104 protein-coding genes (2 of these 104 cut by a window edge) are annotated in these 114,008 nt (G+C 71.7%); 66 read left to right on the forward strand and 38 right to left on the reverse strand.

The window, feature by feature from the left end:
- Together VA596_RS34900 and VA596_RS34905 are read left to right on the forward strand one after the other, a co-directional pair.
- A protein-coding gene (locus VA596_RS34900) for a DUF885 domain-containing protein (protein ID WP_323332781.1) crosses the window boundary here: on the forward strand, positions 1–1,345 show its 3' portion. 341 nt of this gene lie to the left of the window's left edge; the window shows 1,345 of its 1,686 coding nt (coding positions 342–1,686); the start codon falls outside the window, past its left edge; it ends in the stop codon at positions 1,343–1,345.
- Positions 1,346–1,871: 526 nt separating this feature from the next.
- Positions 1,872–2,732 carry a DMT family transporter gene (locus tag VA596_RS34905; protein WP_323332782.1) on the forward strand — a complete coding sequence of 287 codons (861 nt, stop codon included), beginning with the start codon at positions 1,872–1,874 and terminating at the stop codon, positions 2,730–2,732.
- Between the two features lie 16 nt (positions 2,733–2,748).
- Here the strand turns inward: VA596_RS34905 and VA596_RS34910 are convergent, their stop codons facing one another.
- Together VA596_RS34910 and VA596_RS34915 are read right to left on the reverse strand one after the other, a co-directional pair.
- On the reverse strand, positions 2,749–3,312 hold the full coding sequence (locus VA596_RS34910) for a GNAT family N-acetyltransferase (protein WP_323333083.1): 564 nt from the start codon (positions 3,310–3,312) through the stop codon (positions 2,749–2,751).
- Between the two features lie 5 nt (positions 3,313–3,317).
- Entirely contained in the window at positions 3,318–3,839 is a 522-nt protein-coding gene (locus tag VA596_RS34915; RefSeq protein ID WP_323332783.1) for a YbaK/EbsC family protein, read from the reverse strand.
- A gap of 221 nt (positions 3,840–4,060) precedes the next feature.
- Between VA596_RS34915 and VA596_RS34920 the strand changes: the two genes are divergently transcribed.
- From VA596_RS34920 to VA596_RS34935, 4 genes are all read left to right on the forward strand, one after another.
- Positions 4,061–4,525, forward strand: a complete 465-nt coding sequence (locus tag VA596_RS34920; protein WP_323332785.1) for an SAV_6107 family HEPN domain-containing protein — start codon at positions 4,061–4,063, stop codon at positions 4,523–4,525.
- A complete protein-coding gene (locus VA596_RS34925; RefSeq protein WP_323332787.1) occupies positions 4,515–5,282 on the forward strand; it encodes a maleylpyruvate isomerase family mycothiol-dependent enzyme in 768 nt (255 codons plus the stop codon). The genes VA596_RS34920 and VA596_RS34925 overlap by 11 nt, the downstream gene beginning before the upstream one ends.
- A gap of 57 nt (positions 5,283–5,339) precedes the next feature.
- Positions 5,340–6,071: a VOC family protein gene (locus VA596_RS34930; protein ID WP_323332789.1), complete on the forward strand. Its 732-nt coding sequence runs from the start codon at positions 5,340–5,342 to the stop codon at positions 6,069–6,071.
- Between the two features lie 719 nt (positions 6,072–6,790).
- A complete protein-coding gene (locus tag VA596_RS34935; protein ID WP_323333085.1) occupies positions 6,791–7,852 on the forward strand; it encodes a GNAT family N-acetyltransferase in 1,062 nt (353 codons plus the stop codon).
- A gap of 6 nt (positions 7,853–7,858) precedes the next feature.
- Here VA596_RS34935 and def read toward each other — a convergent pair whose 3' ends face one another.
- From def to pdxA, 4 genes are all read right to left on the reverse strand, one after another.
- A complete protein-coding gene (gene def, locus VA596_RS34940; RefSeq protein WP_323332791.1) occupies positions 7,859–8,359 on the reverse strand; it encodes a peptide deformylase in 501 nt (166 codons plus the stop codon).
- A 730-nt stretch (positions 8,360–9,089) separates the two neighbouring features.
- A complete protein-coding gene (locus VA596_RS34945; RefSeq protein ID WP_323332793.1) occupies positions 9,090–13,748 on the reverse strand; it encodes a DEAD/DEAH box helicase in 4,659 nt (1,552 codons plus the stop codon).
- Positions 13,741–14,538 (reverse strand): DeoR/GlpR family DNA-binding transcription regulator, encoded by a 798-nt coding sequence (locus VA596_RS34950; protein ID WP_323332796.1) that lies wholly within the window; start codon positions 14,536–14,538, stop codon positions 13,741–13,743. Before VA596_RS34950 ends, VA596_RS34945 begins: the two co-directional genes overlap by 8 nt.
- Positions 14,535–15,560 (reverse strand): 4-hydroxythreonine-4-phosphate dehydrogenase PdxA, encoded by a 1,026-nt coding sequence (gene pdxA, locus VA596_RS34955; protein ID WP_323332798.1) that lies wholly within the window; start codon positions 15,558–15,560, stop codon positions 14,535–14,537. Before pdxA ends, VA596_RS34950 begins: the two co-directional genes overlap by 4 nt.
- Before the next feature lie 239 nt (positions 15,561–15,799).
- Here pdxA and VA596_RS34960 point away from each other — a divergent pair, with 239 nt between their 5' ends.
- From VA596_RS34960 to VA596_RS34975, 4 genes are all read left to right on the forward strand, one after another.
- The gene (locus VA596_RS34960) at positions 15,800–17,650 is read left to right on the forward strand and encodes an Hsp70 family protein (RefSeq protein ID WP_323332799.1); all 1,851 of its coding nucleotides are present in this window, start codon (positions 15,800–15,802) and stop codon (positions 17,648–17,650) included.
- 63 nt (positions 17,651–17,713) lie between these two features.
- Complete coding sequence (locus VA596_RS34965; protein ID WP_323332801.1) at positions 17,714–17,908, forward strand: DUF3046 domain-containing protein; 195 nt, start codon at positions 17,714–17,716, stop codon at positions 17,906–17,908.
- A 231-nt stretch (positions 17,909–18,139) separates the two neighbouring features.
- Positions 18,140–19,186, forward strand: coding sequence for a recombinase RecA (gene recA, locus VA596_RS34970; RefSeq protein ID WP_323332803.1), 1,047 nt, complete (start codon positions 18,140–18,142; stop codon positions 19,184–19,186).
- Positions 19,187–19,221: 35 nt separating this feature from the next.
- On the forward strand, positions 19,222–19,749 hold the full coding sequence (locus tag VA596_RS34975; protein ID WP_323333087.1) for a regulatory protein RecX: 528 nt from the start codon (positions 19,222–19,224) through the stop codon (positions 19,747–19,749).
- 23 nt (positions 19,750–19,772) lie between these two features.
- Here VA596_RS34975 and VA596_RS34980 read toward each other — a convergent pair whose 3' ends face one another.
- The 4 genes from VA596_RS34980 to edd all read right to left on the reverse strand — a co-directional run bounded on the left by VA596_RS34980 (position 19,773) and on the right by edd (position 25,896).
- Complete coding sequence (locus VA596_RS34980; protein WP_323332805.1) at positions 19,773–21,095, reverse strand: MFS transporter; 1,323 nt, start codon at positions 21,093–21,095, stop codon at positions 19,773–19,775.
- A 22-nt stretch (positions 21,096–21,117) separates the two neighbouring features.
- Positions 21,118–23,190 carry a PEP/pyruvate-binding domain-containing protein gene (locus tag VA596_RS34985; protein WP_323332807.1) on the reverse strand — a complete coding sequence of 691 codons (2,073 nt, stop codon included), beginning with the start codon at positions 23,188–23,190 and terminating at the stop codon, positions 21,118–21,120.
- Between the two features lie 214 nt (positions 23,191–23,404).
- Positions 23,405–24,010, reverse strand: a complete 606-nt coding sequence (gene eda, locus VA596_RS34990; protein WP_323332809.1) for a bifunctional 4-hydroxy-2-oxoglutarate aldolase/2-dehydro-3-deoxy-phosphogluconate aldolase — start codon at positions 24,008–24,010, stop codon at positions 23,405–23,407.
- A complete protein-coding gene (edd, locus tag VA596_RS34995) occupies positions 24,007–25,896 on the reverse strand; it encodes a phosphogluconate dehydratase (RefSeq protein ID WP_323332811.1) in 1,890 nt (629 codons plus the stop codon). The genes eda and edd overlap by 4 nt, the downstream gene beginning before the upstream one ends.
- A gap of 249 nt (positions 25,897–26,145) precedes the next feature.
- On the opposite strand from edd, the gene VA596_RS35000 reads away from it, so the two are divergent.
- The 6 genes from VA596_RS35000 (at position 26,146) to VA596_RS35025 (ending at position 31,717) form a co-directional block, all read left to right on the forward strand.
- A complete protein-coding gene (locus tag VA596_RS35000; protein ID WP_247063001.1) occupies positions 26,146–26,433 on the forward strand; it encodes a hypothetical protein in 288 nt (95 codons plus the stop codon).
- Entirely contained in the window at positions 26,430–27,254 is an 825-nt protein-coding gene (locus VA596_RS35005) for a hypothetical protein (protein ID WP_323332813.1), read from the forward strand. Before VA596_RS35000 ends, VA596_RS35005 begins: the two co-directional genes overlap by 4 nt.
- Before the next feature lie 55 nt (positions 27,255–27,309).
- Complete coding sequence (locus tag VA596_RS35010) at positions 27,310–29,229, forward strand: fumarate reductase/succinate dehydrogenase flavoprotein subunit (RefSeq protein ID WP_323332814.1); 1,920 nt, start codon at positions 27,310–27,312, stop codon at positions 29,227–29,229.
- The gene (locus VA596_RS35015; protein WP_323332816.1) at positions 29,226–29,978 is read left to right on the forward strand and encodes a succinate dehydrogenase/fumarate reductase iron-sulfur subunit; all 753 of its coding nucleotides are present in this window, start codon (positions 29,226–29,228) and stop codon (positions 29,976–29,978) included. The genes VA596_RS35010 and VA596_RS35015 overlap by 4 nt, the downstream gene beginning before the upstream one ends.
- 93 nt (positions 29,979–30,071) lie before the next feature.
- The gene (locus VA596_RS35020; RefSeq protein WP_323332818.1) at positions 30,072–30,602 is read left to right on the forward strand and encodes a GNAT family N-acetyltransferase; all 531 of its coding nucleotides are present in this window, start codon (positions 30,072–30,074) and stop codon (positions 30,600–30,602) included.
- Positions 30,599–31,717, forward strand: a complete 1,119-nt coding sequence (locus VA596_RS35025) for an amidohydrolase family protein (protein WP_323332820.1) — start codon at positions 30,599–30,601, stop codon at positions 31,715–31,717. The genes VA596_RS35020 and VA596_RS35025 overlap by 4 nt, the downstream gene beginning before the upstream one ends.
- A 28-nt stretch (positions 31,718–31,745) precedes the next feature.
- Here VA596_RS35025 and VA596_RS35030 read toward each other — a convergent pair whose 3' ends face one another.
- On the reverse strand, positions 31,746–32,597 hold the full coding sequence (locus VA596_RS35030) for a helix-turn-helix domain-containing protein (protein WP_323332822.1): 852 nt from the start codon (positions 32,595–32,597) through the stop codon (positions 31,746–31,748).
- A 172-nt stretch (positions 32,598–32,769) separates the two neighbouring features.
- Between VA596_RS35030 and VA596_RS35035 the strand changes: the two genes are divergently transcribed.
- Positions 32,770–33,711, forward strand: a complete 942-nt coding sequence (locus VA596_RS35035) for a DUF4037 domain-containing protein (RefSeq protein ID WP_323332823.1) — start codon at positions 32,770–32,772, stop codon at positions 33,709–33,711.
- Positions 33,704–34,393 carry a YoaK family protein gene (locus VA596_RS35040; RefSeq protein WP_323332824.1) on the forward strand — a complete coding sequence of 230 codons (690 nt, stop codon included), beginning with the start codon at positions 33,704–33,706 and terminating at the stop codon, positions 34,391–34,393. The genes VA596_RS35035 and VA596_RS35040 overlap by 8 nt, the downstream gene beginning before the upstream one ends.
- A gap of 387 nt (positions 34,394–34,780) precedes the next feature.
- Here the strand turns inward: VA596_RS35040 and VA596_RS35045 are convergent, their stop codons facing one another.
- The 5 genes from VA596_RS35045 to VA596_RS35065 form a co-directional block, all read right to left on the reverse strand.
- Positions 34,781–35,518, reverse strand: coding sequence for an SDR family NAD(P)-dependent oxidoreductase (locus VA596_RS35045; RefSeq protein ID WP_323332826.1), 738 nt, complete (start codon positions 35,516–35,518; stop codon positions 34,781–34,783).
- A 108-nt stretch (positions 35,519–35,626) separates the two neighbouring features.
- Positions 35,627–36,535 (reverse strand): amino acid ABC transporter permease, encoded by a 909-nt coding sequence (locus tag VA596_RS35050; protein WP_323332827.1) that lies wholly within the window; start codon positions 36,533–36,535, stop codon positions 35,627–35,629.
- Positions 36,532–37,218 (reverse strand): amino acid ABC transporter permease, encoded by a 687-nt coding sequence (locus VA596_RS35055; protein WP_323332828.1) that lies wholly within the window; start codon positions 37,216–37,218, stop codon positions 36,532–36,534. The genes VA596_RS35050 and VA596_RS35055 overlap by 4 nt, the downstream gene beginning before the upstream one ends.
- A 74-nt stretch (positions 37,219–37,292) precedes the next feature.
- Entirely contained in the window at positions 37,293–38,147 is an 855-nt protein-coding gene (locus VA596_RS35060; protein ID WP_323332830.1) for a glutamate ABC transporter substrate-binding protein, read from the reverse strand.
- A gap of 79 nt (positions 38,148–38,226) precedes the next feature.
- Complete coding sequence (locus VA596_RS35065) at positions 38,227–38,955, reverse strand: amino acid ABC transporter ATP-binding protein (protein WP_323333088.1); 729 nt, start codon at positions 38,953–38,955, stop codon at positions 38,227–38,229.
- Positions 38,956–39,259: 304 nt separating this feature from the next.
- Here VA596_RS35065 and VA596_RS35070 point away from each other — a divergent pair, with 304 nt between their 5' ends.
- Both VA596_RS35070 and VA596_RS35075 read left to right on the forward strand, forming a co-directional pair.
- Positions 39,260–39,937: a response regulator transcription factor gene (locus tag VA596_RS35070; protein ID WP_323332832.1), complete on the forward strand. Its 678-nt coding sequence runs from the start codon at positions 39,260–39,262 to the stop codon at positions 39,935–39,937.
- Position 39,938: 1 nt separating this feature from the next.
- Complete coding sequence (locus VA596_RS35075; protein ID WP_323332833.1) at positions 39,939–41,336, forward strand: sensor histidine kinase; 1,398 nt, start codon at positions 39,939–39,941, stop codon at positions 41,334–41,336.
- A 6-nt stretch (positions 41,337–41,342) separates the two neighbouring features.
- Here the strand turns inward: VA596_RS35075 and VA596_RS35080 are convergent, their stop codons facing one another.
- Positions 41,343–42,278, reverse strand: a complete 936-nt coding sequence (locus tag VA596_RS35080; RefSeq protein ID WP_323332835.1) for a TAXI family TRAP transporter solute-binding subunit — start codon at positions 42,276–42,278, stop codon at positions 41,343–41,345.
- Between the two features lie 106 nt (positions 42,279–42,384).
- Between VA596_RS35080 and VA596_RS35085 the strand changes: the two genes are divergently transcribed.
- Positions 42,385–43,092 (forward strand): SDR family NAD(P)-dependent oxidoreductase, encoded by a 708-nt coding sequence (locus VA596_RS35085; protein ID WP_323332837.1) that lies wholly within the window; start codon positions 42,385–42,387, stop codon positions 43,090–43,092.
- Positions 43,089–43,664 carry a TetR family transcriptional regulator gene (locus VA596_RS35090; RefSeq protein ID WP_323332839.1) on the forward strand — a complete coding sequence of 192 codons (576 nt, stop codon included), beginning with the start codon at positions 43,089–43,091 and terminating at the stop codon, positions 43,662–43,664. The genes VA596_RS35085 and VA596_RS35090 overlap by 4 nt, the downstream gene beginning before the upstream one ends.
- 46 nt (positions 43,665–43,710) lie before the next feature.
- Here VA596_RS35090 and VA596_RS35095 read toward each other — a convergent pair whose 3' ends face one another.
- A complete protein-coding gene (locus VA596_RS35095) occupies positions 43,711–45,198 on the reverse strand; it encodes a phosphodiester glycosidase family protein (protein WP_323332841.1) in 1,488 nt (495 codons plus the stop codon).
- Positions 45,199–45,268: 70 nt separating this feature from the next.
- Here VA596_RS35095 and VA596_RS35100 point away from each other — a divergent pair, with 70 nt between their 5' ends.
- From VA596_RS35100 to VA596_RS35115, 4 genes are read left to right on the forward strand one after another with little or no spacing between them, the layout of a single operon-like run.
- Positions 45,269–45,589 carry a hypothetical protein gene (locus tag VA596_RS35100; protein ID WP_323332843.1) on the forward strand — a complete coding sequence of 107 codons (321 nt, stop codon included), beginning with the start codon at positions 45,269–45,271 and terminating at the stop codon, positions 45,587–45,589.
- Between the two features lie 2 nt (positions 45,590–45,591).
- Entirely contained in the window at positions 45,592–46,104 is a 513-nt protein-coding gene (locus tag VA596_RS35105) for a hypothetical protein (RefSeq protein WP_323332845.1), read from the forward strand.
- A 60-nt stretch (positions 46,105–46,164) separates the two neighbouring features.
- Entirely contained in the window at positions 46,165–47,658 is a 1,494-nt protein-coding gene (gene miaB / locus VA596_RS35110; protein WP_323332847.1) for a tRNA (N6-isopentenyl adenosine(37)-C2)-methylthiotransferase MiaB, read from the forward strand.
- Complete coding sequence (locus VA596_RS35115; protein ID WP_323332850.1) at positions 47,655–48,128, forward strand: Rv2732c family membrane protein; 474 nt, start codon at positions 47,655–47,657, stop codon at positions 48,126–48,128. The genes miaB and VA596_RS35115 overlap by 4 nt, the downstream gene beginning before the upstream one ends.
- Before the next feature lie 97 nt (positions 48,129–48,225).
- Here the strand turns inward: VA596_RS35115 and VA596_RS35120 are convergent, their stop codons facing one another.
- Together VA596_RS35120 and VA596_RS35125 are read right to left on the reverse strand one after the other, a co-directional pair.
- A complete protein-coding gene (locus tag VA596_RS35120; protein WP_323332852.1) occupies positions 48,226–48,417 on the reverse strand; it encodes a hypothetical protein in 192 nt (63 codons plus the stop codon).
- Positions 48,418–48,574: 157 nt separating this feature from the next.
- The gene (locus VA596_RS35125; RefSeq protein WP_323332854.1) at positions 48,575–49,888 is read right to left on the reverse strand and encodes a DUF349 domain-containing protein; all 1,314 of its coding nucleotides are present in this window, start codon (positions 49,886–49,888) and stop codon (positions 48,575–48,577) included.
- A 246-nt stretch (positions 49,889–50,134) separates the two neighbouring features.
- On the opposite strand from VA596_RS35125, the gene miaA reads away from it, so the two are divergent.
- Complete coding sequence (gene miaA, locus VA596_RS35130) at positions 50,135–51,034, forward strand: tRNA (adenosine(37)-N6)-dimethylallyltransferase MiaA (protein ID WP_458364027.1); 900 nt, start codon at positions 50,135–50,137, stop codon at positions 51,032–51,034.
- A gap of 10 nt (positions 51,035–51,044) precedes the next feature.
- Entirely contained in the window at positions 51,045–51,875 is an 831-nt protein-coding gene (gene dapF / locus VA596_RS35135) for a diaminopimelate epimerase (protein WP_323332856.1), read from the forward strand.
- 21 nt (positions 51,876–51,896) lie between these two features.
- On the opposite strand, the gene valS is transcribed toward dapF, so the two are convergent.
- Together valS and VA596_RS35145 are read right to left on the reverse strand one after the other, a co-directional pair.
- A complete protein-coding gene (gene valS / locus VA596_RS35140) occupies positions 51,897–54,416 on the reverse strand; it encodes a valine--tRNA ligase (RefSeq protein ID WP_323332857.1) in 2,520 nt (839 codons plus the stop codon).
- Between the two features lie 9 nt (positions 54,417–54,425).
- Positions 54,426–55,679, reverse strand: a complete 1,254-nt coding sequence (locus VA596_RS35145; protein ID WP_323332859.1) for an MFS transporter — start codon at positions 55,677–55,679, stop codon at positions 54,426–54,428.
- A 61-nt stretch (positions 55,680–55,740) separates the two neighbouring features.
- On the opposite strand from VA596_RS35145, the gene VA596_RS35150 reads away from it, so the two are divergent.
- Genes VA596_RS35150 through VA596_RS35160 form a run of 3 tightly spaced genes read left to right on the forward strand, consistent with a single transcriptional unit; the run spans position 55,741 to position 58,808 of the window.
- Positions 55,741–56,244, forward strand: coding sequence for an ArsR/SmtB family transcription factor (locus VA596_RS35150; protein ID WP_323332860.1), 504 nt, complete (start codon positions 55,741–55,743; stop codon positions 56,242–56,244).
- 43 nt (positions 56,245–56,287) lie between these two features.
- Positions 56,288–57,736: a GTPase HflX gene (gene hflX, locus VA596_RS35155; protein ID WP_323332861.1), complete on the forward strand. Its 1,449-nt coding sequence runs from the start codon at positions 56,288–56,290 to the stop codon at positions 57,734–57,736.
- 52 nt (positions 57,737–57,788) lie between these two features.
- Positions 57,789–58,808 carry an SdiA-regulated/phytase-like domain-containing protein gene (locus VA596_RS35160; protein WP_410171951.1) on the forward strand — a complete coding sequence of 340 codons (1,020 nt, stop codon included), beginning with the start codon at positions 57,789–57,791 and terminating at the stop codon, positions 58,806–58,808.
- Positions 58,809–58,892: 84 nt separating this feature from the next.
- On the opposite strand, the gene lexA is transcribed toward VA596_RS35160, so the two are convergent.
- Complete coding sequence (gene lexA / locus VA596_RS35165) at positions 58,893–59,552, reverse strand: transcriptional repressor LexA (protein ID WP_323332864.1); 660 nt, start codon at positions 59,550–59,552, stop codon at positions 58,893–58,895.
- A 359-nt stretch (positions 59,553–59,911) separates the two neighbouring features.
- Between lexA and VA596_RS35170 the strand changes: the two genes are divergently transcribed.
- The 3 genes from VA596_RS35170 to VA596_RS35180 all read left to right on the forward strand — a co-directional run bounded on the left by VA596_RS35170 (position 59,912) and on the right by VA596_RS35180 (position 64,016).
- Positions 59,912–60,385, forward strand: a complete 474-nt coding sequence (locus tag VA596_RS35170) for a LysM peptidoglycan-binding domain-containing protein (RefSeq protein WP_323332866.1) — start codon at positions 59,912–59,914, stop codon at positions 60,383–60,385.
- 298 nt (positions 60,386–60,683) lie between these two features.
- Positions 60,684–61,178: a transcriptional regulator NrdR gene (gene nrdR / locus VA596_RS35175; protein WP_323332868.1), complete on the forward strand. Its 495-nt coding sequence runs from the start codon at positions 60,684–60,686 to the stop codon at positions 61,176–61,178.
- Between the two features lie 30 nt (positions 61,179–61,208).
- Positions 61,209–64,016: a vitamin B12-dependent ribonucleotide reductase gene (locus tag VA596_RS35180; protein ID WP_323332870.1), complete on the forward strand. Its 2,808-nt coding sequence runs from the start codon at positions 61,209–61,211 to the stop codon at positions 64,014–64,016.
- Positions 64,017–64,566: 550 nt separating this feature from the next.
- Here the strand turns inward: VA596_RS35180 and VA596_RS35185 are convergent.
- A complete protein-coding gene (locus VA596_RS35185) occupies positions 64,567–64,956 on the reverse strand; it encodes a VOC family protein (RefSeq protein WP_323332872.1) in 390 nt (129 codons plus the stop codon).
- An 89-nt stretch (positions 64,957–65,045) separates the two neighbouring features.
- On the opposite strand from VA596_RS35185, the gene VA596_RS35190 reads away from it, so the two are divergent.
- Positions 65,046–65,747, forward strand: coding sequence for a ferritin-like domain-containing protein (locus VA596_RS35190; protein ID WP_323332875.1), 702 nt, complete (start codon positions 65,046–65,048; stop codon positions 65,745–65,747).
- Here VA596_RS35190 and VA596_RS35195 read toward each other — a convergent pair.
- On the reverse strand, positions 65,744–66,292 hold the full coding sequence (locus VA596_RS35195; protein WP_323332877.1) for a TetR/AcrR family transcriptional regulator: 549 nt from the start codon (positions 66,290–66,292) through the stop codon (positions 65,744–65,746). The two genes, VA596_RS35190 and VA596_RS35195, sit on opposite strands and share 4 nt — an antisense overlap.
- 77 nt (positions 66,293–66,369) lie before the next feature.
- On the opposite strand from VA596_RS35195, the gene VA596_RS35200 reads away from it, so the two are divergent.
- Together VA596_RS35200 and VA596_RS35205 are read left to right on the forward strand one after the other, a co-directional pair.
- Entirely contained in the window at positions 66,370–66,981 is a 612-nt protein-coding gene (locus VA596_RS35200; RefSeq protein WP_323332879.1) for an FMN-dependent NADH-azoreductase, read from the forward strand.
- A complete protein-coding gene (locus tag VA596_RS35205) occupies positions 66,981–67,295 on the forward strand; it encodes a DMT family transporter (protein ID WP_323332881.1) in 315 nt (104 codons plus the stop codon). The genes VA596_RS35200 and VA596_RS35205 overlap by 1 nt, the downstream gene beginning before the upstream one ends.
- On the opposite strand, the gene VA596_RS35210 is transcribed toward VA596_RS35205, so the two are convergent.
- A complete protein-coding gene (locus VA596_RS35210; protein ID WP_323332883.1) occupies positions 67,285–69,297 on the reverse strand; it encodes a prolyl oligopeptidase family serine peptidase in 2,013 nt (670 codons plus the stop codon). The two genes, VA596_RS35205 and VA596_RS35210, sit on opposite strands and share 11 nt — an antisense overlap.
- A 112-nt stretch (positions 69,298–69,409) precedes the next feature.
- Here VA596_RS35210 and VA596_RS35215 point away from each other — a divergent pair, with 112 nt between their 5' ends.
- Entirely contained in the window at positions 69,410–70,420 is a 1,011-nt protein-coding gene (locus VA596_RS35215; RefSeq protein ID WP_323332884.1) for a neutral zinc metallopeptidase, read from the forward strand.
- Here VA596_RS35215 and VA596_RS35220 read toward each other — a convergent pair.
- Entirely contained in the window at positions 70,413–70,973 is a 561-nt protein-coding gene (locus VA596_RS35220) for a TIGR03086 family metal-binding protein (RefSeq protein ID WP_323332886.1), read from the reverse strand. The two genes, VA596_RS35215 and VA596_RS35220, sit on opposite strands and share 8 nt — an antisense overlap.
- A gap of 83 nt (positions 70,974–71,056) precedes the next feature.
- On the opposite strand from VA596_RS35220, the gene pdxR reads away from it, so the two are divergent.
- The 3 genes from pdxR to VA596_RS35235 all read left to right on the forward strand — a co-directional run bounded on the left by pdxR (position 71,057) and on the right by VA596_RS35235 (position 73,446).
- On the forward strand, positions 71,057–72,469 hold the full coding sequence (pdxR, locus tag VA596_RS35225; RefSeq protein WP_323332887.1) for a MocR-like pyridoxine biosynthesis transcription factor PdxR: 1,413 nt from the start codon (positions 71,057–71,059) through the stop codon (positions 72,467–72,469).
- Positions 72,466–72,912, forward strand: a complete 447-nt coding sequence (locus VA596_RS35230) for a hypothetical protein (protein ID WP_323332888.1) — start codon at positions 72,466–72,468, stop codon at positions 72,910–72,912. Before pdxR ends, VA596_RS35230 begins: the two co-directional genes overlap by 4 nt.
- 102 nt (positions 72,913–73,014) lie before the next feature.
- Positions 73,015–73,446 (forward strand): CBS domain-containing protein, encoded by a 432-nt coding sequence (locus tag VA596_RS35235; protein ID WP_323332890.1) that lies wholly within the window; start codon positions 73,015–73,017, stop codon positions 73,444–73,446.
- Between the two features lie 81 nt (positions 73,447–73,527).
- Here VA596_RS35235 and VA596_RS35240 read toward each other — a convergent pair whose 3' ends face one another.
- Complete coding sequence (locus VA596_RS35240) at positions 73,528–75,096, reverse strand: DUF4139 domain-containing protein (protein ID WP_323332892.1); 1,569 nt, start codon at positions 75,094–75,096, stop codon at positions 73,528–73,530.
- A gap of 84 nt (positions 75,097–75,180) precedes the next feature.
- On the opposite strand from VA596_RS35240, the gene VA596_RS35245 reads away from it, so the two are divergent.
- On the forward strand, positions 75,181–76,980 hold the full coding sequence (locus VA596_RS35245; RefSeq protein WP_323332894.1) for a Xaa-Pro dipeptidyl-peptidase: 1,800 nt from the start codon (positions 75,181–75,183) through the stop codon (positions 76,978–76,980).
- Positions 76,980–77,627: a YdcF family protein gene (locus VA596_RS35250; RefSeq protein ID WP_323332896.1), complete on the forward strand. Its 648-nt coding sequence runs from the start codon at positions 76,980–76,982 to the stop codon at positions 77,625–77,627. Before VA596_RS35245 ends, VA596_RS35250 begins: the two co-directional genes overlap by 1 nt.
- Position 77,628: 1 nt before the next feature.
- Here VA596_RS35250 and VA596_RS35255 read toward each other — a convergent pair whose 3' ends face one another.
- Both VA596_RS35255 and VA596_RS35260 read right to left on the reverse strand, forming a co-directional pair.
- Entirely contained in the window at positions 77,629–79,920 is a 2,292-nt protein-coding gene (locus tag VA596_RS35255) for an ABC transporter permease (protein ID WP_323332898.1), read from the reverse strand.
- A complete protein-coding gene (locus tag VA596_RS35260; RefSeq protein ID WP_323332900.1) occupies positions 79,917–80,597 on the reverse strand; it encodes an ABC transporter ATP-binding protein in 681 nt (226 codons plus the stop codon). The genes VA596_RS35255 and VA596_RS35260 overlap by 4 nt, the downstream gene beginning before the upstream one ends.
- Before the next feature lie 154 nt (positions 80,598–80,751).
- Here VA596_RS35260 and VA596_RS35265 point away from each other — a divergent pair, with 154 nt between their 5' ends.
- Complete coding sequence (locus VA596_RS35265) at positions 80,752–81,960, forward strand: sensor histidine kinase (protein ID WP_323332902.1); 1,209 nt, start codon at positions 80,752–80,754, stop codon at positions 81,958–81,960.
- Positions 81,957–82,610 (forward strand): response regulator transcription factor, encoded by a 654-nt coding sequence (locus tag VA596_RS35270; protein WP_323332903.1) that lies wholly within the window; start codon positions 81,957–81,959, stop codon positions 82,608–82,610. Before VA596_RS35265 ends, VA596_RS35270 begins: the two co-directional genes overlap by 4 nt.
- Position 82,611: 1 nt before the next feature.
- Here VA596_RS35270 and VA596_RS35275 read toward each other — a convergent pair whose 3' ends face one another.
- Both VA596_RS35275 and VA596_RS35280 read right to left on the reverse strand, forming a co-directional pair.
- The gene (locus VA596_RS35275) at positions 82,612–83,253 is read right to left on the reverse strand and encodes a response regulator transcription factor (RefSeq protein ID WP_323332905.1); all 642 of its coding nucleotides are present in this window, start codon (positions 83,251–83,253) and stop codon (positions 82,612–82,614) included.
- Positions 83,250–84,371, reverse strand: coding sequence for a sensor histidine kinase (locus tag VA596_RS35280; RefSeq protein WP_323332906.1), 1,122 nt, complete (start codon positions 84,369–84,371; stop codon positions 83,250–83,252). Before VA596_RS35280 ends, VA596_RS35275 begins: the two co-directional genes overlap by 4 nt.
- A 95-nt stretch (positions 84,372–84,466) precedes the next feature.
- Between VA596_RS35280 and VA596_RS35285 the strand changes: the two genes are divergently transcribed.
- Both VA596_RS35285 and VA596_RS35290 read left to right on the forward strand, forming a co-directional pair.
- Positions 84,467–85,321 (forward strand): M23 family metallopeptidase, encoded by an 855-nt coding sequence (locus tag VA596_RS35285; RefSeq protein ID WP_323332907.1) that lies wholly within the window; start codon positions 84,467–84,469, stop codon positions 85,319–85,321.
- A gap of 158 nt (positions 85,322–85,479) precedes the next feature.
- A complete protein-coding gene (locus VA596_RS35290; protein ID WP_323332908.1) occupies positions 85,480–86,544 on the forward strand; it encodes a DUF4192 domain-containing protein in 1,065 nt (354 codons plus the stop codon).
- A 716-nt stretch (positions 86,545–87,260) separates the two neighbouring features.
- Here the strand turns inward: VA596_RS35290 and galE are convergent.
- The 3 genes from galE to VA596_RS35305 form a co-directional block, all read right to left on the reverse strand.
- The gene (galE, locus tag VA596_RS35295; protein ID WP_323332909.1) at positions 87,261–88,250 is read right to left on the reverse strand and encodes a UDP-glucose 4-epimerase GalE; all 990 of its coding nucleotides are present in this window, start codon (positions 88,248–88,250) and stop codon (positions 87,261–87,263) included.
- A gap of 90 nt (positions 88,251–88,340) precedes the next feature.
- A complete protein-coding gene (gene galK / locus VA596_RS35300) occupies positions 88,341–89,525 on the reverse strand; it encodes a galactokinase (protein WP_323332911.1) in 1,185 nt (394 codons plus the stop codon).
- Positions 89,522–90,238, reverse strand: coding sequence for a metal-dependent transcriptional regulator (locus tag VA596_RS35305; protein ID WP_323332912.1), 717 nt, complete (start codon positions 90,236–90,238; stop codon positions 89,522–89,524). The genes galK and VA596_RS35305 overlap by 4 nt, the downstream gene beginning before the upstream one ends.
- A 111-nt stretch (positions 90,239–90,349) precedes the next feature.
- Here VA596_RS35305 and VA596_RS35310 point away from each other — a divergent pair, with 111 nt between their 5' ends.
- The 4 genes from VA596_RS35310 (at position 90,350) to VA596_RS35325 (ending at position 96,426) form a co-directional block, all read left to right on the forward strand.
- Positions 90,350–91,192: a sulfurtransferase gene (locus tag VA596_RS35310; protein WP_323332914.1), complete on the forward strand. Its 843-nt coding sequence runs from the start codon at positions 90,350–90,352 to the stop codon at positions 91,190–91,192.
- Positions 91,193–91,441: 249 nt separating this feature from the next.
- Positions 91,442–92,611, forward strand: a complete 1,170-nt coding sequence (locus tag VA596_RS35315; protein ID WP_323332916.1) for an acetoin utilization protein AcuC — start codon at positions 91,442–91,444, stop codon at positions 92,609–92,611.
- Positions 92,612–92,617: 6 nt separating this feature from the next.
- Positions 92,618–95,299, forward strand: a complete 2,682-nt coding sequence (locus tag VA596_RS35320; RefSeq protein WP_323332917.1) for a bifunctional acetate--CoA ligase family protein/GNAT family N-acetyltransferase — start codon at positions 92,618–92,620, stop codon at positions 95,297–95,299.
- Positions 95,296–96,426 carry a serine hydrolase domain-containing protein gene (locus VA596_RS35325; RefSeq protein ID WP_323333090.1) on the forward strand — a complete coding sequence of 377 codons (1,131 nt, stop codon included), beginning with the start codon at positions 95,296–95,298 and terminating at the stop codon, positions 96,424–96,426. Before VA596_RS35320 ends, VA596_RS35325 begins: the two co-directional genes overlap by 4 nt.
- Here the strand turns inward: VA596_RS35325 and VA596_RS35330 are convergent.
- Entirely contained in the window at positions 96,423–97,442 is a 1,020-nt protein-coding gene (locus VA596_RS35330) for an acyl-CoA dehydrogenase family protein (RefSeq protein ID WP_323332919.1), read from the reverse strand. The genes VA596_RS35325 and VA596_RS35330 overlap by 4 nt on opposite strands.
- A gap of 9 nt (positions 97,443–97,451) precedes the next feature.
- The gene (locus VA596_RS35335; protein ID WP_323332921.1) at positions 97,452–98,615 is read right to left on the reverse strand and encodes an acyl-CoA dehydrogenase family protein; all 1,164 of its coding nucleotides are present in this window, start codon (positions 98,613–98,615) and stop codon (positions 97,452–97,454) included.
- Positions 98,616–98,685: 70 nt separating this feature from the next.
- Here VA596_RS35335 and VA596_RS35340 point away from each other — a divergent pair, with 70 nt between their 5' ends.
- From VA596_RS35340 to VA596_RS35405, 14 genes are all read left to right on the forward strand, one after another.
- Positions 98,686–98,877: a ferredoxin gene (locus tag VA596_RS35340; RefSeq protein WP_323332923.1), complete on the forward strand. Its 192-nt coding sequence runs from the start codon at positions 98,686–98,688 to the stop codon at positions 98,875–98,877.
- 81 nt (positions 98,878–98,958) lie between these two features.
- Complete coding sequence (locus VA596_RS35345; RefSeq protein WP_323332926.1) at positions 98,959–99,816, forward strand: 3-oxoacyl-ACP reductase; 858 nt, start codon at positions 98,959–98,961, stop codon at positions 99,814–99,816.
- Entirely contained in the window at positions 99,813–100,571 is a 759-nt protein-coding gene (locus tag VA596_RS35350) for a glucose 1-dehydrogenase (protein WP_323332927.1), read from the forward strand. Before VA596_RS35345 ends, VA596_RS35350 begins: the two co-directional genes overlap by 4 nt.
- A 94-nt stretch (positions 100,572–100,665) precedes the next feature.
- Positions 100,666–101,454 (forward strand): MlaE family ABC transporter permease, encoded by a 789-nt coding sequence (locus VA596_RS35355; RefSeq protein ID WP_323332928.1) that lies wholly within the window; start codon positions 100,666–100,668, stop codon positions 101,452–101,454.
- The gene (locus tag VA596_RS35360; RefSeq protein ID WP_323332930.1) at positions 101,454–102,302 is read left to right on the forward strand and encodes an ABC transporter permease; all 849 of its coding nucleotides are present in this window, start codon (positions 101,454–101,456) and stop codon (positions 102,300–102,302) included. Before VA596_RS35355 ends, VA596_RS35360 begins: the two co-directional genes overlap by 1 nt.
- Positions 102,299–103,633, forward strand: coding sequence for an MCE family protein (locus VA596_RS35365; RefSeq protein WP_323332931.1), 1,335 nt, complete (start codon positions 102,299–102,301; stop codon positions 103,631–103,633). Before VA596_RS35360 ends, VA596_RS35365 begins: the two co-directional genes overlap by 4 nt.
- Positions 103,630–104,667: an MlaD family protein gene (locus tag VA596_RS35370; protein ID WP_323332933.1), complete on the forward strand. Its 1,038-nt coding sequence runs from the start codon at positions 103,630–103,632 to the stop codon at positions 104,665–104,667. Before VA596_RS35365 ends, VA596_RS35370 begins: the two co-directional genes overlap by 4 nt.
- Positions 104,668–104,774: 107 nt before the next feature.
- Positions 104,775–105,764: an MCE family protein gene (locus tag VA596_RS35375; protein WP_323332934.1), complete on the forward strand. Its 990-nt coding sequence runs from the start codon at positions 104,775–104,777 to the stop codon at positions 105,762–105,764.
- Entirely contained in the window at positions 105,761–106,954 is a 1,194-nt protein-coding gene (locus VA596_RS35380; RefSeq protein ID WP_323332935.1) for an MCE family protein, read from the forward strand. Before VA596_RS35375 ends, VA596_RS35380 begins: the two co-directional genes overlap by 4 nt.
- Positions 106,951–108,111 carry an MCE family protein gene (locus tag VA596_RS35385; RefSeq protein ID WP_323332936.1) on the forward strand — a complete coding sequence of 387 codons (1,161 nt, stop codon included), beginning with the start codon at positions 106,951–106,953 and terminating at the stop codon, positions 108,109–108,111. Before VA596_RS35380 ends, VA596_RS35385 begins: the two co-directional genes overlap by 4 nt.
- A complete protein-coding gene (locus VA596_RS35390; RefSeq protein ID WP_323332938.1) occupies positions 108,108–109,343 on the forward strand; it encodes an MCE family protein in 1,236 nt (411 codons plus the stop codon). Before VA596_RS35385 ends, VA596_RS35390 begins: the two co-directional genes overlap by 4 nt.
- A complete protein-coding gene (locus VA596_RS35395; protein ID WP_323332939.1) occupies positions 109,340–109,813 on the forward strand; it encodes a hypothetical protein in 474 nt (157 codons plus the stop codon). The genes VA596_RS35390 and VA596_RS35395 overlap by 4 nt, the downstream gene beginning before the upstream one ends.
- Positions 109,810–110,292, forward strand: coding sequence for a hypothetical protein (locus tag VA596_RS35400; protein WP_323332940.1), 483 nt, complete (start codon positions 109,810–109,812; stop codon positions 110,290–110,292). Before VA596_RS35395 ends, VA596_RS35400 begins: the two co-directional genes overlap by 4 nt.
- A 166-nt stretch (positions 110,293–110,458) precedes the next feature.
- Positions 110,459–111,688, forward strand: coding sequence for an HNH endonuclease signature motif containing protein (locus tag VA596_RS35405; protein ID WP_323332942.1), 1,230 nt, complete (start codon positions 110,459–110,461; stop codon positions 111,686–111,688).
- Positions 111,689–112,679: 991 nt separating this feature from the next.
- On the opposite strand, the gene VA596_RS35410 is transcribed toward VA596_RS35405, so the two are convergent.
- On the reverse strand, positions 112,680–113,156 hold the full coding sequence (locus tag VA596_RS35410) for a hypothetical protein (protein WP_323332944.1): 477 nt from the start codon (positions 113,154–113,156) through the stop codon (positions 112,680–112,682).
- A 63-nt stretch (positions 113,157–113,219) separates the two neighbouring features.
- On the opposite strand from VA596_RS35410, the gene VA596_RS35415 reads away from it, so the two are divergent.
- Positions 113,220–114,008, forward strand: the 5' portion of a protein-coding gene (locus VA596_RS35415; protein ID WP_323332945.1) for an aminotransferase class I/II-fold pyridoxal phosphate-dependent enzyme. It continues 456 nt past the right edge of the window; the window shows 789 of its 1,245 coding nt (coding positions 1–789); its start codon is at positions 113,220–113,222; its stop codon lies beyond the right edge, outside the window.

The following is a 114,008-nucleotide window of genomic DNA, read 5'->3' on the forward strand; positions in this document are numbered from 1 at the left end:
GATGCCGGTCGCCACCGAAGCCGACTGGTCGGCCATCGCGACGCGGATCGGCGAGGTGCCGAAGGCGCTGGCCGGGATCCGCACCGGCCTGCTGGCCGGGTCCGACGCGGGCCACGTCGCGGCGCTGCGTCAGGTCGCGAAGGTCGCGACGCAGTGCGAGACGTGGGCCGGGCTCAAGGAGGAGAAGGGCTTCTTCAGCGAGCTCGCCGGCGGCGCGGAGAAGCAGGGCGACGCGCTCAAGGCCGACCTCGCGCGCGGCGCGCGGGCCGCCGAAGAGGCGTTCGCGGAGTTCGCCGGGTTCCTCCGGGCCGAGCTGGCGCCGAAGGCCCCGGTCAAGGACGCCGTCGGCGAGGACGTCTACCGCCTGTGGTCGCGGTACTTCGTCGGCGCGGCGCTCGACCTGCGTGAGGCCTACGAGTGGGGCTGGGCGGAGTTCGCCCGCATTGAGGCCGAGATGCGTGCGGTCGCGAACCGCGTCAAGGCCGGAGCGACCCCCGCGGAAGCCGCGGCGCAGCTCGACGCCGACCCGCGCTACCGCGTCCAGGGCCGCGCGGAGTTCGAGGCGTGGATGCAGAAGCTGTCCGACGACGCGCTGAAGTCGTTGCGCGGCAAGCACTTCGACATCTCGGACCGGGTGATGGGCCTGGAGTGCCTGATCGCCCCGCCGGGCGGAGGCGTCGGCGCGTACTACACCGGGCCGAGCGAGGACTTCGCCCGGCCGGGCCGCATGTGGTGGTCCCTGCCGCCGGGCCGCGACGAGTTCATCACCTGGCGTGAGACGAGCACCGTCTACCACGAGGGCGCGCCGGGCCACCACCTCCAGATCGCGACGGCGGTCGACCAGTCGGAGGCGCTGAACAAGTACCAGCGGCTGATGGCGTTCACGTCGGGCCACGCGGAGGGCTGGGCCCTGTACTCCGAGCGCCTGATGCAGGACCTGGGCTACCTGTCCGACGACGGCGACCTGCTGGGCATGCTGTCCGAGCAGCTCTTCCGCGCCGCGCGGGTGATCATCGACCTGGGCATGCACCTGGAGCTGCAGATTCCGGCGGGCACGGGCTTCCACGAGGGCGCCACGTGGACGCCGGACCTGGGCCTGGAGTTCATGCTGACCCGCACGATCACCGACCCGGCCCACCTGCGCGACGAGATTGACCGCTACCTGGGCTGGCCGGGCCAGGCCCCGGCATACAAGATCGGCGAGCGCCTCTGGCTGGCCGCCCGCGACGACGCCCGCTCGCGCGCCGGAGCGTCGTTCGACATCAAGCGCTTCCACACCCAGGCCCTCAACATGGGCGGCATGGGCCTGGACACGCTCCGGGACCAGCTGGCCCAGCTGGACTGACGGCCGCCCGTCCTCGGGAACCGTGCCCCCACCCGTCCCAGGGGGGCGTCCCACGTCCAGTTTACCGGGCCAGGCCGACGATCCCGCCCGAAACGCCGTTCCCGGGCCCGCTTGTCCACAACAGGACTCCCCTGTGGACAAGCGGGCTGCCGGCGAGAAGTCCTGACCGGAGTCCCCAACGCCCGGGTGAAGTCGGCAGCCGACGAAGTCAGGCCCCCACCTGCCCGATAGTCCGTGAAGGCCACATTGAGGGACTCAGAGTCCCTCAATGTGGCCTTCACGGAGTTGGCGCCGAAACCCGTCGCGCCCCCAGCTCGAGCGGGCCGAAAACCGCTCGCGCCCACCAGGCAGCCGCCACTAGCTTCGAGCCGTGCATCGGATCCTGTTCGTCACCCCGCCGCCCCGCGTCTGAGCGGGGTGGTCTTCGCCGCGTGACCCGCGGCTTCTTCGTCATGCTCTGAAGCAGCCTGAAGCAGATCGCCCCGCGTCGTCGATTCCGATTCCTTCGACGCAGGAGCGTTTTCCGATGTCCCTCGCCCTACCCGTGCGCGCCCGTTCGTCGGCCGCGCTCGTCCTCGCCGGTGTCCTGTGGGGCACCGGCGGCCTCGCCGGTTCGCTGCTCGGCGAACTCGCCGGCCTCCACCCGCTCGCCGTCGCCGCCTGGCGGCTGCTCGTCGGCGGCGCGGTCGCGTGCCCGTTCGTCAAAGCCCGGCCACGAGGCCGCGCCGCGGCGATGCGCCTGCTCGCGGTCGGCGGCCTGTTCGCGCTGTTCCAGGCGAGCTACTTCGCCGCCGTCGCGCTCAGCTCGGTGAGCGTCGCGACCATGACCACGATCGGCGCGGCACCCGTCGTGGTCACCCTGGCCAAGCGGCGACGCCCCGGCGGCTGGACGCTGGTCTCCCTGGCCGGCACCTTCGCCGGCCTGGTGCTGCTCCGCTGGTCGCCGGACACCACGGCGTCCCTCGGCGGGCTCGCGTTCGCGCTGCTTGCGGCGGCCGGCTTCGCGACGCTCACCCTCGTCACCGCCAAGCCGGTCGAGGGCCTCGACCCGCTGTCGACAACGGCGTTCGGCTGCCTGCTCGGCGGCCTGCTGCTGACGCCGCTCGCGAGCTGGTCCGGCATGGCGCTGCCGCTGCACCTCGACGTGCTCGCGGTCGCGCTGTACCTCGGCGTGGTGCCGACCGCGCTCGCGTACGCCGCGTACCTGCGCGGTCTCACCGGCGCGCACCCGGTGCTCGGCGCGCTGTCGGCGGTGCTCGAGCCGCTGACGGCGGCGGTGCTGTCGGCGGTGCTGCTCGGCGAACGGCTCGCCGTCACGGCGTGGTGCGGCGCGGCCGTGCTGGTCGCGGCGCTGGCCGTCGGCTACTGGCGGCCCGAACCGAGGTGAGCCCCGGCGCTGCCCCTCAGCGAGGCTCGAGGGGCTCGAGGGGCAGCGCCCGCCCCAGGATCGCGAACGGCCGCGGGTCGCCGGCGAAATGGTAGTCGCGCAGGACGTCGACGAACCCGGTGCGGCGGTAGAGCTTCCACGCCCGGCTCGTGCCCTCCGGCGTCGACAGCAGGACGTGCGCGCTCGGCACGCCGTCGAGCAGGCCGCGCAGCAGGTCCTCGCCGATCTGGTGGCCCTGGTTCTCCGGCCGGACGTGGATCTCGGTCAGCTCGAAGTAGTCCAGCAGCCAGCGGTCGGCCTCGGCGGCCCCGGCCCGGCGGCTCAGGCCGTGGCGCACCTGCTCGTGCCACCACTGCCCCGGCCGGCCGCGGTAGCCGTAGGCCAAGCCGAGCAGGACGTCGTCGGCGTCGAACGCGGCCATGCAGCGCCAGCCCTCACGCAGGGCGTGGGTGAGCCACATCGGTGCCCGCTGCTCGGCGGTGCCGGCCGGGTACCGCATCGCGCGGACGTAGATGTCCAGTGCCTCGGGCAGGCGAGCGCGGAACTCGTCCGCGGAGAGCTGGACGTAACGGGAGCGCATCGCGGTCACGGCTGGCCATTCTCCTCCGGGCCGGCGAGCGCGCCCGGAGTACCCCCGGTCAACGCCACCAGCCCGGCGAAGGTCGTCGGGAAGACGGTCTTCGGGTGCCCGGCCGCAGCCCAGACGACGTCGTGGGCGGCCAGCGCGGTGTCGACGAGCGTGGTCAGCGGCGCGGGGTGCCCGACCGGGGCGACGCCGCCGATCGGCTGCCCGGTGTGGGCCCGCACGAAATCGGCGTCGGCCTTGCCCACGGCCTCGACGCCGCCCAGGTCGGCAAGCGTTTCCGGGTCCGCGCGGTGGGCGCCGGAGGTCAGCGCGAGCAGCGCGTGCGCGTTTTTGTCGTACCCCACGCGGAAGATGAGGCTGTTGGCGATGGCCCCCACCGGCACGCCGAGTGCCTCGGCCGCCTGGGCGGCGGTCCGGACCTCGGCGGGCAGGACGCGGATGCCCTCGGCGGCGGCGTGCTGCCCGGCTTCGGACAGCGCGGCCGCCACCTTGGCGACGGCGGGGTGGTCCAGCGAACTCATGAACCTATGAGATCACGCCGGCGACGGGGTGTCCCGCACCACGTCCGGGGATTCCACCCTCGGGGTTGAGCGGACGCCACGTCCGGGGTTACTCTGGAAATTGTTCGAACAGACGTTCGACATCTGGTGAGCGCGCACCGGTCAGGTGACCGGCGCGGGGCGGGGGAAGCGCCCGGCGCCGGTCACCGACCGGGCTCACGAAGCGCAGGAGGAGGGTCGTCATGTCCGTCTCGGTCGTGTCCCCCGCGGATCCCGGGCAGCCCCAGCTGCCCCTGTCGCTGCGCCCGCCCGCCTCGCCGGCGGCGGCCGGCCTGCTCGCCCAGGCGCGGCGCGGGCTCGCCGAAGCCGAGCGGGAAACCGATCCCGCGGAGCGGTTCATCGGCGCCTACCTCGCCGCGCTGCGCGGCGCCGCCGCGGTGCTCGCCGCCCACGGCCGCCCGCACCGGGGCCGGTCGCGCCCGGCCAGCACGTGGGTCCTGCTCGACGCCGACGCCCCCGAGCTGCGAGAGTGGTCCGCCTTCTTCGCGAGCAACTCGGCCATGCGCGCCGACGCGCAGGCCGGCATCACCGGCAAGGTCACCGCGGAGTCGGCCGCGGAGCTGGTGCGCGCCGCCCAGCCGTTCCTGGAACTGGTCCGCCGCCTGGTGCACGGCCTGCCGATCGCCGAGGACGCCCATGTCGCCTGAGCACGCCCTGGTCGACCAAGGGCGGCTGCTCACGGCGTTGGAGAGCGAAGGCGAGGTGCTGGTCGAGGCGGTGCGCGCGGCGCCGCTCGAGGCGCCGGTGCCCGCCTGCCCGGGCTGGTCGCTCGGTGAGGTGGCCCGCCACGTCGGCAGCCGCTACCGGATGGTCCGGCGGCGGCTGGTGGAAGGCCGCAGCCCGGACGAGTGGCAGCGGGACCCCGAACCCGGCCAGAGCCTGGCGCGATACCTGGAGACCGGGCTGGCCGAGCTGCTCGGCGAGCTGGCGGCGCACGACCCGGCCGAGCCCGCCGACACGTGGTGGCCCGCCGACCCGACGTACGGCTTCTGGCGGCGGCGGATGGTGCACGAGACGGTGGTGCACCGCGTCGACGTCGAGCAGGCGGCGGGTGTGGAGGAGCGCGAGGTGTCCGAGGATCTCGCGCTCGACGGCGTCGACGAAGCGCTGATCCTCTGGTTCGGGCAGAAGCTGCCGCTGCTCGGGCTGACCGGCACGAAGGCGGGCTCGGTCGGCGTGAAGGCCGGCGGGCACAGCTGGATCGCGCGGGCGGGCCCGGAGACGACCGAGGCCTGGCGCTGCTCGGCGGCGGAGGCCGAGGAGGCGGACGACGTCGTCACGGCCGAGCCCTGGCGGATCTACCTGTGGCTCTGGGGCCGGGCGTCCCTGACCTCGGTGACCGTGCGGGGCGTGCACGACCAGGCGGCCCAGCTGTGGGCGCTGCTGCGGCTCGCGACCCGATGACCGGCCGGTGGGGAAGCCGAACCGGAACTGTCGGTGGTGAGGGCTAGCGTGCGGCGCATGAACACTCACCTGGTCAACCTGGTGATCGACGCGGCGCGGCCGAGGGTCCTGGCGGACTTCTGGGCCGCGCTGCTCGGCTGGCGCGTCGCGGTCGAGGAGCCGGACGAGGTCGACGTGCGGGCCCCGGAGGCCGACGGCTGGGACCTGGACCTGGTGTTCGTCCCCGTCCCGGAGGCGAAGGTGGTCAAGAACCGCGTCCACCTGGACCTGGCGAGCAAGACACCCGAGCACCAGGAGGAACTGGTCGCCCGCGCGCTGGACCTGGGCGGCCGGCGCGTCGACGTCGGCCAGGGCGCCGTGCCGTGGGTGGTGCTGGCGGACCCGGAGGGCAACGAGTTCTGCGTCCTGGAGCCGCGCGAGCAGTACATGGACACGGGCGCGGTGGCCTCGATCCTGGTGGATTCACGCTCCCCGGCGCGGCTCGCGGAGTTCTGGGCCGGGATCACGGGCTGGCCGGTCCGGTCCCAGGAGGGCGAGGTCATCGTTGGCCTGCGCACACCGTCGGGCCGCGGCCCGTGGCTGGAGTTCCTCCGCAACGAGGACGTGAAGCAGGTGAAGAACCGCGTCCACCTGGACGTGGCACCCCCGGCGGGCGCCGACCACGCGGCCGCGGTATCGGAGGTCCTGGCGGCTGGCGCGCTAGCTGCCGACGTCGGCGCACCGACCCTGCCGTGGCGCGTGCTGACCGACCCGGAGGGCAACGAGTTCTGCGTCCTGACCCCGCGCTGACCCGGCTTGGGGCGGCGAAGCCGCTGGTTACCGGTCCCATGGTGATGTGCTGCCACGGCACGCCGTGGTCGCCGTGGCTGTGGCGCCCCTTCACCGTGTACCTATGGGACATGCCGGACTACGGCCGGCCGTCAAAGGACCCCGCGCACGCCGTCGACTTCGGTGTCCAGGCCCTGCCCGCGCACGGGGCCTCGACCGCTCGCACGTCGTCGCCCACGACCACGGCGCCATCCCGAGCGACGCTCGGCCGACTTGCGTGGTCGGCCAGCGGACATCCCGACCTGCGGTCTGGCCTTCTTGCGTGGTGGGTTGGCGCATCCGAGCGGCGCTTTGGCTGACGTGTGTGGTCGTTTAGCGGCATCTTGCCCTGCGGTCCGGCTGTCTTGCGTGGTGGGTTGGCGCATCCGAGCGGCGCTTTGGCCGACGTGTGTGGTCGGTTAGCGGGGATCCCGAGTCGCGCTTCGGCTGATCCGAGTGGTGGCGGCGGGCATCTCGAGCGGGCTTCGGCCGACCTGAGCGGGGCAGCTGGCGGGCATCCCGAGCCGTGGTCGGGCCGAGCCGCCGCCCGGTCGAGCTGCGGGCCGGGCGATCCGCGTCGCCGGGTGAGTGTTTCGCCCGAGTTGCCGGGTCGCGTCGAACGCTGACCTGCGCGAAACACTCGCGTCCCGGTGAGGCAACAACCGCGGAGGACCGTGGTGGCCATGGAGACCTCTCGAGCGTTGCCCCAGCACGGTCAGCCGGCCGCCGTCGAGGAGCCGGCCACGCCGTCCGCGTGGCGGGTGCGGGTCCGGATGCACGACCACCCGGGCACCCTGGCCCGCATCGCCATCCGGCTCGCCGACCTCGAGTGCAACATCCTCGGCTTGACCGTGCTGCCGGTCCCGGGCGGCGTGCTCGACGAGATCGTCCTGCGCCCCGCGACCGGCCTGCCCCGGCGGCTCCTGGTCGACGCCATCCGCGAGGAGGGCTGCGAATGCACCGCGATCATCGACGCCGACGTCCACGAGCTGGTCGACTCGGCGTCCTCGACGCTCGCCGCGGCCCGTCGCGCGGTCGACGACCCCGCTCGCCTCGCCGAGGTGCTGAAGGAGGTCCTGGCGGCCGACGTGGTCACCCTCGTCCCCGTCACGGAAGCCAACCCGGCCCGCACCGAGAGCGGGCACCGCGCGGTGTTCGAGCTGGGCGCCGACACCGCGCTGGTGGCGCGCCGCCAGTGGGCGCCGTTCGTGCAGCTGGAGCTGACCCGTGCCGAGTCGCTGGTCATGCTGCTCACCGCGGCGGCCCGGAACGTCGCGGGCCCGGTGGTCCTCGACCGCCCGGACGGCGCGGCGATCGTCCTGCGCAAGGGCGTCCCCGGCGACGCCGACGCGGTGTCCGAACTGCACCGCCGCTGCTCGATGGCGACGCTGTTCCGGCGCTACCACACGGGGGTGCGGACGGTGCCGCGCCGCTGGCTGCACCGCCTGCTGATGCCGCCGCGCGGCACGAGCGTGCTGGCCGTCTTCGGCCGGGAGGTGATCGGCCTGGCCCAGCTCATCCCGACCGCGGCGGGCGGCGCCGAGATCTCCCTGCTGGTCGAGGACGACTGGCAGCGCCAGGGCATCGGCACGGCCCTGCTGGCCCGGCTCGCGGTCCTCGCCGAAGCCCAGGGCATCACGGAGCTGACCGCGGACTGCCTCGCGGGCGACGACGTCATGCCCCGCACCGCCGCCCGTGCGGGCCTGCGCACCGAGCGCGGCTCGGAGGACGGGGCCAAGCTCAGGCTGTTCCTGCCCGCGTGAGCGTGCTCAGCGCTTCCAGAACCAGTCCTTGTCCCGCGCTTCACGCAGAGCGGTCTTCTTGCGCTCGGGAGTGAGCCGGTCGAGGTAGAGAACGCCGTCGAGGTGGTCGGTTTCGTGCTGCAGGCACTGCGCCAGCACGTCCTCGCCTTCGACCTCGATCGGTTCGTTGTGCACGTCGACGCCGCGAACCTTGGCGTGCATCGCCCGCTTGGTGGGGAACCACAGTTCCGGCACGGACAGGCAGCCCTCGTCGATGTCGTGTGTCTCTTCGGACAGCTCGACGATCTCCGGGTTGACGACGTACCCGGTGAGCCCGGCGACGTCATAGCTGAAGATCCGCAACCCGACGCCGATCTGCGGCGCGGCCAGCCCGGCCCGCCCGGCCGGTTTCACGGAGTCGACCAGGTCCCGCACGAGCGCCTCGAGCTTCGCGTCGAAAACCGTGACCGGATCGCAGACGGTCTTGAGGATCGGGTCCCCGAAATAGCGCAGTTCGCGCATGGCCATGAGCAGAACATCCTTCGTGCGTGTCGGACTGGCAGCTTAGGCCAGCGAAGAATCACCCCGCCGGGGAATCACCCTGAACCCGGAACCCCGCGCCCAGTGGGCACCCGCGCACCCTGCACGCGCGCGAACCGGACGACGCGACGCTCGCGGTCCGAGCCGACGCGGCATTGCTGGCGACGGGGCGGCCTTCGCGCGTGTCGGTGGGAGGCCGCCAGCGATAAGCGGATGCCGCGCGGCCTGGCTGGGTATCGCGTGTGCTGAGCGGGGCATCACTCGTGATCCGGTGGGCTTCGTGCGTGTTCGGATGGGCATCGCGCGTGTTCGGACGGGTATCGCGTGTGTTTAGCGGGGCTTCGCGCGTGATCAGGGGGCCTCGCATGTGTTGCGTAGGGCCTCACTCGTGATCGAGCGCGCTTCACGCGTGCTCGCATGCATCGTCCGTGGTTGGGCAGGCATCGCGCGTGTTCGGGCGGACATCGGGTGTGTTTGGCGGGCTGCGCGCGTGATCAGGGCATCGCATGCGTTGCGTGGGGCATCACTCGTGGTCGGGCGGCCTTCGCGCGTGTTCGGACGGGCATCGTCCGTGTTCGGGTGGGCATCGCGTGTGATTGGGCGGGCATCGCGTGTGCTTGGCGGGGCTTCGCGTGTGATCAGGGGGCATCACTCTGTTTGGCGGGGATCGCTCCTGTTGTCGGCGTGCTCGGGTGGGTGGGTTGTGTCGGGTCTGGGGTCAGGCGCGGAGGCGGAGGCCTGATGGGGTTGCGCGGAAGCCTGCCTCTGTCAGGACTTGCGCGAGTTCGGAGGTCAGGGCTTGCTCGCCGTCCGCGCGCTGGACCGATAGCTGGCCCAACCAGCCCTCCCGGACCGCTGCCGACAATGCCTGGGCTGCGTCCGACAGTGGTTTTCGTTCCTCGGTGAAGCTCAGCAGCGAACGGCCACCTCGCTCGACGTACAGGGCTGGGACCCCGTCCACCAGTACCGCCAGCGCACCCGCTTTGCGCGCCGGGCGGTGTTTTGGGTCGCCGGTTGCCGCCGGCCAGGGGAGGGCGGCGCCGTAGGGCTGGGCCGGGTCTGCTGCCGCCAGGACCACCGCGCGGCCGGGGGCGGGACGGCCCGGGCCCGACAGCGCGCGCAGCTGGTCCACCGCGCCCTTCGCCGCGAACTGGGCCGCGCCGAGACCCTCCACGACGTACCCGCGGATCACCTGGCCGGTGTCCTCCATGCCGCGCAGCACCTTGTAGATCCCGGAAAAGCCGCCCGTGACGCGTTCGGTGTCGAGTGCGCCGCGGGTCAGGACGCCGTGGCGCTCCAGGAACGCTTCGGTGCGCGCGTGGGCACGCCGGGTCGCGTCGGTTTCGCGGGCCGGGGTCAGCGCCCACCGGCCGCCGACCGTCGGCGGGCCGGATCGTGACGGCATCTGCGGCCGCCCCGCCCGCAGCCGCGCGTACCGGCCGCGTGGGGCCTGGCGGCGGGGTTTGTGCACCCCGTGCCCGGCGACCTGGGCGCGCAAGGGGCCCAGCGTGTCGCCCGTGACCAGCCCGGCCCACACCAGATCCCACAGCGCGGCCACGACTTCGGCGTCGGCGGGTGCCTTCTCCACCAGCACGGTCGCCCGGTCCACCAGCTGCCGGAAGAACAGCGCGCCACCCTCCAAAGTGGACACGATGGCGTCGTGCAGCGGCCCGGTCGGGATGTCCTCGACCACCTCCGGCAGCAGCAGGTCGGCGACGTCCGAAGGCGCGAGGGCGATCCAGCCGTCGCCGCCGGACAGCGCGCCGCAGCCCGCCCAGGTGACTTCGCCCGCGGTCGTCAGCTCGTCCAGCAGCGCGGGGGAGTAGCCCGGCAGCCGTCCGGGCAGGATCAGCGACTCCACGGCGCTGGCCGGCAACGGCGCCCCGGCGAGCTGCTCGACCACCGACAGCACGTCGTCCGCCGTCGGTGCCGCCCGGACGCGGCCGCCGAACCCGTGCCACGACGGCAGGAACCGGCCCAGCGCCGCCGGTTCGACCGGCTCCACCTCGGCGCGCAGCTTCGCCAGCGACGCCCGCCGCAGCCGCCGCAGCACCGCCGAATCGCAGTATTCGATGCCGACACCGTGTTTGTCGGGATGCCCAACCGGGCTGAGTTCGCCCCGGACCAGGCGGCCCGCCCCGGTCATCCGGTCGAGGACGCCGGTGACGACGGCCGTGCCCAGCCCGAACCGCGCGGCCGCGTTCGCGGCGGCGAACGGTCCCCGGCTCCGGGAATAGCGGGCCAGCAGGTCGCCGAGGGGGTCCGCGACCGGTTCGGTGAACGCCTCGGGCACGCCGACCGGCAGTGCGGTGCCCAGCGCGTCCCGCACCCGGCCTGCGTCCTCGATCGCCAGGAACCGTTCCTCGCCGCCGATCCGCACCCGGATCGCGCGCCGCGCCGCCTCCAGCTCGGTCAGCCACTCCGGCTGGATGCCCCGGGTTCCGGCTTCCTCGATCGTCATGTCGCCGAGGAACCGCAGCAGGTCCGCGGCGTCTTCGGCCGAGCGCGCGTGCCGGTCGGGCTCGAGGCGCTGCAACGAGCGTTCGACCTCGGCCACGGCTTCGGGGTCCAGCAGCTCCCGGATCGCCTCGGTGCCCAGTAGCTCGGCCAGCAGCCCCGAATCCAGCGACAACGCCGCCGCGCGCCGCTCGGCCAGCGGGGCGTCGGTCTCGTAGAGGAACATGCCGATGTAGCCGAAGAGCAGGCTGCGCGCGAACGGCGACGCGGCCGGCGTCTCGACCTCCACCAGCCGGACCTTCCGGCCCCGGACGTCGGCCATCAGCTCGCGCAGGCCGCCCACGTCGTAGACGTCCTGCAGCACCTCGCGCATCGCTTCGAGCACGACCGGGAAACGCTCGTACTTCGCCGCGACCGACAGCAGCTGCGACGCCCGTTGCCGTTGCTGCCACAACGGTGTCCGGCGCCGCGGGTCCCGGCGCGGCAGCAGCAGCGACCGCGCCGCGCATTCCCGGAACCGCGCCGCGAACACCGCCGAGCCACCGACCTCGGCGACGATGAGCTGCTCGACCTCCTCGGGGTCGAGCAGGATGTCGTCGGCGCCGATGGTGACGTCGGCGCCCTCGGCGTCGAGCGCGTCCGGGAGGCGCAGCACGATGCCGTCGTCGGAGTGGGCCACCTGCGCGTCGACCCCGCGGTTTTCCCGCAGCTTGGCGGCGATCGCCAGCGCCCACGGCGCGTTCACCTGGGCGCCGAACGGCGAGTGCACGACGATCCGCCAGTCGCCCAGCTCGTCGCGGTAGCGCTCCAGCAGGATCGTCCGGTCGTTCGGAACGTGCCGGGTCGCGGCCTTCTGCTCGGCCAGGTAGGCGAGCAGGTTGTCGCACGCCCGCTCGTCGAGCCCCGCCGCGACGGCCCGCTCCCGCGCCTTCACGTCGTCCGATGTGGACAGTTCGCGAACGAACTTCCCCAGCGCCCGGCCGAGTTCCAGCGGACGGCCCGGCGCGTCACCCTTCCAGAACGGCATCCGTGCCGGTTCGCCCGGAGCGGGCACCACGATGACCCGGTCGTGCGTGATGTCGGTGATCCGCCACGACGACGTGCCCAGCAGGATGGTGTCGCCGACGCGCGACTCGTACACCATCTCTTCGTCGAATTCGCCAACCCGCGAGCCGGGCTTGTCGTCCCCGCCCGGGGTCATCACGGTGAACAGGCCGCGGTCCGGGATGGTGCCACCCGACGTGACGGCCAGCCGCTGCGAGCCCGGCCGCCCGCGCAGCTCGCCGCTGACGCGATCCCAGGTGATCCGGGCCCGCAGCTCGCCGAACTCCTCACTCGGATAGCGGCCGGCCAGCATGTCGAGCACCGCGTGCAGCGCGTCGTCCGGCAGCGCGGCGAACGGTGCCGCGCGCCGCACCAGCGACGCCAGGTCCGTGACCGTCCACGGCTCGAGCGCCACCATGGCCACGACGTGCTGCGCCAGGACGTCCAGCGGGTTGCGCGGGTAGCGGACCGCCTCGATCGCCCCGGTCGCCATCCGTTCCGCGACGACCGCGCAGGAAACGAGGTCCCCGCGGAACTTCGGGAACATCACCCCGGAGGACACTGCGCCGACCTGGTGCCCGGCGCGGCCGACGCGCTGCAAGCCGGACGCCACCGTCGGCGGCGCCTCGATCTGCACCACCAGGTCGACCGCGCCCATGTCGATGCCCAGCTCCAGCGACGACGTCGCCACCACGCACGGCAGCCGCCCGGACTTGAGCTCCTCTTCGACGTGCGTGCGCTGCTCTCGCGACATCGACCCGTGGTGCGCCCGCGCGATCACCGGCGGTGCGCCGGTGCTCACGCCCGACTGCCCGACCGCCTCGGCGGGGAACGTGTCACCCGGCGCCAGCTCGGTCTGCTCGGCGGCCAGTTCGTTGAGCCGGGCGGTGAGCCGCTCGGTGAGCCGGCGCGAGTTGCCGAAGACGATCGTCGAGCGGTGCGACTGGATCAGGCTCAGCACCCGCTCCTCGACCGCGGGCCAGATCGACGGCCGCTGCACCGGGTTGCCGGCCATCTCCTCGAGCGTGCCCAGCCCGCCCGGCGCGATGTCGCCCGGCGGGAACGCGGTGGTCAACGACTCCAGGGCGTCGAGCGGGCTCGGCGCCGGGTCGCGGGGCGCGTCGAGGTTGCCCATGTCCTCCACCGGGACCTCGACCCGCACCTCGATGGTCTTCGCCAGCTTCGGCTGCACGACCCGCACCGGACGGCCGCCGGCCAGGAACGCGCCCACCTCGTCGATCGGGCGGACCGTCGCCGACAGGCCGATCCGCTGGGCGGGCTTCGGCAGCAGCGAGTCGAGCCGCTCCAGCGACAACGCGAGGTGCGCGCCGCGCTTGCCGCCCGCGACCGCGTGCACCTCGTCGACGATCACCGTCTCGACGCCCTTCAGCGATTCCCGTGCCGAGGAGGTGAGGATCAGGAAGAGCGACTCGGGCGTGGTCACCAGCACGTCCGGCGGGGTCTTGCCGAACGAGCGGCGCTCGGCCGCGGTCGTGTCGCCGGTGCGCATGCCGACCGTGATCTCCGGTACCGGCAGCCCGAGCCGCCGGGTCGCCTGCGAGATCCCGGCCAGCGGGGCCCGCAGGTTCCGCTGGACGTCCACCGCCAGGGCCTTCAGCGGCGAGACGTAGAGGATCCGGCAGCGTTTCGTGGCCTCGGCGGGCGGCGGCTCCACCGAGAGCCGGTCCAGCGCCCAGAGGAACGCGGACAGGGTCTTGCCGGACCCGGTCGGGGCGACGACGAGGGCGTGCTCACCCGCGTGCGCGGCCCGCCAGGCCCCCTCCTGCGCCGCGGTGGGCGCGGCGAAGGCCCCGGCGAACCAGGCCCGGGTCGCGGGGGAGAAGAGGTCGAGCACGTCAGCTGCCACGTCATCCATGATGCGCGGCACCACCGACAGTTTCGGGGGTTCGTGCCAGGATCACGCTCTGGGCGAACTGCGGATACGTGACGTCGACCGCCGGTTCGTCGGTGACCAGGCGGAACTCCCGGTCCAGCGGCGCCCAGTAGGGGAAGGGCGCCTGGCCCAGCTTGGAGCGGTCGGCCAGCACGTACGCCTCCGCGCCCGCGTGCAGCATCGCGTGCTTGACCACCGACTGCTCGAGTGACGGGCAGCACACGCCCCGCCCGGACACCAGGCCGTCCGCGCCGAGAAACACCCGGTCGGGTGAGATGTGCCGCAGCTGCGCGAGGACGCTCTCGCCGAGGATCGCTTCGCCGGGGTGCCGCAGCCGACCGCCGAGCACGATCAGGTCGATCCCGGGGAAGCCGGCCAGCTCACGGATCGCGGTGACGCCGTTGGTGACCACGGTCAGTCCCTCGCGGTGGGCGAGGTGGCGGGCCAGCCGCCCGGCGGTCGTCCCGGCGTCGAGCAGCACGACTTCGCCGTCTTGCACCAAGGCGGCGGCTTCGCGGGCGATGGCGTCCTTCGCCGCCGCGTGCTCCTGGTCCTTCTCCCGGGGACCGCGTTCGGGCCCGGGGTCGAGCGCGCCGCCGTAGGTGCGCACCACGTGCCCGGCCCCGGCGAGCGAGGCGAGGTCGCGGCGGATCGTCGACTCGGAGACGCCGAACTCCTCGGCCAGCTGCGTGATGCCGCCCGAGCCGTCGCGGACGGCCTCCAGCAGCATCGCGCGCCGGTCACGGGTCCCCGGCCGGGGCTGGGACGTCATCGGCCCGGAGGGTAGATCGAGGGCAGCTTTCGCGCGTACGGTGCGAGGTTCGCCGCGGCCTTGAACGCCGCGACCATCGTGCCGTGCGACGCCCGGCCGGTGCCCGCGATGTCGAACTCCGTGCCGTGGTCGACCGACGTGCGCAGGATGGGCAGCCCGACGGTGACCGACACCGTGCCCTCGAAGTCGTAGGTCTTCGACGCGATGTGCCCCTGGTCGTGGTACAGCGCGAGCACACCGTCGAACAGACCCTGGATCCCTTGGTGGAACACGGAATCCGCGGGGAGGGGACCGATCACGTCGAGACCCGCGGCCCGCGCCGCGGCCACCGCGGGCGCGATCACGGTGATCTCCTCGTCGCCGAACTTGCCGCCCTCGCCGCCGTGCGGGTTCAGCGCCGCCACGGCGAGCCGCGGTTTCTCCGTGCCGAACACCTGCAGCGCGGTGTACGCCTCGCGGATCGCGTACTCGATGTTCTCCCGGGTGATCCGGTCGATCGCTTCGCGTAGCGAAAGGTGCCGGGTGGCGAAGAAGATCTTCAGCCCGGACACCCAGAACATCGTGTTGTACCGGGTCGAGCCGGTCAGCTCGCCGAGCATCTCGGTCTGCCCGAGGTGCTGGAAGCCCGCCGCCCGGATCGCCTCCGTGCTGAGCGGCGCGGTCACGACCGCGTCGACCTCGCCGGCCAGCGCGAGCCGGGCGGCCACCTCGATGGCCCCGACGGCCGCGGCGCCCGCGGTCGGGTTCACCTCGCCCCACGGCAGGTCCTCGCGGACCACGCCGAGGTTGAGGATGTCGATCACGCCGGTGGTGAAGCGCGCGTCGGCGACCGTGGCGATCGGGTTGACCTCCAGGTGCAGGCCCAGGTGCCGGACCAGGCGTTCCAGCACGATCGCGTCACCGACCGCGACCCCGTGCGCCATCTGCAGGGACTCGGGCTCGGCGAGGGTCTTCAGGGTGATCTCGGGGCCGACGCCCACGGGGTCGCCGAGGGTGACGGCGATGATCGGGAGATCGCTCACGGGGATTCCTTCTGGTCGGCACTGCGATACGGGTCGTCCGTCGAACGGGTGCGACTCGCGCCGCGTGTCATGAGAAGAGGCTACGTCAAGATGCGCGGATCGCGCAACTCACCTGATCGAATTGCGCAACTACAACAGGGTGCGATGACTTTCCCGGGTCCGCACGCACGGTGACCGCGCACGTGGCAGCATCACGGCGAACGCCGCCAAGGCGTGTTGCGCGCGAAAGGCGGAGTGCTGTGCGGATCCTGTCGGTGGACCTCGGGACGTCCAACACCGTCGCCGTGCTGTCGGCGCACGGCATGCCGCCGAGGGTCGTCGAAGTGGACGGCTCGGCCAACATGCCCTCCGCCGTGTTCGCCACCGAAGAGGGCACGATCATGGTCGGCCGCGACGCCGAACGCCGGGCCCGCCTCGACCCGACCCGCTTCGAGCCGAACCCCAAGCGCCGCATCGACGAGCAGACCCTGTTGCTGGGCACCGACGTCGTCCCCGTGAACGAGGCGCTCGCCGCGATCCTGCGCCGTGTGCTCGAGGAGACCTCCCGCCAGCTCGGCGGCGAGCAGCCCGACGAGGTCCGGCTGACCCACCCCGCGCAGTGGGGGCCGACCCGCCGTACCGTGCTGATGACCGCCGCCCGGCTCGCCGGGATCACCACGAACGTCCTGCTGGTGCCGGAACCGGTCGCCGCGGCGGCGCACTTCGCGTCGTTCCCCGGCAAGGCCCTCTCGCCCGGGCAGGCGCTGGCCGTCTACGACCTCGGCGCGGGCACCTTCGACGTCGCCGTCGTCGGCGCCACGCAGACCGGCTTCACCGTGCTCGCCGAGGACGGCCTGCCCGACCTCGGCGGCCTCGACGTCGACCAGGCGCTGATGGTGCACGTCGGGCGCGAGGTCTCGCACTCCGACCCGCAGCGCTGGCAGCGGCTGCTGCGTCCCGAGTCGACCGCCGACCGCCGCACCCGGCGCGCGCTGCAGGAAGACGTGAAGGCGGCCAAGGAGGCGCTCTCGCGGCACCCGCAGACCGAGGTGCCGATGCCGGAGCCGTTCAAGGACGTCCTGGTCACGCGCGGGGAGCTGGAAGGCCTGGTCCGCCCGGCGATGCTGCGCAGCGTGGAGCTGCTGTCGCGGACGCTGCGCTCGTCCGGCTTGACGCCGGACCGGCTCGCGGGCATCTACCTCGTCGGCGGGTCGAGCCGGCTGCCGCTGGTCGGCGCGATGATCGCGGAGAAGCTCGGCGTCGTGCCGGGCAGCCTCGACCAGCCGGAGACCGCCGTCGCGCTCGGCGCCCAGCACGTCGCCCGTGACGGGCTCGGCGCGCGGACGCAGAACGTCGAGGGGGCCGTGGCCGCCGGCACCGCGCCGCACCACCCGCAGTACGCGCCGCCCCCGCAGTACCCGGGCGGTGGTTACGCGCCGTCGAACTTCCCGCCCAGCGGACCGCAGCGGGTGCAGGCCCCCGCGCCGTCGAACTTCCCGGCGTACGCGGCCGACAGGGCCGAGCCGCAGTCCGGCGGGAAGAAGAAGCTGCTCGTCGGGATCGCCGTCGCGGTGGTCGTTCTGCTCGCGGCGGGACTGACGTTCTTCCTCACGTTGTCGTCCTCGGTGGCGACCTACACCGCGGACCAGTGCAAGACGCCGGGCCAGGCCGACGACAAGGGTCTCACCGGCTGCCTGCGCCAGCTCGCCGGGAAGATCGCCGACACCGGCGACTGCAAGCCGGGCATGGGCAACGGCCCGGCGGCGCCGGCGGAGAGCCTCGGCGTGTCCTCGACCTGCTCCGCGCCGGGCCGGGCGGGCACCCAGGTGACCTACGTCCAGGGTGACAGCGCCGCCGCGCTGAAGCAGTACACCGACGGCCTGCTCACCTCCGCCGGCGGCGACCGCACCGAGGCCGACTGGGGTGGCAACGGGCTCACGGGCCACTACGCGTCCGCCGCGGGCCGGACGTCGGCGGTGCTCGTGTTCACTGTGTCGGACCGGCCGCTGGCGGGGTTCATCTACCAGCTGAACTCGAGCGACCAGGCCGCGGCGACCACGCCGGGCACCCTGGCCGACTACTTCGAGTCGAGCGTCCAGCCCGGGAACTGACCCGGGAAAGGGCGCGAACGGGCCGTTCGTGCCCGTCGCGATCGCCCGGTTAGCATGGTTCCGATGCGCATCACGGTGTTCCGGCGGCTGATGGCCGAGGAGTTCGGTCCCGGGCGGGCCCAGGTCCTGGCCAGGGACCACGTGCTCAGCGCGCTGGGCGGCCGCACCGTCGACCAGGCGCTGACCGCGGGAATTCCGGCGAAAGAGGTCTGGCGAGAGGTCTGCGACGCCTTCGACGTCCCGTCGGAACGGCGCTGACCTGCGGGGATCCGTGCGGGCACGACCCGGGCGGGCGAAAATCCTAGCGTAGGGGTGTGTCGCTGCCGACCTCGAACAGGTGTTCGTCTATGGTGTTGTCCACATCGGGTCCAGCGATCCACAGATGGGGCGCCGCGCCTGGAATTGTCGGACCCCGCCGCTAGCGTCGGACCGGACAGCTGAAGAACCGAACAGAGCCCCGGCGGGCTCAGACCAGCGAGGTGGACTTCCATGCCTGCAGCACCCGACAAGGACAAGGCGCTCGAACTCGCCCTTGCGCAGATCGACAAGCAGTACGGCAAGGGCTCGGTCATGCGTCTCGGCGAAGAGGGCCGCGCGCCCATCGCCGTGATCCCGACCGGCTCGATCGCCCTCGACGTCGCCCTCGGCATCGGCGGGCTGCCCCGCGGCCGCGTCATCGAGGTCTACGGCCCGGAATCCTCCGGTAAGACCACGGTCGCCCTGCACGCGGTGGCGAACGCGCAGAAGAACGGCGGCATCGCGGCGTTCATCGACGCGGAGCACGCGCTGGACCCGGAGTACGCCAAGAAGCTCGGCGTGGACACCGACGCGCTGCTCGTGTCCCAGCCGGACACCGGTGAGCAGGCGCTGGAGATCGCGGACATGCTGATCCGCTCCGGCGCGCTCGACATCCTGGTCATCGACTCCGTGGCCGCGCTCGTGCCGCGCGCCGAGATCGAGGGCGAGATGGGTGACTCGCACGTGGGTCTCCAGGCCCGCCTGATGAGCCAGGCGCTGCGCAAGATGACCGGTGCCATGAACAACTCCGGCACCACCGCGATCTTCATCAACCAGTTGCGCGAGAAGATCGGCGTCATGTTCGGCTCCCCGGAGACCACGACCGGTGGTAAGGCGCTGAAGTTCTACGCCTCGATCCGGCTCGACGTGCGCCGCATCGAGACGCTCAAGGACGGCGGCGAGGCGGTCGGCAACCGCACCCGCGTCAAGGTCGTGAAGAACAAGATGGCCCCGCCCTTCAAGCAGGCCGAGTTCGACATCCTGTACGGCGTGGGCGTCTCCCGCGAGGGCTCGCTCATCGACATGGGTGTCGACCAGGCGATCGTGCGCAAGTCCGGTGCCTGGTACACCTACGAGGGCGACCAGCTCGGCCAGGGCAAGGAGAACGCGCGGAAGTTCCTGCGCGAGAACCCGGACATCGCCAACGAGATCGAGAAGCGCATCAAGGAGAAGCTGGGCATCGGCCCGCAGCTCGACGTCGAAGCCGTCGAGGCTGTGCCGGCGCCGGTCGACTTCTGATCTAAGGGGTTTCACAGGTGGCGAGGGCGCCGAAGATTCCACCGTCGGAGTTGCCTCCGGAGGAGCGCTACAAGAAGGCCAAGGAGATCTGTTACGACCTCCTGGCCGTGCGTGCGCGCACGCAGGAGGAGCTCCGGCAGGCCTTGCGGCGCAAGGGATTCGACGAGGAGACCAGCGAGACCCTGCTCGGCAAGCTCGACCGGGCGGGGCTGGTCAACGACGCGGAGTTCGCGGAGCTGTGGGTGAAGTCCCGGCACGAGACCCAGGGGCTCTCCCGCACCGCGCTGCTGGCCGAACTGCGGCGCAAAGGCGTCGACGGTGAGATCGCCGCGCAGGCGGCGGGCGAGGTCGACCGCGAGTCCGAGGAGCAGATGGCCCGGGAGCTGGTCCGCAAGCGGCTCGGATCCCTGGGCAACGTCGACGAGCAGACGGCCTTGCGGCGGCTGCTCGGCTTCCTGGCTCGCAAGGGCTATCCGGAAGGGCTGGCGTACACGGTGATCAAGGAGGAACTCCGCGAGTTCGGCGCGGAGTCCACCCTCCTGGACGACGCCTACATCGACTGACGTGGCGGCCCTGCTGAGTCCCGTCACCGGTGACGGGGCCGCAGTGCCGGTGCTCGGCAAGGCCGCGAGCACCGGCTCGCGTGCCAGGCGGAGCCGGCGGACACCGGCTCCCGGGCGATCGGCGGCCGGCGGTCCGAGCGGTGCTTGCGGACTGCCAGCAGCAGCACCGCGAGCAGACCCATCACCCCGCACGTGACCACGGCCGACAGCACCAGGAACTCGTCGAGCCGGCCGGCCGAGAGGTACGCGCCCAGCGCGACCGCCACCAGCGCGCACACCGCTCGGTCCACAATGGACTCCATCGACAGGAGTGTCGCGCGGTAGCGGGAGTCCGGGATGGAGTCGTTCAGCAGCTGCTTCTGGATCGGGAACGATATGCCCGTCGCCACCGCGAAGACGCACAGCAGGAGCACCGTCGGGACCGTGCCGGCCGGGACGATGAAACCCAGGCACAGGGCCATCACGATGGTCAGGGTGAACACCGAGGCGACCGGGCCGATGGCACGGCGCAGCCGGTGCGGGCGGGCCGCGCCGAGGGCTTCGAAGACCGTCATGGCGGCCAGCACCGCGCCGTACCAGTTCACCGAGAGCGTCTTCGACTCCAGGATCGGCTGGAACAGGTTCACCTGGCAGATCCGGACCAGCGTGAACATCGCGATGCCCTGCACCATCAGCAGGAACAGCCAGCGTGACGAACGCAGCGCCGACAGCGCGCCGCCGACGCCCGCGAGGAGCGACGCCGTCTTGTCCCTCGCCTGACGGCCGCCCGGAATGGCCGGGAGTTTCATTGCGAACGCGAGGGCGACGGCCGCGTTGATCGCCGTCAGCCAGTACGGGGAAGGGAGGTTCCACGCCATCAGCAGGCCGATCACCGGCCAGTACACGATCTTGCCGATCAGGCTGTACGCGCGGCCGACCCCTTCCGCCCGGAGGTAGTGCTCACCTTCACCGCGGGTGTGCAGGTACTCGTAGAGGTACGCGCTCTGCGCGCCGGACACCAGGGAGCGGGCCAGCGCGATCAGGACGAAGTGGATGAGGAACCCGGTGTAGGAACCGAGGAACACCGGCACCAGGTTCGCCGCCACGAGTACGGCGGCGCCGGCCTTCAGCGACGTGCGGTAGTCGAACCGGTCGGCGAGCATTCCCGTCGGGATCTCCAGCAGGCAGAACACGATGTAGTAGATGCTCTGGATGCCGAAGATCTGGCCGTCGTCGAGGCCGACGAGCTTCTGGTACTGGTAGAAGATCGGCACCCACAGCAACAGGCCGAAGAAGAACTGGAACCCGTAGGTCAGCCGCACGGTGCGCTGAACGTCGGGTTTCGCGGGCAGGCGAAAGCCCAGCATGATGAGGTCTCCCGGGAGGAAATCAGGCCGAATAGGGGCGCAGCTGGACGATGTGGACGTGGTCGCGGTCCGCGAGCCACTCGATGTCCACCGGCGAATCGAACGTGTAGTCGGGGGAGAAGTGCGCCTGCAGCAGGCGGCCGGCGATGGCGAGGCGCTGCAGCTGCTCGTGGGCGCGCTCGTCGAGGTCCGAGGCCGCGTCGCCCAGGGACAGCGTGCGGCCGCCGCCCTCGACCGTCGAGTACAGGTACTGCATGGGCAACGCGGAGCCGTCGACGACGTCGGTGACCTTCGGCGAGACGTTGACGTAGACCGTGCGGAAGTCCGCGCGGTTCATCGGGTTCGTCGTCACCAGCACGCCGCCGAAGTCGGCCGCGACCTGCTCCTGGATGACCACGCCCATGAAGCACTCGTCGAGGGAGATCCCGGCCTGGTGGCGCAGCCGGACGCTGCGCACCGACACCAGTGACGCCCAGACCTCCTTGACGCTGGCGAAGATCCGCTCGGCGGTGGTGACGTGGTTGATCGACTCGTAGATCCCGGCGGCCGAGAACCCGGCGAGGTCCTCGGCGTTCGACGAGCTGCGCACGACGAACCTGCGCACCCCGGCGAGCTGGGACACCAGCGCGGAGTCGATCTCGCCGGCCAGCGCGCCCGGCAGCCGTGCCGACCGGATCAGGCTCTGCAGCTCGACGCACAGCGGCTCGATCTCGCGCGCGTCCAGCTCCAGCGCCATCTTCAGCTTGCCGATCGCCTGCTGGATCCGCGGCGACGACTCGAGGAACCGCCGCTGCAGCGAAAACGGCAGGGCGATCCCGCGCGGCACGCGGACGCGCTCGTCGAGCAGCCGATGCGCGGCGGCGGCCAGGGTGGCCACATCGGACGGATCGGTCGCGCCGGGCAGCTCGGCCGAGTTGGCGAGGTGGGACGCGGTGGTCGCGTCGGGTCGGGGGAAGGGGATGTCCAGCAGCTGGGCCAGGTGCGGCAGAAGGTTCTCCCTCGGCGGCCGTGGGACCTGGTAGAAGCCGAGCAGCCGCTCCGAGCCGCGGGCCAGGACGTGGTGCAGCTCGCCGAGGTTGGCCGCCTTCGTTCCGTAGCGGTAGCGGTCGGACGCGCGCAGACGGGACAGGTTGGCGATCGGGCTGTGGTCGGACTCCGGCTCCTCCAGCGTGACGCGCTGGGCGTACCAGGACGGCGGGGCCGCCTCGGCGGGCTCGTCGACCTCCCGCAGCGTGAGCGACCGGTCGTCCACCGTGTACTCGACCCACTTGCCGTCTAGGCCGCGGCGGTCGATCTCGGCCAGGGCGCCGAGCTGGACGGCGTTCGGGATCTGCCAGCCGGTGGCCAGCACGTTGGTGTGGGACAACGGGGTCGTGTGCCGGGCGTTGACGATGCCGGACAGCCGCGGGATGTCGTCGGGCACCCGGTCCATCACGATGATGTCCGACCAGGCCAGGCCGCCCGCCGCGGACCGGTACTCGGCTTCGGTGCGGAACGCGCGCAGGCGGCCGGTGACCGTGCCGGGGTTCAGCGCGACGAACGGCGCCGTCGAGAACAGTTCGTGCGCGAAGACGCGGGGCAGTTCGGCAGCCGGGATCTCCCGGACGAGCCGCTCCTGCAGCTGGTTCGCGGGCTTGAACAGCAGCGGCAGGGCCGGGTCGACGTACTCCGCCACGAAGGCGTGGAACTCGCGGATCAGCGCGGCCGTCATGGTGTCGACCTCGACCGTCTCCAGCGAGAGGATCTTCTTGTCCTGGCGCGTGTGCAGGGCGAGGATGCCGAGCAGGAACCGGCGGTCCGGTGCGTGGTAGAAGCGCTCGTTGTAGTCGTCGATCTCGGCGCGCACCCGTTCTTCGGGGACGCCGAGGATCTCCTCGCCGATATAGATCGCGTGAAAGGAATGGCGCGCGTCGTTCAGGAAGTGAATCTCCCGCTGTTCGCGGTCGACCACGACCTTGACGAAGGAATAGCCGCCGAGGGTGCCGCACAACTGGTGGAGTGCGGACAGGGAAAGGCGTTCGCCGACGAGTGCGGCGATGCTTTCGGGGAAGGCGCAGGGGGACGTGCTGGGGGCGACCATGCTGGTCAGGGACACCGGTTCTCCTCGCTGGAAATGGCGAGGCGGAACGATAACAGGTGGTGAATCACCGACCGTGCGCGCGAATGCCCGCTGACTGGGACGAACGGCCGAACCCATGACGCCCGCCTCACTCCCTCGGAGCACCGTTCCAGCGCGCTGGAACGGTGCTCCCGGGATCCGGGACATGGGTTCGGCCGTTCGGGGAGGGAATTGCTGCAGGTGATCTCGGCTACAGTTTCGCGGCTTCCGCGGCCAGTTTCTCGATCGTCGCGGAATCGAGCGAGGCCGTCAGCCAGGAACCGCCGATGCAGCCGACGTTCGGCAGCGCGAGGTACGAAGGTGCCGAAGCCACCGTGATCCCACCCGTCGGGCAGAACTTCAGGCCGGGCAGCGGCCCCGCGATCGACTTCAGGTACGCGACACCGCCGGACGCCTCGGCCGGGAAGAACTTCAACGCCGTGAGGCCGCGCTCGGCCAGCCGCATCGCCTCCGACACCGTGGCCGCGCCGGGCAGGAACGGCAGCCCGGTCTCGAAGCACGCGTCGAGGACGGCGTCCGTGCAGCCCGGCGTCACGAGGAACTTCGCGCCCGCGTCGGCCGCCTGCTTCGCCTGGCCCGGCGAGGTGACCGTGCCGGCGCCGAGCACGATGTCCGGCACCTCGGCCGCGACGCGCTCGATGGCCGACAACGCCGCCGGGGTGCGCAGGGTCAGCTCGATGACCCCGATCCCGCCGGCGAGCAGCGCCCGCGCCGTGGGCACCGCGTCGTCGGCGTCGTCGATCACCACGACGGGCATCACGGGGGACAGCTCGAGCAGGTCCTGACCGGTGGTCACTGACCGACCTCCTGGGTTGCGAAAGCGGGCGTTCCGAAGTGCTCCGGCGTCAGGCCCCCGAACACCGAAGCGCCCTGGTCAGCGGGGCCGACCCCGCGGCGCAACGCGGCGAACAGCTCTCGGCCGGTGCCGGTCCAGGATGCTTCGGACGGCGGCGAGTCCACAAGGTCACGGCGGGCGAGTTCTTCGTCACCGACCAGCACGTCGAGGGAGCCCGTGGAAGCGTCCAGCCGGACGACGTCACCATCCGCGATGCGGGCGATCGGGCCGCCGGCCGCGGCTTCCGGAGTCAGCTGGATCGCGGCCGGGATCTTGCCCGACGCGCCCGACATGCGGCCGTCGGTGAGCAGCGCCACGGCGTGCCCGCGGTCCATCAGCACCCCCAGCGCCGGGGTGAGCCCGTGCAGCTCCGGCATGCCGTTGGCCTGCGGACCCTGCTGCCGGAGCACCACGACGACGTCGCGGTCCAGCTCGCCCGCCTCGAAGGCGGCCTTGAACGCCTCCTGCGTGGTGAACACCCGCGCCGGCGCCTGGACGATCCGGTGCTCGGGGGCCACGGCGGACACCTTGACGACGGCCCGGCCGAGGTTGCCCTCGACCATCCGCAGCCCGCCGTCCGCGGCGAACGGGCGCCACGCCGGGCGCAGCACCTCCTCGTCGAGGCTGCGGGTCGGCACGTCGCGCCAGACCAGCTCGCCGTCGGACAGGATCGGCTCGGCCCGGTAGCGGTGCAGCCCGAACCCGGCCACGGTGTGCACGTCCTCGTGCAGCAGCCCGGCGTCGAGCAGCGTGCCGACCAGGAACTGGATGCCGCCGGCGGCGTGGAAGTGGTTGATGTCGGCGCTGCCGTTCGGGTAGACCCGCGCCAGCAGCGGCACGACGGCCGAGAGGTCGGAGAAGTCGTCCCAGGTCAGCTGGATGCCGGCGGCCGCGGCGATGGCGACCAGGTGCATCGTGTGGTTGGTCGACCCGCCCGTGGCCAGCAGCGCGACGACGCCGTTGACGAACGCCTTCTCGTCCAGGATCCGGGAGACCGGGGTGTACCCCTCACCGCGCGAGAGCGTGACGACGCGGCGCCCGGCTTCCTCGGTCAGGGCGCGGCGCAGCGTGGAGCCGGGCTGGACGAAGCTGGCGCCGGGCAGGTGCAGGCCCATCACCTCGACGACCATCTGGTTGGAGTTGGCGGTGCCGTAGAACGTGCAGGTCCCGGCCGAGTGGTACGACGCCGCTTCGGCGTCGAGCAGGTCTTCGCGGGTGGCGAGGCCCTCGGCGTAGAGCTGGCGGACGCGCGCCTTCTCCTTGTTCGGCAGCCCCGAGTTCATCGGCCCGGCGGGAACCAGGATCACCGGCAGGTGGCCGAAGGACAGGGCGCCGATCAGCAGGCCGGGCACGATCTTGTCGCAGACGCCCAGCAGCAGGGCCGCGTCGAACATGTCGTGCGACAGCGCGATCGCCGTCGACATCGCGATGACCTCGCGGCTGAACAGGGACAGCTCCATGCCGGCGCGGCCCTGGGTGATGCCGTCGCACATCGCGGGCACCCCGCCGGCGAACTGGGCGACCCCGCCCGCGCCCCTTACCGCCTTCTTCAGCCAGGAGGGGTACTCCTGCATCGGCTGGTGCGCCGACAACATGTCGTTGTAGGACGAGACGATGGCGACGCCGGGGGCGCGCGCGGCCCGCAGCGCCTCCTTGTCGGCGCCTTCCATGGCGGCGAAGCCGTGGGCGAGGTTGCTGCACGCGAGGCCGCGGCGGACCGGGCCCTCTTCGTGGGCGGCGGCCGTGCGGGCGAGGTAGGCGGCGCGGGTGGCGGCACTGCGTTCGACGATGCGCGCGGTGACTTCGGCGACGGTCTCGTTCAAAGGTCTAGCGGAGGTGTGGCTCATGTCCGGCTCCGGATCACTGGTGAGTGGTGGTCCGCGGGACGGCAGCGCTGGCGCCTCTGGGTCGTGACGCTGGCCACACTACCCGCCGCGAACACCGAATCAAAATCGATTCAGAAGATCAACCCCAGTGACCCCGATCACGCCCCTACTTAGCTAATGTGCTACTTGTCACACTGCACTACGAACGGCAAAGTCGGTCTTGGCGAGATCGCCGACCGGCGCGGCCGGCCCCACCACACGGGAGGCATGATGTCCACCTCCGAGATCGCCGAGCTGCGGCGAACCATCGGTCAGCTCAGGCAGTGCGTCGGCGCACTGCGCTCGCGCTACGGCGACGCTTCGGCCGTCCGCCGCCTCGCCAACGACGTGGAGCGCCTCGACATCGACACCGCCGACCTCGACGGCACCCCGCTCGCGGTGCCGACGCAGGCGAAGGCCGCGGAGCGCGTCCAAGTTCCCGACACGCCGTACGACCCGGCGCTGTGGCACGGCGCGGACGACGAAGGCGTCGGCGGCTACAAGCGCGACCAGCGGTGAGCGCTCCCGCTGACAACGGCGTCGGCACCGGCGTCCGGTCGTCCGGGAGGGCCCGGATCGCCGAACGCACCCTGCGGACCGACCGATGGTGGCTCCAGCCCCTGCTCACCGTGCTCGGGCTGGGCGCCTTCATCATCTACGCGACGGTCCGGTCGTTCGTGCGCACCGCCTACTGGGTGCCGGACTACCACTACCTGACGCCGTTCTATTCCCCCTGCCTGTCCACGTCCTGCGTCGAGGGCTCGAGCCACTTCGGCCACTGGTTCGGCGACCTGCCCGGGTTCATCCCGCTCGGGTTCGTCGTGCTGCCGTTCCTGCTCGGGTTTCGCCTGACCTGCTACTACTACCGCAAGGCCTACTACCGGGCGGTGTGGTTCTCCCCGCCGGCGTGCGCCGTCGCGGAACCGAAGGCGAAGTACACCGGTGAGACGCGGCTCCCGCTGATCATCCAGAACGTCCACCGCTACTTCTTCTACGTGGCGCTGATCGTGTCGCTGGTCAACACCTACGACGCGATCACGGCGTTCCACGGCAAGACCGGCGGCTTCGGCTTCGGCCTGGGCAACGTCATCCTGCTCGCGAACGTGGTCCTGCTCTGGGCGTACACGCTGTCCTGCCACTCGTGCCGGCACGTGACCGGCGGCCGGCTGAAGCACTTCTCCAAGCACCCGGTGCGGTACTGGATCTGGACCCAGGTGACCAAGCTCAACACCCGCCACATGGCGCTGGCCTGGACGACGCTCGGCACGCTGGTGCTGACCGACTTCTACGTCATGCTCGTGGCCAGCGGGGCGATCGCGGACCTGAGATTCGTGAACTGACCGTCCCCGCCCCTCCCGACAACGACGTCCCCATTTTCCGAGGTGGAATTCCTACATGACCGAGGTCGAACGGCACAGCTACGACGTGGTGGTGATCGGTGCCGGTGGTGCCGGCCTGCGCGCGGTGATCGAAGCGCGCGAACGCGGTTTCCGCGTCGCGGTCGTGTGCAAGTCCCTGTTCGGCAAGGCGCACACGGTGATGGCCGAAGGCGGCTGCGCCGCGTCGATGGGCAACGCGAACTCGAACGACAACTGGCAGGTCCACTTCCGCGACACCATGCGCGGCGGCAAGTTCCTCAACAACTGGCGGATGGCCGAGCTGCACGCCAAGGAGGCGCCGGACCGCGTCTGGGAGCTCGAGACCTACGGCGCCCTGTTCGACCGCACCGCGGACGGCCGGATCAGCCAGCGCAACTTCGGCGGGCACACCTACCCGCGGCTGGCGCACGTCGGTGACCGGACCGGGCTCGAGCTGATCCGCACGATGCAGCAGAAGATCGTTTCGCTGCAGCAGGAGGACTTCGCCGAGACCGGGGACTACGAGGCGAAGATCAAGGTCTTCGCCGAGTGCACGGTCACCGAGCTGCTCACCACCGACGGGAAGATCGCCGGCGCGTTCGGCTACTGGCGGGAGAGCGGCCGCTTCATCCTGTTCGACGCGCCCGCGGTCGTGCTCGCGACCGGCGGCATCGGCAAGTCGTTCAAGGTGACGTCGAACTCGTGGGAGTACACCGGCGACGGCCACGCGCTGGCGCTGCGGGCGGGCGCGAAGCTGATCAACATGGAGTTCGTCCAGTTCCACCCGACCGGGATGGTCTGGCCGCCGAGCGTCAAGGGCATCCTCGTCACCGAGGGCGTGCGCGGTGACGGCGGCGTGCTCAAGAACTCCGACGGCAAGCGGTTCATGTTCGAGTACGTGCCCGAGGTCTTCAAGGGCCAGTACGCGGAGAGCGAAGAGGAAGCCGACCGCTGGTACGCCGACGCGGACAACAACCGGCGCACGCCGGACCTGCTGCCGCGCGACGAGGTGGCCCGCGCGATCAACTCCGAGGTCAAGGAGGGGCGCGGTTCCCCGCACGGCGGCGTGTTCCTCGACATCGCCAGCCGGCTGCCGACCGAGGAGATCAAGAAGCGGCTGCCGTCGATGTACCACCAGTTCAAGGAGCTGGCGGACGTCGACATCACGGCGGAGGCGATGGAGGTCGGCCCGACCTGCCACTACGTGATGGGCGGCATCGAGGTCGACCCGGACACGGCCGCCTCCAGCGTGCCCGGCCTGTTCGCCGCGGGCGAGTGCTCGGGCGGCATGCACGGTTCCAACCGGCTCGGTGGCAACTCGCTGTCGGACCTGCTGGTGTTCGGCCGCCGCGCCGGGCTCGGCGCCGCCGAGTACGTGCACGGCCTGGCCGACCGGCCCGCGGTCGCGCAGTCCGATGTGGACGCCGCGGCGAAGATGGCGCTGGCGCCGTTCGACCCGCCGGAGGGCGCGTCGGCCGAGAACCCCTACACGCTGCACACCGAGCTGCAGCAGTCGATGAACGACCTGGTCGGCATCATCCGCAAGGCCGGCGAGATCGAGCAGGCGCTGGTGAAGCTGGCCGAGCTGCGGCACCGCATCCTGCGCGTCACCGTGGAGGGGCACCGGCAGTTCAACCCCGGCTGGCACCTCGCCATCGACCTGCGCAACATGCTGATGGTCAGCGAGTGCGTCGCGAAGGCGGCCCTGACCCGGACGGAGAGCCGCGGCGGCCACACCCGCGACGACCACCCGGGCATGGATCCCGAGTGGCGGCACAAGCTTCTCGTGTGCGCGTCGTCGCCGGGGGAGAACCCGGTGGTGCCGGACGTCAGCGTCACGGTCGAGGAGCAGCTGCCGCTGCGGCAGGACCTCCTGGAACTGTTCGAGTTCGGCGAGCTCGGGAAGTACTACACCGACGGAGAACTCGAGACGCACCCCGGCGGGAGCAAGGAATGAGCTACAAGGCGAGTTTCCGCGTCTGGCGCGGCGACAACGACGGCGGCGAGCTGCAGGACTTCACGGTGGAGGTGAACGAGGGCGAGGTCGTCCTCGACATCATCCACCGGCTGCAGGCCACGCAGGCGTCGGACCTCGCGGTGCGCTGGAACTGCAAGGCGGGCAAGTGCGGTTCGTGCTCGGCGGAGATCAACGGCAAGCCGCGCCTGCTGTGCATGACGCGGATGTCGACGTTCACCGAGGACGAGGTCGTCACGGTGACGCCGATGCGGACGTTCCCGGTGATCCGCGACCTGGTCACCGACGTGTCCTTCAACTACACGAAGGCGCGGGAGATCCCGTCGTTCACCCCGCCCGCCGACCTGAAGCCCGGTGACTACCGGATGCAGCAGGTGGACGTCGAGCGCTCGCAGGAGTTCCGCAAGTGCATCGAGTGCTTCCTGTGCCAGAACACCTGTCACGTGGTGCGCGACCACGAGGAGAACAAGGAGTCCTTCGCGGGGCCGCGGTACCTGATGCGGATCGCCGAGCTGGAGATGCACCCGCTCGACGTCGCCGACCGGCGTGACGCGGCCCAGGACGAGCACGGCCTCGGCTACTGCAACATCACCAAGTGCTGCAGCGAGGTCTGCCCGGAGGGCATCCACATCACCGACAACGCGCTCATCCCGATGAAGGAGCGCGTGGCGGACCGCAAGTACGACCCGATCGTCTGGCTGGGCAACAAGCTCTTCCGACGGGACAACTGACGCTCGTTCGTTCGACGCTCGCGAACCGGCTGCTCTCGAAGCCGCCGGAGCCGGTTCGCGAGCGTCTTCGCGTGGGCGTGACAAGGTGGGGGCATGGAGATCGAGCTGCTGCCCCCGTCCGCGGCGGAGGACCTTTCCCTCATCGACCGGGTCACCGCGCTGGTCAACCAGGTCTACGCCGAGTCCGAGAAGGGGCTGTGGCAGGCGAGCACCGACCGGACGTCCGCCGGGGAGGTGGCCGGGTTCGTGCGGGCGGGGGAGATCGCGGTCGCGCGGATCGACGGTGACTTCGCCGGTTCGGTGCGGGTCCAGCGGCTCGACGAGACCACCGGCGAGTTCGGGATGCTCGCGGCCGATCCGGCCCGGCGGGGTACCGGCGTCGGCCGGGAGCTGGTGCGGTTCGCCGAGCGGGTGAGCCGGGACGCGGGCTGCCGCCGGATGCAGCTCGAACTGCTCGTGCCGCGGGCGTGGACGCATCCGTCGAAGCAGTTCCTCGCCGAGTGGTACGACCGCCTCGGTTACCGCGTGACGCGCCGCGCCGACCTCGCGGAGGACTACCCGCACCTCGCGCCGTCGCTGGCCACGCCGTGCGATTTCCTCGTCTACCACAAGGAACTCTCGTGACGCTGCTCGCCGGCGCGCGGGTGCTCGACCCCGAAACCGGGGAGACGACCCGGGCGGACGTCCGGCTCGACGGCGACCGGATCGCCGAGGTCGGCCCGGGTCTCGACGGCGACGGGCGGGTCGACTGCACGGGCGGGCTGCTGATCCCCGGGCTCATCGATTGCCACGTGCACGTCGCGTTCCGGCGGCCCGAGCCGCTGCCGCGCAGCGCCCGGATCCTCGAAACCGTGCCGGTGCTGCGCGGGCTGCTCGCCCGCGGGATCACCACCGTCCGCGACGCCTGGGGCGCCGACGCCGGCCTCAAGCACGCCCTGCGCGAAGGCTGGATCACCGGCCCGGACGTGCTGGTCAGCCTGCGCCAGCTCGGCCCGACCGGCGGCCTCGGGGACAGCTGGGAGCCGCCCGCCGGAGCCGTCGACCGCTACGGCGACCCGTCGTTGCCGGACCCGGTGTTCGACGGGCCGGACGCGGCGCGCGCGGCCGTCCGCCGGATGGTGCGCGCCGGGGCGGACTGGATCAAGGTCGGCGCGAGCGGGGCGATGCGGTCGGTGCGCGCGGGCGTGGACGTCCGCCCGACCGACGAGGAGCTCGTCGCGCTGGTCGACGAGGCTCGCCGGTGCGGGCGGGACGTCATGGCCCACGCGCACACGGCCGCCGCCGTGGTGTCGGCGGCCCGCGCGGGGGCGCGGAGCATCGAGCACGGCACCTTCCTGGACGACGAATCCGTTGCCGCACTGGGGAATACCTGGTACGTGCCGACGTTGTCGCCGATCAGCGACAGCGAGTTCGCCCCGGACCACCGCCGGTCGGTGCGCCTCGCCGCCGAGGCGGGTGTCCGCATCGCCGCGGGTTCGGACCTCGCCCCGCGCCCCCATGTCGACTTGACGACCGAACTGCGGTTGCTCGCCGCGATCCTCGGTGACGCGGCGGCCTTGAAGGCGGCCACCAGCGAGGCGGCGAGGCTGCTGCGCCTCGACGACGACCGCGGTCGCGTCGAGCCCGGGTTGCGGGCCGACCTGGTGCTGCTCGACGGCACGGACCTCGACGTGACCGACCTGCCGGGTCGGGTCCGGACGGTCTGGCACGACGGAAAGGCTGTCGGCGCACGGGAATGATGGGGAAGGGGCGTGGCCGGGGTTGTGGTCAGCCGGTCATGAGATCGAACTCCTCGGTCAGCCGGATGAGGAACTCCCGGGACTCCCGTTCGGACAACGCCACCTGCTCCAGCCGGGTGCGCAGGACGTAGAACGCTTCGACCGCGACCCGATCGTCGACGAACAGGCCCGCGGCGAAGCTTTCCTCGTAGGCCACCGCGGGGTGTTCGGCGAACTCCATGATCGTGAACCGGCTGCCGATCAGGTGGTAAGGCGGCGCCGAGGCGGGCACGACCCGGATGGTGCAGTGGGGCAGGTTGGTGGCGAGCACGAGGGACTGCAGCTGTTCGTGCATCAGGGCGGGGTCGCGCAGGATCGAGCGCAGGGTGTGTTCGTAGACGAAGTACAGGCAGTCGGGCGGGTTCGTCCGCTGCAGCAGCTGCTGCCGGTCCCTTCTCGCCTGGATCAGCAGCTGGAGCCGGTCGGTGGTGTACCGGCCGGACATCTCGTAGAGGGTGCGGACGTAGTCCTCGGTCTGGAGCATGCCGGGCAGCGCCGTCGGGCTGTTCGAGATCACCCGGGTCGCGAGGTTCTCCTGGACGATGAGGGACTTCGCGGGATCGACGAGCTCGCTGAAGTACGGCCGCACCCAGTACCGGTCGCTCGGGGGTTTCGTCAGTTCCAGCAACCTGTTCCGTTCCGGGGCCTTGGTTCCGCAGTTGGCCAGGTAGATCGCCGCGTCGATCGGGGAGATGCGGCGGCCGTTCTCCCAGCCGGACACCTTCGACGCAGACCAGTCCGCGCGCCGGGCCAGCTCGCGAAGCGACATCTGTTTCGCTTCGCGCTGGGTCTTCAACTCGATGCCCATCTCCCGTGTGCGCACCGTGCTCTTTTCGGTCATGCTCGCACGCTAAAGGCAACCACCGACAAAATGTCGCGTGCCGCGCGGGGATTCACCGGAAGGGATGTGGGGTGTTCTGCCTGTGTGACAACAGGTTCCGCTCGCGAAGCGCTGCGAAGCAGCTTCGCACAATGAAGCGCGCTTCGCACGTTAGTAAGCAAGAATGGGCCGTATGACGTTCATTTCCGGAATCGAACTCGCGCGCCGGTTCTACAGTGCGGTGGTGCGTCCGCTGGTCGCCGCCGAGCCGCACAGCGCCGCGCTGCTCGGCCCCGGATCCGAGGTCCTCGGCTTCGACACGGAACGCTCGGCCGACCACGACTGGACCGCTCGCGTCCAGTTGTTCCTGCCGCGCGTGCGCGAGGTCCGGGTGCCGCCGACGTTCCTCGGCCACCCGGCCAAGCTGATCGTCGCCACGCTCGGCGACTGGACGCACGGTGCGCTCGGCTTCGACCCGCGCCGCCCGGAGCGTCGTGACTGGCTCGCCACGCCGACGCAGGTCTTCGCCGAGTTCACCGGTGGCGCGGTGTTCCACGACGACCTCGGGCTGGAGGCGCTGCGGCGGAACGTCGCGTGGTACCCGGACGACGTCTGGCGGTACGTCCTCGCGTGCCAGTGGCGGCGGATCGAGCAGGAGGAGCCCTTCGTGGGGCGGTGCGGCGAGGTCGGCGACGAGCTGGGTTCGGCCGTCGTCGCGGCGCGGCTCGTGCGGGACCTGATGCGGCTGTGCCTGCTGATGGCGCGCCGGTACCCGCCGTACAGCAAGTGGCTGGGCAGTGCCTTCGCGCGCCTGCCGATAGCCGGGACGCTCACGCCGTCGCTGACCGCGGCCCTCGCCTCGACGGACTGGCGGGAGCGTGAGCGGCACCTCGTGACGGCGTTGGAGACGGTCGCGGAGGCGCACAACGCGCTCGGGCTCACGGCGCCGATCGAGCCGCGGGCGAGCGCGTTCCACGACCGGCCGTTCCGGGTGATCCACGCGGAGCGGTTCGTCGCGGCGCTGTCCGATGGCTCGGCGTCACCCATCGGGGCGATCGACCAGTTCGTCGACAGCACTGACGCGCTCGGCGACCGCGCATTCACGCGCCGGGTGGTTGACTGCCCGCATGGCTGAGACGAAACCGCGGGACCTGGCGGTGCTGCTGCTGACGCTGACCGTCGTGACCGGGGTGGTCGACGCGGTCAGCTTCCTGGGGCTGGGCCGCGTGTTCGTGGCGAACATGACCGGCAACGTCGTGTTCCTCGGGTTCGCGGCGGCGGGCGAGACGACGCTGTCGGTGGTGGCGTCCCTGACGGCGGTCGCGGCGTTCCTGCTGGGCGCGCTCGCCGGCGGGCGGCTGGCGCGCGTCGAGGAGGACCACGGCGTACTGCGCAAGGCGACAGCCGCCCAGGCGCTGCTGGTCGCGGTGGCGGTGGTGCTGTCGGCGACGCTGGGCAGCGGCACGAGGCTGGGCAGCGAGCTGCTGATCGTGGTGCTGGGCGTGGCGATGGGCCTGCAGAACGCGGCGGTCCGCCGCATCGGCGCGCCGGACCTGACGACCACGGTGCTGACGATGACACTGACGGGCTTCGCGGCGGACTCGAAGGCCGCGGGCGGCGAGGGTTCGCACCCGCTGCGGAAGGTGGTCGCGGTGGCGGCGATGCTGGTGGGCGCCTTCGCGGGCGGGATGCTGCAACTGCACGTCGCGATGTGGTCGGCGCTGACGCTGGCCCTGGTGCTGGTCCTCGGGGTGCTGGCGGTGCTGCAGTGGAATCGGCCGCGCGACCGTAGTGGACCTGCGGCCGATGGCGAGTGATGGGCCGGTTCGCTGGGTGAAGGGGAATGTGGCCGCGGTAGGTCGGCTGCGTTCGTGGTGGACCTGTAGCCGGTGGCGGGTGGTGAGCCGGTTTGCTGGGTGACGCAGGGGGTGTGGCTGCGGTAGGTCGGTCGAGCGCGATCGTGGTGGGCTTGCGGCCGGTAGCGGGTAGTGAGCTGGTTTGCTGGGTGGTGCAAGGGATGTGGCCGCGGTAGGTCGGCCGAGCGCGCGACCGTGGTGGACTTCCAGTCGGTGGCGAGCCGGTTTGCTGGGCGGCGCAAGGAGATGTGACCTCAGCCGGCCGCGTTCGTGGTGGACCCGTCGCTGGCGGCGGGTGATGGGCCGGTTTGCCTGGCGGTGAAAGCGAAATGGGTCGGCCGCGGCACGTCAGCCGAGGGCGCGGCCGCCGTCCACTCGTAGCCGCTGGCCCGTGATGAAGCCCGCGTCCTTCGAGGCGAAGAAGCTCACCGCCGCGGCCACGTCGTCCGGGGTGCCCAGGTGGCCCATCGGGACGCCCGCCACGTAGGCCGCGCGTTCCGCTTCCGGGACGTCCGCGTGCCGCTCCACCGGGATGAAGCCCGGGGCCACCGTGTTGACCGTGATGCCGTCCGGGGCGAGTTCGCGGGCCCACGCGCGGGCCAGGCCGACCTGGGCCGCCTTCGCCGTCGCGTACGCCGAGCGGCCGACCGGTGGGCGGTCCGCCTGCTCCGAATCGACGTGCACGATCCGGCCGTGGCCCCGCGAGCGCATCCCCGGCAGCACCGCGTGGCCGAGCAGCACCGGTGAGCGCACGAAGAAGTCCAGCTCGGCCAGGTGAGCCGGCCAGTCCACTTCGGACACCAGGCCGTCCGGCTGGGGGCCGGTCGCGTTGAGGACCAGGACCTCGATCGGGCCCAGCAGCGCCGTCACCGCGTCGACCAGCTCGCCGACCTGGCGCCGGTCGGTCACGTCGGCGGCGAAGGCGGCGGCCTTGCCGCCCTCGGCGAGGACCTCCTCGGCCGCGACCTTGAGGTCCGGGTCGTCGTGCAGCGCGTTCACCGCCACCGCGAACCCGTCGCGGGCCAGCCGCCGCGCGATCACGCGGCCGAGCCCTCGGGAACTTCCGGTCACCAGTGCGACACCCATGCGCCCGACGCTAGGGGTGACCCCCGAGTACGACAACCCTCGACGGAGTGGACGAAAAAGCGGGCAGGCGCGAAATTCCGCGCCTGCCCGCTTCCAGTGACCGGAGGATCAGGCCGAGCTGTTGCCGGTGGCGAAGTCGGTCGCCGCCGTCACCGCCGCCGGGGGCTGGTCCATCGGCTTGGCGCCGCGCGGGGCCTTCTTCCGGCGCGACAGCTTCCGCTCCAGCCACGAGGCGAACCACGACAGGAGCAGGTTGAGCGTGATGAAGATGATCGCGATGACGATGAGCGTCGGGATCGTGTTGTTGAAGTTGCCGGTGATCGGCCCGGACCCGCGGATCAGCTCGTCGTAGCCGATCGTCAGCTGGCCGGCGAGCGCGGTGTCCTTCAGGATGACCACCAGCTGGCTGACCAGCGCCGGCAGCATCAGCGTGATGGCCTGGGGGAGCAGGATGCTGACCATCGTCTGGGTCTTGCGCAGGCCCAGCGCCGACGACGCCTCCGTCTGCCCCTTCGGCAGCGACAGGATGCCCGCCCGGAACACCTCCGCCATCACCGACGCGTTGTAGAGCACCAGGCCGGTGACGGCCGCGAACAGCGGCCGGCTGTCCGCGTCGATGCTGGTGTAGTAGGCGTACAGCGACGCCCCGAACACCATCAGCAGCAGCACCGGGATGGCCCGGAAGAACTCGACCACGGCGCCGACCGGGATCCGCACCCACTTGTGCTCGGAGAGCCGGCCGATGCCCAGCAGGGCGCCGATCGGCAGCGCGATCACGATGGACAGGGCGGCCGCTTCGAGCGTCTTGACCAGGCCCGGCAGCAGGAACTGGGTCCAGGTCGACCCTTCGACGAACGGCTTCCAGAGCGCGCCCGCCCACTGGCCCTTCTCGTTGAAGCGGTCGTAGACGAAGTACGCCACGGCCAGCAGGACCAGCACGAACAGCACCGAGTAGACCCAGTTGCGGGCGCGGGCCTTCGGGCCGGGGACGTCGTAGAGGACGGACTGCGTGCTCATCGCTTGACCTCGGCTTTCTTGGCGACCCAGCCGAGCAGCAGGCCCAGAGGCAGTACCAGCGCGACGAACACCAGGGCGAACAGGATGAAGACGTAGAACAGGGAGTCGGACTCGTTCTCCACCATCGTGGACATCAGCAGCGACGCCTCCGCGACGCCGATCACCGAGGCGACCGTGGTGTTCTTCAGCAGGGCGATCAGGACGTTCGCCAGCGGCGCGATCACCGCGCGGAACGCCTGGGGCAGCACGATCAGCCGCAGCACCTGCAGGAAGTTGAGGCCCAGCGCCCGCGCCGCCTCGGCCTGGCCGACCGGGACGGTGTTGATGCCCGACCGCAGCGACTCGCAGACGAAGGTCGCGGTGTAGACGATGAAGCCCAGCACGGCCAGCCGGAACGCGTTGTCGGCCAGCGAGGTGGGCGAGTCGGCCGGGGCCAGGTTGATGCCCAGCGTGGAGGACAGCCCCAGCGACGTGAAGATGATGATCACGGTCAGCGGGGTGTTCCGGAAGACGTTCACGTACACGGTGGCGAAGCCGCGCATGATCGGTACCGGGCTGACGCGCATGCCCACGAGGATGGTGCCCCAGATCAGCGCGCCGATCGCCGAGAAGAACGTCAGCTGGATCGTCGTCCAGAACGCGTCGACGAGGTTGTAGTCAGGATTGCTGAGGAAATCGAACACTGTTGTCCAACCTGGCCTCGGAACGGGAACGGTGCGCCGCGGCTCGCGGCGCACCGTTCAACTGCGGATTCGGGTCAGGGCGCGATCGCCGGCACGGCCGGGATCTTGTAGCCCGACGGGCCGACGTTCGTCTGCAGCGACTTCTCCCAGGAACCGTCCTGCTCCATGGCCTGGATCGCCTTGTTGACGGCGGCCTTGCCGTCCGCGTCGTCCTTCTTCAGGCCGACGCCGTAGTTCTCGTCGGAGAAGCCCTTGCCGACCAGCTTCAGCTTGCCGGGCTGCTGCGCGGCGTAACCGGCGAGGATCACGTCGTCGGTGGTCATCGCGTCGACGGTGCCGTTGAGGAGCGCGGTCACGCAGTCGGTGTACTTGCCGACCTCCTGCAGCTGGACGTCCTTGGCGTACTTCGTCTTGACGTTCTGCGCCGGGGTCGAGCCCTTGACCGAGCAGAGCTTCTTGTTGCCGGTCAGCGACTCGGGGCCGGTGATGTCGGTGTTGTCCGACCGCACCAGCAGGTCCTGGTGGGCGACGAAGTAGGGGCCGCCGAAGGAGACGTCGTTCTTGCGCTTGTCGGTGATCGAGTAGGTGGCGACGATGAAGTCGACCTCACCCTTCTTGATCAGGTCCTCGCGCTGCGCGGACTGCGCTTCCTTCCAGGTGATCCCCGACTCTTCCACGCCGAGCTGCTTCGCGATGTACTTCGCGACGTCGACGTCGAAGCCGGCGTAGGTGCCGTCCGGCTTCTTCAGGCCGAGGCCCGGCTGGTCGAACTTGATGCCGATGGTCAGCTTCTTGTTGTCCTTGGCCCGCTGGACCAGGTTCTTGTCGCCGCTCGCGCCGCTGCTGCCGGACCCGCCGCCGCAGGCCGCCAGGGCCAGACCGGCGGCCATGACGACCGCACCCGTCTGCAGAACTCGACTAAACCGCATCGTCTCTCAGGTTTCCTTCCGAATCTCGTCCGGCTCCGGGCCGGGGGAAAGCACTCAGTGGTGTGCTGAGCGAGTGTTCTCAGTGGGTAAGGATCTTGCCGAGGAAGTCCTTCGCGCGCTCGCTCTTCGGCGCGGAGAAGAACTCTTCCGGCGTCGTGTCCTCGACGATCTCGCCGTCGGCCATGAAGATCACCCGATCGGCTGCCCGGCGGGCGAAGCCCATCTCGTGCGTGACGACCAGCATGGTCATGCCGTCCTTGGCCAGGCCCGTCATCACGTCCAGGACCTCCTGGACCATTTCCGGGTCCAGCGCCGAGGTCGGCTCGTCGAACAGCATCACCTTGGGCCGCATGGCCAGCGCCCGCGCGATGGCGACGCGCTGCTGCTGGCCGCCCGAGAGCTGCGCCGGGTACTTGTCGGCCTGGTTGGCGATCCCGACGCGCTCCAGCAGCTCCATCGCCGTCTTGCGGGCTTCGTCCTTCGAGGCCTTGCGGACCTTCGTCGGCGCCAGCATCACGTTTTCGACGATGGTCTTGTGCGCGAACAGGTTGAACGACTGGAACACCATGCCGACGTCGGCCCGCAGGGCGGCCAGGGCCTTGCCCTCCGACGGCAGCGGCGTGCCGTCGACGGCGATCTCGCCCGAGTTGATGGGCTCGAGCCGGTTGATCGCCCGGCAGAGCGTCGACTTGCCGGACCCGGACGGGCCCAGCACCACCACGACCTGGCCGCGAGGTACCTCGAGCGTGATCTCCCTGAGCACGTGCAGGTCGCCGAAGTACTTGTTCACGGCGGACGCCTTGATCATCGGCGCCGCCACGTCCGCGGTCATCTGGCCTCCAGAGCTGTTCGTACCGGCAAGGGGGTGTGGGTCACCACGCGATGGCGGAAACCTACCGTTGCTCTACCGGTTGGCAAGGCTGCTTGAGCAATACTTAGGGTTTCAAGTGGGTATCGATGTCCTTTTGGCGAGTATTGATGCCTTTGTGACCTCCGTCGAGCTGAAATCACGGACAGTCACCATCCGGGTGTCCGGTGCGGCCGCCGCGGCGACGTCCTAGAGTTCTTCGCTACCGGCTGGGGTGAAGCAGGTCACGCGGAGGGCGGACGGGGTGCGGGTGCTGCTGGTGGAGGACGACGACCGGGTGGCGGGTGCGCTCATCCCGGCGCTGACCCGGCGCGGCCTGGCGATCGCGCGGCTCGCGTCCGGGGCCGGCGTGCTCGACCGGGTGCACGAGGTCGACGTCGTCCTGCTCGACCTCGGGCTGCCGGACATCGACGGCGTGACGCTGTGCCGCCAGATCCGCGCGGTCAGCGACGTGGCGATCATCGTGGTCTCGGCCCGCGGCGAGGTCGACGACCGGATCCAGGGCCTGCGCGCGGGCGCCGACGACTACCTCGTCAAGCCCTACGACGTCGAAGAGCTGATGGCCCGGGTCGAGGCGGTGCGCCGCCGCCGCGGCGAGCACCCCGCGCCCGCCGAGCCCGTGGTGATCCGGGTCGGGGACGTCAGCGTGGATCTGTCCCGGCACGAGGTGCTGGTCGGCGGGCAGGCGATCGCGTTGTCCCGCAAGGAGTTCCAGGTGCTCGCCCTGGTGGCCGGCGCGCGCGGCAACGTCTGCTCGCGCGAGCACGTGCTCACCGAGGTGTGGGGGCACCGGGGCCCGGCGGAGAGCCGGTCGCTCGACGTCCACGTCGCGACGCTGCGGACCAAGCTCGGCCGCCCGGCGCTGATCGAGACGGTCCGCGGGGTCGGCTACCGCCTCGGCGGCCAGGCCGCCCGGAGCTGACGTGCGCGTCCGGCTGCAGGGCATCGTGCTGACGCTGGTGGCGTTGCTGGTCTTCGGCCTCGGCATCCCGCTCGCCACGACGATCGCCTCGGGCGCGCAGCAGGACCTCTTCCTCGACCGGCTGACCGACACCGCGCGGTTCGCGTCGCTGGCCCAGCGCCCGCTGCTGGACAACAAGCCGCAGCTGCTCGATCCCGACCTGCGCCGCTACACCGAGGTGTACGGGGTCCAGGTCGTCGTCTTCGACCAGGACGGCAAGGCGGTCGACACCGTGCCCGGCCCGGACGCCGCGCGGATCGACGTCCGGGCCGCGCGGATCACCGGCCCGGTCCACGACGCGCTCGCCGGCCGCCGGTCGCAGCCCGGCGGGATGCTGATGCCGTGGAACACCGAGCCGCTGGTGCTGGCCGAGCCGGTGCTGGCCGACGGCGAGGTCCGGGGCGCGGTGGTGACGATCTCGGACACCACGGCCGCGCGCACCGACGTGCTGTGGTGGTTCCTGGTGCTGACCGCGGGCGGGGTGCTCGCGTTCGTGCTGGCCCTGGCCGTGGCGATCCCGGTGGTCCGGTGGATCCTGCGCCCGGTGAAGCGGCTCGACGACGCGACCGGCGCGCTGGTCGCGTCCGTGGTCGGCGGGCGGGCGGCCGAGCCGGTGGGGGACGGCGGCGGGCCGCCGGAGCTGCGTCAGCTCGGCCGTTCCTTCGATCGGATGGCCGAGAGCGTGTCCGGGGCGCTGGAGGCGCAGCGGGTGTTCGTCGCCGACGCGTCGCACCAGCTGCGCAACCCGTTGACCGCGCTCAAGATCCGGCTCGGGAACCTCGAAGGCCACGTCGTCGACGAGCCCGCGGCGGCGGATCTCGAAGCCGCCCGGATCGACGCCGGCCGGCTCCACCAGATCCTCGACGGCCTGCTGTCGATGGCGCGCGCCGAGGCCTCCGGGGGTGAGCTGGACCCCCTCGACCTCGCCGAGGCCGTCGCCGAGCGCGTCGCCGACTGGTCGGTGGTCGGCGAGGCGCGTGACGTGCGGCTGGTCGTCGACGTGTCCGGTGACGACGTCCGCGTGCGCATGCCACCGCGCGGTGCCGAGACGATCCTCGACGCGCTGCTGGACAACGCGCTGAAGTTCACCGCCGGCGGCACCGAGATCCGGATCGTCGTCGCCCGCGCAGGTGGCGAGGTCACGTTGTCGGTCCGGGACCACGGCCCCGGCCTGCGGCTCGACGAGCTGGACCGGGCGCTCGACCGGTTCTGGCGCAGCAGCGCCCACCAGAACGTGCCCGGGTCCGGGCTCGGCCTGGCGATCGTCAGCGAGATCGTCGCGCACTCGTACGGGAAGCTGGCCCTCGACCTGCCCGACGGCGGCGGCCTCCGGATCACGATGACCTTCCCGGCGGCCTGACGCGCGTCAGTCCTTCTGCGACCGGTAGTAGCGGAGCGCGCCGGGGTGCAGCGGGATCGGCTGGGTCTCGATGCCCGGGTGGACGTCGATCGACAGCGCCGCCGGGTTGGCCCGCGCGAGCGCCGCGCGGGCGTCGAACAGGCCGCGGACCAGCGCTTCGGCGACGTCGTCGGGCATCGACCGGGGCACCACGAGGAAGTTCGGCACCAGCAGCGTCGTGACGGGCCCGGTCTGGTTGTACGTGCTCGCCGGGATGGACGCGGTGCCGTAGACCTGGTTGATCTCCTGCATCTTCGGCATCAGGTCGGCGATGTCGAGCAGGCGCAGCGACCGCGTGTCGTTGCGGTCGGCGATCGCCGGCGTCGGCAGCCCGCCGGACCAGAAGAACGCGTCGACGTCGCCGTTCAGCAGCGCCTTGACCGAGTCGTCGAGCCCGCGCGTGGTGGTGCTGACCGAGCCGTTCAGGCCGGCCGCCTTCAGCAGCTGGCTGGCGATGTACTCGACGCCGGAGGCGGGGGACCCGATCGCGATCCGCTTCCCGCGCAGCTGCGCGACGGTGCGGATGTCGGAGTCGGTGCGCACGACGATGTGCAGGTAGTCGTCGTGGATCCGGGCGAGCGTCGCCAGCCCCGGGTTCTGCTCGTAGTTGTCGGCGGCCACGTCGGCGGCGACGAACCCGACGTCGGCGGCCCCGGACAGGACCTTGGTGACGTTGTCGGGCGAGCCCTGGGTCTGCAGCACCTGGGGCCGGTCGATGTCGAGGCCGGACTGCCAGGCCGTGGCGAGGGTCTGCGCGAGCTTGTCGTAGACCCCGTTGGGGTTCCCGGCGGCGATCCGCAGCCGCAGGCCGGCGAAGCCGGACGAGCACCCGGTCAGCAGCGCGGCGAACGTGAGCAGGGCGCCGAGCATCGCGAGCGCGCGCATCCGCCGGGTCCGGGCCACGGCCCGATCGTGCCAGACTCCGCCCCGCCGTGAAGTAACTAACCATTGACTTACTTGCCCGGCCGGAGCAGTGTTGTAACTATCCAGTTAGATAGGAGTGGGAATCATGACGACAACCCTGGTCACCGGCGCCAACAAGGGCATCGGCTACGAGACGGCCCGCCAGCTCGTCGCCGCCGGTCACACCGTCTACGTCGGCGCGCGCGACGCCGAACGCGGCCGCGCAGCCGCCGAACGGCTGGGCGCGCGGTTCGTGCAGCTCGACGTCACCGACGACGCGTCGGTGGCCGCGGCGGCCGAGACCGTCGAGGCCGGCGGGGGACTGGACGTGCTCGTGAACAACGCCGGCGTCGAAGGCCGGACGTCCGACGGCGGGGTGATCGGCGCCGCCGACGTGACCGCCGATCAGCTGCGGGACCTGTACGAGACCAACGTGTTCGGGATCGTCCGGGTCACCGGCGCGTTCCTGCCGCTGCTGCGGCGGTCGGCGAACCCGGTGGTGGTCAACGTCAGCAGCGGCCTGGGCCGGACCGCGGACCTGGCGGACCCGGCCTCGTTCACGCACTTCTACCAGGGTGTCGCGTACCCGTCGTCCAAGGCGGCGCTGAACATGGTCACCGTCCAGTACGCGAAGGCGTTTCCGGAGATGCGGATCAACGCCGTGGACCCCGGCTACACGAAGACCGATCTCAACCACAACACCGGTTTCCAGACGGTCGAGCAGGGCGCCGAAGCCACCGTGCGGCTGGCGCAGGCCGGCCCGGACGGCCCGACGGGCGGGTTCTTCGCCGCTTCGGGCCCGGTGGCGTGGTGACCCAGCCCCGTCCCCGCGACTCGGCGGCCACGAAGGCGCTGCTGCTCGACGCGGCGACGGCGGAGTTCGCCGAGCACGGCCCGGCCGGCGCGCGGATCGACCGGATCGCCGAGCGCGCCGGCGCGAACAAGCGGCTGATCTACGTCTACTTCGGCGACAAGAACCAGCTGTTCGACGCGGTGGTGGAGGAAGAGGCACGCGCCGTCTTCGAGGCGGCCCCGATGGCCGACGGCGACCTCAACGCCTTCGCCGCCGCGAGGTACGACCACATGCTGGCCAACACGGCCTCCCGGCGGCTGGCCACGTGGCGCACGCTTGAGCGGATCGAGCCGTCCGCCGCCGAGATCGACCGGTTCCGGGCCCGCGTCGAGGCGGTCACGGCGGCCCAGCGCGACGGCCGTGTTCGCGGAGATCTTCCGGCGGCCGACCTGTTCGCGATCGTGCTGCGGATGACGGAAAGCTGGCTGAGCGCACCCCCGGCGTTGATCGCGGCGGTTGGGTCGGAGTCGCGGTTTGGGGAGCATCGGGCGGCGCTGCTGGAGGCTGTGCGTGGAGTCGTCGATCCGCGTTAGCGCGGTGGGCGGATGCGCGGGGACGGTGGCTGAGCGTCGATCCGCGTTAGCGCGGCACCACCAGCACCGCGTCGCCGACCGGGCGCTCGCCGGTCGCGTCCGAAGGGGAGCTGACCAGGCGCCCGTCGATCGCCATGGCCGTCGAACCGCCGCCGTCGAGGTTGATCGCGGTCACCGCGCCCAAGCGCGCCATCAGCTGTGCGCCTTCCACCAGCGACAGCCCTTCGCTGTACCCGGGCTGGCGCCCGTCGGCCGCGACGATCAGCAGCCGTCCGCGGCGGTCGAGGCCGACCATCGTCCGCGGGTTGCGCTTGACGCCCCAGCCGTACACGAACGACGGGTCGCCGGGGTGCACGACGCCGTCCGCCGCCGCGTCCACCGCGATCCGGCCGTCGCGGACCAGCCACGGGCCGCCGTTGACCACCCCGGCCGGGTGAACCGGGCGGGCGCCGTCGAAGATCCGCGTCCCGACGCGCAGCCGCGCACCCGGCCGCGCGTGGGCGGTCAGCCACGTCGCGGCCGACCCGATGCCCTGCACGGTGTGCCCGCCCGCGGGCACGTCGCCGCCGGGCGCGCGGACCGCGGTGACGACGTCGTGGGCGTCCAGCACGGCTTCGACCCCGGCACCGGCGGGCGTGGGCGTGCCGAGCTGCGGCGTGAACAGCACCAGGTCGTCGGCGTGCGTGCAGGTCGTGTCGTGCAGCGGCCGGCCGGTCGGGACGTCCCCGGGCTCGCCGCAGTTGCGGACCAGGCCCGGCTTGCGGTTCACGCCGTCGACTCGCCGGTCGCCGACGGTCAGCACGGTCCGCGGCATGCCGATCGAAGGCCGGTCGCCGAGCAGCAGCGCGGGCCGCCCGGCCGTGGCTTCACTCTGCAGGAGGCCCTGGTAGACGCCGACGCCCGCCGGTTCGCCGGGGATGCCGTCACGCGGGTCGATGACGAAGAAGCCACCGTTGACGCCGACGAGCGCCCCGGCGGCGGCCGACAACGCCGACGTCGTGCGCCGTCCCGCCACCGATTCTCCGTGCGACGCCACGACCTGCCCGGTGAACCGCCGCGGGTCGACGATCGCGACGCGCACGTGCTGCGGGCCCTGCGCCTGCGGCCCGTCCTGGCCGGTCCACTCGGCGGCGGCGGTGAACCCGTTGGCGGCCATGGCTTTCGCCGTCGCGGCGGCCGACGCCTGGTCGGCGAAGGAGCCGACCCGCACCCGCCAGCCGAGCGCGCCGCGCGGGGTGTCGGCGAAGGCCGGCCAGTCGACCTCCTCCGCGCGTGCCGCGAAACCCTTGCCGCGCAAGGCGGTCACCAGCGCGTCGGCGTGCTCCCGCGTGCCGAGCGCGGACGGCGGCGCGTCCGGGTCGGGGCTGGAGCCGCCGGGCACCTGCACGGTGGCCGTCCAGGTGTTGTGGCCGGTGCCTTCGCCGGACACGGTGGTCCGGATCGTGACGCCGGGAGCGAGCCCGCCTTCGGCCGAGGCCGGCGTGGCCAGGGTGACGGTGAGCACGGCGGACAGCAGCAGGGCCTGGGTCTTCACGGCAGGCAACGTACCCGGCCGGGGTGGCTTCCTCCCGAATTCCCGGTGTACGACCCTCCATACTGGGAGGATGAGCGAGCCGATCCCCCTCTTCCCGGTCCCGCCCATCGACCCCGCGCGCTTCGCGGAAGAGCAACACCGGCTGTTCACCGGCATGCGCCTGCACATCGGCCGGTCCGGCGTCACTCACCGGGTCAGCTGGGTGCCGTGGCTCAACAGCCTGACCCTCCCGGCCCCGGCGTGCCACCAGGGCTGGTCGGGCCTCGGCGCGGGCGGCGAGGTCACGCCGACCCACCTGGGCGTCAGCTGCCGCAAGTGCCTCCGCCTGGGCGGCGAACCGGAGGACCCGGACCAGCGGCCGCTCTTCGCCCTGCCTGGCGAGGACGCTTGACGATGCCGGGTAGCGTGCGAGCCGCGGCCCAGGTGTTCATCCAGCCCGCCTACGGCACCCCGGAAGCCCGCCGCTGCGGGGCGGAAACCCTGGAGCGGACCGTCGCCATCGGCGAGCACGCCGACCTGCTGGACCCGGCCGACCTCGCCCGCCTGAACGCACTGCACCCGGGCGGGCGCGCCCGGTTCTGGGGCGCCAAGGACAAGTACGACCGCCGGATGGACACCGTCGCCACCGGCGACGTCGTGCTGTTCACCGGCGGCAGGCACGTGCGTGCCACCGCCGAGGTGGGGCACGGTTTCCGGAACCCCGCGTTCGCGCGGCGGCTCTGGCGCCCCGGCCCCGGCAAGTGCTTGTGGAGCAACGTCTACAGCCTGCGCCGCTACCGGTCGCTCGAGCTGCCGTACGAGGCGATCTGGGCGCTGCCCGGCTTCACCGCCGGCGACAACTTCATGGGCCTGCGATTCCTCGGCGAAGCGAAGTCGGCCGCGGTGATCGGCCTGCTCGGCGCGTAGGGCCGGGGCGGGACGCCCGGGCGGCCGCCCCGCCCGAACCCGGGGTTACCCTGAACGGCGATGACCGAGACACAGGCACCCAGGGCGTACCAGATCCGCACCTTCGGCTGCCAGATGAACGTCCACGACTCCGAGCGGCTCGCCGGGCAGCTCGAAGAGGCCGGGTACGTGCCCGTCGGCAAGGACGGCAAGCCCGACCTCATCGTGTTCAACACCTGCGCCGTGCGGGAGAACGCGGACAACAAGCTGTACGGCACCCTCGGGCACCTGCGGCCGGACAAGACCGCGAACCCGGACCTGCAGATCGCCGTCGGCGGGTGCCTGGCGCAGAAGGACCGCGGCGAGATCGTCAAGCGGGCGCCCTGGGTCGACGTCGTGTTCGGCACGCACAACATCGGGTCGCTGCCGACGCTGCTGGAGCGCGCGCGGCACAACGCCGAGGCCGAGGTCGAGATCCTCGAGTCCCTCGAGACGTTCCCCTCGACGCTGCCCGCGCGCCGCGAATCGTCCTACGCGAGCTGGGTGTCCGTTTCGGTCGGCTGCAACAACACCTGCACCTTCTGCATCGTCCCCGCCCTGCGTGGCAAGGAACGTGACCGGCGGCCTGGCGAGATCCTGGCCGAGGTCGAGGCGCTCGTCGCCGAGGGCGTGCTCGAGGTCACCCTGCTCGGCCAGAACGTGAACTCCTACGGCGTCGAGTTCGGCGACAGGCAGGCGTTCGGCAAGCTGCTGCGCGCCTGCGGCGGGATCGACGGCCTGGAGCGCGTCCGGTTCACCTCGCCGCACCCGGCCGCGTTCACCTCCGACGTCATCGACGCGATGGCCGAGACCCCGAACGTCTGCCACCAGCTGCACATGCCGCTGCAGTCCGGGTCCGACCGGGTGCTGCGCGAGATGAAGCGGTCCTACCGCTCCACGCGCTACCTGAAGATCCTCGACGAGGTCCGCGCGGCGATGCCCGACGCGGCGATCACCACCGACATCATCGTCGGCTTCCCCGGGGAGACCGAGGAGGACTTCCAGGCGACGCTGGACGTCGTGGCGCAGTCCCGCTTCTCGAGCGCGTTCACCTTCCAGTACTCGAAGCGCCCGGGCACCCCGGCCGCGACGATGGCGGGGCAGCTGCCCAAGGAGGTCGTCCAGGAACGCTACGAGCGCCTGGTCGAGCTGCAGAACCAGATCTCCTGGGACGAGAACAAGAAGATCGTCGGCCGCCGGGTCGAGCTGCTCGTCGCCGACGGCGAAGGCCGCAAGGACGCCGAGACGCACCGGATGAGCGGCCGCGGCCGTGACGGGCGGCTGGTGCACTTCGCGCCGACCGGTCCGGCGGTGGACCGCGGCGTGCGCCCCGGCGACGTCGTCGAGACGGTCGTCACCTACGGCGCGCCGCACCACATGGTCGCCGACGGCGACCTGATCTCCCACCGGCGGACGCGCGCCGGTGACAACGCCGAGGCGGGGCTGCGGCCCAAGACCAACGGCGTCACGCTGGGCCTGCCGGGCTTCGGTGCCCCGGCGGCCCGGCCCGAACCGGTGAGCGGGTGTGCGTTGTGACGGAGTCCCCGAAGTCCGGCGAGCTGGACGAGCTGGCCGCCGAGATCGACGAGGTCGGCCAGCAGGCGTCCCGCACGGTCGAGCTCGGCCGTCGCGGGTTCACCATCGCGGTGTTCACGTTCGTGCTGCTCGGCTGCCTGCTGCTGCCGTGGGTCGGCGACCACGCCGGCTGGCAGGTGCTGGCCGGCGAGGGCGGCGGCATCCCGCAGCTGTTCGCCGCGACGTCGACCGGCGTCGGCATCCTCGCGTCCGCGCTCGCGCTGGTGACGCGCCGCTGGTGGCTGGCCTGGGTTTGCGCCGCCGGCGGCTGGTTCGCCTCGGTCGACGGGCTGCTGGCCATCTGGTCGCAGCAGTCGTCCCACGCCAGCGGCACCGCCGGCGGCGGTCCCGGGATCGGCCTGATCATCGCCTGGATCGTGATGATCTGCCTCGCCGCGTCGTGGATGCGGACGGCCTTCTCCCGTTCCTAGAACACCACGAGCGAGATCAGGCCCGAAGCCACGCCGACGTACAGGTCGGTCTCCGGGTGGAAGACCCGCAACGTGACGTTCGCGCGGATCTTGAAGCTCACGCTGAAGCGCGGGAGAGGGGCTTCTGCCCGCTGGGGTCGGCGAACGAGCCGTTGATCTTCGTCTCTTCGCCGACCTTGAGGCGGTTCTTCTCGGCCTTCGCTTCGAGCTTGACCTCGTGCTTTCTTTCCGTCGACGACGGTCGGGGCGGGACCGGCAGCCGCCATCGCGACGGTGCAAGCGACGACAAGTGCGGACACGAGGTTCGAGGGCTCACTCATCAGCGAAGTGCAGCACCGGCGCCGCCGAAAAGCGCCGGCCCGTCTTCTTGCCCGAAAGCCGTGAATGGCCCGTTGAGGGCTTCAAGTCCGTTAACGGGCCATTCACGGCTTTGCCGAACGGGCGGGTCAGCGGTCGGCGACGGCCGCCTCCGCGGCCTGCAGCCACTCGCGCCACTGCGCGGCCTGGTCGTCGGCCTTCTTCGCGCGGCGCTCGTCACCCGCGGCGCGGGCCTTGGCCGCCTGGGACTCGAACTGCTCGACGCGCTCGCGGAACTGCGCGGCCCGGGCCTGCGCCTCCGGGTCCGTGCGGCGCCAGCGGGAGTCCTCGGCCGACTTCACCGAGTCCTGGACGGCCTTCAGCCGGCCGTCCAGCTCGCGGATGCGCTCGCGCGGGACCTTGCCGATCTCGTCCCACTGCTCCTGGATCTTGCGCAGCGCGTTCTTGGCGGCTTCGAGGTTCGAGGCGGCGTCGATCTTCTCGGCCTCGACCAGCAGCTCCTCCTTGCGGGACGCGTTCGTCGAGAACTCGGCGTCGCGCTCGGAGAACACCGCGGACCGGCGGGCGAAGAACTTGTCCTGCGCCGCGCGGAAACGCTGCCAGAGCGCCTCGTCGCTGTCCTTCGGCGCCCGGCCGGCGGCCTTCCACTCGGTCATCAGGTCCTTGTACCGGCCGGCGGTGTCGCCCCAGTCGTCGGACTCGCTGATGGCCTCGGCCTCGGCGATGAGCTCTTCCTTGCGCGTCTTGGCCGAGGCGCGCTGCTTGTCCAGCTCGGCGAAGTGGGAGCCACGACGCCGGTTGAAGCCCTCGCGGGCCTTGGAGAACCGCTTCCACAGCTCGTCGTCGGTCTTGCGGTCGACGCCCTTGACCGTCTTCCACTCGTCCAGGATCGTGCGCAGCCGGTCGCCGGCCGCCTTCCACTGGGTGGAGTCCGCGGCGATCTTCTCGGCCTCTTCGGCCAGCTCCTGCTTCCGGGCGACGGCCGCGGCGCGGGCTTCCTCACGCTCCTGCTTCGCGCTGGCCAGGGCCTTCTCGGCGTGCCCGATGACGTACTCCAGGCGCGCGCCCAGGGCGGCCAGGTCGCCGACCAGTGCGGCTTCGGCGAGCCCGTCGCGCAGCTGCGTCGCATTCGACAGCGCGTGCTTCGGGTCGCCGGCGCCCGACACCAGGCGCGTCTCCAGCAGCTCGACCTCGGTCCGCACGTCGTCGAAGCGGCGGGCGAAGTGCACCAGGCCCTCGTCGGGGCTGCCCGCCTGCCAGACGCCGACGGCGCGCTCGCCCTCGGCCGTGATGACGTAGACGGTGCCCTCTTCGTCGACCCGGCCCCAGGTGGACGGGGTGGGCTCGGCGGGCGGCACGGGCGGTGCGGCGTGCCCGGTGTGCAGCGCGTGCGGCACCGGGTGCGGGGCCGGGGTACCGGTGGAAGTGTTCTCCTGGGCCATCGCAGGCTCCTTATCGCCTGTACGCCCGCTGGCGCGGGCGCCCCGCCGGTGCGGCGGGGCCGGGTAATGCGGTCGTCACGGGCCGTGCTCGGATGCTACGGCCCCCACGCGGCATTCAAGCAGCTCAGCGCGCACCGTGGTACTGGATGAGCCACTCGAAGCTCGTGATCCTACTTCCGGTGGACGCTCCGTGTCGGGACGCCGGTATCGTCAGCCGTCGTGACCAGCCCCGCCGCCGCACCCCCGATCCGCCCGGTCGCGGTGGTCGGGCCGACGGCGACCGGCAAGACCGCGCTGGCCGTGGAGCTGGCGCTGAAGCTCGGCGGGGAGGTCGTCAACGCCGACGCGCTGCAGCTCTACCGCGGTATGGACATCGGCACCGCCAAGGCCACCGGCCAGGAACGCCGCGGCGTCCCGCACCACCTGCTCGACGTGCTGGACGTGACCGAAACGGCGTCCGTCGCGGCCTACCAGCGCGACGCGCGGGCCGAGGTCGAGCGGCTGCTGGCCGCGGGCCGGGTGCCGGTGCTGACCGGCGGTTCCGGGCTGTACGTCCAGGCGGTGCTCGACGACCTGCGCTTCCCGGGCACCGACCCGGACGTGCGCGCCCGCCTCGACGCGGAGGCGGTCGCGCTGGGCACGCCGACCCTCTACACCCGGTTGGGTGAACGCGATCCGGCCGCCGCGGCCGCGATCCTGCCGACCAACACCCGCCGGATCGTGCGCGCGCTGGAGGTCATCGAGATCACCGGCGAGCCGTTCTCGGCGAACCTGCCGAAGCCGGGGCCGGCCCGCTACGGCACGGTCGTGATCGGCGTCGACCGGGCGCCCGAGGAGCTCGACGAGCGCGTGAACGAGCGCGTCCGGCTGATGTTCGAGGCCGGCTTGGTCGACGAGGTGCGCGGGCTGCTGGAGCGCGGGCTGCGCGACGGGAAGACGGCGTCGCGCGCGCTGGGCTACCAGCAGGTGATCACCGAGCTGGACGGCGAGGGCGACTTCGAGGCCGCCGCCGCGGCGACGGCGCAGGCCACCCGGCGCTTCGTCAGGAAGCAACGGTCCTGGTTCCGGCGCGACCAGCGGATCCACTGGTTCGACGGCGCCGAGGCCGGGCTGGCCGCACGCGTCCTGGATACCCTGGGCCGGTAACCTTGCCCCCATGGGCGGAATCGAGTTCCTCAAGGGGCACGGCACGCAGAACGACTTCGTGCTGCTCCCCGACGCGGCGGGCCGCCTCGAGCTGACCGAGGCCCGGATCGCCGCGCTGTGCGACCGCCACCGCGGCCTCGGGGCCGACGGCGTGCTCCGCATCGTCCGGGCCGCCGCGCTCGAAATCGCCTCCGAGGGCGAGTGGTTCATGGACTACCGCAACGCGGACGGTTCGATCGCGGAGATGTGCGGCAACGGCGTGCGCGTGTTCGCCCGCTACCTCGTCGACTCCGGCCTCGCGGCGGAGGGCGAGTTCGTGGTCGCCACCCGGGCGGGCGACCGCCCGGTGGTGGTGCACCCGGACCGGTCGGTGACGGTCGGGATGGGCCCGGCGACGATCACCGGCACGTCGGTGACCGTGGTCGCGGGCCGGCCGTTCTCCGGCGTGGCCGTGGACGTCGGCAACCCGCACCTGGTCTCGGTGCTCGACGACACCGACGTCGCGGACCTGGACCTGCGCGACCAGCCCGACTTCGACCACGACGTCTTCCCGAACGGCGTGAACCTCGAGTTCGTCAACCGCCTCGGCGAGGGCGCGCTGCGGATGCGCGTCCACGAGCGCGGCGTGGGGGAGACCCGCGCCTGCGGCACCGGCACGGTGGCCGCGGTGGCGGCGGCCTTCCACCTGGCGGGCACCGACACCGGCGCGTCCACAGTGGACATCCCGGGCGGCCGGGTCGAGGTGACGGTGTCCCGCGGCGCGTCGACCCTGTCGGGCCCGGCGGAGATCGTGGCGCGCGGCGAGATCGACGACGCCTGGTGGGCCGCCGCCGGTTCCTGACCGGGGCGGCCCACCCGGGCGTCAGCCGCCGACCTTGGCTTCCACCGTGAAGTCGCCGTCGCGCGTGGTGACGTTCGCGATCCCGCCCGCGACGCGGATGTCCGGCTCGATCTCGGTGAACCGGGCCAGCACGTCGGCCGGACCAGTCACCGTCAACGTCTCCACCGCTGTGCGCATCGAGACCTTCGCGTCCGTCTTCGCGCGGCGGACCGCCGCGATCACCTCGCCCGCCAGCGTCAGCAGCTTCGGGTCACCGTCGGCCGCCAGGCCCGACGGCCACGCGGCCCGGTGCACCGAACCCGGCTGCCACCACGACCAGACCTCCTCGGTCGCGAACGGCAGGAACGGCGCGAACAGCCGCAGCAGCGCCGACAACGCCGTCACCAGGGCCGCCTGGGCCGACGAGGCCCCCGAAGTGCCGCTGTCGCCGTATGCGCGGCCCTTCACCAGCTCGACGTAGTCGTCGCAGAACGTCCAGAAGAACGTCTCGGTCACCTGCAGCGCCCGCGCGTAGTCCAGGTCCTCCAGCGCCGCCGTCGCCTGCTCGATGACGACCGCCAGGGACGCCAGCAGCGCCCGGTCCAGCGGTTCGGTGACCGCCGCGGACGGGGACGGCACCCCGAGGCCGAGCACGAACCGGCTCGCGTTGAGCAGCTTCGTCGCCAGCCGGCGGCCGACCTTCATCTGGCCTTCGTCGACCGCCGTGTCGACGCCGGGGCGCGCGCTCGCCGCCCAGTAGCGCACCGCGTCCGAGCCGAACCGCTCCAGCAGGTCCACCGGCGTCGTGACGTTGCCCTTGGACTTCGACATCTTCTTGCGGTCGGGGTCGAGCACCCAGCCGGCGATCGACGTCTCCCGCCACGGCAGCACGCCGTGCTCCAGCTCCGCGCGCACCGCCGTCGAGAACAGCCAGGTGCGGATGATCTCGTGCGCCTGCGGCCGCAGGTCCATCGGGAAGACCCGCTCGAACAGGTCGTCGTCGAGGCTCCAGCGGCCGACGATCTGCGGGGTGAGCGACGACGTCGCCCACGTGTCCATCACGTCGGCCTCCGCGACGAACCCGCCCGGGACACCGCGCTGGTCCTCGGTGAAGCCCGGCGGGACGTCGCTGCTCGGGTCGACCGGCAGGTCGTCCGGCAGCAGGCGCGCGTCGTAGTCCGGCTCACCGTGCTCGTCCACCCGGTACCACAGGGGAATCGGGACGCCGAAGAAGCGCTGGCGGCTGACCAGCCAGTCGCCGGCGAGGTTCTCCACCCACGACGAGTAGCGCACCTGCATGTGCTTCGGCACCCAGTTCAGCTCCTCGCCGCGGGCCAGCATACGAGCCCGGAACGCCTCGTCGTTGCCTCCGTTGCGCAGGTACCACTGCCGGCTGGCGACGATCTCCAGCGGCTTGTCGCCCCTCTCGTAGAACTTCACCGAATGCGTGATCGGCCGCGGTTCCCCGCGCAGCGCACCGGCTTCACGCAACAGGCGCACCAGGATCTCGCGTCCCGTGTGGACGGTCTTGCCCACCAGCGGCGCATAGGCTTCCGCTGGCACGCCGTGTGGCGCGTCGGGCAGGAACCGGCCGTCGCGGCCCAGCACGACCCGGGTGGCGAGCCGCAGCTCGCGCCACCACGTGACGTCCGTGGTGTCGCCGAAGGTGCACACCATCGCGATGCCGCGGCCCTTTTCGGGGTCGGCCAGGTGGTGCGCCACCACCGGCACCTCGACGTCGAACACCGGCGTCCGCACGGTCTTCCCGAACAGCGGCTTGAAGCGCTCGTCGTCCGGGTGCGCCACCAGCGCGACGCACGCGGGCAGCAGCTCGGGCCGGGTCGTCGCGATCACGACGTCCGCGCCGTCGGGACCGGTGAACGCGAGGTCGTGGAACGCGCCGGGGCGTTCCCGGTCTTCCAGCTCGGCCTGCGCGACGGCGGTCCGGAACGAGACGTCCCAGAGCGTCGGCGCTTCGGCCTGGTAGGCCTCGCCGCGGGCGAGGTTGCGCAGGAACGCGCGCTGCGAGATCAGCCGCGAGTCGTGCCCGATGGTCTGGTAGGTCATCGTCCAGTCGACCGACAGCCCGATCTGCCGCCAGAGCTGCTCGAAGACCTTTTCGTCGGTCACCGTCAGGGATTCGCACAGCTCGACGAAGTTCCGCCGCGAGATGGAAACGACGTCCTTGTCCGGCTTCTCCGGCGCCCGGAAATCCGGGTCGTAGGGCAGCGACGGGTCGCAGCGGACGCCGAAGTGGTTCTGCACCCGGCGTTCGGTCGGCAGGCCGTTGTCGTCCCAGCCCATCGGGTAGAACACCTCGGACCCGCGCATCCGCTTGAACCGCGCGAGCACGTCGGTGTGGGTGTAGGAGAAGACGTGCCCGATGTGCAGCGACCCGCTGACCGTCGGCGGCGGCGTGTCGATCGAGTAGACCTCGGCGCGGGTCTTGCTGCGGTCGAAGCGGTAGGCGCCGGTGGACTCCCATACGGGTACCCACTTGGCCTCCAGACCGTCGACACCGACCTTGTCCGGGACCTTGGGGCTCGTGAAGGGAGTTGTCATGGAACAACTCTAGGCGGCGCCGGAACCCGTTTTCGCCGCGGTCGGCAGATCACGCATGCGCCGCAGCGGCGAGAAGACCACCCACAGCACCGCGGAGATCGTGCCGGCGACCGCCACCCACACCGCGGTGCGCAGGCCGAGCCATTCGCCCAGCGCGCCGCCCAGCAGCCCGCCGAGCGGGATCGTGCCCCAGACGACGAACCGCACGCTCGCGTTCATCCGGCCGAGCAACCGGTCCGGGCAGATCGCCTGGCGGTAGGAGACCGCCGCGACGTTGTAGATGATGATCCCGAACGCCGTGACGGCCAGGCCGAACCCGGCGAGGACGAGCCGCCAGCCCGGCGCGGCCAGCGGGACCAGCAGGTAGGCCGGCATGGTGAGCAGCGGCACCAGCCAGATCGCCCGGGACTGGCCGATCCGCCGGGTGACGGCCCCCGAACAGAGCGCGCCGAGGATGCCGCCCGCGCCGCCGACGCCCAGCACCAGGCCGACCACCGCCGGCGCCAGCCCGAGGGTGCGCGTCAGGAACAGCACCCGGACCGCGGTGAAGGCGGCGTCGAAGAGGTTCGCGATCGCCGTGCACGCCACGATCGCGCGCAACGGCTTGTCGGCGAAGACGAACCGCAGGCCCTCGCCGATCTGCCGGCCCAGCGGGGCGTGGCCACCGCGCTCGGGCTCGGGCTCGACCGTCCGGATGCGGAGCAGGCACAGCGCCGACGTCAGGTAACCGAAGCCGGTGATCAGCACGGTGTTCGCGGCCGTGACCAGCTGGACCAGCACACCCGCGCCGCTCGGCCCGGCGATCTGCGCGACCGACTGGACCGACTGCAGCTTCGCGTTGCCCTCCAGCAGGTGCTCCCGGCCGACGAGCGAGGGCAGGTACGACTGGTAGGAGATGTCGAAGAACAGCGTCGCGATGCCGACGAGCAGCACGACCACCAGCAGCTGGGCGAGCGTCAGGATCCCGGCCCACCAGGCGAGCGGCACGGTGAGCAGCAGGGCGAAGCGGGTGAAGTCGGCCGCGAGCATGACCCGGCGGCGGCGCAGCCGGTCGACCCACACCCCGGCGGGCAGCCCGATCAGCAGGAACGCGAGCGTTTCGGCCGCGGTGAGCAGGCCCATCTCGAACGGCGTCGCGGCCAGCGTGACCGCCGCCAGCAACGGGATGGCGGTGTTGCCGACGGACGTGCCGAGCTGGCTGGCCGTGTCGCCGGCCCAGAGTCGTCTGAAGTCGGCGTGGCGGAAAAGAGACCCCCTGGACATGGCCCGAGTCTGCCGCGAGTGATTGGAAAGTGTCAATCACTGTTCGCTCTAGGCTGGGCCCGTGCTCCCCGCGAAACGTCGTACCGCGACCGAAGCCGAGGCCGCCGCGCTGGCCTCCGGAATACGGCTGCGCATCATCCGGTTGACCTTCTCCGAGGCCCTGACCAACAAGGAGCTCGCCGAGCGGCTCGGCCGTGACCCGGCGACCACCCTGCACCACGTGCGCAAGCTCGTGGACACCGGCTTCCTGGCGGCCCAGCCGCCCCGGCGCGGCACCCGGGGCGCCCGGGAAATTCCCTACCTCTCCACGGGCCTTTCGTGGACACTCGACTCATGCGGTGACAAAGACGTGGAACAGGCGATGCTCGAGGCCTATCTGGCCGAGATCGCCGACACCCGGTTCGAGGGCGTGCATCAGGCGCGCCTGGTCGTCCAGGTGGCACCTGAGGAGCGTGAGGAGCTGGAAGACCGGCTCAACTCCCTGCTCGAGGAGTTCCGCGCGCGCCCGCGCCGTCCCGGCGCCGAACGCACCGCGATCTACCTCGCCACCTATCCGAGCAGTTGAAGAAGTTCGGTTCCGCGTCGAAACGTGGGACCATGGAGGCACGATGACAGAACTGACACACACCGAAGGCCACGACGACGACCTGTACGACGCCGAGCTGTCGACGGGCGAGATGGAGCTCGAAGACCGGGCGTCACTGCGCCGGGTCGCGGGGCTGTCCACGGAGCTCGACGACGTCACCGAGGTCGAGTACCGGCAACTGCGGCTCGAACGCGTCGTGCTGGTCGGCGTGTGGACCGAGGGCACGGCCCTGCAGTCCGAGGCGTCGCTGGCCGAGCTGGCGCGCCTGGCCGAGACGGCGGGCTCCGAGGTCCTCGAAGGTCTCATCCAGCGGCGGACCAAGCCGGACCCGGCCACCTACATCGGCTCGGGCAAGGTGCGGGAGGTGCGCGACATCGTCGGGTCCACCGGCGCCGACACCGTGATCTGCGACGGCGAGCTCTCGCCGGGCCAGCTGCGGCAGCTCGAGGAGAAGGTCAAGGTCAAGGTCATCGACCGGACCGCGCTGATCCTCGACATCTTCGCCCAGCACGCCCGGTCCAAGGAGGGCAAGGCGCAGGTCGAGCTGGCCCAGCTGCAGTACCTGATCCCGCGGTTGCGCGGGTGGGGTGCGTCGCTGTCCCGGCAGGCAGGTGGCCGCGCCGGGGGCGCGAACGGCGGCGTCGGCCTGCGTGGTCCCGGTGAGACCAAGCTCGAGACCGACCGGCGGCGGATCAACAAGCGCGTGGCGAAGCTGCGCCGGGAGATCGCCGCGATGGACACGATCCGCGAGACCAAGCGCGGCCGCCGGCTGGCCAACGAGGTGCCCAGCGTGGCGATCGTCGGCTACACCAACGCCGGCAAGTCGAGCCTGCTCAACGCGCTGACCGGGGCCGGGGTACTGGTGGAGGACTCGCTGTTCGCCACCCTCGACCCGACCACGCGGCGCACGCAGACCGCGGACGGGCGCACCTACACGCTGACCGACACCGTCGGGTTCGTGCGGCACCTGCCGCACCAGCTGGTGGACGCGTTCCGCTCGACGCTGGAAGAGGCCGCGGACGCGGACCTGCTGGTGCACGTGGTCGACGGGTCCGACCCGGCGCCGGAGGAGCAGGTCAGTGCCGTGCGCGAGGTGCTCGGCGAGATCACGCGCAAGCGCAAGGAGCCGCTCCCGCCGGAGCTGCTGGTGATCAACAAGACCGACGCGTCCGACGAGGTCACCCTCGCCCGGCTGCGGCACGCGCTGTCCGGCTCGGTGCAGGTCTCGGCCCGCACCGGCGCCGGCATCCCGGAGCTCGTCGAGGTGATCACCGAACGCCTGCCGCGGCCGGAGGTCACCATCGAGGTCCTCGTGCCCTACGCGCACGGCGAGCTCGTCGCGCGGGCGCACGCGGAGGGCGAAGTGCTGGAAGAGGAGCACGTCGAGGAGGGCACGCGCCTGCTGGCGCGGGTCCGCCCGGATTTCGCCGCCGCTTTGCGGGAGTACGAGACCAACTCGACCAGGGCCTGACACGTCTCCGTAGTGTGCGGTCGTCGTGATCGCACACTACGGAGGTGGCTGGGTGCGCTGGGGAGTCGCGGTTGCGGCAGGGTTCTTGGCTCTGCTGAGCGGTCCGGTACCGGCGTCGGCGGCTCCGGCCGTGGAACCGCTGTGCACGGTCAAGGACTCCCGGATCGGTGAGCTGTCCGGGCTCGTGTCCGACGGCGAGCACCTCTACGCGATCAACGACGGCGGCACCAAGGTCCAGGTGTTCGTGCTCGGGCGGGACTGCAAGGTGCAGAAGGTCCTGACCGACAAGACGGACCCGTTCGACGTCGAGGACCTGGCCCGCACGTCCGACGGGCGGCTCTGGCTGTCCGACACCGGGGACAACAAGAAGGGCCGGCTGACCGTCGCGCTGCTCGAGCTGAGCCCGCAGGGCAAGCTCACGCTGCACCGGCTGACCTACCCCGACGGCCAGCACGACACCGAAGCGCTGATCATGGACAAGGCGGGGACGCCGTACCTGATCACCAAGGACGTTCTCGGCGAGGCGAAGGTCTACCGGCCGCAAGGCCCGCTGGCCAGCCCTGGGCCGACCAACCTGGAGAAGGTCGGCTCGGTGAAGATCGAGACCACCGACACGCCGGGCGGTCCCGTCGGGTCGATCGGCTCGGTGCTGGTGACCGGCGGCGCGTCGAACGCCGACGGCACGGTCGTCGCGCTGCGGACCTACACCGACGCCTACCTCTACGCCGCACCCGACGGTGACGTGCTCGCCGCGCTGCAGCGCACCCCGGTCCGGATCCCGTTGCCGGGGGAGAAGCAGGGTGAGGCGATCGCGTTCGACCCCGACGGCACGCTGCTTTCCGGCAGCGAAGGCGTCGGCCAGCCTCTCCGCGCGGTGCGGGGCGCGGCGGCTCTGGCCGCGCAGTCCGGCGCACCTGCGGAGGGGAAGACCTCGACCGGCGCCGGCGCGTCGTCCGGTGCGGCGGGGGACGGGGCCGGGCTCCCCGTCCTCCCCGCCGCCGGGATAGCGCTGGCCGCGGTCGGGATCGGCTGGTTCGGGATCAGCAGGCTGCGCCGCCGAAGCCGCCGGTAGTTCTCGCGAGCTTGGCTCCCCGCGGCCAAGATCACTCGATCCGGTGAAGATTCCGGGCTGTGCGAGACCCGGAACCCGCGTCTTTCAGAGCCGTCGAAGCACGGCCACGACCTTGCCGAGCACCGTCGCGTCGTCGCCGGGGATCGGCTCGTACGCCTCGTTGTGCGGCATCAGCCAGATGTGGCCGCCCTTGCGCTTGAACGTCTTGACCGTGGCCTCGCCGTCGATCATCGCCGCGACGATCTCGCCGTTGTCCGCGTCCGGCTGCTGCCGGACCACGACCCAGTCGCCGTCGGTGATGGCCGCGTCGATCATCGAGTCGCCGGTGACCTTGAGCAGGAACAGCTCGCCCTCGCCGACGATCTCCCGCGGCAGCGGGAAGACGCCCTCGATGGACTGTTCGGCCAGCACCGGGCCACCGGCGGCGATCCGGCCGACCAGCGGCACGTACGCCGCCTTCGGCATGACCGGCTGCTGGTCCATCTCGATGCCCATGGGGTTGTCGTCGGTCGCCGACAGCACGCCGACCGCGCGCGGGCGGTTCGCGTCCCGGCGCAGGTAACCCTTGCGCTGCAGCGCCCGCAGCTGGTGGGAGACCGACGACGTCGACGTCAGGCCCACCGCTTCCCCGATCTCGCGCACGCTCGGCGGGTAGCCGAACCGGCTCACCCACGAGCGGATCACGTCGAGGACCTGCTGCTGGCGGACGGTGAGGGTCTCGTCCACGTCGTACACCTCGGGCATGGAGGCCACCTTGCCGGTGCCCCCGGGGGACCCACTGGTCCTGCCCGCCTTGTTCTCCTTCGCCACTGCGTCGCCTCCCAGACGTTCGCTGCACGCATGCGCGCCGGCCGCCGCCCACGGGGTGCGGGCAGCCTGGCCGGCGGCATCTGCCCGGCAGATGCCCTGGTCACCGACGTTAGCCCCCGGGCACGGCGATTTCAAACATCTGTTCGATCGACACGCCGTGTCCGCTCGATTTTGTCGGTGGTAGGTGGTAGACCTTCGCACGGACGTTCGATAGAACGCCTGTTCGACCTTGATCCGCGAACCGCAGCCGGTTCGCCGGATCGGGCGGACACCAGGGTTTAGAGGAGGTTCGGATGTCCATTCTGGCCGAACGCGGTCCGGCTCGCCCGGCGACCCCGGTTCCGGCGCCACCCCGCCCTGTGCGCGTGCTGCGCGGGCGGCGCGGTGAGGTGCAGCGCCCGCCGACGCGCGCGAGGGTCGTCGCGGGCGGCCGGCCGGCCGGCGCGCCCTGCGCGACGCCGCGGCGGGTGCCGGTGCGGTGGCCGTGGCTCGCCGCACTCGCCGTCGCGAGCTGTCTCGTGGTCACCGGATTGGGTCTTCTCGGCGGCGGTGGCGCGGGTGCTCCGGTGCCCGAGTCGACCGCCACGGTGTCGGTCGGGCAGGGCGACACGCTGTCCGCGCTGGCTGCCCGGTTCGCGCCGAACAGTGACACTGGCGCGGTTGTCGCCCGGATCAAGGAGCTCAATCGCCTGGACCAGGCCGTTCTGGTGCCCGGGCTGCCGCTCACGGTCCCCGTGGCCGACCCGGCCGCCGTTCCCGCACCCTGACTCGCGGGTGCCGTCAACCACCCTCACCCGGGCGAGGTCCTGTCCGGTCGTGTCGCTTGCGCGGGCCAGTCCCGAGTTCTACTCTCTGCCGCTATATGTAGTAGTTACACCGCTGTAGTTGGTCCACAGGTTGGGGTAGACTGGGCAGCAGTTGTCCACAGTTGACCGGCTCTTACCCACCGGATGTCCACATGTCGATCACCAGGGTGCAGGGGTGCCCGGTGGCCGCAGCACGGCCGCGCGTGGCGGCCGGGACGTCGACCGGGGCGGCCGGCGCGGAGGGGAAGGTGATCGGCGGATGAGGTGCCCGTTCTGCCGGCATGCGGACTCTCGGGTCGTCGACTCCCGAGAGGTGGATGAAGGCCAGGCGATCCGCAGGCGGCGCTCGTGCGCGTCGTGCGGAAGGCGGTTCACGACTTCGGAGACGATGGTGCTCGCCGTCGTGAAGCGTTCCGGGGTCACCGAACAGTTCAACCGGGACAAGGTGGTCAGCGGGGTCCGGCGTGCGTGCCAGGGCCGTCCGGTCGACGACGACGCGCTGCAGCAGCTCGCGCAGCGCGTGGAGGAGTCGATCCGGTCCGCGGGCCTGGCCGAGATCCCGAGCCACGAGGTCGGCCTGGCGATCCTGGGTCCGCTGCGTGAGCTCGACGGGGTCGCCTACCTCCGGTTCGCCAGCGTCTACCGCTCGTTCTCCTCGGTCGAGGACTTCGAGAAGGAGATCGCCGACCTTCGTGAGGCCATCGCGGGTGCTGCTGCGCCGAAGGAGAGCGATCAGCGCGACGACGGCGAGTGACCGTCCCGCTGCGGGAGTGAGGGTTCGACCATGACCGAAACCGTGGGGACCGGGGCCAGGGCGGCTGCCGGCAAGAAGAACAAGGCCGCCGGCGGGCTGAGCGTGAAGCGGGTCTTCACCACCGAGGGCGAGCACCCGTACGACCAGGTCACCTGGGAGCAGCGGGACGTCGTGATGACCAACTGGCGCGACGGCTCGGTCAACTTCGAGCAGCGTGGCGTGGAGTTCCCCGAGTCGTGGTCGGTCAACGCCACGAACATCGTCACCAGCAAGTACTTCCGCGGCGCCGTCGGCAGCCCGCAGCGCGAGCGCAGCCTCAAGCAGCTGATCGACCGCGTGGTGCACACCTACGTCAAGGCCGCGCGCGACCACGGCTACTTCGCCTCGCCGCAGGACCTCGAGATCTTCGAGCACGAGCTCACCTGGATGCTGCTGCACCAGGTCTTCAGCTTCAACTCCCCGGTCTGGTTCAACGTCGGCACGGCGTCCAAGCAGCAGGTCAGCGCGTGTTTCATCCTCGCCGTCGACGACACGATGGAGTCGATCCTCAACTGGTACCGCGAAGAGGGCCTGATCTTCAAGGGCGGCTCCGGTGCCGGGCTGAACCTCTCCCGCATCCGGTCCTCGAAGGAGCTGCTCACCTCGGGCGGCACCGCCTCGGGCCCGGTCTCGTTCATGCGCGGCGCCGACGCGTCCGCGGGCACCATCAAGTCCGGCGGCGCCACCCGGCGCGCGGCGAAGATGGTCGTGCTCGACGTCGACCACCCGGACATCGAGGAGTTCATCCAGACCAAGGCGCGCGAAGAGAAGAAGATCAAGGTCCTGCGCGACGCCGGGTTCGACATGGACCTCTCCGGCGCGGACATCTCTTCGGTGCAGTACCAGAACGCGAACAACTCGGTCCGCGTGTCCGACGAGTTCATGCAGGCCGTCGAGAACAACACGGACTTCGCGCTGCGCGCCCGCCTCACCGGTGAGGAGCTGTCCCGCACCGACGCGAAGCAGCTGTTCCGCACCGTGGCGCAGGCCGCGTGGGAGTGCGCCGACCCCGGCATCCAGTACGACGGCACGATCAACGACTGGCACACCTGCCCGGAGTCCGGCCGGATCACCGCGTCCAACCCGTGCAGCGAGTACATGCACCTCGACAACTCGAGCTGCAACCTGGCTTCGCTGAACCTGCTCAAGTTCGTCACGCCCGAGGGCACGTTCGACGCGCCGCTGTTCGCCCGCGCGGTCGAGTTCGTCATCACCGCGATGGACGTCTCGATCTGCTTCGCGGACTTCCCGACCGAGCCGATCGCCGACACCACGAGGAAGTTCCGCCAGCTCGGCATCGGTTACGCCAACCTCGGCGCGCTGCTGATGGCGCTGGGCCACGCGTACGACTCCGAAGGCGGCCGCGCGCTCGCCGCGGCCATCACGTCGCTGATGACCGGCGTGTCCTACCGGCGCTCGGCCGAGCTGGCCCAGGCCGTCGGCGCGTACGAGGGGTACGCCCGCAACGCCGAGGCGCACCAGCGCGTGATGCGCAAGCACGCGGCGGCGAACGAGCTCGTCCGCACCTACCACTCCAACGACGCCGCGGTCCGCTCGCTGGCGACCGAGGAGTGGAAGCGCGGCATCGACATCGGGACGAAGCACGGCTGGCGCAACGCGCAGGCGTCGGTGCTCGCCCCCACCGGCACCATCGGCTTCATGATGGACTGCGACACCACCGGGATCGAGCCGGACTTCTCGCTGGTGAAGTTCAAGAAGCTCGTCGGCGGCGGTTCGATGCAGATCGTCAACCAGACGGTGCCGCGCGCGCTGGAGGTGCTCGGTTACCAGGCCGAGCAGGTCGAGGCGATCGTCGAGTTCGTGGCGCAGAACGGCCACGTCGTGGACGCGCCGGGCCTGCGCCCGGAGCACTACGAGGTGTTCGACTGCGCGGTCGGCGAGCGCTCGATCGCGCCGATGGGGCACGTCCGGATGATGGCCGCGGTGCAGCCGTTCCTGTCCGGCGCCATCTCGAAGACCGTCAACATGCCGGAGTCGGCGACGGTGGAAGAGGTCGAGGAGATCTACTTCCAGGGCTGGAAGCTCGGCCTCAAGGCGCTGGCCATCTACCGCGACAACTGCAAGGTCGGCCAGCCGCTGTCCACCGGCAAGAAGGACAAGGCCGCGGCCGAACCGGAGAAGGTCGTCGAGTACCGGCCGGTGCGCAAGCGCCTGCCGAAGAAGCGCCCGAGCCAGACGGTGTCGTTCACCGTCGGCGGCGCCGAGGGCTACCTGACGGCGGGCTCGTACCCGGACGACGGCCTCGGCGAGATCTTCGTCAAGCTCGGCAAGCAGGGCTCGACGCTGGCCGGCGTGATGGACGCGTTCTCGATGTCGATCTCGGTGGGCCTGCAGTACGGCATCCCGCTCGAGTTCTACGTCTCGAAGTTCTCCAACCTGCGCTTCGAGCCGGCCGGGATGACCGACGACCCGGACATCCGGATCGCCACCAGCGTGCTGGACTACCTGTTCCGCCGGCTCGCGCTGGACTACCTGCCGGAGGAGAAGCGGGCCCAGCTGGGCATCCTGTCCGCGGACGAACGCGCGGCCGAGGTCGAAGCCGGCTACGGCGGCGTCGACGTCGAAGCTCTTCGGTCCACAGTGGACTCCTCCCCGGAGCCGCACGCGGACGAACCCGAGCACCCACACCGCGAAGCCCAGACGACGACGGAGCTGATGGAACTCCGCCTCGGCAAGGCAGCGGACGCCCCACTGTGCATGACCTGCGGAACGAAGATGCGCCCAGCAGGCTCGTGCTACGCGTGCGAAGGCTGCGGCGCGACCTCGGGTTGCAGCTGACCGTTTTCGAAGTGCGTGGCCCCGGACACCGAAGTCGTGATCGACGACTACGTGTTCGCGGGCCACGTAACGGTCGCCGCCGGCGCGAAGCGGCTGTCGGTGAGCGACTGCCTCGTCGACCTCGTCCCGGCCGAGCCCGGCTGGGACGACTGGTTCGGCGACTTCGCGAACGCGGCGGCCCGCGGTGGAACGGTGCTCACCGCCGGGATTCCCGTGGAGCACGTCGAACGCCTGCTGGCCGACCTGGCCGCCGCGGGCTGGGTGCGGGGAAGCGGTGGCCTGCCGGACCGGCTGTGCCACCGGCTCCCCGTGCCGGCCGGGCACGTCCTCGGCTTCGAGCCGATCGGGTTCGACACCGGAACCTGGCATTCCTGGGCCTGCCTCGGCGGCCTGGTCGACGACGTCCGCGCGGCGACCGGCATCCGCCCGGCCGGCAACGGCCTGATCCAGGCGGAGGCCGACGCCCGCGAAGCCGCCCGCTGGCTGACGGCGTCCGGGCTCGGCGCCCGAAGGTGTTCTTCTGGACTCCAGCCGTGGTGCTGGGCGCTCGCTAGGGCACGATCTCGGCGATGCCGAGCATGTTGCCCTCGCTGTCGCGGAACCACGCGGCCCGCTCGCCGCGGCCCTTGCTCGGGTAGTTGCCCTCGATGTCCATGATCCCGCCGACACAGCCGTCGTACTCCTCGAACACCACGCCGCGGGCGCGCAGCTCGGCGACCGCCGCCTCGACGTCGTCGACGTAGAACCCCATCTGGGTGAACGAGCCGTCGGACTTGCCGGCGGAGGCGTAGAGGCAGAACACACCCGAGTCGCTCTCGTAGCGCAGGCCGCCGGGCCGCTCCTCGGCCGGTTCGAGGCCGAGCTTCTCGGCGTACCACCGCCGGGCGCGGGCCAGGTCCTGGGTGGGGATGCGGGCTTCGAACCGCAGGGTGATCGGCATCCTCCCGATGATAGGCCGAGCGGACATCCTCACCGGATCTCCGCCGGAACGGCGCACGTCGTCCACAGCCTCCGGGCATCATCGACGCGATGACCCACCGACACTGGCTCCAGGACTTCGAAACCGAGGCCGGACGCCGACGGTTGCGCGAGGATCCGCCGTGGGCGCGGGGTGCCCGGCTCGATCCCGACGTCGCGCGGAGCATCCAGCGGTTCCAGGTCGGCGAAGACGGCGACGGGGCCAACCTCATCGCGAAAGCCGGAAGCGGCGACTACCTGGCCGCGGTGAAGCTCTTCGTCGCCGAGGAGCAGAACCACGCCCGGATGCTGGCGGAACTGCTGCGTGCCGCCGGCGTGCCGGCGATCGCGAGCCACTGGTCCGACACCGTCTTCGTGCGGCTGCGGCGGGCGCTCGGGCTGCGGCTCGAGCTGATGGTGCTGCTCATCGCCGAGGTCGTCGCGCTGCGCTACTACCGGGCGCTGCGAGACGGCACCGCCGACCCGCTCGTCACGCGGGTCGCGGGCCTGATCCTCGCCGACGAGGAGCGGCACGTGCCCTTCCACTGCCACCGCCTCCGGATCGGCTTCGCCACGCTCGGCAAACCGATGCGCGCCTTGGTGTTCGGCGCCTGGCGGCTCCTCCTGCTCGGCGTGACGATCACGGTCGCCGCCGACCACGGGCGGGCGTTGCGCAAGCTCGGCGTCGGGCGGCTCGTCTTCGTGGCCGACGTGGTCACCGCCTTCGAAGCCGCCCTCGCGCGAATTCGCGGTGAACGAGCCGAAGTCTTTTAGAACGTCCGGGCCGCGAGGGCCCGCAACGACGCCGTGATCCGCTCCGGCGTCACGCCCTGCCCCGTCTGGTGCAGGAACAGCTCCGGGGCCAGCGGGGCCAGCAGGACGTCGGCCAGGACGTCCGGGTCGGGGGCGTTCGCCGCGGCCGCCAGGACCCGGACGTGCGTGTGCCAAAAGCCGTACGCGCCCGTCTTGAAGCGGGAGTGGCCCACCTCGGTGCCCAGCACCAGGTGCGCGTGGCGGGTCAGCAGGTCGACCATCGCCGCGTAGAAGGCCGCCAGGCGCTCGGCCGGCGGTGCGCCCGGGCCCAGCGGGGGAGGGCCGCGCAGCAGGGATTCCTGCAGTTGGCGTTCGTGCTCGTCCAGCAGCGCCACGGCGATCGCCGCGCGGTCCGGGTAGCGGCGGTAGAGCGTGCCCCGGCCGACGCCGGCCGCGCGCGCGATGTCCTCCATCGTCACGTCCGCCGCGCCGCGGGCGGCGAACAGCTCCTCCGCGGCCGCCAGGATCTTCGCGCGGTTGCGGGCGGCGTCGGCGCGTTCGGGCATGGCGTCAGCCTAGGGAATATCCGGACGAGGCGTCCAGTTAGCCTCAAGTGGACGCCGCGTCCACTTGAGGAGGAACCGTGACCCACCTGCTGCACCTCGACTCCAGCGCCCGCCGCACGTCGTTCTCGCGCGAGCTGTCCGCGCGCTACGCCGCGGCCTGGGACGGCACCCGCACCTACCGCGACCTCGCCGCCGACCCGGTCCCCGTGATCGGCGAGGCCTGGACCGAGATCTGCGACGCCGTGCTCGCCCAAGGCATCACCGATCCCGCGCACTACGCCGACGTCGTCGAAACCCCGGCCCAACGAGCCGCCTGGACGGTCGTCGAGCCGCTGCTGGCCGAGCTGCTCGCGGCCGACGTCGTCCTCATCGGTGCGCCGATGTACAACTTCTCGATCCCGGCCGCGCTCAAGACGTGGATCGACCAGGTGACGTTCCCGCGGATGTCCTTGCGCGGCAAGGCGTTCGTCATCGCCGGCGCCCGCGGCGGGACGTACGCGCCGGGCACCCCGCGGGCGCCGTTCGACCACCACGAGGCCTACCTGCGGGACTTCGTCGCCGGGCACTACGACGTCGCCGACGTCCGGTTCGTGCACGCCGAGCTGACCAACGCCCTGGTCGACCCGCACCTCGCCGGACGCGACAAAGAGCGGGTAGCTTCCCTCGAAGCAGCGCTGGGCGGCCTCTGATGGGCTGGGTGACCCTCGTGGCCGCCGGGCTCGTCGAAATCGCCTGGTCGCAGAGCATCAAGCCGACGGAGAACTTCACGAAGCCGTGGCCGACGCTGCTCTGCTTCGTGCTCTGCGCGGCCGCGGTCTACCTGCTCTCGCGCGCCATGGACACCGTCCCGGTGGGCACCGCCTACGCGGTGTTCACCGGGATCGGTGCCGTCGGCGCGATCGTGCTCGGCGTCGTCGTGACCAAGGACCCGCTGAGTCTCGGCCGGGTGGCCGCGCTGGCCCTGATCGTCGGCGGCGTCGTGCTCGCGCGCGTTACCTCGTGAGCTGCTCCCACAGGAACTCGAAGACCAGCGCCCACTTGAACGCCAGCTGCTCGTTGTCCGCCGCGGCGCCGTGGCCGCCTTCGATGTTCTCGTGGTAGCGGACGTCGTGCCCCTGCTCACGCATGAGCGCCACCATCTTGCGGGCGTGGGCGGGGTGCACGCGGTCGTCGCGCGTGGACGTCACGAACAGCGACGGGGGATAGGACACTCCACTGTGGACGTTCTGGTACGGCGAGTACTTCGAGATGAACTCCCACTCCGCGGCCTCGTCGGGGTCGCCGTACTCGGCCATCCACGACGCGCCGGCCAGCAGCAGGTGGTAGCGGCGCATGTCCAGCAGCGGCACCTGGCTGACGATCGCGCCGAACCGCTCCGGGTAGCGCGTCAGCATCACGCCCATCAGCAGGCCGCCGTTGCTGCCGCCCTGGATGCCGAGCTTCTCCGGCGTCGTGATGCCGCGCTCGGCGAGGTCCGCGGCGACGGCGGCGAAGTCCTCGTACACCCGGTGCCGCTGCGCCTTGATCGCCTGCGTGTGCCAGTTCGGGCCGTATTCGCCACCGCCGCGGATGTTCGCGACGACGTACGTGCCGCCGCGCGCCAGCCAGCCGCGGCCGATCATCCCGCTGTAGGACGGCGTCAGCGACACCTCGAAGCCGCCGTAGCCGGTCAGCAGCGTCGGGCCGCCTTCGGCGCCGGCCGGCCGGACGACGAAGTACGGGATCTTCGTGCCGTCCTCCGACGTCGCGAAGTACTGCGCGACGTTCATCCCCGAAGCGTCGAAGAACGCCGGAGCCTGCTTGAGCACCTCGACCTCTTCGCCGACGTGGCCGTAGCTGAGCGTCGACGGCTGGAGGAACCCGCTGGAGTTGATCAGGTATTCGTCGCTGACGTCGGGATCGGTGTCGAAGATGTCCGCGCTGCCGAACTCCGGGCCGCCGGACAGCGGTTCCTCCTGCCAGCCGTCCGGGCCCGGCGTGAGCGTGCGCAGCTCGGTGCGGACGTCGCGCAGCAGGCCGAGCAGCAGGTGGTGGCGCGTCCAGGCCCAGTAGTCGAGCGAGGTGTGCGGGTCGGGCGTGAACAGTGTCGTGAAGGCCCGGTCGCCGTCCATGAAGGCGTCGAAGAGGATGCCGATCAGCGAGCCGGCCGGGTGCTCGGTGCCGCCGACGGTCCACGCCGTCCGCGGCCGCACCAGCAGCCATTCGCGGTGCAGCGACGCGCTCGCGTCGTCCGGGACGTCGATCTTGACCAGCCCGCCGGGTGTCCGCAGGTACAGCTCGGAGCGGTAGAAGTCGATCGCGCGGCTGACGAAGTCGCGTTCGAAGCCCTCGGTCGGGTCGTGGGACGCGCCGATCGAGACGTCGTCGGCCTTGCCCTCGTAGACCAGCGTCGCGGCTTCGATCGGGGTGCCGCGGCGCCACTCCTTGGCCAGCCGCGGGTACCCCGAGCTGGTCAGCGTGCCCGGGCCGAAGTCGGTGCCGACGTACACGCGGTCCTCGTCGATCCAGCCGATCCGGGTCTTCGCCTCCGGCAGCGCGAAGCCGCCGTCGACGAACTCGTGCGCGTCGAGGTCGAACTCGCGGACGACCGTGGCGTCGGCGCCGCCGCGCGACAGCTCGATCAGGCCACGCCGGTAGCCGGGCCGCAGCACGGTCGCGCCCTGCCAGACCCAGTTCTCGCCCTCGGCCTCGGCCAGCGCGTCGACGTCGAGCAGCAGTTCCCACTCGGGCTCGGCCCGCCGGTAGGACTCCAGGGTCGTCCGGCGCCACAGGCCGCGGGGGTGGCTCGCGTCCTGCCAGAAGTTGTAGAGCAGCTCGCCGCGGCGGCGCACGTACGGGATCCGGTCGTCGGCGTCGAGCACCTCGCGCAACTCGTCGCGGACCTCCGCGAAACGTTCGCCGGCGGTCAGCTCGGCGAGCGTTTCGCCGTTGCGGGCGCGCACCCAGTCCAGTGCTTCCTCGCCGGTCACGTCTTCCAGCCACAGGTACGGATCCTCGACACTCATACCGACAGTTTCGCCCGGTGACGGCCCCGGCGGCCACCGGGTGGCGTTTTCGTTTCGTGATCCGGGCCCCGGCACTCGTCCGTATGCTGGGCGAAGCGACCAGGGGGAGAACGTGAACGACGCCGACGGGTCCGGATTTCCCGGGCCGCCACCACCGCCGCCGCTGGCGGCCCGGCCTCCGGAACCGGCGTGGGCACCCGAACCCAACCCCTGGGCGTCACCCGGCTGGGCGACCGCGCCACCCGTCCCGATCGCGCCGCCGCGCAGCCGCCTGTGGGGTGCCGTCATCGGCGTTCTGGTGATCGTGCTGACCTTCTCGCTGATCGCCGCGACCTTCCCGCACCGCCTCGACGGCCACGCCCTGGCCGCGCCGGGCGCCGACACCGGCCGCGCGTTCGGGGACACCGGGTCGACGTCGGACGCGAAGCCCGTGCCGGAGCTGGCCCGCAACCCGCTGCTCGCCGCCGGCATCACGCCCGGCCCCGCCGAGTGCGCGCTGCCGGACCTCGGCCGGTCGGCCGACCAGCTCCGAGCGTACTACCGCGCGCTGGCCGACTGCCTCGAGCAGTCGTGGCGCCCGGCGCTGGAGAAGGCCGGCGAACCGACGCTGACCGCGACCGTGTCGGTCACGCTGCCCGAGCACAGCGCGTGCGGGGCGGCGCCGACCGAGAACGAGGCCGTCGCCTACTACTGCGGCGGTGACACGACGATCTACGCGCCGACCGACTGGATGCTGTCGGACGCCGGGCTCAACAAGGCCCGCCACATCGCGACGATCGCCCACGAGTACGGCCACCACGTGCAGCGCGAGAGCGGCATCCTGTCCGCCGCGGCCGACAAGATGACCTCACCCGACGAGGACAGCCCGGCCGACAAGGAGGTCGTCCGCCGGATCGAGCTGCAGGCGAACTGCTTCGGTTCGCTGTTCCTGGCCGCGGTCGCCGGCTCGGGTTCGATCAGCCGGTCGCTGGCGAACGCGGCCGTCGCCGACTACGGCCGCGCCAACGACAGCGACACCCACGGCTCGCGCGCACACCAGCTTTCGTGGGCCAAGTCCGGTTACGACGGCAAGTCCACCAAGTCGTGCGACACGTGGAGCGCGGCGGCCGGCGAGGTCAGCTGACGCGCCGTCCGAGGCGGGCGAGGAAGCGGTCCAGTTCGCTCGCGTTCGCCGGGACGTCGACGCTGTGCGCGAACGAGCCGTTCTTCTCCCGGCCCTCGTCGGGGATCAGCTCGGCCAGCCGCATCGCCGCGTGCACGGCCTCGGTGTCCGGCTCGTAGGGCAGGCCGAGCGTGCGGGCCAGGTCCCAGCCGTGCGCGACGGTGTCGACCAGGTGCATCTGCGTGGCGATCGGGCCGGGGAACGTGCCGAAGGTGTTGACGGCGATCTGCCGGCCGAGCACGGCGTCGTCGGCGATCGCGTCGAGGTAGTCGTCGACGGACGCCCGGTAAGCGGCGTACGGGTCGTCCCCGAGGTCGCCGCCGTGCCAGTCGGGTGCCGAGCCCTCACGGGCCGCCGTCGCGAAGGCGTGGTTCTCGCTGACCTGGTGGCGGAGCAGGTCGGCCAGCGTCCAGCCCGCGCACGGCGTCGGGAGGGCGAGGTCCTCGGGGGTCGCCGTGGCGACGATCTTGTCGAGCAGCGGCAGGGTGCGGCGGTCGAGTTCACGGAAGTCCATGGGACGGACGTTAGGAGCGGAAGCGGACCACGGACAGTGCCAAAACCGTGGCAACCTTCGTGGGCCAATCTAGGATCGGCCGGGTGGACGTCCACATCGACCTGACCGGCACGCGCGGCCACCGCGACGCGATCTACCGCCAGCTGCGCGCGGCGATCCTCGACGGCCGGTTCCGGCCCGGCGAGGCCCTGCCGCCGACGCGCGAGCTGGCCCAGCGCCTCGCCGTCTCCCGTACGACGGTCAGCGCGGCTTACGACCGGCTCACCGCCGAGGGCTTCCTGGCCGGGCGGGTCGGCGCCGGGACGTTCGTCACCGCGTTCCCGGTGGCGCGCCCCGAGCCGTCCCACGTTTCCGGGGTGCGGCCGCTGCCGGAGTGGGACGCCGTGCCCGCCCCGCCCGCGCCGTTCGCCCCGGCGCCGGAGTTCGACTTCCGGCCCGGCGTGCCGGACCTGACGCGGTTCCCGTTCGACACCTGGCGCCGCCTGGTCACGCAGCGGCTGCGCGCGGGCCAGGCCGACCTGATGACCTACGGCGACCCGCAGGGCCACGCCGGGCTGCGCGCCGAGATCGCCCGCCACGTCGGGCTGTCGCGGGACGTGCGAACGACGGCCGAGCAGGTCGTCGTCACCGCGGGCGCGCAGCAGACGACCGACCTGGTCGCGCGGGTGCTGCTGCGGCCCGGCGACCTGGCGGCCGTCGAGGACCCGGGGTACCCGCCGCCGCGGCTCGTGCTGGAGTCGCGAGGGGTGCGCGTCGCGCCGGTGCCCGTGGACGAGTCCGGGATCGTCGTCGACGCCATCCCGGCCGGGACGCGGCTGGTGTACGTGACGCCGTCGCACCAGTACCCGCTGGGCCTGTCGATGTCGCTGGACCGCCGTCTCGAGCTGCTCGACTGGGCCGAGCGCACCGACGCCGTGCTCGTCGAGGACGACTACGACACCGAGTTCCGCTACACCGGCCGGCCGCTGGAACCGTTGCACAGCTTGGATTCCCGCGGCCGGGTGGTGTACGTCGGCTCGTTCTCGAAGGTGCTTTCGCCCGCGCTGCGGCTCGGTTTCCTCATCGCCCCGCCGTCACTCGTGCCGGCGCTGGTGAAGGCCCGCTACCTGACCGACTGGCACGCGCCGAACGTCGAGCAGGCCGCGCTGGCGGCGTTCATGGCCGAAGGCGGTTTCGCCCGGCACGTCCGCCGGATGCGCAAGGTCTACCGCGACCGGCACGAGCTGCTTTCGCGGGTGCTGGTGCGGGATTTCGCCGACGTCCTGACGCCGTTGCCGTCGACCGCGGGGCTGCACTTGAGCGCGGCTGCGGAGTTCGATACGGCGGCGTGGGTCCGGCGCGCCCGCCGTGACGGCGTCCAGTTGTATTCGCTGGGCGACTTCAGCGCGGGCGAGCGGCGGCACGGGCTCGTGTTCGGTTACGGTGCGGTCGCGGCCGAGCGGATCGAGCCGGGACTGGCCCGGCTGCGCGCGCTCGTGGACGAGGGAGCGGCATGACCGACGACGTGATGGTGGCGATCGACGCCGGTCTGCGGCAGCACATCGGCGGGGACCGCGCCGGGGCGTACGCGACCTTCACCGAGCTGTGGGCGTCGGTCGGACCGGACGGCGACCCGCTGCACCGCGTCGCGCTCGCCCACCACATGGCCGACGTCTGCGACGACCCGGCCGAGGAGCTCGAGTGGGACCTGCGGGCGCTGGCGGCGGCGGACTCGCTGACCGACGACCGCGCGCAGGAATACCACTCGTCGCTGGCCGTGCGCGGGTTCTACCCGTCGCTGCACCTGAACCTGGGTGAGGACTACCGCAAACTGGGTGACCTGGCGGCGGCGCGCGAGCAGCTGGACCTGGCCCGATCCCGGTTGGACGCCCTCTGCGACGACGACTACGCGGCCGGCATCCGGCTCGCGCTGGACGGCCTGGCCGAACGCCTCGGCTGAATCGGTTCGAATACCACGAACACGCCCCGTTTGCCGGACTTTCGCGCGGTGCTGCCGGGCCCTAACCTGTTGTGACCCAGTTCACCGACGGGAAGGATCGCCATGCGGATTGCCGATCTGCTGCGCAAGAAGGGGACGGCCGTGGCCACGGTCACCCCGGAAACCACGGTGTCCACGCTGCTGGCCGGACTGGCCGAGAAGAACGTCGGCGCGATGGTCGTCATCGCCCCGGACGGTTCGATAGCCGGCATCGTCTCCGAACGCGACGTGGTCCGAAGGCTGAACGACCACGGCCCGGCGCTGCTGGACGGCCCGGTATCGGAGATCATGACGACCCTGGTGGCCAGCTGCGGCCCGGAGGACTCGGTGGACCAGCTCTCGGTCCTGATGACCGAGCGGCGCATCCGCCACGTCCCGGTCCTGGAGAACGGCCGCCTGGCGGGCATCATCTCCATCGGCGACGTGGTGAAGAACCGGATGGAAGAGCTGGAGAAGAGCCAGGAACAGCTGGAGGCCTACATTTCGCAGGGCTGATGCTCACCGGGATTTCGGCGAACGCGCATGAGGCGAGCAACCTCGCCGGCATGCGCGTTCGCCGTTGTTCCCCGGAATCCGCTATTCCCGCCAGCCGGTGAGTTCCACGCCCTTTGCCACGTCCACCCGGTACGACAGCGTCACCACGCTGGTCTCGCCCGCGCCCACGGTCAGCTTCCACGTGAACTCGCCCAGCTCCGACGTCTCCACCGGTTCCGGCGTCGTGCGAATGTCCCGCACCGTGATCGTGTCGTCGCGTGAAACCGGCGCCTGATCCAGCACCGTCACCTCCGCCGCGCGCGGGCCGTGGTTGGCCACCGAAATCCGGTACTCCGCCTCGCGCCGCTTCTGGCCCGACAGCGTCGCCTTCGATGCCGTGCGGCGGGTCAGTTCACGCTCGATGCGGATGCGGTCGTCGACGCCCAGTGCCAGCTCCAGTTCCTCGCCGGGGGCCCAGGGCTCCAAAACCGTCGTCCCGACGAACTCCGTGTCGTGGAAGACCGACGCGCGGCCCGGGCGCAGCGCGTGGTCCGAGCTGTTGACGACGATCGCGCGCAGGTACGCCTCCTCCGCCAGCACCGGCGCGGTCACGTAACCGAGCGAGGCCGTGAGATCCAGCTGCGCCAGCGTCGTGCGGTGGCCCTGCGCGCCCGACGGGACCTCGACCGGGCGGGTCGGCCGGTAGGTGACCGCTGTCGTGCCCTGCTCCACCTGCGCGAACTTCGGTGCCATCGCCGGCGCCGCGGACACGGAAGCCGCGGCGAACCGCATCCGTGACGCGCCTTCCGGGATTCCGCCGCCCGAGCCGCCGTACGCCGCCGCCGGAGCCGGGGGCGGCGGGACCCGGCGGTCGAGGTACCACGGCTGCAGCTCCGGGACGACCACCGAGACCGCCGGCCGCGCGGTCGACAGCGCCAGCTCGCACTCCGGCCAGTCCTCACCCGTGTACTGGCTGACCAGCCCGTACGACGTCACGGTGACGTCGGCGCCGCGGACGCGGATGTCGTACCCCGGTTCCCAGCTCGCGCCGGGGACCACATAGGACAGTTCCAGGTCCGCAGATCCCGCCGTGTCCGAGATCTCCAGCTCCACGACCACCGACGTACTGTCCTGTTCGGACTGTGCACTGTGCTCCGAGATCCGCCGGTCGAGCGCGTCGAGGTCCTCGCGCAGCCGGGTGACGCGGTCGGCGAGCGCCCGGCGGGACTTCAGGGCCGCGGCCAGCCGCGCACTCAGCGCGTCCGTCACCTCCGCGACGCGCGACGGCTCGGCGGTCCCCGCGGCCAGCGCCTTCGCGAAGCTGCCGCCACTGCGCTTCGCGAGCGACGTCAGCAAATCCACCTTCATCGCTTCGGCCGCTTCGTCGTCGACGACGCCGTCGAGCGTGGCCTGGTCCGCGCGCCGCTGTTCGACGAGGGCTCGCAGCGCGGCGTCGGCCGGTGAAGCGTGCCGCTCGGTGCGGACGTCGACGCCGGTGATCAGCGCGGGACCGGTCCCGGTGACGCGGACCGAGCCCGGGTCGAGCGACAGCGGGAGCCCGGCGAAGGTCAGGCGCGAGCCGCCGTCCAGCGGTGCCTTGCCCCGGCGGGTGATCCGGGCCTGCTGCGGGTAGACGGTCACGGCGGCGATCGGTGCTTCGACGGTCGGCATGCCTCCGACGTTAGTCTCTTGACGCCGGATCGGGCCGGACGGAAGTGTGGTGACCCGTCCGTTTTCGCCCGGCTTGGGGGTCCCGTGAAGGTCGCAGTCCTGCTCGCCGCCGTGCTCGCGCTGCCGTTGACGGCGGTCGCCGCGGAGGCCGCCGCACCGCCCGCCCCGGTGTTCACCGGGGGCCAGGCCCAGCCGGTGTTCGACCCGGCCGACGTGATCCGCGAGGACGTCTGGGTCACCGCGCCGGTCGACAGCGACCACGACGGCGCCGACGACCTCGTGCACGCCCAGGTCGTGCGCCCGCGCGCGACGGCCCAGGGGCTGAAGGTCCCCGTCGTGTACCAGGCCAGCCCGTACTACGCGGGTGGCAACGACGTCGCGAACCACGACGTCGACGTCGAGCTGTCCGCGCCTGGGTACGCCCGCGAAGCCGAAGGCCCGCGCGTCGCCGCGCACGGCGTCGGCCCGGCCGCGCCGATCACCTGGCGCTACCAGGACTACTTCACCGCGCGCGGCTTCGCCGTGGTGTACGGCGAATCGCTCGGCAGCGGCCTCTCGACCGGCTGCCCGACCACCGGTGACGTCAACGAGACGATCGGCGCCCGCTCGGTCGTAGACTGGCTCAACGGCCGCACGCCCGCGAAGGACGCCGCCGGCGCCGCGGCGAAGGCCGACTGGAGCACCGGCAAGACCGGCATGATGGGCGTGTCCTACAACGGGACGCTGCCCAACGCCGTCGCGAGCACCGGCGTCGAAGGCCTCGAGACGATCGTGCCGATCGCCGCGATCTCCAGCTGGTACCAGTACTACCGCAACGACGGCGCGGTCGTGGCCGCCGGCGGTTACCAGGGCGAGGACGCCGACGTGCTCGCCGAGTACGTCTACACCCGCGAGGACCGGCAGATCTGCCGCCCGGTCATCGACGGCCTGACCCGCGACCAGGACCGGGTGACCGGCGACTACACGCCGTTCTGGGACGTCCGCAACTACCGCAACGACGTCGCCAAGGTGCACGCGTCGGTGCTCGCGGTGCACGGCCTCAACGACTGGAACGTCAAGACCGACCAGGTCGCCGAGTGGTACGAAGCGCTGAAGGCGCACGGCGTCGAGCACAAGATCTGGCTGCACCAGTCCGGCCACGCCGACCCGTACTCGCTGCGCCGCGACGTCTGGCTCGCGACGCTCAACAAGTGGATGTCGCACTACCTCTACGGCGTCGACAACGGCATCCAGAACGAGCCGAAGGCGACCATCCAGCGCGAAGACCTCTCGTGGGCCGACGAAGCCGACTGGCCGGCGCCCGGGACGTCCGACGTCCGCGTCTACCCGTGGCCCGGCGGCCGGTCCAAGGGCACGATCGACACGCGCAACCCGGTGCCGGGCAAGGCGACCGTCGAGACCCTCGCCGATGACGCGACCAAGACGATCGAGCAGCTGGCGGCGGCTGCTTCGTCCGGAAACCGCCTGCTGTACGCGACTTCCACGGCGAAGCAGCCGGTGCGCCTCTCCGGGACGGCGCGGGCCGACCTGGCCCTGACGTTCGACCGGCCCGCGGCGAACGTCTCGGCGATCCTGCTCGACCGCGCGCCCGACGGCACGTCCCACGTGATCAGCCGCGGCTGGACCGACCCGCAGAACCGCACCGGCCCGGCCGTCACCGAGCCGATCACGCCGGGACAGGGCTACCGCATCGGCGTCGAGCTGATGCCGAAGGACTACATCCTGGCCACCGGTCACCGGCTCGAGTTCCTGCTCGCTTCCAGCGACCACGACTACACGCTGCGGCCCAAGCCGGGCGCGGGCCTCGCGCTCGACCTGACGAAGACGACGGTGACGCTCCCGGTCACGGGCGGCAAGCCGGCGCTGCGAGCCGCGTTCGGCTGATGCGCGAACCCCTGCCGGAGCAGCTGCGCGCCGACGTCCGGACGCTCTGGGAGTACCACGACCTGCGGCACCCGCCGCGGCGGTCGGACGTCGGGATCGGGCTGGGCAGCCGTGATCCCGGCGTCGCGGTGCACACCGCCGAGCTGTTCCACGCCGGGCTGTTCCCGCGGATCGTTTTCACCGGCGCCAACGCGCCGACCACGGTGGACCGCTTCCCGCGCGGCGAAGCGGTCCACTACCGCGAAATCGCGCTCGAACTCGGCGTGCCCGACGACGTGATCCTCGTCGAGCCCGAAGCCCGCAACACCGGGGACAACATCGAGTTCACCCGGCGGCTGCTCGGCGAGTGCGGTCTCGCGGTCCGGTCGGTGACGCTGGTTTCGCGGCCCTACCAGCAACGCCGGGCCTACGCGACGGCGAAGCGGCGCTGGCCCGGCGTCGACGTCGTGTGCGCGTCGTGGCCGGCGTCGCTCGAGGAGCACCTGGCCGGTGATCTCGCCCGCGTGATCGGCATGCTGGTCGGCGAAACCCAGCGGATCACGACGTACGCCGAGCGCGGATTCGCGATCCCGCAACGGGTTCCGGCCGGGGTCGAGCGCGCGTTCGGCCGGCTCGCCGACGCCGGGTTCACCGACCGGCTGCTCTGAATCATTCCGTCCGCAGCGCGGTCGCCGTCCGGGTGCGGGCCGCCCATCCCGCGGGCAGCAGCGCCCCGAGGAGCGCGATCACCAGCCCGCCCAGCGCGAGCAGCACCAGCTCACCCGGCCCGTACACGGTGAACGCCGACGGCGGCAGCGTCACCCCGGCGGCCCGGCCCATCGCGGGCAGGATCGCCGCGTGCAGGGCGGTGCCGGCCGGCACCCCGGCGATCCCGCCCGCGAGCCCGGCCACCCCGACCGACGCCAGCACCATGGTCAGCGTCTGCCGGGGCGTCATCCCCAGGGCCTTGAAGACGCCGAGTTCGCGGACGCGTTCGCGGGTGTCGAGCACCACGCCGTTGAGCACGCCCAGGCCCGCGACGGCGACCAGCAGCAGCGAGAGCAACGCGGTCAGCGCGCTCAGCACGGCGATCTGGCCACTGCCCCCGGCTGGCGGTGCGGCGTCCGCGGCGACCCCCAGCCCGCGCAACGCCGGGTTCAGCGCGGCGACGTAGGCGGCCAGGTCCGTGCCGGGCCGCAGCGAGACGTAGAAGGTGTCCGGCCGCAGCTCCGGCAAAGCCGTGTAGACGGTCATGCCGTCGTGCCGGGTGTCGAAGACCTCGCCGACGAGCCGGACCGTGACCGCTTCGCCCTGGACGTACAGCGTGACTTGGTCGCCGACGTGCGTCCCGGTCGCGGTGAGGAACGCGGTCGGCACCACGGCCTCGCCGGGCCCGGAAAGCCAGCGTCCCGCGGTCAGCTCGTAACCGCCCCACGACGCGTCGCCGGTGAACGACGTGACCGGCGCGGAACCGGTCACCCCGGCGACGGTCGCCGCGCCGTGGGCCACGCCGTAGGACGCGCGGGTGCCCGGCTGGGCGGCGATCGCCGCGGCCACCGCCGCCGGGTCGGCGATCGGCTGGTCTTCCGTCGGCCGCGCACCCGGCTCCGGGGCGGGCGCGCCGACACTCACGTCGGTGATGTCGTGGTCGCGTGCGGTCTGGACGGCCAGCAGCGACGACGACAGGCCGATGGCGAACGTGACGGCGGTGGCGCCGAAGGCGACCGCCGTGAACATCGCCAGCGCGCGGGCGGGCCGGGAGAACGGCCGCGCGAGACCCAGGCCGACCGGACGCGGCAGCGCCGAGCGCGAGGCCAGCCGCGCCGCCCACCGGCCCCGCCCGGCCGGCGGGGTGTGCCCGACGGCGAGCGCGTCGACGGTCCGCAGCCGGCCCGCGCGCCACGCGCTCGCCCACGCCGTCAGCGCGACCACGGCGAGCGCCCCGGCGACCACGACGGCGTCGACCCACGGCGGCACGGCCAGGCCCGCCACCTCGTAGGCCTCCTGTGTCTCGTGCAGCACTGGGACGGCCAGCGCGTTGCCCGCGGCCACCCCCAGCGCGATGCCGACGCCAGCCGGGATCAGCGCTTGGCCGAGGTAGGCCCGCACGACCTGCCCCGGCGTGAACCCGAGCGCCTTGAGCACGCCGATCCGGCGGGTGCCCGCCCCGACCGCGCCGGCCACGACGTTGCCGACCACCAGCACCGACATGACCAGGCCGAGCACGCCGAAGGCGGTCAGGAACGGCACGAACAGCGCCGTGGCGCGCACGGCCGCCTGCCGGACCGTGAGCCACGACTGCGCGCCGCGCACCGCGCCCGGCGGCGCCTTCACCACGACGGCCGCGCGGTCGGCGTCGACCTGCCCGGCCGTCGCCGCGGCGGAAAACCGGTACAGCATCTGGAAGTGCGCGGCCGGCAGCAGCTCCGGCGGCACCCAGGCGTCGGCGGTGTGGCTGATCGACCGGGCCAGCCCGACGACGGTCAACGTCGGCGCGCCCGGCAGCTCCGGGAACCGCACCCTGTTGCCGGGCGGCACCGCGATCTCGCCGTCGGCCGACAGCACGATCTCACCCGGCCCGGTCGTCCACCGGCCCTGGGTGAGCGTGACGTCGTCGACCGCGCCGTCCGGGCCGGTCCGGCCGACGACGGTCATCGGCGGCAAGGACCGGCCGTCGAACTCCGGCGTGAGCGACGCGGTGGGGAACGGCCCGGCCGCCGCGGCGACACCGGGCGCCGTCGCCGTCTGCGCGGCCGCGTCCCGGGTTCCGTCGAACTGAACGGTCAGGTGCGCGCCGTGCTGCGCGGCGAACGCGTCGTCGAAGGGCGCCTGCGACGCGACCAGCAGCGCCCCGCCGAGCACGGCCGAGGTCACCGCCATCGCCGTGGCCAGCCCGATCACCGCGGACTGCACCCGCCGCCGCCCGGCTCCGGAGCGCACGACCCGGCCGAGTGCGCTCATCGGACGGCGTCCGCGGTGACCCGGCCGTCGACCAGGCTGACCGTGCGATCCGTGCAGGAGCGGGCCAGCGCCAGGTCGTGGGTCACCACGACGATCGTCTGGCCGTCGGCGTTGAGCTCCCGCAGCAGCCCGGCGACGTCCTCGCCGGACGCCGTGTCGAGCGCGCCGGTCGGCTCGTCGGCCAGCAGCAGCGACGGCCGGTTCACCAGGGCCCGGGCCACGGCGACCCGCTGGCGTTCGCCGCCCGACAGCCGCCCGGGGTAGGCACGGGCGTGGCGCGCGATGCCGAGGACGTCGAGCAGCTCCGCGGCCCGGGCACGGGCGGCCGGGCGGGCCATCCCGGCCAGCTGCGCGGGCAGCACGACGTTGTCGGCGACACTCAGGTCGTCCAGCAGGTTGAAGAACTGGAACACCATCCCGATCTTCGCCCGCCGGTAGCGCGCGGAAGCGGCTTCGCCGAGCTTGTCGACGCGCACGCCGTCGACCGTGACGGTGCCCGCGTCCGGCCGGTCCAGCCCGGCGATCAGGTTGAGCAGCGTCGACTTCCCGCTGCCGGACGGCCCGAGGATCGCGACGGCTTCCCCGCGCCACACGGTCAGCGCCGCGCCTTCCAGCGCGGGCGGGCCGTCGTCGTACCGGCGGCTCGCCGCGGCCACCTCGATCAGCGGCGTCGTCATGGGTTCTCCTCGTTCAGCGGACCGGACGAGGGGAAAGTAGGAGCGCGGCGGGGCCGGGCGCGTCGGCCCGCGGACGCATTTCCCGGGGGCGTCATCCTTCCGATGTAGTCACGAGGCTGACGCGGTGGGCGTCCGGTTCGGCGAGAATGGGCCGGTGACCGCCGACCGCCCGTTCGCGTTCGCCGGGCCGCTCGCCCGGCCGAGCGGCCCGCTGCCGCGCCCGTCCCGGCCGGGGTGGGCGTTCGACATCGCGCTGGCGTTCGTGGTGACGACGATCGGGCTGAACTACCTCGGCGCGCTCGACAACCGGATCCCGCTCGACGAGCACACGGCGCGGATGCTCGGCCTGGTCGCGCTGTCGCTCGCGTCCGGCGTGGCGCTCGTCTTCCGCCGCCGGTACCCGCTGACCGCCTTCTGGGTCGCGCTCGCGGCGCTCGTGCTGACGCCCGACCTGGCGTCGCGGCTGACGTTCTACCCGTTCGTGGTCGCCGCCTACAGCGCGGCGGCGTTCAGCCCATACCGGGCGCCGACGCTGGTCAGCCTGCTGCTGGGGGTGTTCGAGACCGGGGAGCTGCGCTACGACGTCTGGCCGATCGTGCCGACCCACTACGTCACCCTGCTCGTCGTCGTCCCGATGCTCGTCGCGACCCTCGGGCTGCGCGCCTGGCGCGTCCGGGCCGACGCCGAACGCGAGCGCGTGGCCGAAGTGGAGCGGCAGCAGGCCGAACGGCTGCGTGGCGCTGTCGAAGACGAACGCGCCCGCATCGCGCGGGAGCTGCACGACGTCGTGACGCACAACGTGAGCGTCATGGTCATCCAGGCCGGGGCCGCGCGGAAGATCATGGACCTCGCCCCGGACCAGGCGCGGGAGGCGCTGCTCGCGGTGGAGGACAGCGGCCGGCTGGCGATGACCGAGCTGCGGCAGGCGATGGGCCTGCTGACGACGGACTCCGACGGCCCGGATCTCACGCCGCAGCCGGGCCTGGACGGCCTCCCGGCGCTGGTCGGCCGGGTGCGGGCCGCGGGCGCCGACGTCGAGCTGACGGTGACCGGGCCGGAGCGGCCGGTGCCGTCGGGAATCGGGCTCGCCGCCTACCGCGTCGTCCAGGAAGCCCTGACCAACGCGGTGAAGCACGCGGCGGGCGCGGCCGCGCGCGTCGTCGTCGACTACGGCCCCGACCGGCTCCGCGTCGAGGTCACCGACACCGGGGGAGCGGCCGCCCCCGCCGCCGCGACCGGCGACGGCCGCGGCCTGCCGGGCCTGCGCGAGCGCCTCGCGCTCTACGGCGGCACCCTGCAGACGGGCCGGCGCCCGACCGGCGGCTTCCGCGTCGAGGCCTTGATCCCCTGGGAGGCGGCGTGACCCGGGTGCTCGTCGCCGACGACCAGGCCCTGGTCCGCACCGGGTTCCGGATGATCCTCGCGGCCGACGGCATCACCGTCGTCGGCGAGGCGGCCAACGGCGCCGAAGCCGTCGCGGAGGTCCGCCGCACCCGCCCCGACGTCGTCCTGATGGACATCCGGATGCCGGAGCTGGACGGCCTGGCCGCGACCCGCCGCATCCTCACCGGCGCCCCCGGCGAGCCGCGCGTCCTCATCCTGACCACGTTCGACCTCGACCGGTACGTCTACGCCGCCCTGGCCGCCGGGGCCAGCGGGTTCCTGCTCAAGGACGTCACCCCGGAACACCTGGTCGCGGCGGTCCGCACGGTCCGCGCCGGCGACGCGCTGCTGGCGCCGGTGATCACCCGCCGCCTGGTCGAGCGGTACGCGCTGCGCGGCGCCGAGCGCCTGCACCGGGACCTGTCCGCGCTGACCCCGCGCGAGCTGGAGGTGCTGCGCCTGCTCGCGGCGGGCCTGAGCAACGCGGAGCTGGCCGGGCGGCTGCACCTGGCGGAGGCGACGGTGAAGACCCACGTCGCCCGCATCCTGGCGAAGCTCGACCTGCGCGACCGCGTGCAGGCGGTGGTGCTGGCCTACGAAACGGGCCTCGTGAAGCCGGGGGCGAACTAGCTCAGTCCGCGATGCCCGCGCGATAGGCGAACGCGACGGCCTGAGCCCGGTCCCGCAGCCCGGCCTTGGTGAACAGGTGGTTCACGTGGGTCTTCACCGTCGCCTCGCTCACCACGAGCTTCCGCGCGATCTCCGTGTTCGACAGGCCCGCCGCGATCAGCCGCAGCACCTCGATCTCGCGGGCGGTCAGGCCTTCGATCTCCTTCACCCGCGCGGGTGCGCTGCGCGTGGCCGCTTCGACCAGGCGGCGCTGCAGCTCGCCGTCCACTGTGGACTGGCCGTCGGCGGCCGAGCGCAGGGCGCGGGCGATCGCCTCGGCGTCGGCGTCCTTGGTGAGGAAACCGCGGGCCCCGGCACGCAACGCGGCCAGCAGCGACTCGTCGTCGGCGTACGTGGTCAGCACGACGACCTCGGTGCCCGGGTGCTCGGCGCGGACCCGTTCGGTGGTCTCGACGCCGTCGCAGCGCGGCATCCGCAGGTCGACCAGCAGCACGTCCGGCTGGTGCCGCGCGACCAGGTCGAGCGCGGCGAGCCCGTCGGCGGCCGCGCCGACCACCTCGACGCCCGGCAGCAGCCCGAGCAGCGTCACCAGGCCTTCCCGCACCACCGCCTGGTCGTCGGCGAGCACAACGCGCAGGCTCACGCCGGCACCGTCAGGTGAATCCGCCATCCGTCCTCCCCCGGCCCGCTCTCGAACCGCCCGTCGAGCAGCGCGACCCGTTCACTCATCCCGCGCAAACCGTAACCTGCCGCCGGGGCGTCCGGCGGCCGCCTGCCCTGCCGGTCGGCCACGGTCAGTGCCACCTCGGCCCCGGTGTAGTCCAAGCGCACGTCGACGTCCGCCTTCGCGGCGTGCTTGCGCGTGTTGGCCAGCGCCTCCTGCACCGCGCGGACGAGCGCGGTGCCGACCGCCGGGTCCAGGTCGCGCGGCTCGCCGTCGATGCGCAGCTCCGCGCGGGCCCCGCTGTCGAGCCGGTACGCGGTGAGCAGGTCCGCGATGGTCCGCTCGACCGGAACGGCGTCCTCGCGCAGCGCGGCGACCGCCTTCCGGGCCTCGGCGAGGCCTTCGGACGCCAGTTTCTGGGCGCGTTCGATCTGCGCGACGGCGTCCGGGCTCGCCCCGTCGCGCACCAGCATCAGCCGCGCGCCCTGCAGGTTCAGCGAGAGCCCGGCCAGCGAGTGCGCCAGCACGTCGTGCAGCTCACGGGCGATGCGGGCGCGTTCGGCGAGCGCGGCGGCGCGTGCGTGCTCCTCGGTGGCCGTCTGCGCGCGGGCCAAGGCCAGCTCGGTCTGCTCGAGCTTGGCGAGCCGGGTCCGCCGGTTCAGCCCGAGCAGGATGATCACGGCCACGATCGTGTAGGTGGGCAGGGCGCCGCGCCAGGCGTCGTGCACCGCGGCCCAGACCGTGATCGCGCCGAGGTCGAGCAGGATGGCCACCACGATCGGGACCACCGGCTGCCGGAGCACGATGAAGAACGTGGTGCTGAACATCGTGATCGAGGCGAAGCTGTTCGGCACGGTCGCCCAGAGCGCGCCGGACGTCGCGACCACGGTGACCATCAGGGCCGCGGGCAGGGCGGGGCGGCCGTCGGTGTAGAGCCAGAGCAGGGGGATCGACAGCGCCAGGGTGACCCCGATGAGGATCCACGAGAGCGTGTCCGCCTGCGGCATCGCGGCGAACATCGGCACCACGATGAACCCCCACCGCAGCCAGTCCTGGGTCTGCGGGATCCGGTGGAACCGGGCCCATCGGGTGGTCATCGCCGTCGGTCCTCCGCTAGGTGGTTGTACGGAAAATGTACCGACGCGGGCTTGGGTGTGCGGTGTCAAGCTTCCCCTCGTCAGGAGGTTCACCCATGTCCAGGTTGCGACGGCTCGCCGTGTTCGCCGCCGCCGCGGTGCTGCCCGCGCTCGGCCTCACCCTCGCCGGGCAGGCGACCGCGTCGGCCGCACCCAACTTCCAGGTGCCGTTCAAGTGCGGCACCACGGTGACCGCGGCGACGTTCAGCGGGCACAGCCCGGAGTACTCGGTCGACTTCCAGAAGTCGGGCATCACCGGGATGCCGGTGCTGGCGGCCGCGTCGGGCACCGTGACCCGGGTGGCGGACGAGGGCAGCACCAGCTACGGCAAGTGGATCGAGCTCGACCACGGCGGCGGCTGGCGGACGCGCTACGCGCACCTGTCGGCCCAGGAGGTCTCGGTCGGGCAGTCGGTCGCCCTCGGCAGGGAGATCGGCAAGGCGGGCGCGACCGGCGGGGTCACCGGGCCGCACCTGCACTTCGAAGAGCGGCTCAACAGCGTCGTCCAGAAGGCCACGCTGAACGGCGTCGCGGTGCCGTACTACGGGCACACCGACTTCACGAGCAAGAACAGCTGCGGCGGCAACCCGTACTCCGCCGAAGAGGTCTGCGGTTCCGGCTTCTCCGTCGTCGACCAGCAGGCCCTCGCCGGCTCGTCCGGCACCACGTACCTGCTGTACAACTCCTCGACCAAGGCGAACTGCGTGACGACGCTCAAGGCGACGTCGCTCGGCACGGCCAGCCCGGTCTCCGCGTTCCTGGAGGTCCAGGGAGCCGCGCGGACCACCGACTCCGGCAGCTTCACCTACTACGCCGGTCCGGTGAAGAAGACCGCCGCGGCCACCTGCGTGAAGTGGGGCGGCTCGGTGGGCAGCAACACCTACGAGAGCCCGTTCGAGCACTGCGGCTGAGCGACCCCGGTCGGTGGGGCCGGGCACTCTAGCCCGCCCCACCGACAGAAACCGCCGCCCGGACCGGCTCCGGGGCCCATCCGTCCACAACGGCCCCGCCCATCCACAGATTCGCCGCCACCGCCCCATCCGGCCCCGTCCTGCCCCACGGTGGAGGCATGACCACCGCCATCCCGACCGGCCGCACGCCGGTCGACCTCAGAAACCCCGCGCAGCTGCTGGCCGCGCTCCCGTACCTGCTCGGCTTCCGGCTGGGCGCCTCCGTCGTCCTGCTGGGCCACCGGCCACCCGTCGGCGACCGCCTCGGCCTGGTGATGCGCGCCGACCTGCCCCGCCGCGAGGACCGGATCCACCAGGCCCGGGCGCTCGCACCCCGGTTCGCCGCCGCCCCGCACACCGGCGTCACGGTGGCGATCATCGGCGGCCGGCGAAGGTCCGGCGGCCCGCCGCCGCACGCGGGCTTCGTCGACGAGCTGGCGGTGGCGCTCGCCGAGTTCGGCCTCCCGGTGCTGCACGCGGTGTGGGCCGCCGACATCGCGGAGGGCGCCCCCTGGGTGTGTTATACCGACGAGGACTGCGCCGGCGAGCTGCCGGACCCCGCCTCGACGGTGGCCGCGGCCGCCGCCACCGAGAGCGGCACGGTGGTGTTCGACAGCCGCGAGGAGCTGGCGGCGCTGCTAGCCCCGCGGTCACCGGAAGCCGTGGCCCGCCGAGCCGACGAGCTGTCCCGGCTGGCCGAGCCGCCGTGGCCCGAATCGACGCGCGTCGACGACGCGGCCGCGGAGATCCGCGCGGCGTTCGACCGCCAGCGCCGCGGTGAAGGCCCGCCCACGGACGCCGAGGCCGTCCGCCTGGCGTGCGCCCTGACACTCTCCGAGATCCGCGACGTGTGCCTGACGATGGCGGTCCCACCGGGCACCCTGGAGGCCCGCGAGGCCGAGCGCCTCTGGCTGACGCTGGTCCAGGAGCTCCCCGCCCCAGAACGAGCCGAGGCGGCGACGTTATTGGGCTACACGGCGTTCATGCGCGGCGAAGGCACCTTCGCGGGTATGGCCCTGGAGAACGCCCTGGAGGCGGCCCCGGACCACCTGATGGCCCGCCTGCTGACCACGGTCCTGGACCACGGAATGCCCCCGGAGCAACTACTGGGCCTGGCCCTGGCCGCAGAAACCGACAGCATGCCGGGCTTCGGCCTGGAGCCTGCGGAGCAACCACCGTTCTGAGGCGGATCACCTTGCGTCACGCGGAGTCCTGGCCGTGTCCACGCCGGTGATGCTCGCCAGGTCGGTGTTCGCGGTCGCCGGTCGCATCTCCGTTTCGGCCCGGAGCCCCGTGGAGCAACCACCGTTCGGAGGCGGATTGCCTTGTGTCAGAACAAATCCCGGCCGTATCCACGCCGGTGATGCTCACCGGGTCGGTGTTTGCGGTCGCCGGCCGTGTCTCGGTTTCGGTCTGGAGCCCGTGGATCAACCGTTCGTTCTGAGGAGGTTGCCGTGCGCCACGCAGAATCCCGGCTGTCCACGCGGGTGATGCCCGCCAGGTCGATGTTCGCGGTCGCCGACCACATTTTGGTTTGGGTCTGGAGCCCGTGGAGCAACGGCCGTTATGAGGAGGGTTGCCGTGTGTCACGCGGAGTCCTGGCTGTGTCCACGCGGGTGATGCTCGCCAGGTCGGTGTTCGCGGTCGCCGGCCGTATCTCGGTTTGGGTCTGGAGCCCGTGGAGCAACCGCCGTGCTGAGGAGGATTACCTTGCGCCACGCAGAATCCCGGCCGTGCCCACGCCGGTGATGCTCACTGGGTCGGTGTTCGCGGTCGCCGAACGCACCTCCGATTCGGCCCGGAGCCCGTAGAGCAACCACCGTTCTGAGGCGCTGCCTGTGCCGCCGCAAATCCGGCCGTGCTCGTGGCGCCCGGCTCGCCGCCGAGCGCCACTTAGCCGTCAGGCTTGGGCCGCGCGCCGTGACTGGGTGAAGGTCCAGGCGTCGCGGACGATGCCGGCCAGGTCGGTGCGCTCCGGCTTCCAGCCGAGCTCCTCGCGGGCCCGGTCGCTGGCCGCGACGAGCACCGACGGGTCGCCCGCGCGGCGCGGCGCCACCGCGGCCGGCACCGCGTGGCCGGTGACCTCGCGGCAGGCCTCGATCACCTCGAGAACGGAGAAACCGGTGCCGTTGCCCAGGTTGTAGATGCGGTGCTCACCCGCGGTCGCGTGCTTCAGCGCCAGCAGGTGGGCGTCCGCGAGGTCCGCGACGTGGATGTAGTCGCGGACGGCGGTGTGGTCCGGCGTCGGGTAGTCGTCGCCGAAGATCTGGATGCGCTCGCGGTCGCCCGTGGCGACCTGCAGAACGAGAGGGATGAGATGGGTTTCCGTGGCGTGGCGCTCGCCGAAGGCGCCGTACGCGCCGGCGACGTTGAAGTACCGCAGGCTTACCGCGGCCAGGCCGTGCGCGGCGGCGAAGCTGGTGATCGCGTGGTCGATGGCCAGCTTCGTGGCGCCGTAGGTGTTGGTCGGGCGGGTCGGCGCGGACTCCGCGATCGGCGACGACTCCGGCTCGCCGTAGGTGGCCGCGGTCGAGGAGAACACCAGGCGCGGCGTGCCGTGCTCGTGCATGGCCTCGAGCAGCCGCAGCGACGTGACGACGTTGCCTTCCCAGTACTTCGCCGGATCGGTCATCGACTCGCCGACCAGCGACTTGGCCGCGAAGTGCAGCACGCCGTCGAAGCCCTCGCGAAGCAGGCTGCCCGCCACCTCGGCGGCGTCACCCTCGACGAACCGCGCGTCCGGGTGGACGGCGTCGGCGTGCCCGGTGGACAGGTCGTCGACGACCGTGACGTCGTGCCCGGCTTCGACGAGCCGGGCCGCGCAGACACTGCCGACGTACCCCGCTCCGCCCGTCACGACCAGTTTCAGGGCGTTGCTCTGCTCCGACACGTCCAGGCCTTCCTGTCGAGGGTGACTGTGCGCCACAGTCTTCCCCCATGGCGACGGGTGGCCCCGGGCGGGGGTTGCCCCCGCCCGGGCTCAGACCTCGTCGCGCCCGGCGCCGCGGGACGGCACCGCGGTGAACATCCGCGGCCGCCGGTAGCCGGCCTTCTCGAACGCCGAGTCCACAGCGGCCTTGACCCCGGCCAGGTCGGCGTCGCGGACCAGCGCGATCGCCGAGCCGCCGAAGCCGCCGCCGGTCATCCGCGAGCCGAGCGCGCCGGCCTCACGCGCCGCGTCGACCGCGAGGTCCAGCTCGGCCGTGGAGATCCGGTAGTCGTCGCGCATGCTGACGTGCGAAGCGTCCAGGTACGGGCCGATCTCGGCGATCCTGCCCTCACGCAGGAGGGCGACGACGTCGAGCACCCGCTGGTTCTCGGTGACCACGTGCCGCACGAGCGGCGCCAGATCCGCCGGGAGCCGGTCGAGCGCGTCGGCGAGGCCTTCGGCGGTGACGTCGCGCAGGGCCTTCACCCCGAGCAGCTCGGCCGCTCGTTCGGTGCCGCGCCGCCGCTCGCCGTACCCGCCCTCGGCGTGCGAGTGCTTGGTGCGGGTGTCCATGATCAGCACCTGCAGCCCGGCCTCGGCCAGCCCGAACGGCACCTGCTCCTGCTCGCCCGACCGGACGTCGAGGAACAGCACGTGCGATTCGGTGCAGCACAGGGACGCCGTCTGGTCGAGCAGGCCGGTCGGCGCGCCGACGAAGTCGTTTTCCGAGCGTTGCACCCACCGGGCCACCTCGGGCCGGGCCGGGACGCGCTCGCCGGCGCCGTCGAGCTCCAGGCCGGCCAGGCCCAGCAGCGCCAGCGACACCGCGCACTCGAGCGCGTGGGAGGAGGAGAGCCCGGCCCCCGACGGCACGTCGCCGGCGACGACCAGGTCGGCGCCGTCGGTGAACCCCTGGTCGCGCAGCACCCAGGCGACCCCCGCCGGGTACGCGGCCCACCCGTCGACCGTGCCGGGCGCCAGGTCGGCGATCTGGAGGTCGCCGGAACGCTGGAGTTGCCCGTCGTCACCGAGAGTGGCCACCGAAAGGATGCCGTCCTCGCGGGGTGACGCGGCCGCGGCCAAGCGGTGCGGCAGCGCGAAGGGCAGGACAAAACCGTCGTTGTAGTCGGTGTGCTCGCCGATCAGGTTCACCCGGCCGGGCGCCGACCACACGCCGGCCGGCGTGGCGCCGTGCACCGTGCGGAACGCCGCCGCGGCCTCCGAGGCCGGGTTCACCTGGCCTGCGCCAGGACGGCGTGCAGCGCGGACGTGGAGACCTGCGCGGTGTTGTCGCCGCCGGTGACCTCGATGGTGGTGCCGTTGGCCTTGCCGATGACGACCGTGCCGCCCGGCACGATCCCGACCGACTTGAGCTCGGTCATCAGCGACTCGTCCAGCTGGACGTGCTCGGCGATGCGCCGGATCTCGACGCGGCCGCCGCCGGTGCGGGCGAACTCGTCGAGCCGGACGAGGTCCGCCTCCGCGGGCGGGGCGGGGTCGCCGTCGCCCAGCTTGTCCAGACCGGGGATCGGGTTGCCGTAGGGGGAGGTGGTCGGGTGGTCGAGCAGCTTGACGAGCTTGCGCTCGACGGCCTCGCTCATCACGTGTTCCCAGCGGCAGGCCTCGTTGTGCACGTGCTCCCACTCGAGCCCGATGACGTCGACGAGGAGGCGTTCGGCCAGGCGGTGCTTGCGCATGACGGCGATGGCCAGCTCCCGGCCGTGGTCGGTGAGCTGGAGGTGCCGGTCGTCCGCGACCACGACCAGTCCGTCGCGCTCCATGCGGGCGACGGTCTGGCTCACGGTCGGGCCGCTTTGCTGCAGTCGCTCGGCGATCCGGGCGCGCAGCGGGACGACACCCTCTTCTTCGAGCTCGTAGATCGTACGCAAGTACATCTCGGTGGTGTCGATGAGATCGTTCACGCTGTCCCCTTCGTCCGCGTTGCTCATCGTAGTCGTTGACCCCGACAGCGGCGGCGGCCCTCGGCGTAACTACTCACCAGGGGTGGAAATGTCCGACCCGGCCGGGAGAGTGATCCGGGTCGCTGCAAGATGGGAGGTATGCGTCCGCTGATCAGCACCACCGACCTCGCCGCCGCGCTGGCCGGCCCGGCCGGCGACCGGCCCGTCGTCCTCGACGTCCGCTGGCGGCTCACCGGCCCGCCGGGTGCGGAGTCCTACCGGGACGGTCACGTCCCCGGCGCGGTCTTCACCGACCTCGACCGCGTGCTCGCGGGCGAGCCGGGCGAAGGCGGCAGGCACCCGCTGCCCGATCCCACCGACCTGCAGCGCGACCTCCGCGCGGCCGGCGTGCGCGCGGACGGTCCCGTGGTGGTCTACGACGACGCCGACGGGTCGGTGGCGGCGCGCGCCTGGTGGCTGCTGCGCTGGGCGGGCCACGGCGAGGTCGCGGTGCTCGACGGCGGTTACGCGGCGTGGACCGCCGACGGCCACCCGGTGGACAGCGAGCCGCCGAGCCCGGAGCCGGGCGACATCGAGGTCCGGCCGGGCGGCATGCCGGTCCTGGACGCCGACGAGGCGGCCGCGCTGGCCCGCGACGGCCTGCTGCTCGACGCCCGCGCCGCGGCGCGCTACAGCGGCGAAACCGAGCCGGTCGACCCGCGCGCGGGCCACATCCCGGGCGCGGTGAACGCCCCGTTCGCCGGCCACACGGCCGACGGCCGCTGGCGCACCCCGGAGGAGCTGGCCGACCGCTTCGCCGGCCTGGGCCTGCGCCCCGGCGAACCGGTCGGCGCGTACTGCGGCTCGGGCGTCACAGCGAGTTCGGTGGTACTGGCCCTGGAGATCGCCGGCCACCCGGGCGCGGGCCTGTACGCGGGCTCGTGGTCCCACTGGTCCCGCAACCCGGCCCGCCCCGCGGCCACCGGCGACCTCCCCGGCTGACCCGCCTCCACCCACGTCGAAGTGCCGTGAAGGAGGCCTTCACGGCACACGTCGGCAACTGCGCGGCCGGGGTGCGCGGTGGTCGACTGCCTGGCCGAGCCGGGCTTTCGCGGCTGCGACCTCCGCGTGTCCGCGGCCTGCGGCAGCCGTAGGCCGGACGGGTTCCCCGAGGCCGGGACCGGCGGCGGAGACAACCAGCACGGCTCTCCGGGGCCGCGGACCGCCGCGATCGGCACTACAGTCGGGGGCATGTCGCCGGCTGTCGTGTGGGACTCCTCCCTGCTGGGTTACGACCTGGGTGGGGATCACCCGTTCAACCCCGTCCGGCTGGAACTCACCGTCCGGCTGGCCACCGAGCTCGGGGTGCTCGACGGCGTCGAGCTGCTCGTGCCGAGCGCTGCCGGGGACGAGGAGCTCCTGCGGATCCACGCGCCCGAGTACCTGGCCGCCGTGCGGGAGGCGCCGCTCGTCGGGTGGGACGTCGGGCACGGGCTCGGGACGTCCGACAACCCCGTGTTCAGCGACATGCACGACGCGTCGGCGCTGGTCGTCGGGTCGACGCTGCTGGCCGCGCGCAAGATCGCCGAGGGCGAGGCCACCCGCGCCGTCAACATCGCCGGGGGGCTGCACCACGCGATGCGGGACCGGGCGTCCGGGTTCTGCGTCTACAACGACTGCGCCGTCGCGATCTCGTGGCTGCTCGACCACGGCTTCGAGCGGATCGCCTACATCGACACCGACGTCCACCACGGCGACGGCGTCCAGGCGGCCTTCTACGACGACCCCCGCGTCCTCACGATCTCCATGCACCAGCACCCGTTCACGCTCTGGCCGGGCACCGGCTACTCGGCCGAGACCGGCCGCGGCAAGGCCGACGGCACCGCGGTCAACGTGCCGCTGCCGCCGCGCACCCGGGATCCCGGGTGGCTGCGGGCGTTCAACGCCGTCGTCCCGTCGCTGCTGGCCGACTTCGAGCCGCAGCTGCTGTTCACCCAGTGCGGGGTCGACTCGCACGAGGAAGACCCGCTGGCCGACCTCTCGCTGAGCGTCGACGGCCACCGCACCATCTACGCCACCCTGCGTGACCTCGCCAACACCTACGCGGGCGGCAAGTGGATCGCCGTCGGCGGGGGCGGGTACCAGCTGATCCGGGTGGTCCCGCGGTCGTGGACGCACCTGATCGCCACCGTGCTCGACCGGGACGTCGACCCGGCGACGCCGCTGCCGCCCGGCTGGGTCTCCACCGTGGGCAAGGCCGCGCCGAACGCCGAGCTGCCGGCGGCGATGACCGACGACCGCGACACGGAGTTCAAGCCGTGGGGCGACGGCGAGGACGACCCGGTCGACGTCGCCGTCCGGGACACGCGCCGGGCCGTCTTTCCCTTGCACGGCCTGGATCCCGACGATCCCAGGGACTGATTCACCATGGCCGGACGGGACCCCTTCGACTACCCCCGCGACTGGGAGGCCGACGTCGTGCTGTCCGACGGCGGCACCGTCCACCTGCGCCCGGTCGTCCCGGCCGACGCCGACGGGCTCGTCTCCTTCCACGGGAAGCTCTCCGAGCGCACCCGCTACTTCCGCTACTTCGGCGCTTACCCGCGGATCCCCGAGAAGGACCTGAAGCGGTTCTCCACCGTCGACCACCACGACCGGGTCGCGTTCGCCGCGTTCCTGGGCGACGACATCATCGCGGTCGGCCGGTACGAGCGGCTGGACGACGGGCCGTCGGCCGAGGTGGCCTTCGTGGTCGACGACGCGCACCAGGGCCGGGGCCTCGGCTCGATCCTGCTGGAGCACCTGGCCGCGGCCGCGTCCGAATCCGGCCTGCGCCGGTTCGTCGCCGAGGTGCTCGCCGAGAACGCCGCGATGGTCCGCGTCTTCCGCGACGCCGGTTACCAGGTCAGCCGCGAGTTCGAAGAGGGCGTGCTGCACCTGGAGTTCGACATCGACCCGACCGAGGAGTCGCTGGCCGTGGCCCGCTCGCGGGAGCAGGCCGCCGAGGCGCGCAGCGTGCACAACCTGCTGCACCCGAAGTCCGTCGCGGTGATCGGCGCCTCCGCCGAGCCGGGCAAGGTCGGCCACGTCGCCTTCGTGAACCTGCTGGCCGCCGCGTTCACCGGCACCGTCTACCCGGTCAACCCGGAGCACCGCTCGATCCGCGGGGTGCGCGCCTACCCGTCGGTGCTGGACATCCCGGACTCGGTCGACCTGGCGCTGGTCGCGGTGCCCGCCGAGGCCGTCGAGTCCGTTTTGGACGCCTGCCTGGCCAAGGGCGTGAAGACCCTGCTGATCGTCTCCGGCGGCTTCGGCGAGGCCGGCCCGCACGGCCTGCACGCCGAGCTGCGGCTGGTCGGCGAGGCCCGGGCGCACGGCATGCGCGTCGTCGGGCCGAACGCGCTCGGCGTGCTGAACACCGCGCCCGGCGTCCGGCTCAACGCCACCCTCGCGCCGCGGCTACCGGGCCGCGGGCGCACCGGGTTCTTCTGCCAGTCCGGCGCGCTGGGCACGGCGATCCTGGCCGACGCCGAGGCGCGCGGGCTCGGCCTGTCGACGTTCGTCTCGGCGGGCAACCGCGCCGACGTCTCCGGTAACGACCTGCTGCAGTACTGGGAAACCGACCCGGACACCGACCTCGTGCTGCTGTACCTGGAGTCCTTCGGCAACCCGCGCAAGTTCGCCCGGCTGGCGCGGCGGCTGGCCCGGACGAAGCCGATCGTCGCGGTGAAGTCGGGGCGCCACGCGGTCCGCTCGCAGCTGGCGGCGACGTCCACCGAGATCGACGAGATCAGCGTCCAGGCCCTGTTCGAGCAGGCCGGGGTCGTGCGGGTCGAGTCGCTGGCGCAGCTGTTCGACACCGCGCTCGTCTTCGCGCACCAGCCGCTGCCCGCCGGGCCGCGGGTCGCCATCGTCGGCAACTCGAGCGCGATCGGGCTGCTGGCCGCCGACACCGCCCGCGCGCAGGGGCTGCGGCTCGCGTCGGATCCGGTGGACGTCGGCCCGCAGGCCGGTCCGGAGGACTTCGCGAAAGCGGTGGGGGAGGCGCTGACCTCGCCGGACACCGACGCGCTGGTCGTCGTGTTCGCGCCGCCGGTGGCGATCCCCGGCACCGCGTACGCGCGCGCCTTGCGGGAGACCGTCGTCGAGCTGGGGCAGCAAAAGCCGATCGTCTCGACGTTCCTCGCGGCCGAAGGCGTGCCGGACGAGCTGGCGGTGTCGACCGAAGAGGGCGTCCCGACGCGCGGCTCGATCCCGTCGTACCCGAGCCCGGAACGCGCGGTGAACGCGCTCGCGAAGGTCGTCCGGTACGCCGCCTGGCGGCAGCGGCCGCAGGGCACGCTGGTGCGGCCGTCGCGCATCCACACCGAGCAGGCGCAGGTGATCGTGCGCGAGCTGCTGGCCGCCGAGGACGGCAAGACGACGGTGCTGCCGGACCCGGACGTCGTGCGCCTGCTGGGCTGTTACGGCATCGACGTGGTCCCGTTCCGCGTGGTGTCCACAGTGGACGAAGCGGTCGCGGCGGCCGCCGAGCTCGGCTACCCCGTGACGCTCAAGGCGGTCGACGAGCGGCTGCGCGGCCGGCCCGACCTCGCCGGCGTCCGGCTCGACCTGGGGTCGGAGGACGCGGTGCGCACGGCCTACGCGACGTTGCGCGAGATCTCCGGTGAGGACGACGTGTACGTGCAGCGGATGGCGCCGAAGGGCCTGTCGTGCGTGATCGGGCTGCAGGACGACCCGTCGTTCGGCTCGCTCGTGTCGTTCGGCCTGTCCGGGCTGGTCAGCACGCTGCTGGGGGACCGCGCCTACCGGGCGGTGCCGGTCACCGACGTCGACGCGGCGACGCTGCTGCGCGAACCCCGGACGGCGCCGCTGCTCACCGGCTACCGCGGTGATGAGCCCGCCGACCTCGCCGCGCTGCAGGACATGGTGCTGCGCGTGGCCGCGCTCGCCGAGGACAACCCCGAGGTGCGGTCGCTGACGCTGGACCCGATCCTGGCCTCGCCCGACGGCGCGTTCGTCGCCAACGCCCGGCTGGTGCTGGGCCCGCCGCCGTCCCGGCCCGACACCGGCCCGCGGCGCCTGCGCGCCATCAACCCCCAGGACTGAGCATGCTCACCGAACTGCTGACCCGGCACGCCGCGGACGTGCCCGGCGCGGTCGCCCTCGTCGCGCGCGGCGACCGGGTCGAGGTGGCGGCCGCGGGCTCGGCCGACGCCGGAGGCACCGTGCCGATGGCCCGGGACTCGCTGTTCCGCATCGCGTCGCTGACCAAGCCGATCGTCGCCGCGGCGGTCATGCTGCTCGTCGACGACGGTTCCCTCGCGCTGGACGACCCGATCGCCCGGTGGCTGCCGGAGCTGGCGTCCCCGGTGGTGGTGCGGACGCCGGAGGGCCCGGTCGACGACGTCGTGCCCGCCGTCCGGCCGATCACCGTCGAGGACCTGCTGACCTTCCGCTGCGGTTACGGCCTCGCGGCGGACATGGACCTGCCCGCGGTGGACCTGCTGTTCCAGGTGCTGGGCCACCCGGCCGAGGCCCGCACCCTGCCGCCGGACGAGTGGGTGGCCGCGCTGGCGCAGGTCCCGCTGCTGTGCCAGCCCGGTGCGGCGTGGCTGTACGACACCCCCGCGGAGCTGCAGGGGGTGCTGATCGCGCGGGTGTCGGGGCGGTCGCTGCCGGAGTTCCTCGCGGAGCGGCTGTTCGAGCCGCTCGGCATGGCCGACACCGGGTTCTCGGTGCCGACCCCGGCGCTGGGCCGGTTCACGAGCGCCTACCGCCGGGGCGCGGCCGGGCTGGTGCTGGCCGACCCGCCGGAGGGCCGGTGGAGCGGCGAGCCGGTGTTCCCGTCCGGGGGCGGCGGCCTGGTGTCGACGGCCGACGACCTGCTCGCATTCGCACGGTTCCTGCTGGCCGAGGGCCGGGTGGGCGACCACCGGCTGCTGACGCCGGAGTCGGTGCGCCGGATGACCACCGACCAGCTGACACCGGCCCAGCGCGCGGCCGCCCGGGTGTTCCTGCAGGGCCAGGGCTGGGGGTTCGGCGGCTCGGTGGACGTCGAGGCGACGGCTCCCTGGCACGTCCCCGGCCGCTACGGCTGGATCGGCGGCGCGGGCACCGCGGCCCACCTGGTCCCGGCGACGGGCACGGTCACGGTCCTGCTGACCCAGCTCCAGATGACCAGCCCGGAACCGACCCCGCTGATGCGGGAGTTCTGGGCCTGCGCGGCGCGCTAGGACGCCGCCAGCTCGTCGCCCAGGGCCAGCAGCTGGAGGGTCGCTGGGCCGAACAGGAACTCCAGGCGCTTCGCGGCCACGAAGTAGCGGTGCACCACGTGGTCGACGTCGATGCCGACGCCGCCGTGGACGTGCACCGTCGTGTGGGCCACCCGGTGGCCGGCCTCCGCGGCCCAGAACTTGGCCGTCGCCACCGCTTCCGCGGCCGGGAGGTCCGACGCCAGCCGCCACACCGCCTGCTGGGACGTCAGCCGCACGGCCTCGACGTCGACGTAGGCGTCCGCGAGGCGCTGGCGGACCGCCTGGAAGCCGCCGATCACGTGGTCGAACTGCTTCCGCTCGGCCGCGTACGCCGCCGTCAGCTCCAGCGCGCGCTCGACGACGCCGAGCTGCTGCGCGCAGGCTCCGGCCGTGCCGCGCAGGCGCAGCCACTCGCCGATCGGGCCGAGGGAAATCCCGGCCACGTCGGACAATTCCAGCAGCGCCGCATCCGCGTGGTCCACCGTCTGCTGCGGTTGCACGGTGACTCCCGGGTCCGCCGCGTCGACCAGGAACACCTCACCGGGCGCCGCCACCAGGAAGCCGTGGGCGTACGCGCCGAACGGCACCGCGGACTCGGTGCCGGACACGCGCCCGTCCGACGCGGTGAAACCGGACAGGGCCACCGTGAGCACGCGCTCGCCGCGCAGCACCGGCAGCACCCAGCGGTCCACCAGCTCCGGCGTGCCGAACTCCGCCAGCGCCGCCGCCGCCATCGTGATCGACGTCAGGTAGGGGACCGCGGCCACCGCGCGGCCGATCTCGGTCAGCACCGCGCACTGCTCCAGCAGCCCGAAACCGCCGCCGCCGAGAGACGACGGCAGGGCCGCGTCGAGCACACCCGCCTGGCCCAGGGCCGTCCACAGTGGAGCGTCGAAGCCGCCGGTCCCGTGCGGGTCGTGGGTGAGCTTGTCGGCCAGGATCCGCCGGGTCAGCGCGGCGAGGTCGGCCGACGCCTCGGAAGGGGTGAAGTCCATGGAACGCTCCTAGCGCGTGACGGGCAGGCCGAGGGCGGTCGCGGCGATCATGTCCCGCTGGATCTCGTTGGTGCCGCCGCCGAAGGTGAGGATCAGCGCCGAGCGGTGCTGCCGTTCGATCCGCCCGGCCAGCAGCGCGCCCGGTGAGCCGTCGCGGACGACGGCCGCGTTGCCGAGCACCTCCATCAGCAGCCGGTAGGCCTCGATCGCGAACTCGGTGCCGTACACCTTGGTCGCCGACGCGTCGGCCGGCCCCAGCTCGCTCGCCGCGGCCGCCCAGGCGATCCGCCAGTTCCGCAGCTTCAGGTACTCCGCCCCGGCGTGCACCCGCGCGAGGTGCAGCCGCACCCACTCCTGGTCGATGGCGCCGGTCTCCTTCGCCCAGGCCAGGACGTCGGCGAGGGCCTTGCGCACCGGCGCCGACGACGTCAGGGCGACCCGCTCGTGGTTGAGCTGGTTGGTGATCAGCGGCCAGCCCGCGTTCTCCTCGGCCACGCGCGCCGACACCGGCACGCGCACGTCGTCGTAGTACGTCGCGCTGGTGCCCGCGCCCGCCACCGTGTGCACCTTGGTCCAGGAGAACCCGGGCGCCGACGTCGGCACGATCAGGATCGACAGGCCGCGGTGCTTCCTGGCCTCGGGATCGGTCCGGACGGCGAGCCAGACGTAGTCGGCGTGCTCGATCAGGCTGGTCCACATCTTCTGCCCGGTGACGACGTACTCGTCGCCGTCGCGCACCGCGCGCGTCCGCAGCGACGCGAGGTCGGTACCGGCCTCCGGCTCGGAGTAGCCGATCGAGAAGTGCAGCTCGCCCGCGGCGATCTTCGGCAGGTAGAACGCCTTCTGCTCGTCGGTGCCGTAGCGCATGATGGTCGGCCCGACGGTGTTCACCGTCAGGAACGGCACCGGCACCCCGGCGACCGCCGCCTCGTCGGTGAAGATGAGCTGGTCGAGCATCGGCCGGCCCTGCCCGCCGTACTCCGGCGGCCAGCCGAGCGCCAGCCAGCCGTCCTTGCCCAGCTGCCGGACGATCTCCTTGTAGGCCAGGCCGTCGCCGTACTCGCCGTTGCCCGCGCGCAGGCCGTCACGGCGTTCCGGCGTCATCAGCTCGGCGAAGTACTCCCGAAGCTCCGCGGCCAGTGCCCGCTGCTCCGGCGTGTAGTCGATCCGCACCCGTCACCTCGATCCGGCGTTATAGTAGAACCTGTTCTAGTTGTAACACGACTCTCGCGGCGGAGGAAGCATGGAGATCGGCGTCGATCGTTCGCTCTGCGAGGCGAACGCGGTGTGCGTGGGGTTCGCGCCGGGCGTCTTCGACCTCGACGACGACGAAGAACTGGTCATCCAGCCGGGTCCGGTGCCTGGCGACCAGGCGGAACGGGTCGCCGGTGCGGTCAAGGGCTGCCCGAAGAACGCCCTGTTCATCACCGGTTAGCGGTGTTTACTGAAAGCCTTGCCCAAAACGAGAACAGATTCTAGTGTATGCGGGATCCAGGACTCGATGAGGAGGCCTCGCGTGAGCCTGACCGGCCGGACAGCGATCGTCACGGGCGCCGCCGCGGGACTGGGACGGGCCGAAGCGCTCGCCCTCGCCGCGCGGGGCGCGACCGTCGTCGTCAACGACATCAGCGCGCCGAAGGACGTCGTCGAAGAGATCGAAGCCGCCGGTGGCAAGGCCGTCGCGGTTGCCGGCGACGTCGGCGAGCGCGCCACGGCGGACACGCTCGTCGCGGCCGCGCTCGACCTCGGCGGGCTCGACATCGTCGTGAACAACGCCGGCGTGCTGCGCGACAAGATGCTGTTCTCGATGTCCGACGACGAGTGGGACACCGTGCTCCGCGTCCACCTGCGCGGGCACTTCCTGTTGTCCCGCAACGCCGCGAAGCACTGGCGCGACAAGTCCAAAGCGGACGGTCGGCCGGTGTACGGGCGGCTGGTGAACACCGCGTCCGAGGCGTTCCTGATCGGTTCACCCGGGCAGCCCAACTACGCCGCCGCCAAGGCCGGCATCACCGCGCTCACCATGTCGGCCGCCCGCGGCCTGGCCAAGTACGGCGTCCGCGCGAACGCGATCTGCCCGCGGGCGCGGACGGCGATGACCGAAGGCGTGTTCGGCGCGGCCCCGGCCGACGGCGCCGACCCGCTTTCGGTCGAGCACGTCGCCCCCTTCGTCGCCTACCTCGCTTCCCCGGCCGCCGAGGACGTCAACGGCCAGGTGTTCGTCGTCCACGGCGGCACGGTCGCGCTGGTCGCGGCCCCGCGGATCGAGCAGCGCTGGTCGCTGGACGAACTCGAAACGACCGTCTCCGGCTACTTCGCCGACCGTGACCCCGGCCGGATGTTCGCCGCCACCGAAATCCTGGAGGACTCGTGAGGCTCGACGGAAAGATCGCCCTCATCACCGGCGCCGCGCGCGGCCAGGGCGAGGCGGCCGCACGCGCGTTCGCCGCCGAAGGCGCGAAGGTGGTGATCGCCGACATCCTGGACGACGAGGGCAAGCAGCTCGCCGCCGACCTCGGCGACGCCGCCGTCTACCAGCACCTCGACGTCGGCAGCGAGGACGACTGGGCTGCGGCCATCGAGCGGGCGACCACGGAGTTCGGAGCGCTGAACGTGCTGGTCAACAACGCGGGCATCCTCCATTTCTCGGAACTGGGCAAGACGACACTGGCCGATTACGAGCGCGTCATCCGGGTGAACCAGATCGGGGCGTTTCTCGGGATGCGCTCGGTCGTTGAACCGATGACCGCCGCCGGCGGTGGCTCCATCGTCAACGTGTCCTCTGTGGAGGGTCTGGCCGGGATGCCGTACCTGATCGCCTACACCGCGAGCAAGTTCGCGATCCGCGGGATGACCAAGGTCGCGGCCATGGAACTCGGCAAGAAGCACATCCGGGTCAACTCGGTGCACCCCGGCGCGATCGACACGCAAATGGTTTCCACCGCGGCCGGCGGCCAGAAGGTCGACATGTCGTACGTCGGGAAGAAGGTGGCGCTCGGCCGGGTCGGGCAGCCCGAGGACATCGCGAAGCTCGTGCTGTTCCTGGCCAGCGAAGAAAGCTCGTACTGCACGGGATCGGAGTTCGTGGCCGACGGCGGGGCGACGGCGTCCCACGCGCTCAATTTTTGAATGAACAGAGTTGAGCGGTTAACACCGCTAACGAAAATCGGGCACCGGGTGTGGAGAAGACTCGGAGGTCACTGACGACCCACTGGGAGGTGTGGTGAGCGACAGCACGGGCACGCTCCCGGGAACGGCGGCGTTGACGCAGGTCGGCCGCCTCGCCACGCTCTCCTGGGAAGTCCTGCGCGCGATCTTCAAGCGCCCCTTCCAGGCCCGCGAGTGGATCCAGCAGTGCTGGTTCTTCGCCAGCGTCACGATCCTGCCGACCGCGCTGGTGGCCATCCCGTTCGGCGCGGTGATCGCGCTGCAGCTCGGCTCGCTGACCGCGCAGATCGGCGCCCAGTCGTTCACCGGCGCGGCCAGCGCGCTGGCCATCGTGCAGCAGGCCAGCCCGCTGATCACCGCCCTGCTCGTCGCGGGCGCCGGCGGCAGCGCCGTGTGCGCGGACATCGGCGCGCGCAAGATCCGTGAAGAGATCGACGCCATGGAAGTGCTGGGCGTCAACCCGATCCAGCGCCTGATCGTGCCGCGCGTGCTGGCCGCCATGGTGGTTTCGGTGCTGCTCAACGGCTTGGTCAGCGTCGTCGGCGTACTCGGCGGGTACTTCTTCAACGTCGTCCTGCAGGGCGGCACGCCCGGCGCGTACCTGGCCAGCTTCAACGCGCTCGCCCAGGTCCCGGACCTGTGGATCAGCGAGATCAAGGCCCTGTTGTACGGCTTCGTCGCCGGCGTTGTCGCGGCGTTTCGCGGCTTGAACCCGCCGCCCGGGCCGAAGGGCGTCGGCGACGCCGTCAACCAGGCCGTCGTCATCACGTTCCTGCTGCTGTTCCTCATCAACGTCGTGCTCACCGCGATCTACCTGCGGATCGTCCCGCCGAAGGCCATGTGATGACGGCGGAACCGATCGAACGCGACCGGACGCTCGAGTACATCGCGCGTCCCGGCCAGAGCCTCGAAGGCCTGGGCAAGCTGCTCGCGTTCGCCGCCCAGGCCCTCGCCTGGTCCCCGCGCACGATCCGCCGCTACAGCCGGGAAACGCTGCGGCTGCTCACCGAAGTCTGCTTCGGCACCGGCGGTCTCGCGGTCATCGGCGGCACGCTCGGCGTGATGATCGGGATGACGCTGTTCACCGGCCTGATCGTCGGCCTCCAAGGCTATTCCGCGCTCAACCAGCTCGGCACGGCCGCGCTCACCGGGTTCATCTCCGCCTACTTCAACACCCGCGAGGTCGCGCCGCTCTCGGCCGGGCTCGCCCTGAGCGCGACGGTCGGCTGCGGCTTCACCGCCCAGCTCGGCGCGATGCGGATCTCCGAGGAGATCGACGCGCTGGAGGTCATGGCCGTGCCGAGCATGCCGTACCTGGTGACGACCCGCGTGCTCGCCGGCGTCGCCGCGGTCATCCCGTTGTACGCGGTCGGCCTGCTGTCGAGCTACCTCGCGTCCCGGCAGATCACCATCTGGCTCTACGGCCAGTCCGCGGGTACCTACGACCACTACTTCACGCTCTTCCTGCCACCGGGGGACGTGCTCTGGTCGTTCGGGAAGGTGATCGTGTTCAGCGTGCTCGTGATCCTGTCCCACTGTTACTACGGCTACACCGCGAGCGGCGGCCCGGCCGGCGTCGGCGTGGCCGTGGGCCGCGCGGTGCGGACGTCGATCGTGCTGATCTCGGTCCTGGACTTCTTCCTGTCCCTCGCGATCTGGGGCGCCAACACCACGGTGAGGATCTCCGGATGAGGAAGGCACTCTGGCAGCGGCTCCGGTACCAGGTGCTGGGGCTCGCCTTCCTGCTCGTGGCCGCCTTGTTCATCGCCTTCACGCTCGCCGTCTACAACAAGGCGTTCACGGCGGTGACGCTCGTGAAGCTCGAGACCGACCACGTCGGCAGCCAGCTGCGCACGGGCGGCGACGTCAAGGTCCGCGGCATGGTCGTCGGCGAGGTCCGTTCGGTACTGGCGAAGGGGGACCACGCCGAGCTGGAGCTGGCGCTGGACCCGGACAAGACGTCCGTCATCCCCAAGAACGTCTCCGCGCGCCTGTTGCCGAAGACGCTGTTCGGCGAGCGGTACGTCTCGCTGCAGCTGCCCGCGCGTTCCGACGGGGCGATCAAGGCCGGCGACGTCATCCCGCAGGACCGCAGCAGCAGCGCGATCGAGCTGCAGAAGGTGCTCGACGACGTGATGCCGCTGCTGCAGGCCGTCCAGCCGGAGAAGCTGGCGAGCACGCTCACGGCCGTGTCGACCGCGCTCGACGGCCGCGGCAAGCAGCTCGGCCAGACCCTCTCGCAGCTGTCGGACTACCTCGGCAAGCTCAACCCGTCGCTGCCGGACATCAAGGCCGACATCACCGGGATCGCGAACGTCTCGGACACCTACGACAAGGCCGCGCCGGACCTGCTGCAGGCGCTGTCCGACCTGACGACCACGAGCCGCACGATCGTCGACCAGCGCACCCGGCTGAGCGACCTCTACGCCACCGTCACCGCGGCGTCCGTGGACCTCACGAACTTCCTGCTGGTCAACAAGGACAACCTGATCCGGCTCACCACCGCCGTCCAGCCGACGCTGGACGTGCTGGCGAAGTACGCGCCGGAGTACCCGTGCCTGTTCAACCAGCTCGCCGGTGAGGTCGCCCCGGCCGAGCTGGCCTTCGGCAAGGGCACCGCGCACCCCGAGGTCAGCCGGGTGACCATCGAGTTCAGCGCCAGCCGCGGCAAGTACCTGCCCGGCGTCGACGAGCCGAAGTACGAAGACAAGCGCGGCCCCCGCTGTTACCCGCAGGTGCCGAAGCCGGGCCTCTGGCCGCAGTACCCGCCGGACGGCGCGATCAAGGACGGCTCCACCAAGCCCGCGCCGCCGAAGTCCCCGGGTGGCAGCCTGCCCGGCCCGGTCACGGCGGGCGGCGGCGCGGTCGGCGGGACCGGCGGCATCGTCGGCTCCCAGGACGAGAGCGAGCTGATCAGCCTGCTCGCGTCCCCGGCGCTGGGCACGCTGCCCGACCAGGTGCCCGGCTGGGCGGGCCTGCTCGTCGGGCCGCTCTACCGCGGAGCGGAGGTGGAGCTCAAGTGAGGAGTTTCGTCCCGTCGCTGGTGAAGCTGCTGGTGTTCGCCGTCGTCACGGTCCTGTTCACCGGTGTCCTCGCGGCCACGATCGCGAACACCAACTTCGGCGTGACGTCGGGGTACCTGGCGAAGTTCACCGACGCGTCCGGGCTCAAGGAGGGTGACGACGTCCGCATCGCCGGGGTCAAGGTCGGCCAGGTCGACACGATCGGGGTGGTCGAGGGCGAGCAGAACCTCGCCGAGATCCGGTTCGACGTCGAGCACACCTACCGGCTGCCGGAGTCGGTGACCGCGACGATCAAGTACCGGAACCTCGTCGGCCAGCGCTACCTCGCGCTCGGCACCGACGTCCCGGGGGACAAGCCCCTGCCCGACGGCGGCACGATCCCGCCCGAGCGCACCAAACCCGCGCTCAACCTGACCGTGCTGTTCAACGGGTTCAAGCCGCTGTTCAAGGCGCTGAGCCCGAAGGACGTCAACCAGCTCTCCGCCGAGATCATCAGCGTCTTCCAGGGCGAGGGCGGCACGATCACCAGCCTCCTGCAGCACACGGCGTCGCTCACCACGACGATCGCGAGCAAGGACCAGGTGATCGGCCAGGTGATCGCCAACCTCAACACCGTGCTCGGCACGGTCAACCAGCACGGCCCGCAGCTCGGCGACCTCATCGAGCAGACGCAGAAGCTCGTGTCCGGCCTGGCCGAGCAGCGCAAGCCGATCGGCGACGCGGTGAGCGCGCTCGGCGACCTCGCCGTCTCGACCACCGGGCTGCTGGCCGACGCGCGCCCGGCGCTGAAGGACGACGTCGCGAAGCTCGGCACGCTGTCGCAGAACCTCGGCGACTCCGGTGAGCTGGTCAACCACCTCCTCGAGGTGCTGCCGGGCAACCTGCAGAAGTTCACCCGGACCCTCAGCTACGGCAGCTGGTTCAACTACTACCTGTGCGGGATCAGCGGCACCATCGGCATTTCCTCGCTCGACATCACCCTGCCGATCATCCCGATCCCGGGCACGCAACGCGCGGAGAGGTGTGGGCCATGAGTCTTTTGGGGGGTCCAGGGGGGCTCGCCCCCCGGCCGGGGTCTGGGGCTCGGCCCCAGAGGACGCGGAAACGGCTGAAGGATCGCAACCAGGCCGCGGTCGGCGCGGTGACCCTCGTGCTGATCGTGCTCGTCACCGCCACGACGTACTTCTCCGACCAGCTCCCGTTCTTCGGCAACGGCACGACGTACTCGGCGTACTTCGCCGAATCCGCGGGACTGGCCGCGGACAACGAGGTCGAGGTCGCCGGCGTCAAGGTCGGCACCGTGTCGTCGGTGGCGCTGGCCGGCAAGCAGGTGCTCGTGCGCTTCCGGGTCAAGGACGTCCGCGTCGGCGATAAGACGACGGCGTCCATCGAGATCAAGACGCTGCTGGGGGAGAAGTACCTCGCGCTCGACACGAAGGGCGACGGCGCCCAGGAGCCGAACACGACGATCCCGCAGGCCCGCACGCGCACGCCGTTCCAGCTGCAGGACGCCTTCGAGCAACTGTCCACCACGGTCGGCGACATCGACACGAAACAGCTGGCCGACAGCTTCAACGCGCTGTCCGACAGTCTCAAGGACAGCCCCCAGTACTTGAAGGACACGCTGAACGGCCTGTCGTCGCTGGCCAAGACCGTGTCCTCCCGTGACGCGGACCTGCACACCCTGCTGGCCAACACGAGCCAGGTGTCGAAGACGCTGTCCGACCGCAACGCCCAGCTGCAGCGCGTGATCAGCGACGGCAACCTGCTGCTCACCGAGCTGCAGAACCGCAAGACCGCGATCCACGCCCTGCTCACCGGCACCCAGCAGCTCTCGCAGCAGCTGAGCGGGCTCGTCGCGGACAACCGCGCGCAGCTGAAGCCGACGCTGGACAAGCTCGGGAAGGTGACCGACATCCTGCAGCGCAACCAGGGCAACCTCGACAAGAGCCTGCAGCTGATGGCGCCGTTCGCCCGGGTCGGCGCGAACGCGACCGGCAACGGCCGCTGGTTCGAGGGTTACCTGTGCGGGCTGCTGCCGCCGACGATCACCGTGGGCGGCCTGTCCATCAACCCCGAGGGCTGCACCCCGCCGATCGCGGCGCCGAACCAGGGGGTGGGTCACCGATGACGATCCGGACGTACCGCGGCCGCAGCCTGGCGACGTGGCTCGCCTTCGCCTGCGTGGTCGCGCTGATCCTCACCGCCGGGCTGTGGCTGGTGTTCCGCGAATCCACCGGCACGAAGCTGTCGGCGTACTTCGGCAAGACCGTCGGGCTCTACGCGGGTTCGTCGGTGCGGGTGCTCGGCGTGCCGGTCGGGCAGGTCACCGACGTCACGCCGCAGGGTGACGCGGTGCGCGTCGACATGCAGGTCGAGGCGGTGCAGCTGCCCGCCGACGTCGGCGCGGTCGTCGTCGCGCCGAGCCTGGTCAGCGACCGTTACGTCCAGCTCACCCCGGCCTACGACAGCGGCCCGGTCCTGGCCACCGGCACCGTGCTGCCGCGCGATCGCACGGCGACCCCGGTCGAGCTGGACGACCTGTACTCGAGCCTGGACAAGCTGTCCACGGCGCTCGGCCCGAACGGCGCGAACAAGGACGGTGCGCTGTCCGGCGTCCTCGACACGGCGGCGAAGGCGTTGCAGGGCAACGGTACTTCGCTGAATTCGACGGTCGGGCAGCTCGCCGACCTCGCCAAGACGCTCGACGGTTCGAAGGACGACCTGTTCTCGACCGTGCAGAACTTGAATTCCTTCACCGGCGCGCTGGCCCAGAGCGACCAGCAGCTCAACGAGTTCTACGGCCGCGTCGCCGACGTCAGCGGGTTCCTCGCCGAGGACTCCTCGGACGTCGGGGCCGCGCTGCACTCGCTCGGCGGCGCGCTCGGCGACGTCCAGCAGTTCGTCAACGACAACAAGGCGGCACTGGAGTCCAATGTGGACAAACTGGCGTCGCTGTCGAAGGTGCTCGTCGACCAGCGGGCGTCGCTGGCCGAGGTGCTCGACATCGCGCCGACCGGCGCCACCAACTTCATCAACTCCTACGACGCGGCGTCGGGCACCATCGCCGTGCGCGACAACCTCAACGAGCTGACCAACCCGCCGATCCTGACGGTGTGCCGCCTGATCAGCGCGGGCACGCCCAAGCCGATTCCGGACACCCTGGGCAGCATCTGCAAGCAGCTCGCGCCGATCCTCGACGGCGCCCTGAAGCTGCCAACCATCCCGCAGGTGCTGAACTCCCTGCAGAACGGCGAACTGCCGCCGCTGCCGCTCCCGCTCGTCGACGTGATGGAACAGCTTTCGGGCGGTGCCAAGTGAAGCGGCTCGCGGGCGTGCTCGCCGGGGTGCTCGTGCTGGCGGCCTGCAGTGACGGCGGGTTCAACGGCCTCTACGGCACGCCGCTGCCGGGCGGCGCCGACGTCGGCGACCACCCGTACCACGTCACCGCGCTCTTCACCGACGTCCTGGACCTGGTGCCGCAGTCGAGCGTCAAGGTCAACGACGTCGCGGTCGGGCGCGTCGACAAGATCACCCTGACACCGGACACGCGGTCCGCGCTCGTCGCGATGACCGTCAACGGCGACATCGCCCTGCCCGCGAACTCCCACGCCGAGCTCAAGCAGTCTTCGCTGCTGGGCGAGAAGTTCGTCGAGCTGAGCGTGCCCACCGCCGAACCGGCGAGCGGCAAGCTGGCCGACGGTGCGCAGATCCCGCTCGGGCGCACCAACCGCAACCCCGAGGTCGAGGAGGTGCTCGGCGCGCTTTCGCTGCTGCTCAACGGCGGCGGCGTCGAGCAGATCCAGAAGATCAGCCACGAGCTGAACGACGCGCTGTCGGGCAACGAGCCGGAGATCCGTGCGCTGCTGTCGCACGTGGACGAGCTGGCGACGCAGCTCGACGGGCACAAGACCGAGATCCTGCGCGCGATCGACGGGCTCGGCAAGCTATCGGCGACGCTGACCGGGCAGACGCAGAACCTGTCGAACGCGCTCGACAACCTCGCGCCGGGCCTGAAGATCGTCACCGACCAGCGCGACCAGCTCGTCGGCATGCTGAACGCGCTCAACTCGCTTTCGGGCGTCGCGACGGACACCGTGAACAAGAGCCGTGACCAGCTGGTCGCGAACCTCAAGGCGCTGCAGCCGACGCTGACCAAGCTCGGCGAGGCGGGCCAGGACCTGCCGAACGCGCTGCAGATCCTGCTCACCTACCCGTTCCCCGACTACGCCGGCAACGTCATCAAGGGGGACTACGCGAACGTCGACGCGAACGTGAACCTCGACCTGGACACGCTGATCCAGAACCTCACGAACTCCTCGCAGCCGCCGATCGCGTTGCCCAACACCATCGGCGGGGTGCCGAACACGCCGGCCGCACCGCCGTTGCCGCTGCCGGATCTGGGGCAGTCGACCGGCCAGGTCGGCGGCACCGGGCTGCTGGGCGGCCTGCTGGGCCTGATCGGGGGCGGCAAGTGATCACCCGCAAGACCCGCGTCCAGCTGATCGTCTTCGTCGTCATCGCGGTGGTTTCGGTCGTCTACGCGGGCGGCAAGTACGCCGGGCTCGACCGGCTCTTCGGCAGCCGCGGGTACGTCGTCACCGCGCAGCTCACCGACTCCGGCGGCATCTTCGTCAACTCCGAGGTCGCCTACCGCGGGGTGACGGTCGGGCGGGTGACGTCGATGACGCTCACCGACCACGGCGTCGACGTCGCCCTCGACATCGACTCCGGCGGCCCGGACATCCCGGCCGACGCGCACGCGCAGGTGGCGGACCGCTCGGCGGTGGGGGAGCAGTTCGTCGACCTGCTCCCGCAGCACAACGGCGGTCCGTACCTGAAGGACGGGTCCGTGATCACGGCGGACAAGACGTCGCTGCCGCCGTCCCCGGACACCGTGCTGACCCACCTCGACGACCTCGTCGCGAGCGTCCACCCGGACTCGCTGCGCACGGTCGTCGACGAGACGTACAACGCGTTCGCCGGTGCGGGACCCGAACTGCAGCAGCTGCTGGACAGCACCGGGTCGCTGACCGCGGTGGCCGCGCAGTACGTCCCGCAGACGCAGGGGTTGCTGGCCAACTCGCGGATCGTGCTGGACACGCAGGAGCGGCAGGCCGCGAACATCACCGACTTCGCTTCGGGTTTGAAGACGATCGCGGGTCAGCTCAAGACGTCCGATCCGGACCTGCGCCGGGTGATCGCGCAGGCGCCGCAGCTGAGCCGGCAGATCAGCGACGTGCTCGCCGCGTCCGGCCCCGACCTCGGCGTGTTGTTCGCGAACCTGCTGACGACCGCGCAGATCACGTCGTCGCGCAAGGACGCGATCGAGGAGCTGCTGGTCGCGTACCCGATCATCTCGGCGTTCTCGCCGTCGACGTCCCCGGACGGCACCGGCCACCTGGGCGTGGTGTTCAACTTCTTCGACCCGGCGTCGTGCACGAAGGGCTACGAAGGCACGAAGGAGCGTCCGGCGAGCGACACATCCGAGGCACCGGTGAACATGAACGCCTACTGCGCGGAGCCGCCGGGCAGCCCGACCGGGGTACGCGGGTCGCAGAACGCGCCGTACGCGGGGAAGCCGCCGGCGATCCCGGCCGCGCCGCAGCAGCAGGTGTCGGCTCCTGCGCAGGCGCAGCTGCCGGGGATGCTGAGCCTGCTGACCGGGCCGTCGGCGGGCGGGCTGGGCAAGCTGCTGGGCGTTTCGTGAAAATCCTGGCTGTCGTCGCCGTGCTGGTGGCCGCGTTCGCCGGCTGGTCGTGGTGGCACGCGGCGTCCGACGATTCCCTGGCGCGCGGCCGCGAGCGTGACGCGGTGATCGCGGCGGCCGGGCCGGAGCTGGTCACGCTGAACACGATCGACTACCGCAACGCCGGCGCCGACGTCGACCGCTGGATCGCGGCTACGACGGGGCAGTACGGCAAAGACCTGACCGGCGACCGGCAGCTGCAGATCGACCGGGCTTCGACGGCTAAGACTGTCTCGACGGCGTCCCTGGTGGAGGCGGTGGTGACGGAGATCGACGTTTCCGCGGGCTCGGCGCGTCTCTTGGCGGTGCTGGACGTCCGGGTTTCGACGGGCGGCGGTGCTGTGGCTCCGCGCATGAGCCGGCTGACGGTGGATGTTGTGCGTTCTTCGGACGGCTGGAAGGTCGCTGGGGTCCAGGCGGCGGGCTCATGAACCGGATCCTGGCTGTGGTTGTTGTCGTGGCCCTGGGCTGTGCGGTGTGGTTCGGTGTTGAGACGGCTTCTCTGTCGTCGTCCGACAACTTGGCCTTGGTGGATACTGCGGCGACTGCTTCGGTTTCTGCTGACGTGAGCGAAGCGGTGAAGGCCGTTTTCTCTTACGACTACGCGAATCTGGCTCGTACTGAGCGTGCTGCATCGTCGTACCTGGTTGGGGATGCTGTTCGTCAGTACCAGGCTCAGTTCGCTTCGGCTCGGTCTCGGGCTGCTGGGGGGAAGCTGGTTCGGACTACCACGGTTCGGGCTGTCGGGGTTCGGTCCTTGGTGGGGGATTCGGCTTCGGTTCTGTTGTTTCTGGATCAGCAGACTGTTGCTTTGGGTGGGGGTGCGCCTTCTTCTTCGGTGGCTCAGCTTTCTGTTTCTGCTCAGCGGGTTGATGGGCGTTGGAAGCTTTCGTCTCTTACTGCTCTTTAGGGTATTTGGCTTTCAAGATACGGCTTCGCCGAGGCGTGGGAAATCGGCGCTCCTTGTGGGCGCTTCTCGCTGTGGTCGGCAGCGCCGATTCCCCACGCAGTGGTATCCCTGCCGGATCATCCTTTCGTGTGATGAACATGTGTTCGTTGGGCGGTAATCTTGGTGTGTGGACAGCGAATCGGTGTGGCAGGCAGATGCGGCGGCTCTGGCCGATCGTGTCAGCTCGCTGCTCGGTGTTGTGCGGTCTGCTGAGGCTGAAAATGGTTCTCTGTTGGTGGAAATCGAGTCGCGTGGTGTGATGGAGCTGTTCGGATATCGCTCCGTTGCTCGATTGTTCGAGCATCTGGCTGATGTTTCCAAGGCTGGTGCCGAACGTGTGGTGAAACGAGCGGCGGCTCTCAATGCCGGGCGTGCTCTCGACGGAAGCCCCGTGCCCGCTATTGCTCCGGCCACCGGTGCTGCCGCCCTGGACGGGCGGCTGAGCGCGCCGATGATCGACACCATCGTCGACGTTCTGGCGAAGCTTGCGCCCGAGCACCGCGATGACGCTGAGGGGAGCCTGCTGTCCTTCGCCTCCTCGGCCGGGCACAAGCAGGTCGCCGCATTGGGTGCGCGGATCGTGGCCCACCTCGACCCCGATGGTGCCGAACCCGACTCTGCCGAACCGTCTACGCCCAGCCGTGAGCTGTCGTTGCGCCGCAAGAGAACCGGAGTCTGGGAGCTGACCGGCCGGTTTGACGACGAAACCGGCACCCGCGCCAGCGCCCTGCTCGACTCACTGGCCGAACGTCGCAACAGCGACGAGGGAGCGGACTTCCGTTCCCCGCAGGAACGCTACGGCGACGCCTTCTCCGACGCCGTCGACCTCGCGTTGAACTCCCCGGACTTGCCGATGCAGGCGGGCGAACGAGCCCACGTCATGGTCGCGGTCTCATTGGAGGACCTGAAGTCGGGCGTCGGCCAGGCCACCCTCGGCGACACGGGCACAATGACCGCAGCCGAAGCCCGAGTCCACGCCTGCGACAGCATGCTCATCCCCGCAGTCCTGGGCGAGAAAAGCGAACCCCTGAACCTGGGCCGCCTACGCCGCCTGATCTCCGCCGGTTTACGCCGAGCGCTGTTCCTGCGCGACCGTGGCTGCGCATTCCCCGGCTGCCACCGCCCACCCCGGCACTGCCAGGGTCACCACATCCGCCACTGGTCCGAGGGCGGCCCCACGGATCTGAACAACCTGGTCCTGCTGTGCGCCCACCACCACCGGCTGTTGCACCGCTCAGCCTGGGAAGTCCACATAGCCGCCGACGGCCTACCGGAATTCCGGCCACCAGCGTTCCTGGACAAACACCGAAAACCCAGACGCAACAACATCCACCAACCACTACCGTTCGCGGCATAACCAACCAACAGGGAAAGGCCCCGAAGCCACCGGCTCCGGGCCACGACCCACGCCCGGATTCGCTGACCCACAGACCGGCTCGTTCGACCAACGAACGCAGCAGACGCAGCAGACGGCGCAGCCGCAACAGCGGCACCGCCCCAGCCGGTCCTCGTGCCCTCCCGACTCACCGGCTCTCGCGAATCGATCGGTCTCCAGCGATCGCCGCGTCGCCCACGGAGCCATGCCGATGGTCTGCGTTGGCGGCATTAATCCGGCCGGCCCAGATCGGCGGCCTGCCCGCCTCGACATCCTCGTGCGCTGCCGAACCCGGCCGGTCTCGCATGTCGGTCGGTCACCGGCGATCGCAACGCCACTCCCTGATCCACGCCGGTGGTCTGCGTTGGCGGCACCAATCCGGCCGGTCCAGATCGGCGGCCTGCCGGTCCGCAACATCCTCGGCGTTGCCGACCCTGACCGGTCTCGCGAATCGGTCGGTCACCAGCGATCGCCGCGCGGCTCCCTGATCCATGCCGGTGGTCTGCGTTGGCGGCACCAATCCGGCCAGCCCAGATCGGCGGCCTGGCCGCCTAGACATCCTCATGCGCTGCCGAACCCGACTGTTCTCGCGTGTCAATCGGTCACCGGCGGTCGCCGCGTCGCTCCCTGGTCCATGCTGATGGTCTGCGTTGGCGGCATTAACCCGGCCGGTCCAGATCGGCGGCCTGTCAGTCCGCGACATTCTCGGCGCTGCCGAACCCGACTGGTCTCGCGTGTCGATCAGTCACCGGCGGTCGCTGCGCCGCTGTCTGTTCCACGCTGATGGTCTGCGTTGGCGGCACCGACTCGGCTGGCCCAGTTCGGCGGCCTGCCGGTCCGCGGTATCCTCGTGCGCTGCCGAACCCGGCTGGTCGGTCACCAGCGATCGCCGCACCGCTCCCTTATCCACGCCAACGGCACCAAGTGCAGCGACATCCCCGGGCGACCAATCACCCGGCCGACCAAAACCCACCTAACCGTCCCAGACCGCCGCGCCCTGGCGGAGGACCTCCACGTCTGCCTCCGATGCCGCCGGCCACAGCTCCACCAAATACCGGAAGTGCTCGCCGAACTCGTGCTCGTTCCACTCCGTCGCGGGCGGCCCGGCCGGCACGTACGACACCCGCGCCCGGTACAGCCCCGGCAGCACCGAGAAGAACTTCTCCTGCGACGGGTAGTCCGCGGGCCCGGAAATCACGATCTTCCCGCTCGGAACCGGAAGATCTGCTTCCACCACGTGCTCGGCTTCCGGAAGCAGCACAGGCGCAGAAGGGAGCAGCGTCACCGAAGACTCCACCAGGTCCGAGCGGGCCGTGGCTACCGCGAAACCGCCCGGCTCCGCGCCGATCCGGCGGTCCACCGCCGTTGCCGTCCAGCCGGTTCCGTCCAGGCGTGCGCGGGAATCGCGGACCGAGAACTGGCGCTGGTCGGCGTGGACGACTAGATGCACACCAACCACCCTAGCCAGGACCCGCCCCGAAATGGTATCGACGCCGGGTTTAGCGTTGACGCCATGACCACTGCTTCCGTCGACGTCGACACGGCCCGCGCCGACTACGCGGCCCTCGTCGACCGCGGCCTCTCCCTCGACATCACCCGCGGCAAGCCGTCCCCCAAGCAGCTCGACCTCGCGAACGCGCTGCTCGCCCTCCCCGGCGACGGGACCTTCAAGGCCGAGGACGGCACCGACGTCCGCAACTACGGCGGGCTCAAGGGCCTGCCGGAGCTCCGGCGCATCTTCGCCGGCGCGCTGCAGGTGCCGGCCGAGCATCTGCTCGCCGCGGGCAACTCCAGCCTCGAGCTGATGCACGACGCCGTCGTCCACGCCCTGCTCAGCAAGGTCCCCGGCGCCGAGCGCCGCTGGGCCGACGAGCCGCGCGTCGCCTTCCTCGCGCCGGTCCCGGGGTACGACCGCCACTTCGCGCTCACCGAGCGCTTCGGCATCGAGCTGATCCCGGTCCCGATGACCGGCGAAGGCCCCGACATGGACGTCGTCGAGCGGCTCGTCGCGGAGGACGCCGGGATCAAGGGCATCTGGTGCGTCCCGAAGTACAGCAACCCGACCGGTGTCACGTTCAGTGACGACGTCGTCAAGCGGCTCGCCTCGATGACCACCGCGGCGCCGGACTTCCGGATCTTCTGGGACAACGCCTACGCCGTGCACCACCTCACCGACGACGAGCCGGCGCTGGCCGACGTCCTCGCGCTCAGCGCCGAGGCCGGCCACGCCGACCGCCCGTTCGTCTTCGGCTCCACCTCGAAGATCACCTACGCCGGTGGCGGCGTCGGCTTCTTCGGCGCG

The organism is Amycolatopsis heterodermiae, from assembly GCF_034929455.1.
GTDB lineage: Bacteria > Actinomycetota > Actinomycetes > Mycobacteriales > Pseudonocardiaceae > Amycolatopsis > Amycolatopsis heterodermiae.

What these genes read in the sequence shown, in the direction of transcription:
- VA596_RS34910 (WP_323333083.1), bottom strand. Translation starts at nt 3,312, where the DNA reads ATGCGCTCCCGTTACGTCCAGCTCTCCGCGGACGAGTTCCGCGCTCGC.
- VA596_RS35145 (WP_323332859.1), bottom strand. Translation starts at nt 55,679, where the DNA reads ATGTCCAGGGGGTCTCTTTTCCGCCACGCCGACTTCAGACGACTCTGG.
- VA596_RS35320 (WP_323332917.1), top strand. Translation starts at nt 92,618, where the DNA reads ATGGCCGGACGGGACCCCTTCGACTACCCCCGCGACTGGGAGGCCGAC.
- VA596_RS35105 (WP_323332845.1), top strand. Translation starts at nt 45,592, where the DNA reads ATGCCGGGTAGCGTGCGAGCCGCGGCCCAGGTGTTCATCCAGCCCGCC.
- VA596_RS35180 (WP_323332870.1), top strand. Translation starts at nt 61,209, where the DNA reads ATGACCGAAACCGTGGGGACCGGGGCCAGGGCGGCTGCCGGCAAGAAG.
- VA596_RS35305 (WP_323332912.1), bottom strand. Translation starts at nt 90,238, where the DNA reads ATGAGCAACGCGGACGAAGGGGACAGCGTGAACGATCTCATCGACACC.
- VA596_RS34945 (WP_323332793.1), bottom strand. Translation starts at nt 13,748, where the DNA reads ATGGATGACGTGGCAGCTGACGTGCTCGACCTCTTCTCCCCCGCGACC.
- VA596_RS35205 (WP_323332881.1), top strand. Translation starts at nt 66,981, where the DNA reads ATGGGCTGGGTGACCCTCGTGGCCGCCGGGCTCGTCGAAATCGCCTGG.
- miaB (WP_323332847.1), top strand. Translation starts at nt 46,165, where the DNA reads ATGACCGAGACACAGGCACCCAGGGCGTACCAGATCCGCACCTTCGGC.
- VA596_RS35185 (WP_323332872.1), bottom strand. Translation starts at nt 64,956, where the DNA reads ATGCCGATCACCCTGCGGTTCGAAGCCCGCATCCCCACCCAGGACCTG.
- VA596_RS35065 (WP_323333088.1), bottom strand. Translation starts at nt 38,955, where the DNA reads ATGATCAAGGCGTCCGCCGTGAACAAGTACTTCGGCGACCTGCACGTG.
- nrdR (WP_323332868.1), top strand. Translation starts at nt 60,684, where the DNA reads ATGAGGTGCCCGTTCTGCCGGCATGCGGACTCTCGGGTCGTCGACTCC.
- VA596_RS35190 (WP_323332875.1), top strand. Translation starts at nt 65,046, where the DNA reads ATGACCCACCGACACTGGCTCCAGGACTTCGAAACCGAGGCCGGACGC.
- VA596_RS35210 (WP_323332883.1), bottom strand. Translation starts at nt 69,297, where the DNA reads ATGAGTGTCGAGGATCCGTACCTGTGGCTGGAAGACGTGACCGGCGAG.
- VA596_RS35310 (WP_323332914.1), top strand. Translation starts at nt 90,350, where the DNA reads ATGCGTCCGCTGATCAGCACCACCGACCTCGCCGCCGCGCTGGCCGGC.
- def (WP_323332791.1), bottom strand. Translation starts at nt 8,359, where the DNA reads ATGGCCATGCGCGAACTGCGCTATTTCGGGGACCCGATCCTCAAGACC.
- VA596_RS35360 (WP_323332930.1), top strand. Translation starts at nt 101,454, where the DNA reads ATGACGGCGGAACCGATCGAACGCGACCGGACGCTCGAGTACATCGCG.
- VA596_RS34980 (WP_323332805.1), bottom strand. Translation starts at nt 21,095, where the DNA reads ATGCTGGGCTTTCGCCTGCCCGCGAAACCCGACGTTCAGCGCACCGTG.
- VA596_RS35280 (WP_323332906.1), bottom strand. Translation starts at nt 84,371, where the DNA reads ATGACCACCCGATGGGCCCGGTTCCACCGGATCCCGCAGACCCAGGAC.
- VA596_RS35000 (WP_247063001.1), top strand. Translation starts at nt 26,146, where the DNA reads ATGTCCACCTCCGAGATCGCCGAGCTGCGGCGAACCATCGGTCAGCTC.
- VA596_RS35085 (WP_323332837.1), top strand. Translation starts at nt 42,385, where the DNA reads ATGACGACAACCCTGGTCACCGGCGCCAACAAGGGCATCGGCTACGAG.
- VA596_RS35340 (WP_323332923.1), top strand. Translation starts at nt 98,686, where the DNA reads ATGGAGATCGGCGTCGATCGTTCGCTCTGCGAGGCGAACGCGGTGTGC.
- VA596_RS35285 (WP_323332907.1), top strand. Translation starts at nt 84,467, where the DNA reads ATGTCCAGGTTGCGACGGCTCGCCGTGTTCGCCGCCGCCGCGGTGCTG.
- valS (WP_323332857.1), bottom strand. Translation starts at nt 54,416, where the DNA reads ATGACAACTCCCTTCACGAGCCCCAAGGTCCCGGACAAGGTCGGTGTC.
- VA596_RS34925 (WP_323332787.1), top strand. Translation starts at nt 4,515, where the DNA reads ATGTCGCCTGAGCACGCCCTGGTCGACCAAGGGCGGCTGCTCACGGCG.
- VA596_RS34965 (WP_323332801.1), top strand. Translation starts at nt 17,714, where the DNA reads ATGCGCATCACGGTGTTCCGGCGGCTGATGGCCGAGGAGTTCGGTCCC.
- VA596_RS35250 (WP_323332896.1), top strand. Translation starts at nt 76,980, where the DNA reads ATGCGCGAACCCCTGCCGGAGCAGCTGCGCGCCGACGTCCGGACGCTC.
- VA596_RS35230 (WP_323332888.1), top strand. Translation starts at nt 72,466, where the DNA reads ATGACCGACGACGTGATGGTGGCGATCGACGCCGGTCTGCGGCAGCAC.
- VA596_RS35125 (WP_323332854.1), bottom strand. Translation starts at nt 49,888, where the DNA reads ATGGCCCAGGAGAACACTTCCACCGGTACCCCGGCCCCGCACCCGGTG.
- VA596_RS34950 (WP_323332796.1), bottom strand. Translation starts at nt 14,538, where the DNA reads ATGACGTCCCAGCCCCGGCCGGGGACCCGTGACCGGCGCGCGATGCTG.
- VA596_RS35100 (WP_323332843.1), top strand. Translation starts at nt 45,269, where the DNA reads ATGAGCGAGCCGATCCCCCTCTTCCCGGTCCCGCCCATCGACCCCGCG.
- VA596_RS35255 (WP_323332898.1), bottom strand. Translation starts at nt 79,920, where the DNA reads ATGAGCGCACTCGGCCGGGTCGTGCGCTCCGGAGCCGGGCGGCGGCGG.
- VA596_RS35170 (WP_323332866.1), top strand. Translation starts at nt 59,912, where the DNA reads ATGTCCATTCTGGCCGAACGCGGTCCGGCTCGCCCGGCGACCCCGGTT.
- VA596_RS35220 (WP_323332886.1), bottom strand. Translation starts at nt 70,973, where the DNA reads ATGGACTTCCGTGAACTCGACCGCCGCACCCTGCCGCTGCTCGACAAG.
- VA596_RS35060 (WP_323332830.1), bottom strand. Translation starts at nt 38,147, where the DNA reads ATGCGGTTTAGTCGAGTTCTGCAGACGGGTGCGGTCGTCATGGCCGCC.
- VA596_RS35040 (WP_323332824.1), top strand. Translation starts at nt 33,704, where the DNA reads ATGGCTGAGACGAAACCGCGGGACCTGGCGGTGCTGCTGCTGACGCTG.
- VA596_RS34920 (WP_323332785.1), top strand. Translation starts at nt 4,061, where the DNA reads ATGTCCGTCTCGGTCGTGTCCCCCGCGGATCCCGGGCAGCCCCAGCTG.
- VA596_RS35400 (WP_323332940.1), top strand. Translation starts at nt 109,810, where the DNA reads ATGAACCGGATCCTGGCTGTGGTTGTTGTCGTGGCCCTGGGCTGTGCG.
- VA596_RS35380 (WP_323332935.1), top strand. Translation starts at nt 105,761, where the DNA reads ATGACGATCCGGACGTACCGCGGCCGCAGCCTGGCGACGTGGCTCGCC.
- lexA (WP_323332864.1), bottom strand. Translation starts at nt 59,552, where the DNA reads ATGCCCGAGGTGTACGACGTGGACGAGACCCTCACCGTCCGCCAGCAG.
- VA596_RS35365 (WP_323332931.1), top strand. Translation starts at nt 102,299, where the DNA reads ATGAGGAAGGCACTCTGGCAGCGGCTCCGGTACCAGGTGCTGGGGCTC.
- VA596_RS34905 (WP_323332782.1), top strand. Translation starts at nt 1,872, where the DNA reads ATGTCCCTCGCCCTACCCGTGCGCGCCCGTTCGTCGGCCGCGCTCGTC.
- recA (WP_323332803.1), top strand. Translation starts at nt 18,140, where the DNA reads ATGCCTGCAGCACCCGACAAGGACAAGGCGCTCGAACTCGCCCTTGCG.
- VA596_RS35015 (WP_323332816.1), top strand. Translation starts at nt 29,226, where the DNA reads ATGAGCTACAAGGCGAGTTTCCGCGTCTGGCGCGGCGACAACGACGGC.
- VA596_RS35010 (WP_323332814.1), top strand. Translation starts at nt 27,310, where the DNA reads ATGACCGAGGTCGAACGGCACAGCTACGACGTGGTGGTGATCGGTGCC.
- VA596_RS35290 (WP_323332908.1), top strand. Translation starts at nt 85,480, where the DNA reads ATGACCACCGCCATCCCGACCGGCCGCACGCCGGTCGACCTCAGAAAC.
- VA596_RS35035 (WP_323332823.1), top strand. Translation starts at nt 32,770, where the DNA reads ATGACGTTCATTTCCGGAATCGAACTCGCGCGCCGGTTCTACAGTGCG.
- hflX (WP_323332861.1), top strand. Translation starts at nt 56,288, where the DNA reads ATGACAGAACTGACACACACCGAAGGCCACGACGACGACCTGTACGAC.
- edd (WP_323332811.1), bottom strand. Translation starts at nt 25,896, where the DNA reads ATGAGCCACACCTCCGCTAGACCTTTGAACGAGACCGTCGCCGAAGTC.
- VA596_RS34930 (WP_323332789.1), top strand. Translation starts at nt 5,340, where the DNA reads ATGAACACTCACCTGGTCAACCTGGTGATCGACGCGGCGCGGCCGAGG.
- VA596_RS35050 (WP_323332827.1), bottom strand. Translation starts at nt 36,535, where the DNA reads ATGAGCACGCAGTCCGTCCTCTACGACGTCCCCGGCCCGAAGGCCCGC.
- VA596_RS35315 (WP_323332916.1), top strand. Translation starts at nt 91,442, where the DNA reads ATGTCGCCGGCTGTCGTGTGGGACTCCTCCCTGCTGGGTTACGACCTG.
- VA596_RS35045 (WP_323332826.1), bottom strand. Translation starts at nt 35,518, where the DNA reads ATGGGTGTCGCACTGGTGACCGGAAGTTCCCGAGGGCTCGGCCGCGTG.
- VA596_RS35020 (WP_323332818.1), top strand. Translation starts at nt 30,072, where the DNA reads ATGGAGATCGAGCTGCTGCCCCCGTCCGCGGCGGAGGACCTTTCCCTC.
- dapF (WP_323332856.1), top strand. Translation starts at nt 51,045, where the DNA reads ATGGGCGGAATCGAGTTCCTCAAGGGGCACGGCACGCAGAACGACTTC.
- VA596_RS35195 (WP_323332877.1), bottom strand. Translation starts at nt 66,292, where the DNA reads ATGCCCGAACGCGCCGACGCCGCCCGCAACCGCGCGAAGATCCTGGCG.
- VA596_RS35240 (WP_323332892.1), bottom strand. Translation starts at nt 75,096, where the DNA reads ATGCCGACCGTCGAAGCACCGATCGCCGCCGTGACCGTCTACCCGCAG.
- VA596_RS35330 (WP_323332919.1), bottom strand. Translation starts at nt 97,442, where the DNA reads ATGGACTTCACCCCTTCCGAGGCGTCGGCCGACCTCGCCGCGCTGACC.
- VA596_RS35260 (WP_323332900.1), bottom strand. Translation starts at nt 80,597, where the DNA reads ATGACGACGCCGCTGATCGAGGTGGCCGCGGCGAGCCGCCGGTACGAC.
- VA596_RS34915 (WP_323332783.1), bottom strand. Translation starts at nt 3,839, where the DNA reads ATGAGTTCGCTGGACCACCCCGCCGTCGCCAAGGTGGCGGCCGCGCTG.
- VA596_RS35235 (WP_323332890.1), top strand. Translation starts at nt 73,015, where the DNA reads ATGCGGATTGCCGATCTGCTGCGCAAGAAGGGGACGGCCGTGGCCACG.
- VA596_RS35030 (WP_323332822.1), bottom strand. Translation starts at nt 32,597, where the DNA reads ATGACCGAAAAGAGCACGGTGCGCACACGGGAGATGGGCATCGAGTTG.